Here is a 112,494-nt window from a genome sequence, read left to right on the forward strand (position 1 = left end):
GGCTGCCACCACGCGTCGTCCGGGCCGGCCGGCTGGTCCGGGTATTCCCGCTGGGCGCGGTCGACCAGCGCCGACAGGCGGGTACGCAGGTCGGCCGTCATGGCGGTGCCGTCCGGGTAGGCGGCCGGGTCCATCGGCTCCCCCACCAGGATGGTGATCGGGGTGTGCCGGCGGGTCAGCGTGCGCGGCCGGCCCTTGGTCCACAACCGCTGGGTGCCCCAGAGCGCGACCGGCAGCAGCGGCACGCCGGCCTCCTGCGCCATCCGGGCGGCGCCGTTCTTCAGGTCCTTCACGGTGAGGGAGCGGCTGATCGTCGCCTCCGGGAAGACGCCGACCACCTCGCCCCGGCGCAACGCGCCGACCGCGGCGGCGTAGGACCCGGCGCCGGCGGCGCGGTTGACCGGGATGTGCTTCATGCCGCGCATCAGCGGCCCGGAGATCCGGTGCCGGAAGACGCTGTCCTTGGCCATGAACCGGACCAGCCGGCGGGACTCGTGCGCGCCGTAGCCGCAGAAGATGAAGTCGAGGTAGCTCACGTGGTTGGACGCCAGCACGGCGCCACCGGTGCGCGGCACATGATCGCTGCCCTGCACGTCCAGGCGCAGGTCGAGGGCGCGGAACATCGTCTTGGCGGCGGTGATCACGGGCGGGTACACGAGCTCCGGCATCCGGTAACTTTACCCCGGGTAGGTTACGCGACCGTAGGGCCGCTCTGCCCTGCGCAGACCGGGGTGGTTTACCGGCCCGGCCACCGCCACGATGGCCTGATGACCGAACGCGGCGTGCTGCTCTGGATCCACGGCGGGGGCTGGCGGGCCCGGGACCACGAGGACGGTGCCGCGCTCACGTCGCTCGGGCTGCGGGTGGTGCCGGCGGGCTACCGCTTCTCGCACCAGGCCCACTGGCCGGCGCAGCTCGACGACGTCCGTGCCGCCGCGCGGGCGGCCCGGGCCTCGGCCGGTGACCTGCCGCTGCTGGTCGGCGGCGACTCGGCCGGTGGGATGCTCGCCCTCCAGGTCGCGTTGCGCGGGGTGGACCGGCCGGGCGACGTGGCGGGCGCGCTGGCGTACTGGGCTCCGGTGGACCCGCTCGACCCGGAGCAGCGGCGCCACCGTCCCCCCGGCGACGACCCGTGGACCGACCTGCTGGGCCACCCGCCGGCCCCCGGCGATCCGGCCACCACGGACGCGACGGTCGCCACCCACCTCGGCTCGGGCGTGCCGGTGCTGCTGGTGCAGGGGCGCGACGACGTTCCGGTGCCGGCCGCCCAGGCGGTCGGGCTGGCCGCCCGGCTGCTCGCCGCCGGCCACCCGACGCACCTGTGGCTCACCCACGGCGGCCACGCGCTCGACCTGGCCCGGCCCGACCTGCGCGCCGTCGCCGCCGCGTTCCTGGACAGCGTCCTGCCGGAGGTCCCGGCCGACTAGGTTCTACAGGCATGCCCGACCTCGCCGCGATCGTCATCCACTGCCGGGACCCCTACCTGCTCGCCCCGTTCTGGAGCGCGGTCAGCGGGCTGCCCGTGGTCGAGGCGGACCGGGCGAAGCTCGCCGAGCGTACGCTCGCCCCGAGCGAGGCGGTGCTCCTGCGCGACCCGCACGGGCGGCGGCCCGACCTGTGGATCAGTCCCGCCGCCGAGCTGCCCGCGCCCGGCCGGATCCACCTGGACCTGGTCGGCGACGCGGAGGAGCGGGCCGCCGTGCTGGAGGCCGGCGCGACGGTGGTGCGCGAGCTGCCCCGCTGGACCGTGCTGGCCGACCCGGAGGGCAACGAGTTCTGCCTGCTGCCCCCGAACGAGGCACACGCCGCCTCGCCGCCCGCCGGGCACTGACCGGCCGGCTCAGTCGCCCAGCTTGTGCAGGTCCAGCCGGCCGCGGGCGAACGCGTCCACCCGACCCCACCGGCCCGGGATGTCCAGCACCTCGATCCGGCCCATGCCCACCGGCAGCCGCGGGTCCACCGCCAGGTGCCCCTCGTGCGGCTCCAGCCCGAGCATCGTCCGGATCAGCAGCAGCGGCGCCCCGGTCGACCAGGCCTGCGGGCTGCACGCGGTCGGATACTCCACCGGGAACTTGGTCAGGTCCCGCTGGTAGCCGCCGAACGCCTCCGGCAACCGGCCGTCGAAGTAGGTGGCCGCGTCCAGGATGCCGTTGGCGACGGTGGCCGCCTCCTCGGCGAAGCCGTACCGGCGCAGGCCCCACGCCACGAACGAGTTGTCGAACGGCCAGATCGTGCCGTTGTGGTAGCCGATCGGGTTGTAGCGGACCTCGCCCTCGGCCAGCGTCCGCACGCCCCAACCCGACCAGAGCCGGGGCCCCACCAGGTGCTCGGCGAGCATCGGCGCCCGTTCGTCGTCGACGATCCCGCTCCACAGCAGGTGGCCGATGTTGGAGCTGAGCACGTCGCACTGGCGCCCCTCCGGGTCCAGGGCGAGCGCGTAGAAGCCGCCGTCCTCGACCCACCAGTCGCGGTTGAACCGCGCCTTCAGCTCCGCCGCCTCCCGCTCCAACTGGTCGGCGTACGCGGGGTCGCCCCAGAACTCCCGGGCCATCCGGGCGGCGCGCATCTTCGCGTCGTACGCGTAGCCCTGCACCTCGCAGGAGGCGCGCGGGAACGGCGGCAGCGTGCCGTCGGCGTACGAGATGGAGTCCCAGGAGTCCTTCCAGCACTGGTTCTCCAGGCCGGTGTCGGTGTTGCGCCGCTCGTACCAGATGTAGCCGTTGCCGATCAGGTCGGCGTAGTCGTCGATCCACTTCAGCGCGGCGCGGCACTCCCGTTCCAGCTCCCGGACCAGCGCGACGTCGCCGCTCCACTTCTCGTACTCGTCGAGCAGCACCACGAACAACGGGGTGGCGTCGACCGAGCCGTAGTAGGGCGAGTGCGGCTGCTCCTCGAACGCGGCGGTCTCGCCGTACCGCATCTCGTGCAGGATCCGGCCCGGGTCCTCGTCCCGGAAGTCGTCGAACCGGGTGCCCTGCAACGCGGCGAGGATGCGCAGCGTGGTCTTCGACATCTCCGGTGCGAACGGCAGCACCTGGAGGCAGGTGAGGATGCTGTCCCGGCCGAACATGGTCATGAACCAGGGCAGGCCGGCGGCGGGCAGCGTCTGCCCGCCGAGCGACAGCGGCGAGAAGCGCAGCGCCGCGAGGTCGACCAGGCTCCGCCGGTAGGTGGCCGCGACCCGTCCGTGCTCGCTGTTCACCTTCGGCGCCCGGTCGATCCACTCCTCCAGGTCGTGCTGGAGCGCGAGCCGCTCGGTGCCGTGCGCGCGCAGCCCCATCCGCAGGTCCCGACCGCCCGGACCGATGGCGAACGTCTGCACGTCGATGAGGACGTCCCACTGCTCGTTCGGCTCCAGGTGGATGCTCCAGGCGAAGCCCTTGCGGTCGTAGCGGGCCGGCTGGTTCGCCGAGACCACCGTCTCCCGCTTGAAGTTGCCGCGCCGGTAGCCCAGGCGCAGCCGGTCGGACTCCGCCTCGGAGTACAGCTCGCCCTTCTTGTTCAGGATCTCGTCCTTGACCTGGAACAGGTCGGCGAAGTCGGAGCCGGCGTCCATCCGGATCTCCAGGTCGACCGGCTTCTCGTCGTGGTTGAGGATGGTCACCGTCTCCCGGAAGCTGCCGCCCACCACCCGCTCCCGGATGATCGACAACTTGGCGTCGACGTAGTGCGTGGCCATTCCCGGCACCAGGAAGAACCGGGCCTCGTAGTACTGCAGGTCGTCGTAGGACAGCGCGTTGAGCCGCTCGCCGTTGACCGTCAGCACCCACTTGGAGAGGTAGCGGGTGTCGAGCGAGAAGAGGCCGGTCGGCTCGCTCGGCGTGGCCTCGATGTCACCGGTGTCCTCGGAGACCACGAAGGTGTTGCCGTCCAGGATCCGGACGGTGTTGGTCCCGGGCATCAGGCGGCCCTCCTCTGGAACGTGTGGTGCGGCCCCCGGGAGTTCGGCGGACCGGGGAAGACCCGTTCGACCTGGAGCACCAGCCGCAGGTCACCCATGACGGTCATGTCGCCCCGCAGCAGCGCGGCGACGGCGTTCTCCTCGCCGCCGACCAGGTCGGCGAAGAGCCGGGGCTCGGTGCCGACCACGGTGTCCGCCTCGCCGTCCTCCTGCCGCACGCGCAGGTTGCCCCGATCGATCTCCAGCAGCCAGTGCGTGGTCTGCGCACCCTCGTGCAGGTCGAACCGGAGCGTCCCGGACGTCTTGACCAGCAGGGGTTCGAACCCCCGCCGGTCCAGGTCCTCGAAGAATCTCGTCGTCACGTCCACCATCCGGCCGACTCCTCCCGCGCTCCCGGCCTCCTCCGTCCGAGCACGGGTCCCCGCCGGGTGGCGGGTCAACCTCGCCCGTTCCGGGTGAGGCGACGGTCGGCGCACGCGAGACGCCGGCCCCCGAACCGGGAGCCGGCGTCAGCGCGTGCGTCGGTCAGTTGTTGGGGTCGTCGGCGCTGATGTCCGCGAGCACCGACTGGGGTTCCCGCTCCACCGCCAGGTCACCCATCGAGATCAGGCCGACCAGCCGCCCGTCGTCGATCACCGGGAGCCGCCGGACCGCGTAGGTGCGCATCAGGTCGGCGGCGGCCACCGCGTCGTCGTACTGGCTCACCGTCACCACGTCCTTGCTGGTGATCTGGTTGAGCGTGGTGGAGCTGGGGTTCATGTCCTCGGCGACGCCCCGGACCGTGATGTCCCGGTCCGTGACGATGCCGATCACGTTGTCGCCGTCGGTCACCACCACGTCGCCGATGGCGCTGTCGCGCATCTCCTGCGCCGCGGCGGTGAGCGTGTCGTTGCCGTCCATCGTCACCAACCGGGTCGTCATGAACTCTCCGACCGTTGTCATGGTGCTCCCCTCTCGGTGTCGGCACCGCCGTCTACCCGCCGCCCGAGGCGGGGTAACGCGGGCCGCTTCACCGCCGGTGCCGCAGCCGCCGGAGCAGGTCGTAGGAGCCGTTGCTGGACAGCCCGTAGAAGAGCGGCAGCAGCAGGAGCACCACCAGCGCCACCGGCACGCTCACCCACCACCCCACCCCGCCGGCGATCGCGTACGCGGCGACGCCGAGCGCCGCCCGGATCCGTTCGGCCGCGAAGAACCGGGCGGTCACGCCCGCCTGCAGCAGCTCCCGGTGCCGGCTCAGGTAGTGGTAGAGCCAGAGCCAGGCCGCCGAGAGGACGACGCCGACGACCGCGTACGCGGCGACCGCGACCCGCTCGTCGAAGGTGTCACCCTTCTCCACCGCGCGGGAGACGAGCGCGGTGACGAAGGGCAGCAGCGCCACGCTGAACAGCACCCCGAGGTTGGCCCAGTGCAGGCCCCGGTCGGCGCAGCGGACCCGGTGGAACGTCCCCTTGTGGTTCAGCCAGTTCACGGCCACGTACAGGTAGGACGTGACGTAGGCGAGGTAGACCGGCCACTGGTCGAGCAGCGCGTGCAGCATCCCGCCCGGCGCCGACTCGGGCACGCGCAGGTCGAGCACCAGCAGGGTGATGACGATGGCGAAGACCGCGTCGCTGAAGCCGATCGCCCGGGCCGTGTCCGAGCGCAGCCCGGCCTCGATCTCGACCTCGTCGACGTCCCCCGGGTCCCGTCCGGCCGCCATGGTTCCTCCCGCCCGCCGGCGTGGTTCGCCGACGACCGGGCCCGCATACCCGCTGCGGGGGCGTCCGTGCGGTCACGGACGCCCCCGCAACGATTCGACGCTCCGGCGCCGAGCCGGCTCAGCGTTCGGCGGCGACCAGCTCGGCGAGCTGCACGGCGTTGAGCGCCGCGCCCTTGCGCAGGTTGTCGTTGGCGCAGAACAGCGCGAGCCCGTGCGCGACGGTCTCGTCGACCCGGATCCGGCCGACGTAGGTCGGGTCCTGGCCGGCCGCCTCCAGCGGCGTGGGCACGTCGCGCAGCGCCACCCCGGGCGCGCCGTCGAGCAGCTCCCGGGCGCGGGCCGGGTCGATCGGCCGGGCGAACCGGGCGTTGATCTGCAACGAGTGACCGGTGAAGACGGGCACCCGCACGCAGGTGCCGGAGACCTTCAGCCCCGGGATCTCCAGGATCTTGCGGCTCTCGTTGCGCAGCTTCTGCTCCTCGTCGGTCTCGTCGGAGCCGTCGTCGACGATCGAGCCGGCCAGCGGGAGCACGTTGAACGCGATCGGGGCGGCGAACGAGCGCGGCGTCGGGAACGGCACCGCCGAACCGTCGAAGGCGAGCGCGCTCGCGTCCTCGGCCACCTTGCGGACCTGCTCGTCCAGCTCGGCCACGCCGGCCAGGCCGGCGCCGGAGACCGCCTGGTAGGTGGCGACGACCAGGCTGACCAGCTCGGCCTCGGCGTGCAGCGGGCGCAGCACCGGCATCGCGGCCATCGTGGTGCAGTTCGGGTTCGCCACGATGCCCCTGGGCCGGTCGGCGAGGGCGTGCGGGTTGACCTCGGCGACCACCAGCGGCACCTCGGGGTCCATCCGGAACGCGGAGGAGTTGTCGATGACCACCGCGCCGGCCTCGGCGACCCGGGGGGCCAGCTCCTTCGCCGTGCCCTTGCCCGCCGAGAAGAGCACGATGTCCAGCCCGCGGTAGTCCGCGGTGGCCGCGTCCTCGACGGTCACCTCGCCGTCGCGCCAGGGCAGGGTGCGCCCGGCCGACCGGGCCGAGGCGAACAGCCGCACCTGCTCCGCCGGGAACTCGCGCTCCGCCAGCACCTGCCGCATGACGCCACCGACCTGGCCGGTGGCTCCCACAATGCCGATCCTCATGCCCGCGAGGCTACCCAGCCGGGCGGGGCGGGCGGGAAGCCTTTCCCAGCGCGCGGGCCGGGGCGACGGGAATCACACGTGCCGCCGCCCCGCCCGGTCAGCCGTGGTCGACCACGTCACCGAGGCCGGCGGCCACCAACTCGTCCCGGATCACCGCAGCGTCCCCCTCGACCACCAGCGTCAACGACTCCGGGTGCAGGTGCGCGGCGGCGGCAGCGGACACCTCCTCGACGGTCGCCGCGAGCAGCGCCTCGCGCAACCGCGCGTGGTAGTCGTCCGGCAGGTCGTGCACCACCAGCGTGGTCAGCGCCGAGGCGATGGCCCGCGGGCTCTGCAACTCGACCGAGAGCTGGCCGGCCCGCCACGAGCGGGCCACCTCCAGCTCCTCCTCGGTCACCCCGGTCAGCTGGGTACGCGAGACCTCGCCCACCGACTCGACCAACGCCGGCGCGGTCACCGCGGTCTGCACGCCGGAGGTGACCGCGAACCGGCCGAACCGCCGGGACGAGGCGAAGTCGCCCCGGATCCCGTACGTGTAGCCGCGCACCTCGCGGATCAGGTGGTTGAGCCGGGAGGTGAACGCGCCGCCGAGCACGGTGCCGGCCAGTGTCATCGGCACGTGGTCGGGGTGGGCGCGGTGCGGGGACGGGTGACCGAGCCGCAGCGTGGACTGCACCGAGCCGGGCCGGTCGACCAGGATGACCCGTCGCCGGCCGGCGAGCGTCGTCTCGATCGGGCCGCCCCGGTCGACCGGACCGCCGCCCGTGCCGGCGAACGCGGTCGCGCCCAGCGCGTCCAGGTCGATCCGCTCCAGGTCACCGGCGACGATCAGGGTGCCGGGACGGATGAACCACTCGGAGTGGAAGACGGTCACGTCGTCCGCCTCCAGCGCGGCCACGCTCTCCGGGTCGCCGTAGAGCGGGCGGCCCCACCGGTTGTCGGCGCCGAAGAGGTCGGCACGCAGCACCGCGTCGGCGCGCGGGCCGGGGTTGGCCCAGTCCATCCGCAGCGCGGTCGCCTCGTCGTCGCGGACCCGCAGCACGTCGGTCGGGTCCAGCCGGGGCGTGCGGACCGCCTCGGCGAGCAGCTCCACCGCGGCGCTCAGCCGGTCGACCGGCACCTGCACGCTCACCTGGAACGAGTCCCAGTCGAGGCCGGCCACCAGCTCGGTGCCCAGCGCCTCGATGGCCAGCGCGTAGGCGGTGGCGTCGCGCTGCGCGGTGCCCTCCTCCAGCGCCTTGGCCAGCACCGCGCCGAGCCCCTCCTTGCCGACCGGCTCGCGGCCCGCGCCGCCGTCGAGCAGCAGCAGCGCGACCGCGAGCGTCTGCCCGGGCAGGTGCGCGGCGACCACCTGACCGCCGGCCACCGTCCGCCGGACCACCTGCGGGAACCGGTAGGCGCGGGCGGCGCCGGGGCCGGGACGGGTGGCGATCAGCGTCATGAGGTCTCCTCGGGCAGGTAGGTCAGGATCACCCGGTCGTCGGCGCCGAGCAGCGCGGCGGCCTGCTCGGCGATCTGCTCGGCGGTGACGGCGAGCCAGCCGGGCAGCCGGTCGGCGGCCCGGGCCGGGTCGCCGAACTGGGTGGCGTAGCGGCCGAGCGTGTCGGCGCGACCGTCGACCGTGGACATCTGCCGCCACCACATGGTGCTCAGCAGCGCCTTGGCGCGGTCCAGCTCGGCGGCGGTCACCGGCACGGTGGCCAGCTCGTCCACCACCTCGGCGAGCCCGTCGCGCAGCCGCTCGGCGGTCACGCCGGGCCGGGCGGTGGCGGTGGCGATCAGCGGCGCGGGGGCGTGCGCCAGGTCCACCCCGTACGCGCCGACCAGGTCCGGCTGGGCGATCCGTTCGCCGTCGGCGAGCCGCTGGTAGAGCCGGCTGCCCCGGCCGCTGCCCAGCACGGTGGCGAGCACGGTGGTCACGTCGTACCCCGGGTCACCGAACGGGTGGGTGCGGTGCGCGAGGTAGACGCGGGGGGCGGGCACGTCGGCGGTGACCGTCTCCACCGCCGGCGTGCCGGTGGCGGGCACGGTGCGCCCGTCCGGGGCGGCCGGGATGTCGGAGCGCGCGGCGAGGCCGCCGAAGTATTTGTCGGCCAGCGCGAACACCTCGGCCGCGGTGGTGTCGCCGACCACCGTCAGCACCGCGTTGTTCGGCGCGTAGTAGGTGCTGTGGAACGCCTGGAACGTGGCCAGGTCGGCGGCGTTCAGGTCGGCCATCGACCCGATGGTGGCGTGGTGGTAGGGGTGGCCGGGCGGATAGAGCAGCGGCAGCAGCCGCAGCCAGGCGTCGCCGTAGGGGACGTTCTCGTAGCGTTGCCGCCGCTCGTTCTTGACCACGTCGCGCTGGTTGTCCAGCGTCTCCTGGGTCAGCGCCGGCACCAGGCCGCCCATCCGGTCGGCCTCCAGCCAGAGCGCCAGTTCCAGGTGCTCGGCGGGGACGGTCTCGAAGTAGTTGGTCCGGTCCGGGTTGGTGGTCGCGTTCAGCGATCCGCCCGCGCCCTGGATCAGCTTCATGTGCTCGGTCTTCGCCACGTTCACCGAGCCCTCGAACATCAGGTGCTCGAAGAGGTGGGCGAAGCCGGTCTGGCCCGCCGGTTCGTGGCGCGAACCCACGTCGTACCAGAGGTTGACGGCCACGGCCGGGGCGGTGCGGTCCTCGCTCACCACCACACGCAGGCCGTTGTCCAGTCGGGTCGTCTCGATCGGCCAGGGGTAACCGCTGTCGGGCATGGCACGACGCTATCCGATCCCGGGGGCGGAAAGGTGACGCGCGGGGAGCATCGTCGCCGCGCGCCGGGGTACCCGAGCGCCATGGTCACCCCCGTACCGTCCGCCGTCGAGCGGGCCGCCGCCGCGCTGGCCCGCCTGCGGCACGCCCGGCTGCTGCATCCCGCCGGCCGCACCTTCGCCGCCGAGGTGCTGATCTGGGGTACGTCGGGACCGCCGACCGGGGTGCCGCTGCTGGACCGGCCGGGCCGGTGGCCGGCCACGGTCCGCCTCTCCAAGGGGGTGCCGACGCCGGGCGGCTGGCCGGACGTGCTGGGCGTGGCGGTCCGCCTGCACCGGGATCCGGAGCCGCCGGTGGACCTGCTGGTCAGCTCCAGCGGCGCCGCGCCGGTGCTGCGGAACCTGCCGCTGCCCCGGCGGCGCTTCACCGGGACGTACACGTCGATCATGCCGTTCCGCGCCGGCGCGCGGCGGCTGTTCCTCGCCGCGCTGGCCGACCCGGACTCGCCCGACCTGGGTCGCTCCCTGGCCGGGGTCGACGCGGCGGTGGCCGCGGACGAGCCCCGGCTGGTGCTCGCGGTGGCCTCGGCGGTGGGCCCGTGGCGACCGTTCGGCGAGGTACGCCTCGACGGGCGGCGCGGCGCCCCGGAGGACGCCGCGCTCGCCTTCGACCCGGTCGGCAACGTGCCGCCCGGCCTGCGCCTGGCCGGTCCGTTGGCCCGGCTGCGGGACGCCGGCTACCGGGGGTCGCGTCGGGGCCGGGGCGTCGGGCTCAGTCGGGGGGCTCGATCGGGGTGACGGTCTCCTCGGAGGTGCGGTGCTCCAGCACCGTGTCGGGGGCGGCGTTCCGGTCCTCCTCGCGCAGGTCCGACTCGGCGAGGATCGCGTCGGCCTGGGCCTCCGCGTCGTCGCTGCCCACCGCCGCCTCCTCCGGCAGCAGGTGGGCTCGGGACTCGATCCGGTCCTGGTCGCTCTGGTCGTGGCTCATGGTCGTTCCATACCCCGCGTTCCGCTCTGCGGAACGGAGCGGGACTTCCCGGTCGCGTCGGGTAGGCTGGCCGACGTGACGCGGTCGTATCGATGGTTTAGGCAGCCGGCTGGAGGAGCCGGTGACTCGACCATGGGCTGACGTCACCACCTCTTCGAGCCGGCCGGGCAGGGATTCTTTTCCCTGCCCTTTCGTATGCGAGCAGCCGGCTCGATCCCCCGGACCCGGCACGGGGGCACGGTCGGCGGAAGGAATCCCCACCGTGACCACGTCCCAGGACGCCCATCGGGTCATCGACCAGCGCATCGACCGTGTGGTGCCGCTGACCACCCCGGCCCTGCTGCACCACGACCTGCCGCTGGACACCCCGCTGGCCGAGGCCGTCGTGGCCGGCCGGCGTGCCGTCGGCCGGGTGCTGGACCGCGACGACGACCGGTTGCTCGTCGTCGTCGGCCCCTGTTCCGTGCACGACCCGGCCGCCGCCCTGGAGTACGCGGGACGGCTGCGCGAGGCCGCCGACCGGGTCGCCGACGACCTGCTGGTGGTGATGCGGGTCTACTTCGAGAAGCCGCGCTCGACGGTGGGCTGGAAGGGCCTGATCAACGACCCGGCGCTGGACGGCTCGGGCGACGTGAACACGGGTCTGCGGACCGCGCGGGCGCTCCTGCTCGACGTGCTCCGGCTGGGCCTGCCGGTGGGGTGCGAGTTCCTCGACCCGATCACCCCGCAGTACATCGCCGACACCGTGGCCTGGGGGGCGATCGGCGCCCGGACCGTGGAGAGCCAGGTCCACCGGCAGCTCGCCTCCGGCCTGTCCATGCCGATCGGCATGAAGAACCGGCCCGACGGCAGCATCGCCACCGCGGTCGACGCGATCCGCGCCGCCGGCGTGCCGCACGTCTTCCCCGGCATCGACGTCTCCGGCACCCCGGCGATCATGCACACCCGGGGCAACGCCGACGGTCACCTGGTGCTGCGCGGCGGGGGCGGCCGGCCCAACTACGACGCGGAGTCGGTGGCCGGGGCGCTGGACCTGCTGCGCGCGGCCGGCCTGCCCGAGCGGGTCGTGGTCGACGCCAGCCACGCCAACAGCGGCAAGGACCACCGCAACCAGCCGGTGGTGGCCGCCGACGTGGCGGCGCAGCTCGCCGCCGGGCAGCGCGGGATCGTGGGCATCATGCTGGAGAGCTTCCTGCTCCCCGGCCGGCAGGACCTGGACCCGACGCGGGAGCTGGAGTACGGCCGGTCGATCACCGATGCCTGCATCGGCTGGGACACCACCGGCGAGGTCCTGGACCACCTGGCCCAGGCCGTCCGGGCGCGCCGCGCCACGCTCCCGACCCCGGCCTAGGCGGGGTTGGGGGAGTTTGACCGGTTCGGGGCCGGGTAGGTGGTCGGCGTGACCGATGACGCGCCCGTGACCGAGCAGCCGGACACCAGGCCGCTCGACGACCTGCTCGACGACCTCTACCGCGGTCAGGAACGGATCACCCAGGCGGACATCTACCGCCGGGCGGTGGCCGCCGAGCTCCCGGCCGAGCTGCTCACCCGGATCGCCGCGCTCCCCCAGGGCGAGTACGCGGTCGACGAGGCGGCCGAACTGCTGGGCGGCACGGTCGCCTGAACACCCGCCCGACCGAGAGGACCCGACATGACCGACCGCGAGCCCGAGCACGAGCACCTGGCGGCGCTCGGCCAGCCCCCGGAGGGCATGGACACGCTGCCGGAGCCGGACTTCGCCAACGAGCACGACCGCACGGCGGTGGACCGGGACATCATCACCGGGGCGGACGAGGACGAGCGCGAGCCGGAGACCTCGCGCGGCTGGGCCGGCGAGGACCACGGCACCACCCCCACCTGATCTTCGGCACGACGACGGGGCCGGCGCACTCGCGCCGGCCCCGTTCCCGTCGTGCTCACTTCTCGTGGTGCCCGCCCTCGGCGGCCTGCTGGGCCACCGCGTAGCCCATCTGGAGGAAGTCGGAGGCGGCCACCGCGGTCAGCGCGGTGGCGACCAGCCGGGTCAGCCGGGGCGCCAGCACCAGGCCGCCGGTGAGCCCGGTGGCCACCCAGACCGCCAGGCAGAACGGGCAGCTGACCAGCTCGCCGAGCGCGTGCCGGGTGGGGCTGCCCTCGTCCCGGACCTGCTCCATCACCTCGCCGCTGCCGATCGGGTGGTCGTAGCGGGTGAACGGCGCCCGCAGCGGGCTGGTGATCGCGTCCTTGGACAGCAGCCGGCTCAGCTTGTGCGTGGCGACCGAGAGCAGCACCACGTCGCCGGGCGAGGGCCGCTCCGGCACCGGCCGGCCGGTCGCCCGGACCAGACCGACCAGCGCCGCGGTCACCCCGGCGTAGGTGCCCATCGCCTTCAGGTAGCCCTCCAGCGGTCGGTGCTCGTGCGGCGCGTACGCCTGGCGCAGGCGCGCCACCTTCTGCTTCAGGCCACTCCCGGTCAACCCGGCCTCCCTCTCGTGCGTCGTGCGGGCCGGGCTCAGCCGGCGGTCAGGTTGTCGGCCACCTCGCGGTCGAGGTTGGCCAGGATCTCGTCGGCCAGGGCGTGGTCGGGACCGGCCAGGTCCAGGCGTACCCGGGCGCCGCCGGCGTCGGCCGGCTCCACGTCGATCTCCGCGGACCAGTCGGCGGCGCTCCACCGGGCCCGCATGTCCTCGGCGTCCACCACCTCCACCTGGCAGTCGCCGGAGCGGCGCAGCTCCTCCGGCAACCAGGCGGAGGAGCGGTCCGGGTCGGTCGCGGTGTTGAACACCACCTCGGGCGGCGCGGACATGCCGCGCTCGGCGTGGCTGGCCATCAGGCGTCCCGCAGTCGGCTCGGGTCGACCTCCCGGCCCGGGTGCCGGGCCAGGTACTCGGTCTCCAGCTCGGCGGTCCGGCGCAGGTGGTTGGCGAGGGCGGAGTCGGTGGCGTGCCGCAGCGTGTCCAGCCGGGTGCGGTGCAGGCTCTGCATCTCCCGGATCAGGTCCTCGTCGCCCAGCTCGGCGGGGTCCACCCCGAGCAGCTCACCGTCGCCGGCCCCGGTGGTGCGGGCGTGGTCGCCGTCCCACTCGGTGACCCGCTGCTCCGGGCTGGCGTCCCGGCGTACCGATTCGGTCATCGTCGCCCCCTCGTCTCGTTCGGGCTGGCGACTAGACGGATGCCCAGCGCGGCTGCCACCAAACCCGGGGCACCTACGACGCCGCGTCGGAGACGGCCGGCGGCCCCGGTACCCTCGATGGCATGGAGCGGCTCTGGACACCGGCGTGGATCGTCCGCCACGTGGCCATGGTCGTGCTGGTGGTGGGCTTCCTCGGGCTGGGCTGGTGGCAGGTGACCCGGGCCGCCCAGGGCAACGCGCTGAGCTTCGGCTACGCGATCGAGTGGCCGGTCTTCGCCGGTTTCGTGGTCTTCGTCTGGTGGCGTGAGGTGCGGCACGCGCTGCGCGCCGCGCCCGGGCCGCCGGCCGCGCCGCCGCCGTCGGCGGCCGCCGACCCGGAGCCGGTCACCACCACCCCGGCGGTACGCCGGCCGGTGCGCGCCGTCCGGGTGCCGGCGGCGCCGCTCGACGGGGCGGACGACGGCGAACTGGCCGCCTACAACCGCTACCTTTCCTGGTTGAACGCGAATCCGGGCGCCCGGCCCGGCGACTATCCCGGCTGAGGCCGGTGCGGAAGGACGGACGACGGTGGGCGGAGCCCTTACCCGGTACCGCGTGATCGCCTGGATCGTGGGCGTGGCGCTGGTGGTGCTGGTCCTGATCGGCATGCCGCTGAAGTACGGCTTCGACAACCCGAGCGTGGTGGCCGTGGTCGGCGTCGCGCACGGCTGGCTCTACATGCTCTACCTGGCGCTCACCTTCGACCTGTCCCGCCGGGCCGACTGGCCGTTGAAGCGGATGCTGCTGGTGATGCTCGCCGGCACCGTGCCGTTCGTCTCGTTCTACGCGGAACGGCGGGTGAGCCACTGGGTGGCCGCCGGGAACCAGCCCCGCACCCCGGAGCCGGTCGCCGGCTGACCCCCGGACCGCCGCGCCGGCTCAGCGCGCCGGCCGCCACGGCGCGGCGGCGGGCGGGTCGGTCCAGCCACCGAGGCGCGCGCCCTCGCGGGCCCGGCGCAGCGCGCGGGTCACCTGGCCGAACTGCCGCTCGTCGTCGCTGCTGAACAGCAGCACCTCGGCACCCCGGATCCGCCCCCACAGCTCGTGTGCGGGCGGGCGCCAGCGGTCGCCGAGCAGCACCAGCAGCAGCGGCAGCAGTCCCACCGCGCCGAGCGTCAGGTACGCCCCGGCGGTGAGCCGCTCCAGGCCGCCGGTGAAGCCGAGCAGCAGACCGACCGCGGCGATCAGCGCGGCGGAGACGGCGACCGCCCGCACGGCGAGCCGGTCGTGCGGGCCGCGGGTGGTCCAGAGCTGGGTGATCTCGGTCACCGCCCAGCTGTTGCGGCCGACGGTGAAACGCTCGGCGGTGACGACGATGCCGGGTCGGGCGTAGAGCAGCGTGGGCGCGGTCGCGTGCGGCGACCGGGGCGGGCGGGCGGAGGAGCGATCGGTCTGCACGGCGGCCTCCCGGGGTCGCGGATCCCGTGGTGGGGATTCCCGGTTCCGCGCTTCATTGTGTGGCGGACACGCCACCCGACCTCGGGTTTTCGCCCGCCCGGCCGGTACGTCGCCGGACCGGCCCGCCGGAAACAGAGAACGATTTCCGTCTTTGTCATGACTTTGCCTGGCGTGGCCTGGCGACATCCGTCCAGAACGACGAATCGGGCGAGTCGCGCCTTCCGCCCAGGAGCGCCGAAGCCCGCGACGTGAGGTCCGCGAAACGGTCACGGACGGTCAGCTGCCCCATTGTCACTTTCCGACACTTTGCCAACTTTCGCCCCTGCTTGAACTCCCGTCCACTCCGATCACGGGTTAGGTTGTCCAGGTCGGTCCGGTCGACCGCCGTCCGCCCGGACGGCGCCGGGTCGGTGTCGACGGGGCGTGGCACGCCTCCCGTCGACCGTGGAGAGGAGCTTTCCGCTCTTGTCGTCCTTACGGATGCTGCTCCGCTCGCTGGCGGTGGCCGGCCTCTCGGCCGCGCTGCTCGCTCCGGCGTCGGTGGCTCGGGCCGAGCCCACCCCCGCCGAGCTGACGAAGCAGATCGAGAAGTCCTCGACTGAGCTGGAGCGAATCGTCGAGTCGTACAACAAGCTCAACGAGGAGATCAAGGCCAACAAGGCCACCGCGGCCACGTTGGAGGCCCGGATCGGCCCGTTGCAGGAACAGGCCGAGCGGAGTCGCGCCGACGTGGGCGCGATCGCCGCGACGGCGTACAAGACCGGTGGCATGCGCACCGCGGCGGCCCTGCTGGAGCCGGGCGGCCCGGCGTCGCTGCCGGACCGGCTGGGCACGCTCGACCAGCTCACCCGCCAGCGGCAGCGCACCATCGACAGCTTCACCGGCGACCAGCGCCGGCTGATCGACCAGAAGACCCGGCTCGACGTCACGCTGGCGAAGGAGGCGGCGCAGGCCAAGCAGCTGACCGCCGCCAAGAAGCGGATCGAGGCGGACCTGGCCGGCCTCTACGAGATGCGTCGCAAGGCGTACGGGCGGGCCACCGAGGCCCCGGTCAAGGCGAGTTCGGCGGGCACGCCCCCGGCCGTCTCCGGCAAGGCCGGTGTCGCGGTGCGGTACGCCTACGGCGCGGTCGGCAAGCCCTACGGCTACGGCGACGACGGCCCCGGCAGCTACGACTGCTCGGGGCTCACGCTGGCCGCCTGGCGGGCCGCCGGGAAGTCGCTGCCGCACAGCGCGGCGCAACAGTGGAACGCGGTGACGCGGATCAGTCGCAGCCAGCTGCAACCGGGCGACCTGGTGTTCTACTCCGGCCTCGGACACGTGGCGCTCTACGTCGGCGGCGGTCAGATCATCGACGCGCCGAGCGCGGGCCGCAACGTCAGCAAGCGGGGCATGAACATCATGAGCATCGCCGGCTACGGCCGGGTCTGACCCGTAACGACGAACGGCCGGCGTCCCCCTGTCGGACGCCGGCCGTTCGTCGTTTCCATTACTACCAGGTCAGGCCGCCTGCAGCCCCTCGGCGCGGGCCAGCTCACGCAGCCGGCCGAGGGCCTGGATCTCCAGCTGGCGGATCCGCTCCCGGGAGAGCGAGAACCGCGACGCGACCTCGGTCAGCGAGTGCTCGCGCCCGTCCTCCAGGCCGTAGCGGGCCCGCATGATGCCGGCCGACCGGTCGTCGAGGTGGTTGAGCAGACCCTCGATCCGCTGCCGCTCCAGGCCGGTCAGCACGATCTCCTCCGGCGACGGCGCGTCGCTGTCGGCGACCAGGTCACCGAGGTTGGTGTCGCCGTCGTCGCCCACCGGGGTGTCCAGCGAGACGGTGTCCTGCGACCAGCGGCGCAGCTCGTTGACCCGCTCGACGGTGACGCCGAGCGCGGTCGCGATCTGCTCCGGCTCCGGGTCGCTGCCCAGCTCGCGGGTGAGCTGCCGGGCCACGTTGCGCATCCGGTTGACGTCCTCCACCAGGTGCACGGGCAGCCGGACGGTGCGCTCCTGCTGGGCGATGGCCCGGCTGATCGCCTGCCGGATCCACCAGGTCGCGTAGGTGGAGAACTTGAAGCCGCGCTCGTAGTCGAACTTCTCGACCGCGCGGACCAGGCCGGTGTTGCCCTCCTGGATCAGGTCCAGCATGGGCATGCCGGAGCGCACGTAGCGCCGGGCGATGGAGACGACCAGCCGCAGGTTGGCGCGGATGAACAGGTCCTTCGCCCGCTCACCTTCGACCACCACGCGCTCCAGTTCCTCCCGGGTGGCCCCGTCGGGGAGCCGGTCGGTGTCGAGCAGGTGCTCGGCGTAGAGACCCGCCTCGATCGCCTTGGAGAGATCCACCTCGCGGGCGGCGTCCAGCAGCGGCGTCCGGGAGATCTCGTGCAGGTAGACGCCGACCAGGTCCCGCTCCTCGGCGACCTCGTCGGTACGCATGCCGATGTTCTTGTCCACGATTGCCACGGTCCCCTCGCTCGCGCCGGTTGCCCGGTTCCTTGCCATCCCCACGTTCATCAGCCCTCCCCGTAACCTCCGCTGTGCCCGTAGGTGCTGACACCTACACAACAGATGTGACGCGTCGGGGATTCCATGTCGTGAGTCGAAACTGTCACGAATGCCTGAGTAGTAGCTGAGAGCCCGGTCCATGTTTCCTGTCAGGACCCCTGCTCGGGCGGCTCGCGGCCGCCCTGGTCGGTGGGCGCGGGAGCAGCGGAATCGCCGTCCGCCCATGGAATGGCACCATTGCCTGTTCCATGAACACAGCGAGCCGCGTCACCGCGTCATTGCGATCCTGGTCACTGCCTGATACGCGCCCGTGGACCCACCGGTTCAGCCACGCTGAGGATTACCCTCCGCCTCGTTGAACAATCCGCTCGGGGAGAGACGTCCCCTCCCGCCACGTGATACGCGTCGCACCCGCCGGGCGGATGCGCCGGGCGGGTGGTTTCGCGCTCGGGGTCAGGAGGCGAGCAGGGCCAGGGCGCCGCGTACCTGGTCGGCGGAGCGGGCCAGCGCGGCCCGGGCGGCGGGCACCTCCGCGCCGGAGACCAGCGCCACCAGGGCGGTCTTGAGGTCGCCGTCGGCCTCCCGCAGGGCAACCCGGCAGACCTCCTCGGCGCACCCGGTCGCCTCCACCAGGATCGAGATCATCCGGCCGCGCAGCTTGGCGTTGGTGGCCACCATGTCGATCATCAGGTTCGAGTAGACCCGGCCCAGGCGCACCATGACGGCCGTGGAGAACGTGTTCAGCACCAGCTTCTGCGCGGTGCCCGCCTTCATCCGGGTCGACCCGGTGACCACCTCGGGTCCGGTGTCCACCCCGATGAACACGTCCACCGACGGGGCGGCCTCGGCCTCCGGGTTGGCGCACAGCAGCACGGTCCCGGCCCCCTGGGCCCGGGACGCGGCGAGCGCCCCGAGGACGTACGGGGTGCGCCCGCTGGCCGCCAGGCCGACCACCAGGTCGCCGGGGTGCACGCACTCGCCCGCCTCGGCGGCGCCGCCCCGTTCGTCGTCCTCGGCGTCCTCGACGGCCCGCCACATGGCCTCCGGGCCGCCGGCGAGGTGCGCGCAGAACCAGTGCCGGGGCGAGTTGAACGTGGGGGCCAGCTCGGCCGCGTCCAGCACGCCGAGGCGGCCGGAGGTGCCGGCGCCGAAGTAGTGCACCCGGTGCCCGCCGCGCAGCGCGGCGACGGCCAGGTCGACGGTCTCGGCGATCTCGTCGAGCACGGCGGCCACCGCGGCCGGCACCCGACGGTCGGCCTCGTTGATGACGGTGAGCACGTCCCGGGTCGACATCAGGTCGAGGTCGACGCTCTGCGGGTTGCGTCGCTCGGTCGGCGCACCGACCCGCACCACCGGACGCACCACGGCCACCTCGTCCCGTTCCACCCGGCCCGCCGTCATCCCCGCCTCCGCCCGGGACCCACCCGGTGCGACAGGACGGCCTCGGCGGTGGCCTCCAGGGCCTTCTTGGTCCGGGTCCGGCTCCGGGCGGCCACTCCGACGAAGAGGCAGTCGACCACGGTGAGCTGGGCCAGCCGACTGGCCGTCGCGCCGGACCGGTAGGTCGTCTCCCGGGCGGCGGTGGTGAGCACGTGGTCCGCGACGTCGGCGATCGGCGAGCGGGGGAAGTTGGTCAGCGCCACCGTGGTGGCCCCGCGCGCCCGGGCCTGCTCCAGCACCTCGATCACGTCGGAGGTGGTGCCGGTGTGCGAGATGCCGACCGCGACGTCGCCCCGGCCCAGCAGCGCCGCCGAGGTGAGCGCGGTGTGCACGTCCGGGAAGTAGAACGCGATGCGGCCGATGCGGTGCAGCTTCTGCTGGAAGTCGGAGGCGACGAAGCCGCTGGCGCCCGCGCCGTAGACGTCGATCCGGCCGGCCGCGCCGATCGCCTCGACGACCCGCTCGCAGACCGCCGGGTCGAGCTGCTCGGCGGTCTCCTCGACGGCCCGCGCGTCGTTGAACGCGATGGTGGCGATGATCTGCGCCAGGTCCGCGCCCGGCGGGATGTCGCCGCCGACCACCCGGGCGTCCGGCGGCTCGACCCGGCGCGCGGCCTCGGCGGCGAGCCGGATCCGCAGCTGGGGATAGCCGTCCATGCCGACCGACCGGCAGAACCGGATCACGGTCGCCTCGGATGTCTCGGCGGCGGTGGCGAGGTCGGTGATGGTGCGCCGGGCCGCGTCGGCCGGATCGGCGACGACCAGCCGGGCCACCCGCTGCTCGGCCGGGGACAGCGAGGGAAGGAGGCCGCTGATGTGGACGATCAGTCCACCGGGCTCGTGACTCGCAGAAATCTTCGGACTCTTCGCCACGGATGAAACTTACTTTCACAGGCCGTGAGCGTCAACCATGACGCCGCGTATCGGGAAATTTACCGCCTTCCGCGCCCGGCCCCCTCGCCCAGGGTCCCATCGTCGCAGCCCGGCCGCCTCATCCGGTCCGGTCGAGTCGGTGCCGCCGGCCGACCGGACCGTCCACCGTCATGCGCTCCCGGACCGGCCGGACGGCCGTCGCCGGGTCACCGGTCGGCCCTCCGGGCGGCCGGTTAGCGTGTGGGCATGGCGGATCGCACGGTGCTGGTGACCGGAGGCACGGGCGGGCTGGGGGGCGCGGTCACCGTCGCCTTCCTCCGGAGCGGCTGGCGGGTGGTCGTACCCCAGCGGGAGCCCGGGACGGACGACGGTCCGGTCCGGGTCGTGGCCGACCTGCTGACCCCCGAGGGGGCGGCGCGGGCGGTCGAGGCGGCGACCGACGAGCCGGCCGCGCCGTTGCGCGCGGTGGTCAACCTCGTCGGCGGGTACGCCAGCGGCGGGCTCGTGCACGAGACCCCGGTCGAGGAGTTCGAGCGGATGCTGCGGATCAACCTGCGTCCGACCTACCTGGTCACCCACGCGGCGCTGCCGCACCTGGTCGAGGCCGGCGGCGGCGCGGTGGTCTGCGTGTCGGCCCGGGCGGCGGTGGCGCCGTTCCCCGGCGCGGCCGGCTACGTCACCGCCAAGGCCGCGGTGCGGGCGTTCGCCGACGCGGTCGCGGTCGAGTACCGGCCGCACGGAGTGCGGTGCAACACGGTGCTGCCGAGCGTCATCGACACCCCGGCCAACCGGGCCGCCCAGCCCGAGGCCGACCACCGGCGGTGGGTGCCGCCGGCCGAGATCGCCGCCGTGATCCGCTTCCTCGCCTCCGACGAGTCCGCGCCGACCAGCGGCGCGAGCGTCCCGGTCTACGGCCGGGCCTGAGCCGGCACCGGTCCGTCCCGCCCCGCGCCGCCGGAGGGCCGAGGCGTGCCCTCCGGGCCCGGTACGGCCAGGGCCGGCGGGTCGTCCGGCAGCCACTCGCTCAGGTGCGCCCGGATCCGGCGGGCGACCTCCTCCGGTGTGCCGCTGCCGTCCACCACCACGAACCCGGCGTACTCCGGCAGCGACCGGTAGGCGGCGTCCGCCGCGGTGAGCCACCGCATGCTCTCGTGGTCGGTGCCGCGCCGCTCGATCCGCCGGTACGCCTCGGCGGGGTCGAGGGTGAGCAGGAACGTGACCCGGGGCGACGGGAAGATCCGGTACCCGGCTCGGGCCAGCCGCTCCCAGCGCTGCCCGCCGTGCGCCCGGATGCTGGCGTACTGACAGGCCGACCAGCGGTCCATCACCGCCGTCCGGCCGGTCACCAGGCAACTGACCAGGGCCAGCGCGATCGCGAGCCAGCGCAGCGCGGACTCGACCGCGAGCAGCCCGTCGCGGCCGACGAGCCGCTGCGCGTCCGGCCGGCCGACCCGCTGGGCGAGGCGGCCGAGCCAGCGGCGACCGCCGGCGTTGCGGTGGTATGTGGCGGGGTGGCCGGCGGCGGTGAGCGCCTCGGCGAGCCGGTGGGCCTGGGTGGTCTTGCCCGAGCCGTCGATGCCGATCAGGGCGACGGCGCGCAGTCGGGCCCTGCCGCGCCGCGTTCGCAGTGAGCTGGCCACCTTGCCGAGGTTATCCGACCGACGCTCACCATCGGCGATTTGTCGCTTTCCTCCCCGAGCGGACGCACCGCGCCCGATCAGGTGTGACCGGAGCTTCCGCCGGGTACGCCTGTTGATCCCACCGCCCATGACGACGACGGGAGACCCAGATGGCCGAGCGCGGGGACGAGACCCTGGTGCACACGCTGAAGAAGGTCGCCGCCGTGCTCAAGCAGTCCGAGATCCCCTTCGCCCTGGGCGGCAGCTTCGCCGTGTACGCGCACGGCGGCCACTCCAGCGACCACGACGTGGACTTCCTGCTCCGCGAGGCCGACGTCGACCGGGCCCTGGAGGCGCTGGTCGAGGCCGGCTTCACCGCCGAGCGCCCGCCGGAGGACTGGCTGGTCAAGGTCTACGACGAGGGACGCATGGTGGACCTCATCCACCGGCCGATCGAGACCCCGGTGACCGAGGAGACGTTCGCCGACACCATCGTGCGCCCGGTCGACGCGATCCACATGCCGGTGCTCTCAGCCAGCCAGCTCATGGTGCACAAGCTGCTCAGCTTCTCCCAGCACTACTGCGACTTCGCCCGCGCCCTGCCGCTCGCCCGTTCGCTGCGGGAACAGATCGACTGGGAACGGGTACGGAAGGAAACGCAGCACTCGCCGTACGCGGAGGCGTTCCTGGTGCTGCTCGACCGGCTGGACGTGCTGCCCGGCGGCGCGCCCGGCGGAAGGGAGACCCCGTGACCGGACGGTCCGGCGACGTGCCCCCCGACGAGTACGTGGAGGCGGAGATCCAGAGCATGCTGGCCGAGGACCCGTCCGTGGCCGAGCAGGGCATCACGGTGGTGCGCCGCGAGCGCGGGCTGGTGCTCTACGGCGAGGTGGAGAGCCCGCACCGGCGGGAGGAGATCCTCCGCCGGGTGGCCGAGCGCTTCCCGGACACGCCGGTGACCAGCGACATCGGGGTGATCCGCACCCAGGCGCCCACCCAGGTCGAGGAGCTGCCGTGAGGGAGGTTCGATGGTGATCCGGATCGCCGCCGTCGGCGACGTGCACGTGGACGAGGACGTGGTGGGCCGGTTCCGTCCTGCGTTGGAGGAGCTGCCCGACTGCGCCGACGTGCTGCTGCTCGCCGGCGACCTGACCCGCCACGGCACCGAGGCCGAGGCCCGGTGCGTGGCGCGGGAGTTCGGCGACCTCGGCGTACCGGTGATCACCGTGCTCGGCAACCACGACCACCAGTGCGACCAGGTGCCGCAGGTGGTCAAGGTGCTGGAGGACGCGGGGATCACCGTGCTGGAGGGCACCGGCACCGTGCTGGAGTGCGCCGGCGGGCGACTCGGGGTGGCCGGGGTCAAGGGGTTCGGCGGCGGGTTCGCCGGGCGGTGTGCCAGCGACTTCGGCGAGCCGGAGATGAAGGCCTTCGTCCGGACCACCCGGGAGAGCGCCGACGCGCTGGCCGCCGCGCTGTTGTCGCTGGAGTGCGACTCGCTGGTCGCGCTCACCCACTACTCCCCCGTGCCGGACACGCTGGCCGGCGAGCCGCTGGAGATCTACCCGTTCCTGGGCTGCTACCAGCTCGGGCAGGCGATCGACTCGGCGCCGACCGCACTGGCGCTCCACGGCCACGCCCACCACGGCACCGAGCGTGGCACCACGCCCGGCGGAGTCCGCGTCCGCAACGTCGCGCACCCCGTGATCAAACAGGCCTACAGCGTGTTCCACCTGGGCGACCAGGTCGACTGACCGGGAGGTTTCCGGGATCGGCGCGCCGGGTATCCAGCCGTCATGGAGCTGATTCTCTGGATTCTCGCAGTCGTACTCGTGGTCGCCGGAATTCTCGCGCTGTTCCGCCGGCAGATCCTCTGGGGCATCGTCCTCATCGTCGTCGGCCTGCTGGTCGGCCCGGGTGGCGTCAGCATCTTCAATTAGCGACCCCTGTCCTTCACCCCTGACCCGCCGGGGTCGTCGGGTCCGGCGCTCTGTCCTCCCAGACCGGAGCGTCCGGACCCGGCGATCCCGGCGCTTTCGCGTCCGGAGGGGTTTGTCCCCGGCGCGGAACGGCAATCATCTCGACCATGGAGACAACTCAGAGCGCCGGGCGGCGCACCGCCGGGGTCCGGAAGTGGTGGGCCCTGCTCGGCTTCGGCGCCGCCACGTTCGCCGCCGCCGCCATCGGCGGGCTGGGCGTCCGGGGCACCTCCGCGGAATACCAGAGCCTGGAGCAGCCCGCCTGGGCGCCGCCCTCCTGGCTGTTCGGCCCGGTCTGGACGGTGCTGTACGCGTTGATCGCGATCGCCGGCTGGCTGGTCTGGCGCCGGGTCGGGTTCGGCCCCGCGCTCGGAGCCTGGGTCGCGCAGCTCGTGCTCAACGCGATCTGGACGCCGCTGTTCTTCGGCGCCGGCCGGTACGGGCTGGCCTTCGCCGAGATCGTGGTGATGTGGCTGGCCATCGGCGTGACCGTGGCCCTGTTCCGGCGCGTCTCCCGGCCCGCGACGCTGCTGATGCTGCCCTACTGGGCCTGGGTCACGTTCGCCGCCGCGCTCAACTTCGCCATCTGGCGGCTGAACTCCTGACCGGTGCGGGCGCGGGGACCGGTCGTCCCCGCGCCCGCCGGGGTCAGCAGCGGGGCACGCCGGGGATGTAGCCGTCGTAGCCGGTGTAGACGTAGGCGTCGGAGATGAACCGCCCGGAGCCGATCCGGTCCCAGATCGAGCTGGTGCCGTAGGTGCCGGTGACGCTGGTGCCGCTGGTCTGGCAGTAGATCGTCACCCCGGCGCCGTCGGCCACCGTGCCGACCGCGCTGTAGCCGGTGCCCGGACCGGACCGGACCGTGAGCGCGGCGCCCGCGGTGTTGACCGTGCCCGCGCCGGTGTCCGCCCCGGCGCAGCCGTTGTCGCTGGTGTAGGTCTTCGTGCCCCAGTAGAGGGCCTGGGCGCCGTTGAACTTGATCTTTACGGCGCTGCCGCTCGAGCGCTGCTCGTAGTGCAGGTGCGGGCCGGTCGACCCGCCGGTGGTGCCGACGTAGCCGATCACCCGGCCGTACCCGACGGTCTGCCCGACCGAGACGTTGAAGGCGTTCAGGTGCGCGTAGTAGGTGGTCCAGCCACCGCCGTGGTTGATCCGGACGTACTTGCCGTAGCTCGTGTCGCCGAGGTTCGTCACCACGTCGACCGTGCCGGGCGCGCTGGCCACCACCGGGTCGCCGAGGTCGTCGGCGCGGTTGAAGTCGATGGCGTTCGCCGGACTGTGATTGGTCCGCGTCTGGCCGGACCAGGACTGGTTGCACGGGAACGGGACCTTGAAGGTCGGCGCGGCCAGGGCGGGCGCCGCCGGGACCAGGACCGCCGCCGCCAGGACCGCCACCCCGGACGCGAGACTGAGCCACCGCTTACGCATCCACTGCCTCCTATGTTGAAAGTCTTCAATCTGATGCGGACAGCGTGACAGAAAGTTCCATCGAACGGAAGATTCGTGGGAGCGCACCCACGGCCGCTGGCGAGGGTTTCGGGATTGTTACCGGGCCGTGTCCGGCAGGGGGGTGGACCGGACGCGATGCAAGCGCTTACATGTGGGGACGACCATCGGACCGGCGCGGGTTCGATTTCCCCCCACGCGCCGGCAAGGAAGGAGATCGGCATGGCGTTTGCCAGATCACGCCAGGCTCTCGCGGTCACCGGCGTGCTGGGGCTGGCGCTCGGCGTCGCCGCCTGCGGCACCGGCAACGACAAGAAGAGCGACAACGCGAGCTCGCCCGAGTGCGCGGCATACGAGAAGTACCAGGGCAACGACGGCAAGAAGGTCACGATCTACTCCTCGATCCGTGACATCGAGGCCGACCGGCTGGACCAGTCCTGGAAGCAGTTCGAGGACTGCACCGGCATCGAGATCGACCACGAGGGCTCGGGCGAGTTCGAGGCCCAGCTCCCCGTCCGGGTGGACGGCGGCAACGCCCCCGACATCGCCTTCATCCCGCAGCCGGGTCTGCTGAAGCGCTTCGTCGACTCGGGCAAGCTCAAGCCGGCCGGCGCCGACACCAAGGCCATGGCCGAGCAGAACTACTCCCCCGACTGGCTGAAGTACAGCACCGTCAACGGCCAGTTCTACGGCGCCCCGCTGGGCTCCAACGTGAAGTCCTTCGTGTGGTACTCGCCGAAGACCTTCAAGGAGAAGGGCTGGTCGGTCCCGACCACCTGGCAGGAGCTGATCGACCTCAGCGACAAGATCGCGGCGAGCGGCACCAAGCCGTGGTGCGCCGGCATCGAGTCCGGTGACGCCACCGGCTGGCCGGCCACCGACTGGATCGAGGACGTCCTGCTGCGTACCGCGGGCCCCGAGGTCTACGACCAGTGGACCACCCACGGCATCCCGTTCAACGACCCGCAGGTCGCCACGGCCGTCAACCAGGCCGGCACCATCCTGAAGAACGAGAAGTACGTCAACGGCGGCTTCGGCGGCGTGAAGAGCATCGCCACCACCGCGTTCCAGGAGGCCGGCACGCCGATCACCTCCGGCAAGTGCGCGCTGCACCGCCAGGCGTCCTTCTACGCCAACCAGTGGCCGCAGGGCACCAAGGTGGCCGAGGACGGCGACGTCTTCGCGTTCTACTTCCCGGCGATCGACCCGGCCAAGGGCAAGCCGGTGCTGGGTGGCGGCGAGTTCGTCGCGGCCTTCGCCGACCGTCCCGAGGTCCAGGCGGTGCAGACCTACCTGGCCTCCGGCGAGTACGCCAACAGCCGCGCCAAGATCGGTGACTGGGTGTCCGCGAACAAGAAGCTGGACCTCAACAACGTCCCGAACCCGGTGGACAAGCTCTCCGTGGGCATCCTGCAGGACGAGAAGACCGTCTTCCGCTTCGACGGCTCGGACCTGATGCCGGCCGCGGTCGGCGCGGGCACCTTCTGGAAGGGCATGGTCGCCTGGATCAACGGCAAGGACACCACGAGCGTCCTGAACGACATCGAGGGCAGCTGGAAGTGATCTGAGAGGGTGGCCCGGTCCGCGACGCGGACCGGGCCACCCTCGAGGCATCCGAACCCTTGAGGGAGGGTTGATGGAGTTCGACTTCGCGGCGGAACAGCCGAAGTTCCTCATGCTGATGTACGGGCTGATCGCTTTCGTCGCGGTGGTGGGCGGCCTGCTCCTGCTCCTCGACGTGGTGCCGGCCTGGTTCGCCCGGCGCCGGGAGGCGCAGCTGGTCGCGGCCGTGACGGCCGGCGGTCCGCCGCCGCGCCGGCGCAAGCAGCGTGAGGGCCTGTTCGCGTTCTTCTTCCTGCTGCCGACGCTGCTGTTCCTGACCATCGGTCTGGTGGTGCCGGCCATCCGCACCACGCTGCTCTCCTTCATGGACGCGCGCAGCACCGACTGGGTGGGGCTGGACAACTACGGCTGGATGTTCTCCGAGGACTCGATCTTCCGGGTCCTGCTCAACACCCTGGTCTGGGTGCTGCTGGTCCCGCTGGTGGCCAGCGCGTTCGGCCTGGTCTACGCCGTCCTGGTGGACAAGGCCCGGTTCGAGTCGGCGGCCAAGTCGCTGATCTTCCTGCCGATGGCGATCTCGTTCGTCGGCGCCGCCATCATCTGGCGGTTCATCTACGCCTTCCGGGGCGACGGGCAGGAGCAGATCGGCCTGCTCAACCAGATCGTGGTCAGCCTCGGCGGCGAGCCGAAGCAGTGGTTGCTCGACTCGCCGCTGAACACGCTCCTGCTGATCGTGATCATGGTGTGGATCCAGGCCGGCTTCGCCATGGTGGTGCTCTCCGCGGCCATCAAGGCCATCCCGGCGGACATCATCGAGGCGGCCCGGCTGGACGGCACCACCGCCTGGCAGATGTTCTGGCGGATCACCATGCCGAGCATCCGGCCCGCGCTGATCGTGGTGGTGGTGACGATCTCCATCGCCACGCTCAAGGTCTTCGACATCGTCCGGACCGCCACCAACGGCAACTACGACACCAACGTGATCGCGACCGAGATGTACAACCAGGCGTTCCGGTACGGCGAGAACGGGCAGGGCTCGGCGCTCGCGGTCTTCCTGTTCGTCCTGGTCCTGCCGCTCGTGATCTACCAGATCCGCAACCTGCGCAAGCAGCGGGAGGGCTGAGATGACCACCGCCACGCCCACCGTCGGAGCCGGCGTCCAACCCCCGGCGCCGCTCACCCGGGCCGCCCGGGTCCGCAAGCGGCTCAACAGCCGCACCGCCACCCTGGTCTCGATCGTGCTCGCGCTGCTCTGGACGATCCCGACCTTCGGCCTGTTCATCTCCTCGTTCCGGCCGGAGGACCAGATCAAGACCACCGGCTGGTGGACGTTCTTCCGCGACCCGCAGTTCACCCTGCAGAACTACCAGGACGTGCTGTTCAGCACCGGCTCGTCGGGGCAGCTCGCCAGCTACTTCATCAACTCACTGGCGATCACCATCCCGTCGGTGCTCTTCCCGATCGCGTTCGCCTCGCTGGCCGCGTACGCGCTGGCCTGGATCAACTTCAAGGGCCGGGACTGGCTCTACATCGGGATCTTCGCGCTGCAGATCGTGCCGCTGCAGATGGCCCTCGTGCCGCTGCTGAGGTTCTTCTCCACCGGCGTCACCCTCGGCGGGGTCCAGATCCTCCCCGCGTGGGACCTGGTCGACGAGCAGAAGTTCGCGCAGGTGTGGTTCGCACACACCTGCTTCGCGCTCCCGTTCGCCGTCTACCTGCTGCACAACTTCATCTCGCAGCTCCCCGGCGACCTGATGGAGGCGGCCCGGGTCGACGGCGCCACCCACCCGAAGATCTTCCGGACCATCGTGCTGCCGCTGATCACGCCCGCGCTCGCGGCGATCGGCATCTTCCAGTTCCTCTGGGTCTGGAACGACCTGCTGGTCGCGCTGATCTTCGCCGGGGGCGGCGACGAGACCGCCCCGCTGACGGTCCGGCTCGCCGAGCTGGCCGGCACGCGGGGCAACGAGTGGCAACGGCTCACCGCCGGCGCGTTCGTCTCGATCGTCGTACCGCTGCTGGTGTTCCTGTCCCTCCAGCGCTACTTCGTGCGGGGCCTGCTCGCCGGCAGCGTCAAGGGTTGATCCGTCGTCCCGCCGCCGCCGGCCGGCGGCGGCGGGACACGGGTCGCAGCGGGGAGCCACGATGACCAAGATTGACGACGTCGCCCGCCTGGCCGGGGTCTCCACGGCCACCGTCTCCCGGGCGCTGCGCGGGCTGCCGACGGTCTCCGCCGCCACCCGCCGGCGGGTGCTCGCCGCCGCCGAGCAGCTCCAGTACGCGGTCTCGCCGAGCGCCTCCCGACTGGCCGGCGGCCGGACCGGCACCGTCGCGGTGGTGGTCCCCCGGATCACCCGCTGGTTCTTCGGCACCGTGGTCGAGGCGGTCGAGGACTACCTCCAGCAGAACGGCTACGACCTGCTGCTCTACAACCTCGGCGGCCGGGAGCAGACCCGCCAGCGGGTGCTCCGCCCGGCCGGCCTGCACAAGCGGGTGGACGCGATCATGCTGGTCGCCACCCCGCTGCGCGCGGCCGACGTGCACGCGCTGACCAAGCTGGACCTGCCCGGGGTGACGATCAGCTCCGGCAGCGGTGTGCCCGGCTGGCCCTGCGTCCGCATCGACGACGTGGCCGCCGCCCGGACCGCCACCCGCCACCTGCTCGACCTCGGCCACACCCGGATCGCGCACATCTCCGGCGACCCCGACGACGAACTGGCCTTCACCACCCACCTCGACCGGCGGCGCGGCTACCAGGAGGCGCTGCGTGGGGCCGGCATCCGCCCCGACCCGAGCCTCGACGTCGAGTCCCGGTTCACCATCGACGGCGGCACCCGGGCGACCGCCGAGCTGCTCGCCCGGGGCGAACCGCCGACCGCCATCTTCGCCGCCTGCGACGAGATGGCGATGGGTGCGGTCACGGCGCTGCGCGACGCCGGACTCCGGGTCCCGCAGGACGTCAGCGTGATCGGCATCGACGACCACGACCTGGCCGGGGTGCTCGGGCTGAGCACGATCGCCCAGCCCGCCGCCGAGCAGGGACTGCTCGCCGCGCGCATCCTGCTCGACCCGCTGGGCGCCCGGGTCGCGGAGCCGTACGCCGGTCTGGTGCCGGCCCCGCGCGACGCCGACACCGACGGGGGGACGCCGTCGTCGGTGATCCTCCCCACTCGCCTGGTGGTGCGGGAGTCGACCGCGCCGCCCCGGGCACACTGAACGGACCCGTTCGCCCCGCACGCACGACAGGGAGAAGGCGCTGAACACCGACGCGACGCAGCAGAGCCCGGCCACCGGCTGGTGGACCGAGGCGGTCATCTACCAGGTCTACCCGCGCTCGTTCGCCGACTCCGACGGCGACGGCATCGGCGACCTGCCGGGCATCACGGCCCGCCTCGACCACCTCGCCGAGCTGGGCGTCGACGCGCTCTGGCTGTCCCCGTTCTATCCGTCCCCGCAGGCCGACGCCGGTTACGACGTGGCCGACTACCGGGACGTCGACCCGCTCTTCGGCACGCTCGCCGACGCCGACAAGCTGATCACCGAGGCGAAGGCACGCGGCCTGCGGGTGATCGTCGACCTGGTGCCCAACCACACCTCCTCCGCGCACCGCTGGTTCACCGCCGCCGTGGCGGCGGCGCCGGGCAGCCCGGAGCGGCAGCGCTACGTCATCCGGGACGGCAAGGGCCCGGACGGCGCCGAGGCCCCGAACGACTGGGAGAGCGTGTTCGGCGGACCGGCCTGGACCCGGCTGCCGGACGGGCAGTGGTACCTGCACCTGTTCGACCCCGGCCAGCCCGACCTCAACTGGGACAACCCGGAGGTGCGCGAGGAGTTCCTCGGCGTCCTGCGCTTCTGGCTCGACCGGGGCGTGGACGGGTTCCGGGTGGACGTCGCGCACGGCCTGATCAAGCAGGCCGACCTGGCCGACTGGCAGGAACCGCAGGAGATCCTCTCCGGCAGCGAGGTGGACAAGCCCCGGCCGCCGATGTGGGACCAGGACGGCGTGCACGAGATCTACCGGGAGTGGCGCCGGCTGCTCGACTCGTACGCCGGGGAGCGGGTCCTGGTCGCCGAGGCGTGGGTGGAGCCGGCCGAGCGGCTGGCCCGCTACGTCCGGCCGGACGAGATGCACCAGGCGTTCAACTTCGAATACCTGATGGCCGCCTGGACCGCCCCGGCCCAGTACGCGGTGATCACCCGCTCCCTGGAGGCCACCGACTCGGTGGGCGCCCCGACCACGTGGGTGCTGTCCAACCACGACGTGGTCCGGCACGCTTCCCGGCTCGGGCTGACCACCGCCGGCGGCCGGATGAACGGCATCGGCGTCGACGACCCGCAGCCCGACGTGGCGCTCGGCCTGCGCCGGGCCCGGGCGGCCAGCCTGCTCATGCTCGCGCTGCCCGGCTCGGCCTACCTCTACCAGGGCGAGGAGCTGGGGTTGCCGGAGCACACCACGCTGCCCGACGAGGCCCGGCAGGACCCCACCTGGGCCCGCAGCGGGCACACCCAGCGCGGCCGCGACGGCTGCCGGGTGCCGATCCCGTGGGAGGCCGACGCCCCGTCGTACGGCTTCGGGCCGACGGACGCGAGCTGGCTGCCCCAGCCGCCGATGTGGGCCGAGTACGCGCTGGACCGGCAGCGCGGCGTGCCCGGCTCGACGTACGAGCTGTACCGCACGGCGCTGCGGTTGCGCCGCGAGCACGCGCTGGCACGGGGCCCGCTGCGGTTCCTGTCCTCCGGTGACGAGGTGCTGACGTTCACCAACGGTGACCTCACCGTGCTGACCAACTTCGGCGCGGCGGCGGTGCCGCTGCCGGCCGGCGCCTCGGTGCTGGTGTCCAGCGCCCCGTTGGACGGCGACACGGTCCCCACCGACGTCACCGTGTGGTGGGTGTAAGGAAGGGCCCCCTGTTAACGCCTCCGGTATAGGAAGGGCCCCTTCTTAACACTCACCCGTTAAGAAGGGGCCCTTCCTTCCAGGCGGTCGGCGCGGGTGTGCAGGAGCGCGTCGACCTGCGCGATGTCCCGGGGTGACGTGCGGGCGGCGAGCCAGTACATGATGCCGGTGGGGATGAAGAAGAGCTGGAACGCGGCCAGCCCGACGGCGTAGTTCAGCGGCGGCGGGAACACCAGCCGCAGCCCGCCGAACACCAGCCCGACCACCCCGTTGCCGGCCGCCCGTCCCACGCCGTTGACCAGGTTGCCCAGGCTGTAGACCGTGCCCCGGTGCTCGGGCGGGTTGACGTCGGCGATCAGCGCGAACCAGTTGGGCGAGTTGGCCGAGGTGAGCGCCAGCGCCACCACGGCGGTGAGCAGGCTCAGCCCGACCGTCGGCTCGGTCAGCACACTGGACAGCACCGCCGACACCACCGCGCCGGAGCCGCCGCCGTCGGGCACGTCGATCTCGATCGGCACGAAGAACAGCACCAGGTAGAACGGCACGGCCGCGAGGATGCCCACGGCCGCGACCAGGGCCCGGCCACTCGGCGTACGCCGTTGCAGCGCGTCGCCGACCAGCCCGCCCACGATCGACAGCGCGCCGCCGAGCTGGAACAGGGTGGCGAAGACGCTGCCCACCACCACCGCCGTGGCCGGCGAGTAGCCCTGCGCCTCGGCGCGTTGGCTGAAAAGCACCGGCAGCCAGACCAGCGAGCCGAACGCGGCCTGGGCGGTCAGTCCCTGCAGGATCAGCCACCGGTTGGTCCGCCGGGCCAGGATCCGGGGCAGGTCGGCGCGGCTGATCCGGTAGTCGTACTCGCCGCCGGCGTCGAGCGCCTCGGCCAGCTCCGGCTCGCTCTGCCCGCGCCGGATGTCGTACGTGAACAGGTACGCCGCGGTGGCCGCTAGCCCGACGACGGTCAGCAGCAGGAACGGCCGCCGCCAGTCGGTCGCGCCGAGCAGGCCGCCGGTGAGCGTGCCGGCCAGCGTGCCGACGCCCTGGGACAGGCCCCAGAAGCTCATCACCAGGCCGCGGCGGCGCGGCGAGATCAGGTCGGTGACCACGGAGAAGCCGACCGAGCCGACCGCGCCCAGCCCGACCGCGGCGACGAGCTGGGCGGCCAGGAACGTCGGGTACTGCCCGGCCAGCGCGCTGCCGGCGGTGCCGGCCGCCCAGACCAGCGTGCCGACCATCAGCAACGGCTTGCGGTTGCTCCGGTCGCCGACGTACGCCCAGCCCACCGCGGCCAGCGCGCTGACCAGGAAGCTGACCGCGGTGACCAGGCCGAGCATCCGCTGGGGTACGTCGAACGCCTCGGAGATCGGCCCGTACAGCGGCGGCACGAGGCCGATCGCCACGTTGTCCAGCGAGGCGAGCACCACGAAGACGACGACGCTGTAGAACCGGTGCGCCGCGTTCCCGCGCCGGGAGATCCTGGTGGAACTCATGCAGGGCAGCCAACCAGGTGCGGGCCGGATCCGGGACACCGCCCCCGGCCTGCCGCGCGGGTTAAAAAGGGGCCCTTCCTCTACCGGAGGCGTTAAGAAGGGGCCCTTCCTTACCCCCGGGCGCGGGCGTAGCGCTCGCGGATGGCGGGCACCGGCTCGGCCGTGTACTCCTCGGTGTCGCCGATCGACCAGGCCGGCGGGGCGTCGCCGCCCAGCGCGACCCACGCGGCCTGGCGGGCCGCGCCGTCGGCCACGTACTCACCGGGCGGTGGGACCACCACCGGGCGGCCGAAGACCTGCGGCGCGATCGCGCGGACCGCGGCGGACCGGGCCCCACCGCCGACCAGGATGATCCGGTCGGCGCGGGCGCCCTGGGCGAGCAGCGCGTCGAGGCCGTCGGCGAGCCCGCAGAGCATGCCCTCGACGGCGGCCCGGGCCAGGTGCGCCGGGGTCGACGTGCCCAGCGTCAGGCCGCGCAGCTCGCCGGTGGCGTGCGGGCGGTCCGGCGTCCGTTCCCCCTCCAGGTACGGCACCAGGACCAGGCCGTCCGCGCCCGGTGGAGCGGCCAGCGCCAACTCGCCGAGCGTGTCGAGGTCGACGCCGAGCAGCGTCGCGGCGGCGTCGAGCACCCGGGCCGCGTTCAACGTGCAGACCAGCGGCAGGAACCGCCCGGTGGCGTCGGCGAACCCGGCCACCGCGCCGGCGGCGTCGGCGGCCGGCGCGTCGGCCACCGCGAACACCGTGCCGGAGGTGCCGATCGAGACGACCACGTCCCCCGGGCCGGCGCCGACGCCGAGCGCCGCCGCCGCGTTGTCTCCGGTGCCCGGCCCGAGGAGGACCCGGCCGGCGGCGCCGGACCCTGCGCCGCCGACCGGACCGGCGGCGGTCGGCCCGTCGCCGAGCGTCGCCGGGTCGAGCTGTCCGGCCGCCTCGGCCGGACCGAGCACGACCGGGACCCGCGGGCGCCGGCCGAAGGCCTGCTCCAGCAGGTCGAGCCGGTATTCGCCGGTGCGCGGCGACCAGTAGCCGGTGCCGCTGGCGTCGCCCCGGTCGGTGCGCAGCGCGTCCAGGCCGGGAGCGCCGGCCAGCCGCCAGGTGAGCCAGTCGTGCGGCAGGCAGACCGCGGCCACCCGGTCGGCGTTCGCCGGCTCGTGCCGGGCCAGCCAGCGCAGCTTGGTGGCGGTGAAGCTGGCCACCGGCACCGCGCCGGTGGCCTCGGCCCAGAACCGGCGGCCGGTCTCCCCGCCGCCGGCCTCCTCGACGAGGTCCCGGGCGGCGTCGGCGGAGCGGGTGTCGTTCCACAGCAGCGCCGGGCGGACCACCTCGCCCGCCTCGTCCAGGCAGACCATGCCGTGCTGCTGGCCGCCGACCGAGACGGCGGCCACGTCGGCCAGGCCGCCGGCCTCGGCGACGGCCGCCCGCAGGGCGTCCCACCAGGCGGCGGGGTCGACCTCGGTGCCGGCCGGGTGGGGCGCCCGGCCCTGCCGGACCAGCGCCCCGGTCTCCGCGTCCCGGACCACCACCTTGCAGGACTGGGTCGACGAGTCGACCCCCGCGACGAGCGGCATGGCGGCCCGCCTCAGCGCGCGCCGAGCACGTGCTCGACGGCGAGCTGGTTGAGCCGGACGAAGCCGAAGCCCTTCGCCCCGGCCGCCTCCGGGTCGAACTCCTCGAACGCGGTCCGGTCGGCGAGCAGCTCGGCGTAGCCCTCACCGGGGTTCAGCGTCGGGGTGGCCAGCTCGGCCACCCGGGCGGCGGCGAGCGCCTCGGCGACCTCCGGGTCGGCGCGGAACGCCGCGGCCCGCTCCTTGAGCAGCAGGTAGGTCCGCATGTTCGCCTCGGCGGAGGCCCACACGCCGGTCATGTCCTCGGTGCGGGAGGGCTTGTAGTCGAAGTGGCGCGGGCCGTCGTAGGCCGGGCCGCCGTTCGGGCCGCCGTGCTCCAGCAGGTCGACCAGGGCGAACGCGTTGAGCAGGTCGCCGTGGCCGAAGACCAGGTCCTGGTCGTACTTGATGCCGCGCTGGCCGTTGAGGTCGATGTGGAACAGCTTGCCCTGCCAGAGCGCCTGGGCGATGCCGTGGGCGAAGTTGAGCCCGGCCATCTGCTCGTGGCCGACCTCCGGGTTGAGCCCGACCATCTCCGGGCGGGCCAGGGTGGAGATGAAGCCGAGCGCGTGGCCGACGGTGGGGAGCAGGATGTCGCCCCGCGGCTCGTTCGGCTTGGGTTCGAGCGCGAAGCGCAGGTCGTAGCCGTTGTCGACGACGTACTGGCAGAGCAGGTCGACGGCCTCCCGGTAGCGCTCGAGCGCGGCCTGGACGTCCTTGGCCACGTCGTACTCGGCGCCTTCCCGGCCGCCCCACATGACGAACGTCTTCGCGCCCAGCTCGGCGGCGAGGTCGACGTTGCGCAGCACCTTGCGCAGCGCGTAGCGGCGCACGTCGCGGTCGTTGCTGGTGAAGCCGCCGTCCTTGAACACCGGGTGGTTGAACAGGTTGGTGGTGACCATCGGCACGACCAGGCCGGTCTCGTCGAGCGCCTTGCGGAACCGGCTCAGCCGGGCGTCGCGGGTGGCCGCGTCCGCGCCGAACGGGACCAGGTCGTCGTCGTGGAACGTGATCCCGTACGCGCCGAGCTCGGCGAGCTTGTGCACGGCCTCGACGGCGTCCAGCTCGGGCCGGGTGGCGTCGCCGAACGGGTCGCGGGCGGGCCAGCCCACGGTCCAGAGACCGAAGGAGAACTTGTCCGCGGGGGTGGGACGGGGTGCCATGGGAACCTCCGGGTGGTGGTGGCGTCCGCGATTTGTTCAGCGGTTGAATTAAATGGCGGGGATGTGGCAGTGTCAAGTGGTGACCAGCGCCAGCACCGCCGGAGCGGTCCGGCAGGGCAGCCTGCGTGAGCTGAATCTCGCGGTGGTGCTCCGGCGGATCGCCGCCGCCGACCGACCGCCCTCGCGGGCCGGCCTCGCCGCCGGGACCGGGCTGACCCGGGCCACCGTCTCCGCCGTCGTCGACGACCTGATCGCCGGGCGGCTGGTCGCCGAGGCCGAGCCACCGCCGCGCACCGGTGCGGGCCGGCCGGCCCGCGGCCTGGTGCTCGCCGCCGACGGCCCGGCCGGCCTGGGCCTGGAGGTGAACGTCGACTACCTGGCGGCCTGCGTGGTCGACCTGACCGGCACGGTCCGGCACCACCTGGTCCGCCGCGCCGACCTGCGCCCGGTCTCCCCCGCCGACGCGCTGGCCCGGCTGGCCGCGCTGGCCGCCGAGGCGCGTGCCGCCGCCGTACGCGACGGGTTGACCCTGGCCGGCGCCGCGCTCGCCGTGCCGGGCCTGGTGGGCGACGGCGGCCTGCTCCGGCTGGCGCCGAACCTGGGCTGGCGGGACGTGGACGTGCCGGCGCTGCTCGCCGGGCAGCCCCTCGCCGAGCCGGTCGACGGCGTCCCGCCGCTGGTGGTCGACAACGAGGCCAACCTCGCCGCGCTCGGCGAGCTGTACGCCGGCCCCGCCGGCCCGCGCAGCTTCCTGCACGTCACCGGTGAGATCGGCATCGGCGCCGGCATCGTGCTGGACGGTGCGCTCTACCGGGGGGCGCGCGGCTGGAGCGGAGAGATCGGTCACTTCCCGGTGCAGCCGCAGGGGCGGCCCTGCCGCTGCGGTGGCCGGGGCTGCCTGGAGCGGTACGCCGGCCAGGAGGCGATCCTGGCCGCCGCCGGGCTGCCCGGCGCCGAACTGCCGGCGGACACCGCCGCCACCCGCCTCGCCGACCTGGCCGAGGCCGGTGACGCGGCCACGCTGGCCGCCCTGGCCGACGCCGGCACCGCCCTCGGCGTGGCGGTGGCGGGCGTGGTGAACCTGCTGGACCTGGACACCGTGGTGCTCGGGGGCGGATACGCCCCGCTCTCCCCCTGGCTGCGTCCCCCGGTGGCGGCGGAGGTCTCCCGTCGGGTGCTCACCGCCGCCTGGTCCCCGGTCACGGTGCGACCCGCCGTGCTCGGCGCCCAGTCCGCCGCGGTCGGCGGAGCCACCTCGGTGGTCCGCCGGATCGTCGACCGACCGGTGGGCTGGCTGGCCCGGAGCGGCTGACCGGGGCCGTCCTCGACAAGCATTCGTCGTGCCCGCTGGGTACGCTTGCCGTCAGGCAACCTGTCCGGCGAGTGAGGGGTGCACCGACAGCATGCGCACGGGTCGACCGACCGAAGCGCCCGGCCACCGGCGGTGACCGCCGCGCGTCGGGGCGGTGTCGCCGGGCCGGTCAGCGGCGGTGGACACGCCCGGAGGAAGCGACCCCGGCGGGTGGCCGGGGTCGGTGCCGCGCTGCCGGCCGACGACCAGCTCGCCCGGGAACTGCTGGACGGGCTGGCCGAGGCCGTCGTGACCGTCGACGCCGCCGGCGAGGTGGCCCTGGTCAACGCCATGGCGGCGGAACTCCTCCCCGAGCTGACGCCGGGCGTGGATTTGGCCGGCTGCGCGGTGCCCGGGCTGGCCGAGGCGACCCGCGACGGCGCCGAATCGTTCGAGACCGAGCACCACGGCCGGCGGCTGCGGGGCGTACGACGCGGGCTCGCCGGGGAACGCCGCGCCTGGTACGTGCGGGACGTCACCGAGGAGCAGGCGCGCACCGACGCGCTGCTCACCGAGCGGTCCCGGACCGCCTTCCTCGCCCAGGCCGGCAGCCGCCTCGGGCTCTCCCTGCACCGTGACCAGACGCTGCGCACCGCCGTCGACCTGCCGGTGCCCTACCTGGCCGACGTCGCCGTGGTGGTGCACCGCCCGCCGCCCCCGGCCGAGGACGAGCCGCACTGGATCCGGTACGCGACCGGCGACCCCGGCCCGGTCACCGGCGTGGCCGGCTGGCGGACGGTGGAGTCGGTCCCCGGGCTGGTCGAGGCGCTGGAGGGCGACCTCACCGAGCCCAGCCCCTGGCTGGACGCGGAGCTGGCCGACCTGGCCGAGGTGCTGCCGGCGGGCTTCGGACGGCCGGGCACCGTGCTGATCAGCCCGATGCCCAGCGCCGGCGGCCCGGCCGGCGCGCTCGTCCTGGCCCGGCGCCCCGAGCGGCCCGGCTTCGACCAGCGGGAGATCTCGCTGGCCCGGGAGTTCGCCGCCCGGGCGGGCGCCGCGCTGGCCGCCGCCGAACTCTACGGCGAGCAGGCCCACCTGGCCCGCGTGCTGCAGAACAGCCTGCTTCCGCCGGAGCTGCCCCGACTGGCCGGGATGGCGCTGGCCGGCGGTTACCGGGCGGCCGGGGACAGCCTGCGCATCGGCGGCGACTTCTACGACCTCTTCCCCACCCCCGCGGGTGGCCTGTTCGCGCTCGGCGACGTCTGCGGCAAGGGCGTCGGCGCGGCCGTGCTGACCGGCCGGGTCCGCCAGTCGTTGCAGACGCTGCGCCTGGTCGAACAGCGGCCCCGGGAGCTGATGGAGCTGCTCAACCGGGCCCTGCTGGACGCGCCCGGCGCGGCCCGCCGGGCCCAGTTCACCACGCTCCTGCTGGGCACGCTGACCCGGGAGCCGGACGGCGGGCTGCTGGTCCGGGTGGCCGGCGGCGGCCATCCGGCGCCGTTGGTCGTCCGGGCCGGCGGCGGGATCGAGGCGGCCCCCGTCGGCGGCATGCCGGTGGGGGCGCTGACCGACGCGCGGTTCGTCGAGGCGGAGATCCGGCTGGCCCCGGGCGACCTGCTCCTGACGTACACCGACGGGGTGACCGAGGCCCGGGGCGGCCCCACCGAGGTGGCCATGTTCGGCGAGGCCCGGCTGCGCCAGGCGCTGGCCTCCGGCGCCGGGCTGCCGCCGGCGGCCCTGGTCGACCGGGTCCTCCAGCTCGTCGACGAGTGGCTCGACGGGCAGCCGCACGACGACATCGCCATGCTGGCCGTGGCCGCCGCGTGAGTGCGGCCTGCCGGATCGGGCCGGAGTCGCTCGCCGCGTACCTCGACCACCTGGAGCGGGCCGACCGGGCCGGCGCGGTCGCGCTCGCCCAGGGCCTGCTGGCCGAGGGCTGCTCGGTCGCGGACGTCCTGGTCGACCTGGTCGCGGTCGCCCAGCGGGAGATCGGCCGGCGGTGGCTCACCGGTTCCTGGAGCGTCGCCCAGGAGCACGCCGCGACCCACGTCAGTGAACTGGTGGTCGACGCGCTGGGCGCGGCCGTCGGCCCGCCGCGCCGCGGGCACGTGGTGGTGGCCTGCGTCGAGGGCGAGTGGCACGCGCTGGCCGCGCGGATCGTCAGCGAGGTGGTCCGGGCGGCCGGGTGGCGGGTCACCTTCCTGGGCGCCAGCGTGCCGGCCCGGCACCTGGTCTCCTACCTGCACCAGACCGGCCCGGACGCGGTGCTGCTGAGCTGTGTGCAGCCCAACCGGCTGGTCCGGGCGGCGCGGATGGTGGAGGCGAGCCGGACGGCCGGGGTGCCGGTGCTGGCCGGCGGTCCCGGCTTCGGTCCGGAGGGTCGGTGGGCGACGGCGATCGGCGCGGCGGCCTGGGGCGCCAGCGCCCGGGACGCGGTCCGGCTGCTGTCCGGACCGCTGTCGGCCGGCGCGCACACCGGCGCCCCGCCGCCCCCGCCGGACGACGCGTACGTGGCGGTGCTGCACCGCAGGCGTGATCTGGTCCGGCTCGCGCTGAGCGTGGTCGATCCGCCGGAGGAGACCGCCGAGGACGTCGCCTCGGGACTCGCGCACCTGGTGGACGCGCTGGTCGCGGCCGTCCGCGTGGACGACGACCAGCTGCTGCTGGACTTCGTCCGGTGGCAGGGGGAGGCGCTCACCGCCCGGGGCGGACGGGAGGTGCTCGACGACGTCCTCGGTGCCCTGGAGCGGGCTCTGACCGAGCATCCCCGGGTGGTCGCGCGGCTGCGCACGGCCCGGGCCGCGGTCGCCCTCGACTGAGGGCGCGGTCCCGGTGGTCGACCGGGCCGGGTCAGGCGGTGCGGGCCACCGGGGGTTCACCGGGCGGGTGCGGTTCGCCGGCCGGGGCAGGCGGGGTGGGTTCGGCGGCCGGCGCCGGCGGCGTCGGCTCGGCCGACGGGTCCCCGATGCGCTCCCCGGAGGGTTGCAGGACCGGCCAGCCCTCGGCCACGGTGGCCTCACCGCGCCGGCCGACCTCGTCGAACTCGCGCATCCCGCGCAGCAGGGCCGCCCGGCCGTCCACGCTCATCCCGGCCAGGATCCGCGCCAGCCGGTGTCGCCGGTCGGTGCGCAGCTCGGCGAGGAGCCGTCGGGCCGCCGGGGTGAGGTGCAGCGAGATCTCCCGGCGGTCGTAGCGGCCCGGCTCGCGCTCCAGCATCCCGGCCGCCACCAACCGGTCGCAGAGTCGGCTGGCGGAGGAGAGCAGCATGTCGGTCAGGGTGGCGAGCCGACGGAGGTTGATCCCGTCATACTGCTCGATGACCATGACCGCGCGGAGCTGGGCTCCGGAGAGCCGGCTGGTGGTGCGCTCCCGCGCCGCCTCCCAGACGGCCAGCAGGGTGCCCGCCGCCTCGTCCAGGGCGGCGGACATACTCGCTTCAGGTCCCCGGGGACCGCGCTCTTCGGTCATGGTGGGCCCGAGACTACTCCCCGGACCAGCCCGGCGACCTGTGCAAAGGAGCAAAGATGAGCGGAGCGGAGGTTCGCGCGCGTCAGATCGTGACGGATGCGCCGACAGATCTCATCGTGGACCGGCTCGCCGCCGAACTGGCCCGCCGGTACGGGATCACCCGCACCGAGCTCTACCAGGTCGACTACCGGCTCGCCGAACTGCTGCCGCTGGGCGGCGGTGAGCCGATCACCGGCCCCGGTCACCCGGCCTGGCGCGCCTTCGACCACCAGGAGCCGGTGGTCGTCGACGGAACCGGCTGGTTCCCGGTGGGGATGCGGGGTGAGCGCCGGGGCGTGCTGCGGATCTCACCGGCGCCCGACGACCCGGACGCCCTCCGGCAGCTGGACACCATCGCCACCGTGGTCGGGCACGAGCTGGCCGCCGTCACCTCGACCACCGACATCTACCTTGGCGCCCGCCGCAGCCGACGGCTCACCCTGGCCGCCGAGATGCAGTGGGAGCTGCTGCCCGGGCGCAGCCGGATCCGGCCCTCGTTCAGCCTCGCCGGGCAGCTGGAGCCGGCGTACGCGGTGCGTGGGGACAGTTTCGACTGGTCCGACGACGGCCACCGGCTCTGGCTCGCGGTGCTCAACGGCTTCGGCGAGGGCGTGGCGGCGGCGCTGCTCACCTCGCTGGCCACGTACGCGCTGCGCAACGCCCGCCGGGCCGGTATCTCCCTCGCCGACCAGGCCGCCCTGGCCGACCAGGCGATCTTCGCGCAGCATCGGGGCGCGCAGCACCTCTCCGTGCTCCTGCTGGAGCTGGACCTGGCCACCGGCGCGCTGACCGCGGTCGACGCCGGCTCGCCCCGCCTGATCCGGCTGCGCGACGGCGTGGTGGCCGAGCAGGTGCTGGACAAGCAGTTCCCGCTCGGCATGTTCGAGGCCACCGACTACCGGGAGCAGCGGTTCCAGCTGGAGCGCGGCGACCGGCTCTTCGTGGTCAGCGACGGGGTGATCGACGCGACCGCCGAGCGGGTCCGGTACGGCGAGGCGGCGCTGGACCGGTTCCTGCGCCGCACCGGGCCGATGGAGGCGCTGGACGCCGTCCGGTCGCTGATCGGCGACCTGCGCGCGTTCGTGGCCGGCGACCTGGTCGACGACGCGGTGGTGGTCTGCCTGGACTGGCTGGGCCCGCAGCCCTGACGGTCCGCCTCAGTACGCGCCGCGGCTGTTGAGCACGGCGCCGAACGTCTTCCAGAGGATGGTCAGGTCGGCCGCGAGCGACCAGTTCTCCACGTAGTAGAGGTCGAGCCGGATGCCGTCCTCCCAGCTCAGGTCGGATCGGCCGCTGACCTGCCACAGGCCGGTCATGCCGGGCTTGACCAGCAGTCGGCGGGCCACGTCGCCGTCGTAGCGGGCCACCTCGGAGGGCAGCGGCGGGCGCGGGCCGACCAGGCTCATCTGCCCGAGCAGGACGTTGGCGAGCTGGGGCAGCTCGTCCAGCGACCACTTGCGCAGCAGCCGGCCCACCCTGGTGACGCGCGGATCGTCGCGCATCTTGAACATCAGGCCGTCGGTCTCGTTGCGTGCGGCCAGCTCGGCGAGCAGGGCGTCGGCGTTGACCACCATGGTGCGGAACTTGAAGACGCCGAACTCCTCGCCGCCCTGGCCGACCCGGGTCTGGCGGAACAGCACCGGACCCCGACTGTCGACCTTGATGGCCAGCGCGATCACCGCCAGCAGCGGCGAGAGCAGGAGCAGGGCGATCAGCGAGATCGACCGGTCGACGAATCCCTTGACCAGCTTGCGGGCGCCGCGAAACTCGGGCGCCTCGACGTGGATCAGCGGGAGGCCGGCGACCGGGCGGGTGTGGATGCGGGGGCCGGCCACGTCGGTCAGCGCCGGAGCCACCACCAGGTCCACCCCGGTGCCCTCCAGCTGCCAGCCGAGGCGGCGCAGCCGGGTCGCGGTCAGCTCGCCGGAGGCGGTGACCGCCACGGTGTCCGCGCCGATGGCGGTGGCGGCCTCCGGGATGCCCCGGAACGATCCGACCACCGGCACGTCGCCCAGCCGCTGCGGCACCGGGGCGAGCAGGGCGTCCGGGATGCAGGCGCCGACCACCTGGTAGCCGGCGTACGGCTCCCGGCGCAGCGTGTGCACCAGCTCCAGCACGTGCGCGGTGTCGCCGACCACGAGCACCTTGCGCGACCAGCCGCCGCCCCGGTAGCGGGCCTTGTGCAGCCGCTTGCGGGCCGCGAACCGGGCCGCCTCCAGCCCGATCGTGCCGACCGCGAAGGAGATCGCCAGGAAACCGCGGGACACGCCGACGTCGGCGATGTACCCGGCGATGGCGATGCCGCCGGCGAGCCGCAGGCTTGCCGCGCTGACCCGTCGGTACTCGTCCGCGCCGTAGCCGAGCACCTGGTCGTCGTAGCAGCGCATGGCCTTGAGCGAGACCAGCCAGACCAGCAGGAGCGCCGGGGCGACCACCACGTAGGGGATCTCGGATCCGGTCGGCTGCTCGTCACCGAACCGGGCCAGGTAACCCACCAGGATGGCCACGGCGAGCACGGCGGTGTCGAGCACCACCAGGACCCGGATGTAGGCCCGCTCCGCGGCTCGCGTCGTCGCACCGGGGCGGTCACCGCCGGGTCGCGACGTCCTGGCGGGGGTCAACAGCGTCGCCGAGGTCACGGGTCCTCCCCACTCTGCTCAGGACCGCCCCGCCCCCGCCCGGCTCCGGAGGGAGCCTGCGGTCGGGGCACCCGGTCATCATGCCAAGACAATTATGGTTACCGATTGATTCGGACACATTACCGTCAGTTCACTTTCCCGTGCTTGACCCGGGAAGCCTTCCGCCGTACCGGAAATCCGGTACGGCGGAAGGCTATCGCTGAGTGTCGGGTCAGCGCGGAGCGGGCGGCCGCAACGCGATCGCCTGCAGGAAGATCTCACCGATCTTGCTCGGGTCGGTGGTCACGAACGCGCCACCCTTGGTCACATTCGTGATCGACTTGAGCTCGGCGAGGCTGACCTCGTTGCCGATGCCGATGATGATCACCTGAACCGGCTGCTCGTCGTCCTGCAGCTTCTTCAGCTGATCGAGCAACGCCTTCTGCGAGATGCCATTGTCGTCGTCGTTCTTGCCGTCGGTGAACAGCACGATCGAGTTGACCTTGCCCGGCTCCCAGTCCTGCTGGACCTTTTTGTACGCGGCCAACATGGTGTCGTAGAGGCCGGTGTCGCCGTCTGACGGACGGATCGACCCCAGACCCTGCTGGAGCGCCCCACGGTTGCTCGACAGCGGCTTGATCCCGACGATCTCGCGATAGTCCTGCGAACCGTTCAGGTTCGTGGAGAAGGTCCACAGGCCGATCGACCAGGAGTCGTCGAAGAGTCCGAGGCCCTGGCTCGCGGCGGCGACGGTGACCTGCTCTCGGCTGGCGCCACCCGCGGTCGCCACGGGCCTCTTCATCGAGCCGGAGACGTCGATGACGCAGAGCATGCGGCCCGACTGGGTAGCCACCGACCAGGTGGTGGTCGCCTTCTGGATGGCGACCGGGTCCAGGTCGGCAGCCCCGCCCTGGCCGGACGCCGGGACGGGAGTCGCCCCGCCGTTCGCCGGGCTTGGCGCCCCCTGCGGCGCCTTGAACCCGTTACCCCAGTTGCCGTCGGGCGCGCGCAGCGACTGCGCGGCGAGCCGGTCCTTGAAGTCACCGGAGCGCAGGGCCTCGTAGAGCACCCGCGCGGCCGACGCCTTGCTCGGCTCGATGCCGGGCAGCACCGCGAACGGGTAGTCCAACGCGATCGGGTCCGGCTTGAGATAGAGCGCGGCCAGCGAGATCGGCGGCTTGGTGTTGTTGTAGGCGATGACGTCTTCCTCGGACAGCGCCGCCGCGCCCAGCCCGTTGGCGATGGCCGTGGGGTCGGACGAGCGCGGGAACCGCGCGAGGAGGTCCTGCCGCAGCGAGGAGCGGTTGGTGGCCAGCGCCCGCAGTGCCCCGACCATGGCCTCCTGGGCCTTCGGGGAACCGGCCTCACCGGTGGAGCTGGCGGCGGCGGTCAGCGACAGCAGGCCGGACAGGCCGGCCGCGTCCTGGGTCGGCTCGACGATCCCGGCGCGCAACGGCTTGCCGCTGGTGACCTGGCTCAGCAGGTCGGTCCAGCGGAGGTCCCTGTCCGGCCAGCCGAGACGAGAGGCCACCGGTTCGGGCAGCGCGACCACCACCGGGCTGCGGGCGATCGAGGCGCCGTTGCCCGGCGCGAACGCGGTGGCGCCGCCGCTCTTCAGCCGGACCAGCCAGGTGGAGGAGTCGGGCACCCAGACGTCAGGGGTGACAGCGGTGCCGCTGGCCTGGCCGACGCCGGCCAGGGTGGCGCCGTGCTTGCTCGCCACGGCGGCGGCCACGTCGACCGGATCGGCCGAGGTGACGTTGACGGCGATGCAGGTGTCACCGACCCGGGCGCCGTTGGCGACCCAGTCGTCGGCAGCGCCGCGTACCGCCGGGGCGATCTCCGGGGCGGCCGACACCGACAGCTCGATCCGACCCGAGCAGTTCGGGCCGGCCAGCTGCTGGTATCCGAACCAGGAGCCGGCTACGACGGCGACGAGAGCGGTCGCCGCCGCGGCGGCACCTGCCCCACGAAGGTTAGTACGCATGCGATGGCGGCCAGACACGGTGACCATCTTGCGTATCTCGTGGGGTTACTGCCACAACCGTTCGGACGAAAGTTACGCAGGAGAAACAGTTGATCACCTAATCGATACACTGAGTCACGAGCCAGTGATCCCAGGTGATTCCGGTCCACTCCGGACAGTGCTGTCCGTCACCGTTCCGTCACACCAGCACGCACGTCGGACTCGCCACCGGAACCGGCTCACCGACCCGCTCCGGCACGCCGCTGCCCGGGTCCACCCGGAAGACGCCGATCAGGTCGGCCCGCTCGTCGGCGACGTAGAGGTGCTCCCCGGCCAGGGCGAAGTGCCGGGGCCACCCACCGTCGGTGTCGACCTCGGCCACCAGCTCCGGCGCGGCGCCGTCCAGCGCGAAGACGGAGACCGTGCCCACGCCGCGGTTGCCCACGTAGAGGAAGCGGCCGTCCGGTCCGACGGCCACCTCCGAGGGCTGCACGTGCCCGGTCCGGCCGCTGGCGTCGACCCGGACCCGCTGGTGCAACCCCTCCGCCGTCAGGTCGTACGCGGTCACCGTGGCGTCCAGCTCACCGACCAGCCAGGCCCGGCGGCCGTCCGGGTGCCGGGCCAGGTGCCGGGGGCCGGTGCCGGCCGGCGTCCGCAACCGGGGCGCCCGGGGCACCAGCCGCCCGGAGGCGACGTCGAGGTCGTACCGGTAGACCGAGTCGGTGCCCAGGTCGACGGCGAGCAGGGGCCCGTCCCCCGGGTCGGGCGAGACCATGTGGCAGTGGGCCTTCTCCTGCCGCTCCGGGTCGGCGCCGTGCCCCTCGTGCCGGACCAGGTCGGTGCGCTCCCCCGGCACGCCCTCGGCGTCCACCGGGAACACCGCCACACTGCCGCCGCCGTAGTTGGCCACGAAGACGTGCCGGCCGTCCGGCGCCACCGCGAGGTGGCACGGCTCGCCACCGCCGGTCGGGAGGACGCCCAGCGGCGCGAGGTCGCCGTCCGGCGCCACCCGGAAGGCGCTCAGCCGCCCCTCGGACAACTCGTTGACCGCGTAGAGCACCGGAAGCACCGGATGCCGGACGAGGAACGACGGCGACGGGGTGACCGCCGCCGTGCCGAGCGGGGTCAGCGCCCCGGTCGCCGGGTCCCGCCGCGCCGCGACGATCCCCTCCGCCCGTCCCCCCGCCTCCGCCGTGTAGCCGCCGATGTGGACGACCTCGCCCGTGCCGGTCACCGCTCCCACCTTCCGCCGATCCTGCCGCGATCCCACCAGAGGCTTCCCGGAGAACCGCCCGGTCACTCGTGATTCGCGGACCGGATCCAGGACGGGGCGGCGCTCAGCCCACCGGCACCGGCTCGCCGCGCTGCCGCGCGACGTGCTCGACCAGCGAGATCAGCACCAGCTTGCCGGACTGCCGGTCCCGGGCGTCGCAGAGCACCAGCGGAACGTCCGGATCGAGGTCCAGGGCGTCCCGCACCGCCTCCAGCCCGAACCGCCGGGAGCCCTCGAAGCAGTTCACCCCCACCACGAAGGGCACGCCCCGCTGCTCGAAGTAGTCGATCGAGGGAAAGCAGTCGGCCAGCCGGCGGGTGTCGGCGAGCACCACCGCGCCCAGCGCCCCGAAGGCCAGCTCGTCCCAGAGGAACCAGAACCGGTCCTGCCCCGGGGTGCCGAACAGATAGACCTGGAGGTCGTCGTTGATGGTGATCCGGCCGAAGTCCATGGCCACGGTGGTGGTGGACTTCTGCTCCACCCCGGAGACGTCGTCGGTGCCGAGACCCGCCCCGGTCAGCACCTCCTCGGTCTGCAGCGGCCGCACCTCGCTCAACGCGCTGACCAGCGTCGTCTTGCCGGCGCCGAAGCCGCCGGCGATGAGGATCTTCAGGGCCAGCGGCAACCGCGACGCGGCCGGCTCCCGGTCAAAGCGCACGGAGTCCACTGACCACCGCCTTGAGGATGTTGTCGTCGGGCAGGTACGCGGTGGCCGGGGGACGGTGCACCGCGACGAACCCGTGGGCGAGGAGGTCGCCGAGCAGCACCCGGACCACGCCGACGGCGAGGTCCAGGTCGGCGGCGAGGTCGGCGACGGCCTTCGGCCGCCGGGCCAGCTCGACCAGGCGGCGGTGCTCCGGCTGGAGACCGGGCGCGCCGGCCGGCTCGGCTGCCGGGGTGGTCAGCACGAAGGCCAGCAGGTCGAAGCCGTCGACCGGGGGGCGCACCCGCCCACCGGTGAGCGTGTACGGGCGGACCACCGGGCCCGCGTCGGCGTCCAGCCACTCGTGCTGGGGGCCCGGGGACTCAGCGCGCATCGGTCGGCTCCCCCACGGCCCGGGCCGGAGCGGCCAAATTTTCCCCGACGCGGATCACCAGCATCGCCATCTCGTACGCCACCAGGCCGATGTCGGCGTCGGCGTCGCTGGCCACGGCGAGGCAGGCGCCCTGCCCGGCGGCCGTGACGAACAGGTACGCCGACTCCATCTCCACCACCGTCTGGCGGACCGCGCCGCCGCCCAGGTGCCGGGTGGCCCCCTTGGCCAGGCCGGAGAAGCCGGACGCCAGCGCGCAGAGGTGCTCCGCGTCGGCGCGGTCCTGGTCGGCGGAGGCGCCGAGCAGCAGCCCGTCCGCGGAGAGGACCACCGCCTGGCGGGCGGCGGGGACCCGTTCCACCAGGTCGTCGAGCAGCCAGTCGAGATCGGCGTTCTGCCGCGTCGTGTGCACCACTAGGCGTCCCTCTCAGTCGCGGTTCGATGGTCCGGCGCCGGCGAAGAGGGCTCCGCCGCCGGCTCCGGCGCGGTGGACGGCGTACCGGTCTCGGCCGGCTCGGCGGCGGACGCGTCCCGCAGCCGGGTGGCGGACGGGCCGCCGGTGGCGCGGGAGCCGTCCCGACGCCCCCGGGCGGTGCCCGCCTGCAACGCGGACATCGCCCGGCGGGCCTCCTCCGGCGTCCGGTGGGCCGGCACGTCGGCGACGGCCGCCCGGGGACGCGCCGTCGGCCCGCGTCGGCGCACCCGGCGGGGCAGCCCGTCGCCGTCGGCCGGCGGTTCCACGGTCGACGCGCGGGCCGTCGGCAACGGCACCACGGTCGGCTCGGATCGGTCCCGGTTCGGCCGGCCCGGCCGCCCCCGCGGCACCGTGGTCAGCCGGGTCACCTTCGCCATCCGCCGCCGCTCCGGCCCGGCCGGCGTGGCGTCCGCGCCGACCGGCGGCTCGTCGGTGATCAGATCGGCGGGGACGAGCACCGAGGCGGTCGTGCCGGCCGGCCCGGCCGGTCGCAGCTCCACCCGAACCCCGTGCCGGGCGGCCAGCCGGGCCACCACGAACAGGCCCAGCCGGGCGCTGTCGGCCGGGTCGAACTCCGGTGGCGCGGCCAGTTTGCGGTTGGCCGCCGCCAGCGCCGGCGGTGACATGCCCAGGCCCCGGTCGGTGATCTCGATGGCGTAACCGCCCGGGACGGTCCGGCCGGTGACGTCCACCCGGGTGCCGGGCGGGGAGAACGCGGTGGCGTTCTCGATCAGCTCGGCGAGCAGGTGGATCACGTCACCGACGGCCCGGCCGAGGACCCCGGCGGACTGCACCTCGCCCACGTCGACCCGGTCGTACGCCTCGACCTCGGAGATCGCCCCGCGCATCACGTCCACCGCGGCGACCGGGCGGCGCCAGCCGCGTCCGGGCGCGGCGCCGGCGAGGATGACCAGGTCCTCGGCGTGCCGGCGCAGCCGGGTGGCCAGGTGGTCGACCTGGAACAGCCCGGCCAGCTCGTCCGGGTCCTCGGTGCGGCGCTCCAGCCGGTCCAGCAGCGCCAACTGCCGGTGCACCAGGCCCTGGCTGCGGCGGGCCAGGTTGAGGATGACCTCGTTGAACCCGCGGCGCAGGGTGACCTCGTCCACCGCGGCCCGCACCGCGGTCCGCCGCACCTCGTTGAAGGCGCGCGCCACCTGGCCGATCTCGTCGCCGCCGTGGTCGAGTTCGGGGGCCTCCCGGTCGACGTCGACCTCCTCGCCCCGGCGCAGTCGGGCGACCACGTCGGGCAGCCGCCGCTCGGCCATGTCGGTCGCGGCGCCCCGCACGCCGGTCAGCCGGTGCGCCAGCGACCGGCCGACCCGCAGCACCACCAGGACGCAGACCACGACGGCCACCAGGCCCAGCACCCCGGCGGCGGCGAGCTGGACCAGGATGCGCACGGCCATCGGCACCGACCGTTCGGCCAGGCTGTCCGCACCGCGCAGCTCGAAGTCCCGCAGTCCCTGCCAGACCTCGGTGTGGCTGCTCTCCCAGGCCCGGACGTCGAACCGGGCGGGCAGCTCGGCGGAGCGGATCAGGGTGTCCTGCAGGGCGCGCAGCCGGAGGAAGCCCGGGCCCTCGGTCAGCCGCTGGTAGCCGGCGCGCTCGTCGGGCGGCAAGTCGGCGACCGCGTTCTCGGCCAGGAAGCGCTGGTTCTCGACGGTGCGCACGAGCTGCTCGTGCTCACCCTCGGCGTACCGGCCGGCCGTGACCGCGCCGGCGAGCAGCGCGTCGGCCTGGCCCAGCAGCTCGCGGGAGCGGCCCAGCGCGGTGAGCGCCGACGCCTCCCGGTTGAGCTGCACGTCGGGCAGCGCGGCCATGGCGGAGAACGCCTGGAAGGCGGAACCGACCATCCCGCTGTAGAGGCCGACCGCGCCGGCCCGGTCCACCTTCCGGTCGTCGATGAAGGCCCGCCCCGCGGGCAGCGCCTCCAGCGCCGAGCCCAGCTGGTCGAGCCGGGCGTCGAGCTGGTCGTCGGCCGCGTCGCGCAGGTCCTCGCCGTCGATCCGGCGGCGCAGCTCGGCCACCGCCCGGTCGGTGCGGGCCCGCTGCTCGCCCAGCTCCGGCAGGGCGGCGTCACCGGCGAGCTGGACCACCGAGAGCCGCCGTTCCCGTTGCAGCTCGGCGACCACGGTCTCGCCCGGGCGGCCGAGGTCGTAGAGGAGGGTACGCGCGGCGAGCAGGTCGAGGGCGGGGCCGAAGGTGAGCGTGGTGGCGAAGATCCACAGCGCCAGCAGCCCGGTCACCGGGCCGATGACCAGCGCGGTCAGCTTGGCGCGGATCGGCCAGTCGCGGGTGTTCAATCAGACCTCGCCCGGGAAGGTGTCGCTGGGTGGCGCCGGCAGCGGCCGCCAGATCGCCGGCCACGACGCCGGGCCCCGACCCGGACGCCTTGGGCAGGATACGTAATCCCGGACGGATGCACTACCGGCCGTCTCGCCGCTCACTACGGTCCGGAACGGTCACGCCGGACACCGATGGACTCCGGCCGCGGGCCGTTAGGGCGTCGCCGAACCGCCGGCTCTCGCGGACCGCGGCGGAAAGTGCTCCAGAACGGGATTGGCGATCACCCGCAGGAGGGAATACCTGCGGGCGAAGGAGGAGCCATGTCGCCCACCCAGGTAGTCGTCATAGTCATCGTCGTCGCCGTCATCGCCGCGCTGGTCGCGCTCGCCGTGGTCGCCAACCGCCGGCGGGCCCTCAAGCAGCGCTTCGGCCCGGAGTACGACCGGGCCGTCGCCGAGCAGGACAGCCGGGGCGCCGCCGAGCGTGAGCTGCGCGAGCGCGAGCGCCGGCACGCCGAGCTGGAGCTGACCCCGCTGAGCCCGGAGTCCCGGGCCCGGTACGCCGCCGCCTGGGAGGACCTCCAGGTGCGCTTCGTCGACTCGCCGGCGGAGACCGTCGGCGACGCCGACGAACTGGTCGGCCGCCTGATCGCCGAGCGCGGATACCCCACCGGGGACTTCTCGGACCAGATCGCCCACCTCTCCGTCGAGCACGCCCGCACCCTGACCCACTACCGCGACGCCCACGAGATCCGGCAGCGCAACGAGCGCGGCGAGGCCGGCACCGAGGACCTCCGGCAGGCGCTGGTGCACTACCGGGCCCTCTTCGCCGACCTGCTCGGCGAGGACCCGGTCGGCCAGCAGCCGCCGGAGCAGCGCCACCCCGACCACGAGCACGACGCCACGAGCCGCTGAGGAGGCCGCCGCCATGCGCCAGGAAGAGCAGCAGGTCACACAGGACCACCCCGAGGCCGTACGGTCCGCGCCGGTGCCGGTCCCCCCGCCGGGTGACCACACCGACGCCGACCGGCCGGGGGCCGACCGCGCGGACCGGGCCGACGTGCCCGAGGACGCGCTCGACGACCGGGGCACCTTCGACGACCCGGCCGTGACCGACCGGCGGGACGCGGACCTCGACGAGACCCGCGGGTACGACGCCGGGGAGCTGCGGGACGCGGCCGACCGGACGGACGACACCGACACCACGCGCGACGACGACGGCCGGCCGGAGTTCCACGAGCCGGCGCCGCTGCCGACCACGTTCGGGGCGGCCTCGGTGGGCGACGCGGTGGCCGCGTCGGCGCTGGCGAGCGGCCGGCCGCAGGACGAGCGGGACGCGCGCGACGAGGACACCGCCGTTCCGGGTGACGGCGCGCCGGGCCGCACCGAGCCGCTGGACGACGAGCGGGCCGACCCGACCGCCGGGGACCGGCTGCACGACCGGGACCGCTGGGAGGCGGAGCACTCCGACGCCGGCCCGGGCGCCGACGCGGTCCGCGACGACCGGTCCACCGACGGGGTGGTCCGGGACGGCGCGCCGGCGGACGGCGCGGTCGGGTACGGCAGCGCCGAGCCCGGTCTGGTCGACCCGGACAGCGAGCCGGTGCCCGCGGACGCGGACGGCGGGCGGCACCACACCGTCGACCCGGACACCGCCACGGCGGCGGGCGCGGCGGCGGTCGGCGCGGCCGGCTCGGGCGCGGCGCTGGCCGGCGCGGACCGGCCCACGCCGGGCGCGGTGCCGGCGGACGCGGCGACGCTGTTCGCCCCGGAGGCCGCGCAGGGCTTCCGGGACCGCTGGCGCGACGTCCAGCTGCGCTTCGTGGACGACCCGCGCGCCGCGGTCGGCGAGGCCGAGTCACTGGTCGAGGAGGCGATCGAGGCGCTGGCCACGGCGTTGCGGGAGCAGCGCACCCGGCTCGGCGCCTGGCAGGAGTCCGGCTCGACCGACACCGAGCAGCTCCGGGTGGCCGTGCGCGGCTACCGCGACTTCCTGGACCGCGTGCTGGGCCGCTGAGGCCCTGACCTGCCCCGGAGCCCCGGCCGCCGACGGCCGGGGCTCCGTCGTGCCCGACGGACCACGCAGGAGGCATGAAATTTCGCAATCGGGGTACCTGCCGGCGCAGCACGCACCCACACGAGGGGAGCAACGGGCATGGGCAGCGGCCTACGGTTGAACATGAACGCCCTGGACTACCTGATCCTGGCGCTCTACTTCGTCACGGTGCTGGGGGTCGGCTTCGCCGCCCGCCGCGCCATCAAGACCAGCGTGGACTTCTTCCTGTCCGGGCGGTCGTTGCCCGCCTGGGTCACCGGCCTGGCGTTCGTCTCGGCGAACCTGGGCGCGCTGGAGATCATCGGCATGGCCGCCAACGGCGCCCAGTACGGCATCATGACGGTCCACTACTACTGGATCGGCGCCGTGCCGGCGATGGTCTTCCTCGGCATCGTGATGATGCCCTTCTACTACGGCTCGAAGGTCCGCAGCGTCCCGGAGTACCTGCGGCTGCGCTTCAACCGCCCCACCCACCTGCTCAACGCGATCAGCTTCGCGGTCGCCCAGGTGCTGATCGCGGGCGTGAACCTCTACGCGTTGGCGCTGATCATGCAGGCGCTGCTGGGTTGGCCGCTCTGGGTCGCGATCGTGGTCGGCGCGGTGATCGTGCTGGCGTACATCACTGTCGGCGGCCTCTCCGGCGCGATCTACAACGAGGTGCTCCAGTTCTTCGTGATCATCGCCGGCCTGGTGCCGATCACGGTGATCGGCCTGGTCAAGGTCGGCGGCGTGAACGGGCTGATGGACGCGGTACGGGAGTCCAAGCTCGGAGAGGCCGGCCTGCACGCCTGGCAGGGCACCGGCAGCACCGACAACCCCCTCGGCGCGCACTGGCTGGGCATCGTCTTCGGCCTCGGTTTCGTGCTCTCCTTCGGCTACTGGACCACCAACTTCGCCGAGGTGCAGCGCGCGCTGTCGGCGCGCAACATGAGCGCCGCCCGGCGTACCCCGATCATCGCGGCGTACCCGAAGCTGCTCATCCCGGTGGTCACCGTGATCCCCGGCCTGATCGCCCTGATCACGGTCAAGGGACTGGGCGCCGACCAGGGCGACCTGGTCTACAACAACGCCATCCCGCTGCTCATGCGCGACCTGCTGCCCAACGGCGTGCTCGGCATCGCGGTCACCGGCCTGGTGGCCTCGTTCATGGCCGGCATGGCGGCCAACGTCAGCGGCTTCAACACCGTCTTCACGTACGACATCTGGCAGGCGTACTTCCGGCGAGACCGGCCGGACGGGTACTACGTGAAGGTGGGCCGGATCGCCACCGTCGTGGCCGTGGTGGTCGGCATCGGCACCGCGTTCATCGCGGCCGGCTTCAGCAACATCATGAACTACATCCAGGCGCTCTTCTCGGTCTTCAACGCCCCGCTCTTCGGCACGTTCATCATCGGCATGTTCTGGCGGCGGATGAGCGCGCTGGCCGGCTTCTGGTCGCTGCTGTCCGGCACGGTGGTGGCGATCGCCACCTACGTGCTCTACAAGACCGGCGTGATCAGCTTCAACTCGGACCTGGAGGAGAGCTTCTGGGGCGCGGGCCTGGCCTTCGTGACCGTCGCGGTGGTGGCCGCGATCGTCACGCCGCTGACCCGGCCGAAGACCGACAGCGAGCTGACCGGGCTGGTGTACGGCCGCAGCGACACCACGCTGGCCGACGACTCGCTGGCCGGCGACGCGGCCTGGTACCGCTCGCCGGTGCTGCTCGGCGTCGTCGCCGTGATCCTGGCCGCCCTCTTCTACATCCCGGTCTTCTGAGGAAGGGACCCACGCCATGGCAGACAACGAGGACCGCCACTACCAGGGCGGCGAGGCCCACGACCCGCTGGTCGACGAGACCGAGGACGCCCGGGAGGCGCGTTCGGCGGCGGCCCGGCTGTTCGACATCCGCCGGGTGATCGGCGGGCTGTTCGTCGTGTACGGCCTGATCGTCGGGCTGATGGGACTCTTCGACTCCTCGGCCGAGATCGACAAGGCGCAGGGCGTCCGGATCAACCTGTGGGCCGGCGCGGTGATGCTGGTCTTCGGGCTGCTCATGCTGCTGTGGCAGCGGCTGAGCCCGACCGAGGCGCCGGAGCCCGGGCCGGACGAGTCCTGATCCGGCGGGCTGTCGGGCCCGGTCGGCATGGCCGGGCCCGCACGGGGTACGCCGGGGATCACGCAGTGGGACAGGAGGGCAGCAGCATGACCGATCGTGACCGCGGTGGCGAGCGGCCGCTGGAGGAGACCCCCGAGGTGGCGGCGGCGGTGGACGACGACAGCACGGTGCCGCAGCTGCGTACCGGCGGCACCGACCCGGACAACCCGACCTTCACCGAGCCGGACGGCGCGGTGGCCGACACCGGCGCGCCGGACATCATCGGCGACCCCTACGCGGCCGGCACCGGTGCGACCGGCACCGGCACGGGCGCCGGCGGGGACAACATCCGCACCGGCGCCGAGCAGCCGTGGGAACCGGAGGACCTGGTGCGGGCCCGGGGTCAGGACATGACGCCGGAGAACCTGGAGCGGGCCCGCCACGACCTGGCCGAGCTGGGCCGGGCGGCGATCGAGCGTACGGTCCCCTGACCCCGGACGGCCGGGGGCCCCTGGCCGACGTGGGCGTCGACCAGGGGCCCGGGGAACCCGCGCGGCGGTGCCTCACTCCCGCCGCCGCGGGTGGTCCGGCGGTGACTCAGAGCGCCGGGTAGGCGTTCTGCATCAGCTGCGCGAACTGGGCCGGGAACCACGCGCCGGAGATCGGCGCGTCCGGCAGGGCGCCGGACATGCTGTTCCCGTTGCGGGCGTTGCCGGTGTACGTCGGGTCGCACATCCGGTCGAAGCCCTTGCCCTCGTTGTTCGGGATCTCCTTGCTGGAGCCGTCCGACTCACCCGGGGGCTTCACCCACACGTAGGCGTCGATGCCCGGCTCCGGGTTGGCCTTCGGCCGCTCGCCGAGGCCCGCACCGGCCTGGTTGCACCAGTTGCCGGCGTGGATCCGACGGTCCACCCGACCACCGTCGACGTACGCGTCCACGCTGGTCAGCGGGCCCGGGCCGGTCGGGCGCGCCGAGCCGCCCCAGCCGTTGCGGGAGGTGTCGATCAGCATGCCGATGTTGCTCTCGAAACCGACCGAGACCAGCTTCTGCCGGAACGCCTGGGCGAACGACAGCTCGTCGACGTACTGGTTCCAGTCGATCCACTTGGCCTGCCGCACGGTCTGGCCGTTCACCGAGTCGGTGATCTTGACGTACGGCTCCTTGAGCGCGGAGTAGTTCGCCGTGTTCACGATGAAGCCGTGCACGTTGCGCACCGTGCTGCCGGACGCGACGGCGGCGGCCTTGAGCTGGTCGGCGACCGGGCCGAAGTTGCTGTCCCAGCCGATCCAGCCGTGGTGCGCGGCGTCGATGTAGTTGTAGACGTTGCCGATCGCGCCGAGCTTGGCCAGCGCGTAGCCGACGCCGTTGACGTAGGCGCCGTTGGCCTTGACCGTGTCGCACATCGCGGTGCCGCCCGGGTTGCCCGAGGTGTTGGTCACCAGGTTGGGCAGCGAGTCGATCTCGATGATGTTGACGATGCGCAGGTTCTTGTACTTCGCGTCGGCCTGAATCGCGGCGATCGGGTCGATGTACTCGGACTTGTAGCGGGGCAGCTCGTCCGGGCCCAGCTCGCCGTTGGAGGCCAGCGCGGCGCAGTCCCGGCCGGGCAGGTTGTAGATGACGAACTGGATGTAGCCGGCGCCCTGGGCGAGCGCGGCGTCCAGGTGGTCACGGACACCCATCGAACCGTTGGAGCTGCTGCCGGTGGTGCCGTTGATGGCGGCGATCCGGTCCAGCCAGACCGCGGTCGGGTTGTTCGACACCCGGTTGCCACCGGCGACCGACTCGGCCTTGGCCTTCCACTCCGGGTTCACGTACCCCTTCACCCCGGCGTACGGGTTGTCGACCTTCTGCCCCGGCGGGGTCGTGGTCGGCGGGGTCGTGGTGGGCGGGGTGGTGGTCGGCGGCGTCGTGGTGGGCGGCGTCGTCGTCGGCGGGGTGGTGGTCGGCGGGGTCGTGGTGGGCGGCGTGCCGCCGTTGCAGACCGTGCCGTTCAGGGTGAACTGGGTCGGCTTCGGGTTGCTGCCGCTCCACGCGCCGTTGAAGCCAATGCTGGTGCTGGCGCCGGTGGCCAGCGAACCGTTGTAGGACTCGTTCTGCGCGGTGACGTTCTGGCCGGTCTGCGACCACTTCGCCGACCAGCCCTGCTGCACGCGCTGCGAGCTGTTCGGGAAGGTGAAGCCGAGGTTCCAGGAACTGACCGGGTCACCGAGGTTCTTGATGACCACGGTGGCGGTGAAGCCACCGGGCCAGTCGCTGGTGGTGTAGTCCACGCTGCACTGGGTGGCGGCCTGAGCCGCGGTGACCGGGAGGGTCACCAGCCCGCCGGCCACGAGGACGCCGGCGCCGGTGAGCGCGAGCGTCCGGCTCCGGCCGGACAGCCTTCTCCACAGATTCATGCCACTGATCTCCTTGGGCGAGACCGGATCCGCGTACGGCCCGGCGGAATGGCGGCGGCGGTCGTCCTGCGGGAACGGCCGTGCGCGCCACGGGTTTCTTCGGGGGACGCCCGACCCGGACGGGCGTGAGGTGGTGGTGGTGCCGACCGGTCCGCAGGACCGGCCGATGGGAGCCCGACGTCGCCCGGTGAGACCGGTTGCCCTCGACGCCTCAGCTCGCGGTGTGGCTCCCCGAACCGCGTGCAGCGATTCTTGCATGGGAGCGCTTCCATGGCAATGCCTCGATACGCCTCCCCGACCCTACCTCCCGACACCCGCCCTACACGGGCTCGCGCGGCTCGCGCGCTCGCGCGGCGAGATCTTGGTACGAAACGGCCCCCAGAGGGGCTTCGCCGTAACAAGATCTCCAGCTTGTCCGCGATGCGGAACGACCGTCCCAGCGAGCAGGACGCAGGGGGCGGTTGGAGAAGCAGAGCGAACGGCGCAGCAGGGCGGGGTGGGCCCGGACACACGCACATCGGACCTCAGGCGGCTTAGCACCAGGATCGGAACATCATCGGCAAACTCCTAAAAACGAATCTTTCCCCGAATAAGTCGCGAAAAGGTCTAACGTCGGCGGTAGCTCGACTGACGTCGGGCTCAGGACGAACAGGGATGGAGTGACGCTGGTCATGGCTAAGAAGATGCTCGGGAAGGTCGTCGCGGGTGCCGCTCTGGGCGGCGCGGGCCTTCTCGTGTTCACCCCGGGGATGGCCTACGCGGGCGGACACGACGAGGGGAAGGTCATCGCCAAGCCGCACGTGGTCAAGGCGGGTGACACCGTCGAACTGCTCGAGATCTGCTCCGAGCCCCAGGAGCACGCCTCCGTCTGGTCGAAGGTGACCGGCAAGGTCGACCTCCACCCGGCCCGTGACGGCGAGCACGGCGACTGGTCGGACAAGGGTGGTGACTGGTCCGACAAGGGCGGCGACTGGTCCGACGGGGGCTGGGACGCCGACCAGGGCCCCGACGGCAAGGACGGGCACGGTCGCGACGACCACGGCAAGGGCCCCGAGGGCAAGGACGACCACGGCAGGGACGAGCAGGGCAAGGACGACCACGGCAAGGACGAGCACGGCAAGGGCGACCAGGGCAAGGACGAGCACGGCCCGGGTGGCAACGGCATGCCGCAGCCGCCGGCCGACGTGCCGCAGCCGGGCGGCCAGCCCGGTGGCATGGGCGGCGGTGTGGCCGCCGACCACGGCGACCAGGCCGACTGGAAGGGCCACGAGGAGTACGGCCAGGACGCCGAACCGGGCTGGGAGAAGGAACAGCCAGGCCGGAACGCCGCCGACTGGGCGATGGACGAGCACGGCAAGGACGGCAAGGACGGCCACGGCCGGGACGCCAAGGACGAGCACGGCGCCTGGCAGGACGGCAAGGACGACTACGCCAAGGACGAGCACAGCGCCTGGCAGGACGGCAAGGACGAGCACGGCAAGGACGACTACGCCAAGGACGACCACGGCAAGGACTGGCAGTCCGGCGGCGAGTACGGCCGCGGCGGGGACGAGTACGGCCGCGGGGGCGACGAGGCCGGCTGGGAGCACGGGAAGGACTTCGTCTACTACGGCGAGGCCACCGTCTCCGAGCACGCCCGCCCGGGCCGCTACGAGCTCAGGGGCTCCTGCGGCGAGGGCGAGCTGGTGGTCCTGCCCCGCGGCGGGGTCGACGGCGGTGACGGCGGGATGGCCACCACCGGCGTGGACCGCGGTCTCGCCACCGGTGGCGCGGGCATGATCGGCGCCGCGGCGCTGGGCGGCCTGGTGCTGCTGCGCCGGCGGCGGGCCGGTGGCCTGGTCTGACCGGACGACGACCCGGGCCGGCGGCCGTCACGGGAGACCGTGGCGTGCCGCCGGCGCGGCCGTCGTCGTCCTGCTCGCCATGGTGGGCGCGGGGCTGATCGGCGCGTCCGTACGGACCGTCCCAGCACCCACCCCGCCGCAACCGATCGCGCAGGCCGGGCCGGTCGCCACCGACCCGGCCCCGGACGTCGACCTCGACCCGACAGCGGAGGAGACGTCCTCCCCCGACGTGCCGGTCACGCCGCCCGGCTCCCCCACCCCGGCAGGCGCCACCCCGCCGGCACCGGCCGTCTCCGGCACACCGGCCGTTCCGGGTTCACCGGCCGCGCCGGTCGCTGCGCCGGTCGCGCTGCCCCGGTCGGCGCCGACCACCATCTCGATCCCCCGGATCGGGGTGCGGGCCGAGATCATGACGCTCGGCACCAACCCGGACGGCACGGTCCAGGTGCCCCCGTTGGACCAGGCGATGAAGGCCGGCTGGTACTCCCCCGGCGCCAGTCCCGGCGAGGTCGGCAACGCCGTGGTCGTCGGGCACGTCGACTCCGCCCAGCTCGGCCCGGCGGTCTTCTTCAACCTGGGCGCGCTGGTGCCGGGCGACGCCATCGCCGTCGTCCGGCAGGACGGCTCGACCGCCACGTTCACCGTGGACGAGGTCCGGTCGTACCCGAAGACCGCGTTCCCGGCGGAGCAGGTCTACGGCCCGTCCGACGTGCCCGGCCTGCGGGTGGTCACCTGCGGCGGGGTGTTCGACCGGACCGCCGGCAGCTACCTGAACAACATCGTCGTCTACGCCCGGATGACCGCGTAGCCGCGAACGGCCGTGGCCCGGCGGTCGGTTCCCCGACCACCGGGCCACGCGCGGCCGGAAGCGGTCAGGCCGCCGCCGAGGTCCGGACCAGGGTACGGATCTGACGCAGCAGCACGGACAGCGCGGACAGGTCGGCGCGGGACTCGTCGAACTCCCCCATCGCCCGGTGGGCCCGGTGGATCGAGGTCGCGTTCGCCTGCTCCCACTCCTGCACCCGTTCCGCCGGCGGGAGGCTGTCCGGGGTGGACCCGAGCACCTCCGCGGTGAGCGCGGCCAACGCGGCGTACAGGTCGTAGCGCAGCGCCATCCGGGCCAGGGTCTGCCACCGGTCCTCCCGGGGCAGCAGGGAGATCTTCGACAGCAGGGCGTCCACCCGGAACCGGTCGCTGAGCACGAAGTAGACCGAGGCCACCTCGCTCACGTCCCGCCCGGTCGTCTGCGCGGTCTCGACGATGTCGAGCAGGCCGAAGCTGTACATCAGGCGGGTCGCCTGCTCGGCCAGGTCACGCGGTAGCCCCTTGCCGACCAGCGACTCGATGTGCGCCGCGATCGCCTCGCGCTCGGTGCCCCAGAACAGGTGCTCCAGGTCCGGCAGGAGCCGGGTCACCCCGTCGCGCAACCGGGCGATCTCCGCCGGCACGTCGATCGGTGAGCGCCGGTTGGTCACCAGCCAGCGCACCGCGCGGTCGAGCAGCCGCCGGGTGTCCAGGTAGACGGCGGTCTGCAGCTCGGGCGAGACCTTGTTGTCCAGGGCCTCGACCGCGTTCCACAGCTCGCCCAGCCCGAACACCTCGCGGACCACCACGTACGCCCGCAGCACGTCGGCCGCGGAGGCCGCCGTCTCCTCGACCACCCGGAAGACGAACGAGATGCCGCCCCGGTTGATCGCCTCGTTGACCAGGACCGTGGTGACGATGTCCCGACGCAGCCGGTGCCGGCCCATCCGGTCGGCGAAGCGCTGCCGCAGCGGGGTCGGGAAGTAGTTGACCAGGACGTCGGTCGTCCACTCCTCGTCCGCCAGTCCCTCGCCGACGATCTCGCGCTCCAGCACGATCTTCACGTACGCGAGCAGCACCGCGAACTCCGGCGCGGTCAGCCCGTTCTCGGCGCGGACCGCCAGTTCCTCGTCCGGCGGCAGCGCCTCCAACGCCCGGTCCAGCGCACCGGAGCGCTCCAGCTCGTTGATCATGCGCCGGTGCACCGGGAGCAGCGAGGCGGCCTGCGCCTGGGCGTTGTTGACGGCCCGGGCCTGGTCGTAGTTGTCCCGCAGCACCAGCTCGGCGACCTCGTCGGTCATCTGGGCCAGCAGCTCGTCGCGCTCCGGCCGGTCCAGCTCACCGTCGGCGACCGCCGTGTTGAGCAGGATCTTGATGTTCACCTCGTGGTCGGAGCAGTCCACCCCGGCCGCGTTGTCGATGAAGTCGGTGTAGATGCGGCCACCGCCGGAGGCGTACTCGATCCGGCCCTGCTGGGTGAAGCCCAGGTTGCCGCCCTCGCCGACCACCCGGCAGCGCAGGGCGCGGCCGTCCACCCGGATGGCGTCGTTGGACTTGTCCCCGACCTCGGCGTTGGTCTGTGTCGACGCCTTGACGTAGGTGCCGATGCCGCCGTTCCAGAACAGGTCCACCGGCGCGGTGACGATCGCCTTCATCAGCTCCTGCGGGCTGAGCTGCGTGACGTCGTCGTCGAGGCCGAGCACCGCGCGCACCTGCGGCGTGATCGGCACCGACTTCGCGGTACGCGGGTAGATGCCGCCGCCGGCCGAGATCAGCTCGGCGTCGTAGTCCTCCCACGACGACCGGGGCAGGTCGAACAACCGCTTGCGCTCGTCCCAGGAGCGGGCCGCGTCCGGGTCCGGGTCCAGGAAGATGTGCCGGTGGTCGAAGGCGGCGAGCAGCCGGATGTGCTTCGACAGCAGCATGCCGTTGCCGAACACGTCGCCGGACATGTCGCCGACGCCGACCACGGTGAAGTCCTGGGTCTGGGTGTCGTGGCCCAGCTCGCGGAAGTGCCGCTTCACCGACTCCCAGGCGCCCCGGGCGGTGATGCCCATCTTCTTGTGGTCGTAGCCGGCCGAGCCGCCGGAGGCGAACGCGTCGCCCAGCCAGAAGTTGTGCGCGGTGGAGATCTCGTTGGCGATGTCGGAGAACGTGGCCGTGCCCTTGTCCGCCGCCACCACGAGGTAGGGGTCGTCGCCGTCGTGCCGGACCACGTCGACCGGCGGCACGATCTCGCCGCTGACGATGTTGTCCGTGACGTCGAGCAGCGCGGAGATGAACTCCTTGTAGCAGACCACCGCCTCGTCCCGGTCGCCCGGCTTCTGCTTGAGCACGAAGCCGCCCTTGGCGCCCACCGGCACGATCACCGCGTTCTTGACCATCTGCGCCTTGACCAGGCCGAGCACCTCGGTGCGGAAGTCCTCGCGCCGGTCGGACCAGCGCAGGCCGCCCCGGGCCACCGGCCCGAACCGCAGGTGCACGCCCTCGAACCGGGGCGAGTAGACGAAGATCTCGAACTTGGGCCGGGGCGCCGGCAGGTCCGGGATCGCCTGCGGGTCCAGCTTGAACGCCACGTACGCCTTCGGCCGCCCGCCCACCGGCTTCTGGTAGAAGCTGGTGCGCAGCGTGGCCTGCATCAGCGTCAGGTAGGCGCGCAGGATCCGGTCCTGGTCCAGGCTGGCCACCTCGTCCAGCGCCTCGCCGATCGCCTCGACCAGCTCGCCGCTGCGCTGCCGGCGCTCGTCCAGCGTGGTCGCGCCGGGCGCGAACCGGGTCTCGAACAGCTCCACCAGCAGCCCGGCGATCCGCGGGTACGCGATGAACGTCTGCTCCATGTACTCCTGGGAGAACACGGTGCCGGCCTGCCGCAGGTACTTCGCGTACGCCCGCAGCACGACCACCTGCCGCCAGGTGAGCCCGGCCCGCAGCACCAGCTCGTTGAAGCCGTCCACCTCGGCCTCGCCCCGCCACGCGGCGGCGAACGCGTTCTCCACGTGCGGCCGCACCTCGGCCAGGTCCTGGTGCCGCTCGGGCAGCTCCAGACCGAAGTCGTAGAGCCAGATCCGGCCGTCGACGCGCTCCACCTCGTACGGGTGCTCGTCGACCACCTTCACGCCGAGCGAGTGCAGCACCGGCAGCACGGCGGAGAGCATCATCGGCTCGCCGTACCGGTAGACCTTGAACCGCACGTCCATGGCCTCGTCGGCCTCGGCGGCGCGACCGGCGGCGTACGGGCGCGGCGCCAGCTGCTTGCGGAACAGGTGCATCTCCAGCTGGCCGGGCTCCTCCAGCAGCTCCAGCTTGGCCAGGTCCTTCATCGCCTCGTACGGCGTGTGCCCGTCCTTGTAGCCCTCCGGGAACGCGTCGGCGTACCGGCTGAACAGGTGCTTGGCCTGCTCGTCGCCGAGCTTGCGCTCCAGCACCAGCCGGTAGTCGTCGTCCCAGAGCCGGGTGGCGTCCGCCAGCTCCTCGGCCAGCAGGTCGGCGTCGATCTCACCGGGCGGGTTGTTCGGGTCGGTGCGGACGATGAAGTGCACCCGGGCCAGCATCGACTCGGTCACCCGGGTGGTGTAGTCGACGCCGACGCCGTTCAGCTCGCGCAGCAGGATGTCCTGCATGCGCAACCGGTTCTGCGTGGTGAACCGGTCCCGCGGCAGGTAGATCAGGCAGGAGATGAACCGCCCGTACGCGTCGCGGCGCAGGAAGACCCTCAGCTGCCGGCGGCCGGCCATCCGCAGCACGCCGATCACCGCGTGGTAGAGGTCGTCGGTCTTGATCTGGAACAGCTCGTCGCGCGGGTAGGTCTCCAGGATCTGGAGCAGGTCCTTGCCGGAGTGGCTGCGCAGGCTCAGGCCCGAGCGGTCCAGCACCTCGGCGACCTTGCGGCGCACCACCGGCAGTTCCTGCACGCTGGTCCGGTACGCGGCGGTGGAGAACAGACCGAGGAACCGACGCTCCCCGACCACCTCGCCGGCCTCGTTGAAGATCTTGAAGCCGATGTAGTCCAGGTAGGCCGACCGGTGCACGGTGGCCCGCGAGTTGGCCTTGGTGATGATGAGCAGGCGCTTCTCCAGCACCTTCTCGTGCGCCTCGGGCGTCATCGAGTTGAGCGACCGGGCCTCCGGCGAGTCCGAGCGCAGGATGCCCAGCCCGGTGCCGAGGACGGCTTCGAGGGCCTGCCCGCCGCCGCCCGTCCCGTCCGTGTCGACCAGCCGGTACTCCCGGTAGCCGAGGAACGTGAAGTGGTCGTGGGCGAGCCACCGCAGCAGCTCCACCGAGTCGGTGATGTCCTTCTCCGGCACCGGCGGCCGGTTGTCCGACGTCCGGGCGGCGGCCAGCTCGTCGGCGAGCGCCAGCGCCCGCTGCCGCATCTTGGGCCAGTCCTCGACGGCCTCCCGCACGTCGGTCAGCACCCGCTGCAACTCGCGGCGCAGCGCCTCCCGCTCGGCCGGGTCGCGGACCGGGTCGATCTCGATCCGCATCCAGCTCTCGACCAGGTCACCGGCGATCGCGTCGTCCGGCTCCACGTCGGCGGAGACCTCGGTGAGCCGGCCCAGCGGCTCGCGCCGGACCACGACCAGCGGGTGCACCAGCAGGTGCACGTCGAGGTGACGGGAGTTCAGCAGCGCGGTGACCGAGTCGACCAGGAACGGCATGTCGTCGGTGACGATCTCGACGACCGTGTGGTGCTGCTCGGCGTCCGGCTCGTGGATGCGCAGCTTCAGCTCGCCCGGCACCCGCTGCTGGGCCAGGTCCCGGTGGGCCCGGGCCGCCTCCAGCATCTCCTCGGCGGTGAAGCCGATCAACTCCTCGTCCGGCGCGAACCGCCAGAACCGGTCCACCAGGGTGGCCGCGTCGTGGTCGTCGCCGGCCAGCGCCACCGCCTGGGCGACCAGGCGCTCCGCGTTGGGTACGGGCTCGTCCAGCTCGGCGTCCTCGGACTCGTCGGCCAGTGCCTGCGCGGGCAGACCCAGGTCGTAGAGGGTGTCGATGCTGGAACCGGTCATCCCGGTCACTCCTGTGTCGAGACGGCCGTAACCGTCCCCGTCGGTCGCCGAATCGAAGCTGTCATCGTCCCGGCTGGTGTCAGCCTGCCGGAGGTCGGGTCCCGGTTTGATCGCCGGACGCCGGTCCATCGGTGCCACTCCCCTCGACCCACCGCGTTGTGGGTCACTCTGCCGCCCAGCCTAGGCCCTGCCGCTGTGTGCCTTCGTCGGCGGACCACCGGCCGGACGTCCGGATCGGGACTCTGTCCTTTCACCCGTTGCGGGTTCGTGGTCGGCCGGTCGCGGAGTACCCCGACTGGCGATGTTCATCACACTGCCACGCGCCGCGTGTCACCCCGGCGGACGAGGCGGCGGGACGGTGGGGAGCCGCGGGTCGTACTAGCGTGCAGGGCAGTTGAGCACCGGAGGGACCGCTTCATGCCCGTGTCGTACCCCGTCCGCCCCCGCCGTCACACCCGTCACCGCCTGGTCGCGACGGCGACCGCCGTCCTGATGGCGGCCGGTGCGGTGACCGCCTGCTCCGGCGAGGACGGGCCGGAGCAGGCCGTCGACGCGTTCCTGACCGGCTGGCGCTCCGGTGACCTGCAACCGGTCGGCTTCGTCGAGCCGACCGGCGCGCGGGTGCCGGCCGCCGAGGTGACGAAACGACTCAAGACGCTCTCCGGCGAGCTGGCCGCCGACCCACCGGCCCTGGAGCGCACCGGCGAGATCACCACCAAGGGCGACATCGCGACCGCCCGGGTCCGGCTGACCTGGCCGCTGCCCGGTGGCGTCCGCTGGTCCTACGACAACCCGCTGCGCCTCAAGCGCGGCGGCGACGACCGGTGGCAGGTGATCTGGGAGCCGGCCGTGGTGCACGAGAAGCTGGAGGAGGGCGACCGCCTCGCCCTGCGCCGGGAGGCGGCGCAACGGGCCGGCGTGCTGGACGCCGCCGGTCAGCCGATCGTCACGCCGCGCCCGGTGGTCCGGGTGCAGATCGCCCCCGGCGAGGTCACCGACGTGCCGGGCCTGGTGCGCCGGCTGGACGCCGCGTTCAAGGCGGTGCGGCCCGCGCTCACCCCGCCGGTCGACCTGAGCGACCTGCCCAAACGCCTCAAGGAGGCGGACCGGGACGCGCAGGTCGAGGTGGTGACCCTCCGCGAGGAGGCCTACCGGCAGATCAAGCCCCGGATCTACGAGCTGCCCGGCACCCGGTTCCCCACCGACAAGCTGATGCTCGCCCCGACCCGGGAGTTCGCCCGGGCGCTGCTCGGCTCGGTCGACCCGGCCCAGGCCGACGACCTCCAGGCCCACCCCGACCGGTACGCCCGCGGCGACCTGGTCGGCCACGGCGGCCTGCAGGGCCGGTACGACGAGCGCCTGCGCGGCGTCCCCGGGATCACCGTGATCACCGAGCGGCTCACCCCGGAGGGCGCCACCGAACCGACCGGCGCCGAACTGTTCCGCAGCGACCCGAAGGCCGGGCAGCCGGTGAGGACCACGCTCGACGTGGCCACCCAGAACGCCGCCGACGCCGCGTTGCGCGGCCAGACCCGGCGCTCGGCGCTGGTCGCCGTGCGGATCAGCGACGGCGCCGTGCTGGCCGCCGCGAACGGGCCCGGCGCGGCCGGCGAGAACCTCGCCTTCACCGCCCAGGTGCCGCCCGGCTCGACGTTCAAGATGGTCAGCGCGCTCGGCCTGCTCGACCGGGGCGCGGTGACCCCGCAGACGACGGTGGACTGCCCGAAGACCTCCGAGGTCGACGGCCGGATCTTCAAGAACTCCGACAACTTCGAGCTGGGCCCGGTGCCCTTCGCCACCGACTTCGCCAAGTCCTGCAACACCGCCTTCACCGCGCTCGCGCCGAAGCTCGGCCCGGACGGGCTCGCGCAGGCGGGCCGTACGCTCGGCCTGGAGGCCGGCTGGGACCTCGGCGCGGACGTGTTCACCGGCAAGGTCTCCGCGAACGGTGGGCCCACCGAGCAGGCCGCCGCCGCGATCGGCCAGGGCACCACCGTGGTGAGTCCGCTGGCGATGGCCGGCGCCACCGCGGCGGTGGCGCGGGGCCGCTGGGAGCAGCCGAAGCTGCTGCTGGACCCGGCGCCGGCGAAGCCCGCACCGGCCGGGCCGGCGCTCAAGCCGGAGTCCGTCGCGGCGCTGAAGACGATGATGCGCGGCGTGGTCACGTCCGGCACCGGCACGGCGCTGGCGAAGGTGCCCGGCGAGCCGGTGCACGGCAAGACCGGCACCGCCGAGTACGACAACAACCCGGCGCACACCCACGCGTGGTTCGTCGGCTGGCAGGGCGACGTGGCGTTCGCCGTCTTCGTCGAGCAGGGCGGGTCGAGCACGACGAGCGCGGTGCCGATCGCCGAGCGCTTCCTGCGCGGCCTCGCCCGCTGAGCAGCGCGCCGGCGTCCTCAGGTGACGTCGATGCCCGGCCGGTCCACGGCCGGTTCGTCGTCCTCGACGGGCGGACGCCGGAGGCGGCCCGGCCCCAACGGGTCGTCACCGACGGGCTCACCCGGCGGACGGTCGTCGACGTCGTCCGGCCCGTCGCCGTCGGCGGTGGGAACCGGGCCGATCGGCTCCACGGCCACGGCGGGGGCCGGTACGGCAACGGGGGCGGACAGCCGGTCCCGCTCCGGCCGGCCGTTGCCCGCCCGGGGCGCCGGCGCCGGCGGGGTGGCCGGCAGCAGCCGGGGCGGTACCGCGCCCGGCGCCACCACCGGGGCGAGCCCGGCCACCACCGTGTTCACGATCTCCGCCGCGTACGCGCCGTCCGGGTCGTAGTCGGGGTCGAAGACGGTCAGCTCGACGCCGAGGCAGTGCGGGGTGTCGACCAGCCCGGCGAGCAGGATCTCCAGCTCGGCGAAGGCGATCCCGCCGGGGTCGGGCGCGTCCACGGCCGGCATCACGGCCGGGTCGAGCACGTCCACGTCGATGTGCACCCAGTAGCCGGCGCAGTCGACGAGCTGCTCGTGCGCCCACTGGGCGGTCCGGGCCGCGCCCTCGGCGCGCAGCGCCGGCACCGGACGGGTGGTGATGCCGGCGGCCTGGAGGTCGAGGCGGTACTCGTCCTGCGCGCGGATGCCGAGCACCACCACGTCGATGTCGCGGAAGTAGGGGCGTCGCCCCTCGATGGCGGCCAGGTCGGGCTGCCCCCGCCCGGTGACCAGCGCCAGGTCCTCCCCGGCGGCGGCGCCCACGTAGGAGGCGTTGCCGGGGTGCCGGAAGTCGGAGTGGCCGTCGACGAAGACCAGCCCGATCCGTCCGCCGACCGCCTCACCGAGCCGGTGCATGGCCAGCGCCGAGCCGAGCAGCACCGAGCAGTCCCCGCCGAGCACCAGCGGGAACTCGCCGCGGTCGATGATCGCGCCGATCCGGTCGGCCAACGCCACGGAGTATCCGGAGATCTCCGGCGCGTGGCAGACGCCGTCGCCGGGCCGCCAGTCACCGGGGTCGTAGCGGGGCGGGGTCAGGCAGCCGGCGTCCCGGGCCCGCAGCCGAGCGAGCAGCCCGTGGTCGCGCAACGCCCCGGGGGCCTTGCCGCAGCCCGGGACGGAGCTGGGCGTGGGTGGCCGCAGGCCGAGGTTGGTCGGCGCGTCGAGGACGGCGATCCGGCGCATCATGGGCTCCCGTCCTCGGTGGTCGGGCGGGCCGGCGGTGCGCCGGCCCGCACGTGTGCGACGAACTCAGAACAGCGCGCTGGCCAGGGCGCGTCGGGCGGAGGCCACGGCGGGATCGTCCGGGCCGGCGATCGTGAACAGGCTGAGCAGGTGCTGGCGTACCGTGTCCCGCTCGTCGCCGGCGGTCCGGCGGACCAGGCCGACCAGCCGCTGGTAGGCCTGGTCGGCCAGGCCGCTGAGCACCTCGATGTCCGCGGCCAGCAGCTGCGCCGCCACGTCGTCGGGGGCGGCGGCGGCCGCGTCGAGCGCGCCCTGCGGATCCGCGCCGGCCACCCGGCGGGCCAGCCCGACCTGCGCCAGGCCCGCCTCCGCCGCCGCGTCCGCCGGGGACTCGGCCAGGATCTTCCGGTACGCCGCCTCGGCGGCGTCGAGGTCACCGCTCATCAGCGCGTCGTCGGCCGCGTCGAGCCGCGGGTCCTCGGGCTCGGCCACGGTGACCCCGGCGGCCTTGAGCACGGCTTGGAGCCACTGCCGCAGCTGGGACTCGGGCACCACGCCGGGGAAGGCGTCGACCGGGCGACCGCCGACGATGGCGTACGTGGTCGGCAACGTCTGGAGCTGGAACATCTGCGCGAGCCGCGGCTGCTGCTGCACGTCGACCCGGGCCAGGAGCCACGCTCCCGCGCCCTCGGCGGCCAGCCGCTCCAGCACCGGGGCGAACTGGTCGCTCTCCGGGTAGCCGGCGGCGCCGAAGAAGACCACGACCGGTGTGGAGAGCGAGCGTTCGAGCACCTCGGACTGGATGTTCGCCTCGGTCACGTCGATCACGGCGGCCGAGCCGGCGGGGCTGCCCGGCAGCCCGGCGGGCGGACCGCCCGGTGACGGTGTGGCGGAGGGGGTGTCGGCCGGTGCGGGGGTGCGCAGCGCGCTGAGGTCGACCGCGCCGCGGGTGAAGATCGACGAGGTGATCCGTGGGTCGCTCATGGTTGTCTAGTCTCGCACGTGTCACACGGAACGCCGCTCACCCGCAACGGCGACGTTGCGACTCTCACCCCTGCTCAGAGGTGCAAGGAGGGGCCCCTTCTTAACAGACGTCTGTTAAGAAGGGGCCCCTCCTTGCACTAGAAGCGGGCGGGCTCGCGGTAGACGCCCCACTCGGCGCGCAGGGCGTCGCAGATCTCGCCCAGGGTGGCCTCGGCGCGGACCGCGTCCAGCATCGCCGGGATCATGTTCTCGCCGGTGCGGGAGACCTCGACCATCCGGCGGACGGCGGCGGTGACCGCGGCCTCGTCGCGGGCCGACTTGCGCTCGGCGAGCACCCGGCGCTGCTCCAGCTCCACCTCGTGCGAGATGCGCAGGATCTCCAGGTCCTTGGCGACCGTGCCGGTGTGGCAGTTGACGCCGACGATCTTCTTGTCGCCCTTCTCCAGCGCCTGCTGGTAGACGAACGCCGACTCGGCGATGTGCCCGGTGAACCAGCCGTCCTCGATGCCCCGCAGGATGCCGGAGGTCATCGGGCCGATGGTGTGCGGGCCCTCGCCGCCGAGCTGACGGATCCGGGCGAAGATCTCCTCCGCCTCGGCCTCGATCCGGTCGGTGAGCGCCTCGACGTACCAGGAGCCGCCGAGCGGGTCGGCCACGTTGACCACCCCGGTCTCCTCCATCAGCACCTGCTGGGTCCGCAGGGCGATCTCGGCCGACTCGTCGGTGGGCAGGGCGAGCGTCTCGTCCAGCGCGTTGGTGTGCAGCGAGTTGGTGCCGCCGAGCACCGCGGCGAGCGCCTCCACCGCGGTCCGGACCACGTTGTTGACCGGCTGCTGGGCGGTCAGCGACACCCCGGCGGTCTGCGTGTGGAACCGCAGCCAGAGCGCCTTCTCGCTGGTCGCGCCGTAGACGTCGCGCAGCCACCGGGCCCAGATCCGGCGGGCGGCCCGGAACTTGGCGATCTCCTCGAAGAAGTCCACGTGGGAGTCGAAGAAGAAGCTCAGGCCGGGGGCGAACACGTTGACGTCCAGCCCACGCGAGAGCCCCAGTTCGACGTAGCCGAAGCCGTCGGCCAGGGTGTACGCCAGCTCCTGCGCGGCGGTCGAGCCGGCCTCGCGGATGTGGTAGCCGGACACCGACAGCGGCTTGTAGCGCGGGATCTCCCGGGCGCAGTACTCCATCAGGTCGCCGATCAGGCGCAGGTGCGGCTCGGGGTCGAACAGCCACTCCTTCTGCGCGATGTACTCCTTGAAGATGTCCGTCTGGAGCGTGCCGTCCAGCGTGGACAGGTCGGCGCCCTGCCGCTCGGCGGCGACCAGGTACATGCAGAAGACCGGCACGGCCGGGCCGGAGATGGTCATCGAGGTGGTCACGGCGGCCAGGTCGATGCCGTCGAAGAGCACCTCCATGTCGGCGGCCGTGTCGACCGCGACGCCGCAGTGGCCGACCTCGCCGAGCGACTGCGGGTCGTCCGAGTCGCGGCCCATCAGCGTCGGCATGTCGAAGGCCACGGAGAGCCCGCCGCCACCGGCGCCGAGGATCATCTTGTAGCGCTCGTTGGTCTGCCGGGCGTTGCCGAACCCGGCGAACTGCCGGATGGTCCAGGTCCGCCCGCGGTAACCGGTCGGGTGCAGACCCCGGGTGTACGGGAACTCGCCCGGCCAGCCGATCCGCTCGAAGCCCGGGTAGGCGGTGCCCTCAGGCGGGCCGTAGACCGGCTCCACGGGCAGCCCGGAGAGCGTGGTGAAGTCCGCGTCGCGCTTGCGGGCAGCGTCGTAGCGGGCCTGCCAGCGGGCCCGGCCGGCGGCGATCTCGTCAGCGTCCATGCGCGGAGCTCCTCCTCGAGTCCTCGTGCCGAAGACCGAGTGTAGAACGCTGGCCTGAACGATCGCTAAGGACGGGCGTACCGGCCGGTAACCCCGCTCAGGCGGAGGGCACCGCCGGGCCACCCAGCGCCACGTCGTCCACCTTGATGTTGATCTCGTCGACCCGCAGCCCGTACGCCTCGACGGCCGAGGTCACGGCCGCGCGGACCGCCTCGGTCACCTCGGGCACCGGCCGGCCGCCGTCGATCACGATGACCAGGTTGACCACCGCCGCGCCGTTCGTCACGTGCGCCGAGCAGCCGCGCCGCGCGTCGCCGACCTGGTCCAGCCCGATCCGGTCGAGCACGGAGTTGAAGAACCGGGCCACGTCGCCGCCCAGCTCGGCCACGCCGGGCACCGACTTCGCGGCGGCCACCGCGATCTTCTCCACCACCTCGTCGGAGACGTGCGTCGTCCCGCCCGCGGTGGTGGCGGGCGTCACCGACAGCTCCTGCGTCGCCTCGTGCTCCACGCTCTCCCCCACACCCTCGCTCCTACCGACCCCGGGAGCGTACAAGCCGCACCGCCGCCCGCCCGACCCACCGTCGAGGGTGGACCGGCGGCGTCAGGTGGCGAGCTGGGCCAGGAGGTCGTCGGCGGCGGCGTACGGGTCGATCGCGCCCTCGGCCACCTTCGCCGCGAGCGTCGGCAGTTGCGTACCGTCGCGCAGCGAACCGATCCGGGCGCGGAGCGCGCCCAGCGCGATCGCCTCGATCTCGGCGGCGGCCCGCGCCTCCCGCCTGCGGCGCAGCTCGCCGTGCCGCTCCAGCCAGTCGCGGTGCTTGTCGATCGCGGCGGCGATGTCGTCGATGCCCTCGGCCCGGGCGGCGATCGCGCGGACCACCTGCGGGCGCCACTCCCCCGGACCGCGCTCACCCAGCGCGATCATGCCCTGGATGTCGCGGACGGTGGCGTCGGCGCCGTCCCGGTCGGCCTTGTTGACCACGAAGACGTCGGCGATCTCCAGGATGCCGGCCTTGACCGCCTGGATCGCGTCACCCATGCCCGGGGCGAGCAGCACCAGCGTGGTGTCGGCCAGTGAGGCCACCTCCACCTCGGCCTGCCCGACCCCGACCGTCTCGACCAGCACCACGTCGCAGCCGGCGCCCTCCAGCACCCGTACCGCCTGGGGCGTGGCCGCGGAGAGCCCGCCCAGGTGGCCCCGGCTGGACATCGAGCGGATGTAGACGCCGGGGTCGGTGGCGTGGTCCTGCATCCGCACCCGGTCGCCGAGGATCGCCCCGCCGGTGAACGGGCTGGACGGGTCGATGGCCAACACCCCGACCCGGTGACCGCGCGCCCGCAGCGCCCGTACCAGCTCGTTGGTGGTGGTCGACTTGCCCACCCCGGGCGAGCCGGTGAGACCGACCACCTGGGCCTGCCCGGCGTACGGCGCCAACGCGGCCGCGACCTGCGGAAGCACCTCGTCGCCGGACTCGACCAGGGTGATCAGCCGGGCCACCGCGCGGGGGTCACCCGCGCGGGCCCGTTCCACCAGCAGGGGTACGTCCCGGCTGCGGCGCACCGGACCGGCGGCCCGGCTGTTCACGTCGCTCACGCCTGGGTCTCGCCACCCGTCGGCACGTGGATGATCAGCGCGTCGCCCTGCCCGCCACCGCCGCAGAGCGCGGCCGCGCCGGTGCCGCCGCCGCGCCGCTTCAGCTCCATCGCGAGCGTGAGGACGAGGCGGGCGCCGGACATGCCGATCGGGTGGCCGAGCGCGATCGCGCCGCCGTTGACGTTCACCCTGTCCGCGTCGATCCCCAGGTCACGGGAGGACTGGATGCCGACCGCCGCGAACGCCTCGTTGATCTCGATCAGGTCGAGGTCGTCGATGCTCAGGCCGCCCTTCTTCAGGGCGTGGTTGATGGCGTTGGACGGCTGCGAGTGCAGGGAGTTGTCCGGCCCGGCCACGTTGCCGTGCGCGCCGATCTCGGCCAGCCAGGTGAGCCCCAGCTCCTTGGCCTTGGCCTTGCTCATCACGACCACCGCGGCGGCGCCGTCGGAGATCGGCGAGGAGCTGCCGGCGGTGATGGTCCCGTCCTTGGTGAAGGCGGGACGCAGCTTGCCCAGCGACTCGGCGGTGGTGTCCGGCCGGATGCCCTCGTCCTCGCTGATCACCAGCGGGTCGCCCTTGCGCTGCGGGATGATCACGGGGGTGATCTCGTCGGCGAAGTGGCCGTTCTTCTGCGCGGCGGCGGCGCGCTGGTGGCTGGCCGCCGAGAAGGCGTCCTGCTCTTCCCGGCTGATGCCGTGCTTCGCGCCGTGCCGCTCGGTGGACTCACCCATCGAGCAGCAGTCCCAGGCGTCGGTGAGGCCGTCCAGGGCCATGTGGTCCTTGACCGTCACGTCGCCGTACTTGTAGCCGGAGCGCTGCCCGAGCAGCAGGTGCGGGGCGTTGGTCATGGACTCCATGCCGCCGGCCACCACGACGTCGAACTCGCCGGCCCGGATGAGCTGGTCGGCCAGCGCGATCGCGTCCAGCCCGGAGAGGCAGACCTTGTTGATGGTCAGCGCGGGGGTGGACATCGGGATGCCGGCCTCGACGGCCGCCTGCCGGGCCGGGATCTGCCCGGCGCCGGCCTGGAGCACCTGCCCCATGATCACGTATTGCACCTGCTCGGGCGCCACGCCGGCGCGCTCCAGGGCCGCCTTGATCGCGATGCCACCGAGTCTGGTCGCGGGGAGGTCCTTGAGGTTGCCCAGCAGGCGCCCCATCGGGGTTCGCGCGCCGCTGACGATCACCGAAGCCATTGCCTGCCTCCGAGGGGGTGCCGACCTGTACGCCTTAACGATTGTTCGGTCAGACTAGCGCCATGGCTGAGAACTCCCCCGTCGAGCCCGCTGCCGAGTTTGTCACAGACATCGGCCTGCGCCGCATCGACCACGTCGGGATCGCCGTGGCCGACCTGGACGCCGCGATCGACTTCTACCAGCGCACGTTCGGCATGCGCTGCGTGCACACCGAGACGAACACCGAGCAGGGCGTACGCGAGGCGATGCTGGCGGTCGGGCCGGACGCCTCCGGCGGCATGGTGCAACTGCTCGCCCCGCTCTCGCCGGACACCACGATCGGCAAGTTCCTGGACAAGCGCGGTCCCGGCATCCAGCAGGTCGCGTACACGGTGGCGGACATCGACGCGGCCTGCGCGGCGCTGCGCGAGCGCGGCGTCCGGCTGCTCTACGAGGCCCCGCGGCGGGGCACGTCGAACTCGCGGGTCAACTTCGTGCACCCGAAGGACGCCGGCGGCGTGCTGATCGAGCTGGTCCAGCCCGCCTGAGACGCAAGGAAGGGCCCCTTGTTAACAGACGTCTGTTAACAAGGGGCCCTTCCTTGCGTCCTAACACGTGGGAACGCGCGCGGCCCTGCGCGGTTGAACCTTCCCACGGACACCTCCACGCATCGGTCGATGCAGTTTTTCACAGAGGGGTTCCCGCCCTAGCTACCGTTCAGTAACGTCCGGCCCCACAGGAACGCGACCGGTGCCGGATGTGTCGATTGCCGACATGGCGGTCCCGTCGCACCGGCGCCGACGATGGCAGCACCCCTGCCCCCGGTGTGGGTGCGGACGAACGGGAGGTCACCGTGCAGGACATCCTCGAAGCGATCATGGCGGCGGAGGGCTCGGCGCAGCCCGAGCGGGACCTTGCCGGCCTCGCCGGCCTGCCGGTGCCGGAGAGCTACCGGGGCGTGGTGGTCCGCGCCGAGGACACCCGGATGTTCGACGGCATGGCCACCCGCGACAAGGACCCGCGCAAGGCGTTGCACGTCCAGGAGGTGCCCACCCCCGAGCTGGGCCCGGGCGAGGCGCTGGTCGCGGTGATGGCCAGCGCGATCAACTACAACACCGTGTGGACCAGCATCTTCGAGCCGCTGCCCACCTTCAAGTTCCTCCAGCGCTACGGCCGGCTCTCCGAGCTGACACGCCGCCACGACCTGCCGTACCACGTGGTCGGGTCGGACGCGGCGGGCGTGGTGCTGCGCACCGGGCCCGGCGTCACCCGGTGGAAGGCCGGTGACGAGGTGGTCGCGCACTGCCTGTCGGTCGAGCTGGAGGACGCCGCCGGCCACGACGACACGATGCTCGACCCGCAGCAGCGGATCTGGGGCTTCGAGACCAACTTCGGCGGTCTGGCCGAGCTGTGCGTGGTCAAGGCCAACCAGCTGATGCCGAAGCCACGCCACCTGAGCTGGGAGGAGGCGGCCAGCCCCGGCCTGGTCAACTCCACCGCCTACCGGCAGCTCGTCTCGCACCACGGCGCGAACATGAAGCAGGGTGACGTGGTGCTGATCTGGGGCGCCTCCGGCGGCCTCGGCGGCTACGCCACCCAGATGGCGCTCAACGGCGGCGCGATCCCGGTCTGTGTGGTCTCCTCCCCGGAGAAGGCCGAGCTGTGCCGGAAGATGGGCGCCGAGCTGGTCATCGACCGCAGCGCCGAGGGCTTCCGGTTCTGGAAGGACGAGGAGACCCAGGACCAGGACGAGTGGCGTCGCTTCGGCGAGCGCATCCGCGAGCTGACCGGCGGCGAGGACCCGGACATCGTCTTCGAGCACCCGGGCCGGGAGACGTTCGGCGCCAGCGTCTACGTCGCCAAGAAGGGCGGCACGATCGTCACCTGCGCGTCCACCAGCGGCTTCCTGCACCAGTACGACAACCGCTACCTCTGGATGCACCTCAAGCGCATCGTCGGCAGCCACTTCGCCAACTACCACGAGGCGTGGCAGGCCAACCGCCTGGTCGCGCTCGGCAAGGTGCACCCGACCGTGTCGAAGACCTACGCGCTGGAGCAGACCGGCCAGGCCGCGTACGAGGTGCACCGCAACGCGCACCAGGGCAAGGTCGGCGTGCGCTGCCTGGCCCCCACCGACGGACTCGGCGTCCGCGACACCGAGCTGCGGTCCCGCCACGAAAGCGCGATCAACCGGTTCCGCGGGCACTGACCGTACGGTTGTCCCGGATTGCCTTTCCGGACGACCGGGACACCATTCGACTGTCGTGATGACAAAGGGCCGCGGGCACCGCCTCGCGGCCCTTTTCGCGCCCCGGTCCGGGTCCGGTCCGACCCGCCCGGGACCTGCCAAGATCGCCGGTTGGTCCGGTCCCGCCGCCGGGCGGAGTTGACCATGTAAACAGGACGCGAAAGCTGCCGACCACTCTTGCGAACCACCCTGGGGCGTCTGCGAGTATGTCCCAATGCCCCAGCAGCAGTCCTCCCCTCTTGCGTTCTTCGATAACGCGAACTCACAGCCCGATTTCACCGTTGGCCTGCGCGGTTACAACACCAACCAGGTCGACGACTTCATCGGCCGGCTGAGCGCCGCACTGAGCCAGTCCGAGCAGGCCCGCGCCGAGGCCGAGCAGCGGATGAACGACGCGCAGCGCCGCCTCCGCCAGGCCGAGCAGCGCCAGGGCGCGCTCGAGCAGAAGCTGACCGAGACCAACAAGCAGCTCGAGGAGAACAGCCGGCCGACGCTCAGCGGCCTGGGCACTCGCGTCGAGCAGATCCTCCGGTTGGCCGAGGAGCAGGCCAACGACCACCGCAACGAGGCCAAGCGCGAGTCGGAGGGCATCCTCTCCGCCGCCCGCCTCGAGGCGCGGGAGATCACCGACAAGGCCCGCGCCGAGGCGGCCGCCATGAAGGCCACCGCCGAGCGCGAGGCCGGCAGCGTGCGTACCGCCGCCGAGCGGGAGGCCGCCGAGGTGCGCGTGCAGGCCCGCCGCGAGGCGGACACCCTCCGCGCCGACGCCGACCGCGAGACCAAGCAGCTGCGTACGGTCACCGCGCACGAGGTGGCCGAGCTGAAGTCGACTGTCGAGCGGGAGGTCGCCACCCTGCGCGCGACCGCCGAGCGGGAGATCACCCAGCAGCGGGCCAAGGCCGCGCGGGAGGCCGAGGAGAAGCGGGCCGAGGCGACCAAGCTGCTCACCGACGCGCGCGACAAGCGCGACAAGGACCTCCAGGCCCTGGAGCTCCAGCTCGCCGAGCGGCGCGAGAAGGCCGAGCGCCAGGAGTCGGAGCGGCACGCCGCCCAGGTCGCGCAGACCCAGAAGCTGGTGAACGAGGCCGAGCAGCGGGCCCGCGCCGCCCAGGAGCGGGCGAAGGAGATCGAGCAGCGGGCCGAGGCCCGCCGGGTCGAGTCCGAGCGCACCGCCAACGACACGGTCGACAAGGCCAAGGCGCTGGCCGACAAGACGCTCAACGAGGCGCGCGCCGAGGCGCAGCGCGTGCTCAACGAGGCCCGCACCGAGGCCGAGCTGACCACGCAGGCCGCCCGCCGCGAGGTCGAGGACCTCACCCGCCAGAAGGACGCGGTCACCTCGCAGCTCGGGCAGATGCTCTCCGGCCTGGCCGGCATCGTGCCGGGCGTGCCGGCCGGCGGCGCCAACAAGGCCGAGGCGCCGAAGGCCGACGCCTCCGGGCAGAAGGTGACGGCCGAGTCGGCCAGCTGATCGACCACCCGCTGACGGGGCATGAGCCACGGCGCGGGGTGACACCGGGTGACCGGTGCCGCCCCGCGCCGTCATGCTGTCCGGCCCGTTTCGCCACGAGGGTGAAGTAGGTCCCAGAAGGGGCGTCCGTATCGCCCCAGCAGAGCCGGATGCGTGTGAGGATGGGGGCATGTCGCACGGCGAGGAACTGTTCGCGCTCGGCGGGGACGTGACCACGGAGCCCAGCTTCGAGTCCGCGCTGCGGGGATACGAGAAACGACAGGTCGACCGCTACGTCGCCCGCGCGGAACACGAGATCGCGGCGCTGACCACCGAGCGGGAACAGGCGTACACCCAGATCCACAAGCTGGCCGGCCAGGTCGAGGTGCTGCAACGCGACCTCGCCCAGGTGCGCAAGCAGATAGGTGTGGTGGACCGGGCCTCGTTCCGCCACCTCGGTCCGCGGGTCGAGCAGATCCTCACCATGGCCGAGGAGCAGGCCGACGACATCCTCGCCGCCGCCAACGAGGAGATCGAGGCCCGCCGGGCCGCCGCCGAGCACATCGTCGAGGAGGCCCGGGAGCAGGCCGCCCAGGCGCTCAAGGACTTCGAGATAGCGCTCGCCGCCCGCCGGGCCGAGGAGGAGCGGCACACCGCCGCTCGTAAGGCCGAGGCCGAGGCCACGCTGAAGGCCGCCAAGGACGAGTCGGCGAAGCTGCGGACCACCGCCAAGGACGAGTCGGACCGGCTGCGCACGGCCGCCCGGGACGAGGCCGAGAAGCTGCGCCGGACCGCCCAGGACGCGCTGGCCAAGGCCCAGCAGGAGGCCAACCAGCTGCGGGACACCGCCAAGGAGATCCACTCCCGGGCCCAGCAGGAGGCCGCCCGGCTGCGCGAGTCGGCCAAGGAGGCGCTGGCCAAGGCCCAGCAGGAGGCCAACCAGCTCCGCGAGGCGGCCAAGGAGGTGCACGCCAAGGGCCAGCAGGAGGCCAAGCGGCTCACCGACGCCGCCGCCGAGGCAGGGCGGGCCACCCACGCCAAGGCGCTGGCCGAGGCCAAGAAGATCGTGGACGACGCGGAGGAGGCCGCCAAGGTCACCCGCGGCCGCGCCCGGACCGAGGCCAACCGGCTCACTACCGAGGCCGTCGAGGCGGGCAAGCGCAACCGCTCCGAGGTCGAGGCGTACGTGCAGCGCATGCGCACCGAGACCGAGGCGTACGTGCAGCAGGCCCGCGCGCAGACCCAGCAGGAGCTGGGCGCCTGGCGGGCCGGGGTGGAGAAGGAGGTCGCCGAGCGGCGGGAGAAGGCGGAGAAGGAGCTGGCCCAGCGCCGGGCCACCGCCGAGCAGGAGTACGCCAAGCGCCGCGACGAGCTGGACAACCAGCACACCAAGCGGCACGAGGAGCTGGAGAAGGCGTACGCCACCCGGCGCGACGAGATCGAACGGACCGCCGCGAGCGTCCGGCAGGCCGCCGAGGAAGACGCGCTCGGCATGCGGCAGCAGGCCGAGCTGGAGGCCGCCGAGCTGCTGCGCCGGGCCGAGGCGGACGCCACCGCCCAGCGCCGCAAGGCCGACGAGCACGTCGCGGCCTCGCGGCGGCAGTTCGAGGAGTACGCGGCCACGACCCAGCAGCACCTCGCCACCACCCAGCAGCACCTGGCCGCCACCCAGCAGGAGGTGGCCGCGGGCCGGCAGCAGCTCGCCCAGGTGATGCTGGAGATCGCCAAGGCGCAGCAGGAGCTGGCCGACCTGCGCACCGAGACGTGGAAGTCGCGGCAGGAGTCCGACGACCTGCAGCACCGGCTCACCGAGCTGCGGCGCGACGCCGACTCGGCCGGCATCGCCGCCACCCCGGTCGACCCGGGCGACCTCGCGGCCGCCGCCGGCGGCGACACCGGCCGCCCGACGGGTGACGGCACGCCGGTGGGCAGTGGCGCGCCGGCGGTGGGCAAGGGGGCCGGCCCGGCTCCGGTCAACGGGTCCGCGCCGGTGACGTCGGCAGGTGAGCCGGCTGAGGCGGGAAAGACCAAGCCGGTCGCCGAGCCGGTGACCACGATGGACTCCCCCGGCGGCGCCGGCGTCGACGGCGAGCCCACAGTGGCCGCCGTGCCGGGCGAGGGCGGCCGCGGCGCCACCCCGACGAAGATCACCAGCACCGGGGAGAACGGCAAGCGCCCGTCGAAGCCCACCACCGACGAGCGCAGCGCCAAGCCGAGCACCGTCACCGTCGACAAGGACTGACCCGACCCGCGTTCTGGCGGGTTCGGCCGCTCGCCGGACCCGCCGTCGCTCGACCTCCCCGAGCCCGCGCTCGCGCTCCGACCCTGCAAGATCCACACCAGGTCGCCCCGAGGGCGGCATCCCCGTGTCCCGTGCGCACCACATCGGCACCTACCACGTTCCGCCCGCCACCGCCGCAGGTCAGTCGCCAACCTGCGTCGTCCGCGCGTGACGGACGGTGACGCCGTCGGCCCATGGCACCCGTCGAAGGCGATATACCGCTGGGTCATATTTATGACTCAGCGGTATATCGCTCGAAACCGACGTGCCCGGGGCGCTCCCACCGTCTCGAATCGGCAACAGGGGTCTGCCTCGATGCGGCGGGAAGCCTCGGAAGGATGGTCCGCCCGGGCGGTGGCGGCTAACCTGCGGGCAGGGGTCGCGGCGTCCGTAGCGCGGCTTGCCAGGAGGTCGCTCCGCGGGTCGGCCGGAGCAGCGGGAGCCGGGAGGAACGGGTGTCGCAGGAGGGATCGGCCACCCCGGACCAGAACGGCACCACCCCGGCCGGGGACGGCAGCGGGCCGGTCCGGGAGGACATCGGCCGCCCCGAGGACGGCAGCGGGCCGGTCCGGGACGACATCGGCCGCCCCGAGGACGGCAGCACCGAGACCATGCCTGACGCCGGCCAGCCCGGGCACCGCACGGGCCCGGTCAACCGGGGTCGGCCGAGCCGAGCCGCGGACACCGCAACGGAAGCGGGCGACACCGACGTGCTCGTCGAACCGGGCGAGTTCGAGCCGAGCGGGCGGTTCGGCGTTCCCGGCCGGCCGCTGCGGCGCAGCAGCTTCCTGGTCGGGTTCACCGGGGCGCTCGGGGTGCTGCTGGCGTATGCGGTCTTCCTGGGCGTGCGCAACGCGGCCGGCATCCTGGTGCTGGTGGTGATCGCGCTTTTCCTCGCGGTCGGCCTGCATCCGGCGGTGGTGCGCCTGCGCCGGTGGGGGCTGCCGCACGGGCTGGCCGTGGCGGTGGTGACGCTGACCGTCCTGCTGCTGATCATCGGCGGGCTGCTGGCGCTGGTGCCGCCGGTGGTGACCCAGTCCGGGCAGTTCGTGCAGCAGCTTCCCGGCTATGTCGAGGACCTGCGCCGCAATCCCACCGTCAACGACCTCGTGGTCCGCTACGACGTGATGGACCGGGTCCGGTCGGCGGCGGACGCGGACACCATCGGCCGGGCGCTCGGCGGCGTGCTGGGCGGCGCGCAGCTGATCTTCGGCACGATCTTCCGGGTGCTGACCGTGCTGGTGCTGACGATCTACTTCCTGGCCTACTTCGACCGGCTGCGCGACCTCGGTTACGCGCTGGTGCCGCGCTCCCGCCGGGAGCGGGTCCGGTTGATCGGCGACGAGATCCTGACCCGGGTCGGGGCGTACATGGTCGGCGCGTTGGCCATCGCGGTGCTGGCCGGGGCGAGCACGTTCGTGTTCGCGCTGGTGGTCGGTCTGCCGTACCCGTTCGCGCTGGCCGTGGTGGTCGCGGTGACCGACCTGATCCCGCAGATCGGCGCGACCCTCGGGGCGGTGGTGGTGACCCTCGTCGGGCTCGCCACCGACCTGCCGGTGGGCATCGCCTGCCTCGTGTTCTTCCTGGTCTACCAGCAGGTGGAGAACTATCTGATCTATCCGAAGATCATGCGCCGGGCGGTGTCGGTGAACGAGGTGGCCGCCCTGCTGGCCGCGCTGCTCGGGGTGTCGCTGCTGGGCGTGGTGGGCGCGCTCATCGCGATTCCCATGGTGGCCGCGTTGCAGCTGATCCTGCGCGAGGTGGTGCTGCCCCGGCAGGACGCCCGCTGAGCCGTTACTCCGCGCGCCGCTGGGCCGGGCCGGGGACCGGGGTGTCGGCGAAGGCGGCCACGGTGCGGTCCGCGTACGCGCTGACGTCGCCGGTCTCCATCGGCCCGTCCCAGGTGGTCGGCAGCGGCAGGGACACGTCGGGGGCGACCCGCCGGACGATCTCGTCGAGCGCCTTCTCCGCGTCGCCGACCCAGAGGTGCTTGGCGCCGTCCACGCCGACGACCTGGGCCTGCGGGATCGCGGCGAAGCGCTCCCGGGCCTCCTCCGGGCGCAGGTAGTCGTCGAACTCCGGCACCACCGCGGTGAGCGGCCGGCCGGACTCGGCCCACACCGCGAGGTCCTCCGGTGCGGAGAAGCGCAGCGGCGGGGAGAGCAGGATCGCGCCGGTCACGGCCGGGTCGCAGCCGTACTTGAGCGCCAGGTCGGTGCCGAACGACCAGCCGACCAGCCAGATGTTCGGCAGTTCGTGGAACTCGGCGTACTCGATCGCGGCGGCCACGTCGAACCGCTCGCCGACGGCGTTGTCGAACTCCCCCTCGCTGGTGCCGCGGACGCTGCTGGTGCCCCGGGTGTTGAACCGGAGCACGGCCACGTCGGCCAGCGCGGGCAGCCGCCAGGCCGCCTTGCGGAACACGTGGCTGTCCATCATCCCGCCGTGGGTGGGCAGCGGGTGCAGGCAGACCAGGGTGGCGACCGGCTGGCGCTCCAGCGGCCGGGCCAGCTCGCCGACCAGCGTGAGGCCGTCGGCGGTGTGCAGCTCGATGTCCTCCCGGCGACCGGGCAGGATCGACGACGCGCGAATCGGAGTGCTCACGCCTGCCAGTCTCCCGCGCCAGCGGCCCCGCCGCCCGCCGGGGCGGGAACCGGGTGATCCAGATCGCTCAGCCGTAGCGGGGGGCGCCGCGGCCGCGCTGGAGGTTGGGGCCGCGCCGGTCCCGGGCCCGCCAGCAGCCGCTGTGCCAGTGCCGGCGGTCGGTGAGGTCACCCCGGTCGTCGGCCGGCCAGGCCACCAGGTGCGCCACGCCCGGGCGGATCTCCTGGTCGCAGCCGGGACAGCGGTACGTCTTGACGGACGCCCCGCCGCTGATCGCGCGCACCTGCCAGTCGCCGTCGCGCCACTGCTGCACGGTCGGCACGCCGTGGCGCGCGCGCTCGGCGTCCAGGCCGGTGGTCTCGTCCCGACGGGGGCGGTTGCGACGGGGGCTCACGGTCACCAAGCGTACGGGCCGCCGGCCGGACCGGCCCGGGTCGGGCGGCCCGGCCGGCGGGGGTCAGTCCCAGGTCTCCGGATCGGTCAGGTCCGGCGCCACCCGGGTACCGGCCAACACGCTCGCCGCCTCGGCCTCGGTGAAGTCGACCTGTCCGGCGGGCGGCGCGTTCTGCCACATCCAGCCGAACGTGGCGGTCAGGTGCGCCTTCGGGATGCCGAGCAGCTCGAGCTGGTGCCCCTCGGCGGAGAGGTGGGCGGGCCGCCCGTCCACCGTCCGGTTGCCGCTGGTGACGTCCCGTGCGATCTGCGCCCCGTGGACCAGTCGCACGTTCATCGTCGCGGTCGGCGCCCGCGCGATCGTGAGCTCGACGGTGAGCCCGCCGGGGAAGCCGTCGGCGTCGACCGCGCAGGTCGCCACCTGGGCGTCCGACGGCACCGCACCCAACCGCAGGGGCGCGTCGCAACGGCGTGCCTCGTTCCAGCGGATGGCCTCCACCGCCTCGGCCAGGGCGCTCCGGTCGCCACCGAGCATGCTCGCCCGGGCGTACAGGCCGGGAACCGGCTGCCAGGCCCGGACCGCGCCGCCGCCCCCGACCCGGAACTCGCGGACCTTGCCGTCGAACGTCACCGGGATCGCGCCCTCGGCGCCGGGAAGGCCGTTGAGCAGGAGTTCGGACACCGCCCGGCGGTCCGGGCTCACCTCGACCAGCACCGGCCGCCCGCCGCCGACGCGGTACTGGATCGACTCGGTCCGGTTCGCGGTGAAGGCCGCCCAGCCCAGGTAGCGGGCCCGGCGGGTGTCCAGCCCCAGGTGCAGCACCAGTGGGTCGCTGCCGACCAGCTCGGGGCGCTGGGCGGCACCGGGCGCCCCGTCCGCCTTCGGTGGGACCGGCGCTTCGGCCGTCGGTGTCGTCGCCGTCCAGGGCATCCGCCCGGCCAGGCCGCCCACGTCGGTGCGGACCGCGCCGGCGAGGCCGAGCACGCCGACCAGGGCGAGCGCGGTTCCGGCGGTGAGCCGGCGACGCACCTGCCGGCGGCGGCCGAGCGTGCGGGCGTCCCGCAGCAGACGGCCGGTGTCGATCTCCCCCTCGGCACGCTCCCGCAGCGCCGAGGTGATCCGCTGGTCGAGGTCGGTCACTGCCGGCTCCCCTTGGTCGTCGGGACGCCGCAGCGCTCCCGGAGGTGGGCGAGCGCCCGCATCGCGTGGGTGCGGACGGTGACCGGCGAGCAGTCGAGGATCTGGGCGATCGTGGCGTCGTCCAGGTCCTCGTAGTAGCGCAGCACCAGCACGGCGCGCTGGCGGTCGGGCAGGGCGCGGATCAGTCGCCACATCGCGTCCCGGTCGGCCGCCTCGCCGTCGAGGTCGCCCCGCTCGGGCCGCTCGGCGAAGGTGTCCACCGCCAGCTCCCGGTTGACCCGCCGGCGCCACCAGGAGTTGTGGGCGTTGACCAGCATCCGGCGCACGTACACGTCGGGCCGGTCGGCGCGGGCGATCCGCCGCCAGTGCACGTACGCGCGGGCCAGCACGTCCTGGGTCAGGTCCTCGGCGCGGTGCGCGTCGCCGGTCAGCAGCCGGGCCAGGCGCAACAGGGCCGGGCCGCGACTGCCGACGTACTCCTCGAAGGTCACACCCTCATGACGCCGTCACCGGCGCCGGTTGTTGACCGGCTCAGCGCCGGGTGTGGTCGCGGAAGCCCCGGCCGCTCTTGCGGCCCAGGTAGCCGGCGGTGACCAGGTGCTCCAGCAGCGGCGCCGGGGCGAACCCGGGCTCACGCAGCTCCAGGTACAGCTCCCGCTGGATGGCCAGCGAGACGTCCAGGCCGACCACGTCGAGCAGCTCGAACGGGCCCATCGGGTAGCCGCAGCCCAGCTTCATCGCGTAGTCGATGTCGTCCGCGGTGGAGTAGCTGGCCTCCAGCATCTTCACCGCGTCGTTCAGGTACGGGAAGAGCAGCGCGTTGACGATGAAGCCGGAGCGGTCGCCGCAGACCACGCCGGTCTTGCCCAGCTTCGCGCAGACCGCGCGCGCGGTGGCCGACGTCTCGGTCGAGGTGCGGATGGTCTGCACGATCTCCACCAGCGGCATGATCGGCGCCGGGTTGAAGAAGTGCAGGCCGACCACGTCGGCCGGCCGCTGGGTGGCCATCGCCACGTCGATCACCGGCAGCGACGAGGTGGTGGTGGCGAGCACGACGCCCGGCTTGCAGATCTCGTCGAGGCTGGCGAACAGCGCCTTCTTGACGCTCAGCTCCTCGACCACGGCCTCGACCACCAGGTCGACGTCGGCGAGGTGCTCCAGCGTGGCGGACCAGGTGATCCGGCCCAGCGCGGCGTCCCGGTCGGTCTCGCTGAGCTTGCCCCGCACCACGCCCTTGTTGAGCGAGGTCTTGACCGCCTCGCAGACCTTGGCGGACTTCTCCGCGCCCCGGGTCACCGAGATGACCTCGTAGCCGGCCTTCGCGAAGACCTCGATGATGCCGGTGGCCATGGTCCCGGAGCCGACCACGCCGACCTTGGCGACCACCCGGGCGCCGTCGGCGAGCGCGGCGTCGCCGGCCGCCGGCGTGTGCTCGTCGGCGACCACCCTCGGCGAGCCCGGCCGCTCGTAGGTGTAGAAGCCACGGCCGGACTTCCGACCGAGCAGCCCGGCGGTGACCATCTGCTTGAGCAGCGGCGCCGGGGCGTGCCGGCGGTCCCGGCCGCCGCGCCGGTACATCGTGTCGAGGATCTCGTACGCGGTGTCCAGGCCGATCAGGTCCATCAGCGCCAGCGGGCCCATCGGCAGACCGCAGCCGAGCTTCATGGCGGCGTCGATGTCCTCGCGGGTGGCGTAGCGGGCCTCGAACATGCCGACCGCGTGGTTCAGGTAGCCGAACAGCAGGGCGTTGGCGATGAAGCCGGCCCGGTCGCTGATCGTCACGTCGACCTTGCCGAGCCGCTCACAGAGCGCCTCCACGTCGGCCACCACGTCGGCCGAGGTGACCACCGTGCGAACCACCTCGACCAGCTTCATCACCGGGGCCGGGTTGAAGAAGTGGATGCCGATGACCTGGTTGGGCCGGGTCGTGGCGACGGAGATCTCGGTGACGCTCAGCGACGACGTGTTGGTGGCCAGGATGGCCTCGGGCTTGCACACCCGGTCCAGCTCGGCGAAGATCCGCTGCTTGAGGTCCAGGTGCTCGGGCACCGCCTCGATCACCAGGTCCACGTCGTGCAGCGCGTCCAGCCCGACCCGGAAGTCGACCCGCGCCATCAGGGCGTCCCGGTCGGCCTCGGCGAGCTTGCCCTTGGCGACGGCCCGGTCGGTGGAGCCGGTCAGCGTCACCCGACCCCGCTCCAGCGCGGCGTCGGAGATCTCCACGGCGGTCACGTCGAGGCCGTTGCGGGCGAACACCTCGACGATGCCGGCACCCATGGTGCCCAGACCCACCACACCCACCCTGGTGAACTCGCGCGCCACGACCGGCCTCCCCTTGGTTGACTCCGCCGTTGCCGACATGAACGGCCGCTAAGGTTATGCGCCGGAGTCTGCCACGTGACGCTTCGTTGTCGAGACGCCGTGGGATATTTCACGCACCGCGTCTCAGGCGGGCGCGGCGACCCCGGCGAGCGCCAGCAGCTCGGCCACGAACTCGGCCGGCCGCTCCAGGTGCGGGCTGTGCCCGCAGCCGGGCAGCGCCACCTCCCGGTACGTCCCGCCGGCCGCCGCGTACCGCTCCAGCACCGCCCGGGTCTGCCCGAGCATCGGCTGCGGCGGGCACTGCTCGGCGCCGGGCCAGCCGGGCACCATGCCGAGCTGACCGAGGTAGGCCAGGTCGAACAGCGAGGTGTCCGAGACGATCACGTCGGCGTCGCCGCGTACCCAGGTCACCGGCGGCTTGACCGGCACGGCGACCAACTCGTCGGCGAGCCGGAAGTGGGCCGGGGCCAACGTGTTGAGCACGCCGCGCCGCCCGGCGGCGGTCCCCGGCCAGTGGGCCGAGGCGACCGCGGTGCCCGGGTAGTTGTCGTCCCCGGTGGCGGTGGTGAGCATGCTCTCCAGCAGCAGGTCCTCGTCGTCGCCGAGCGACGCCGGGTCGGCCACGTACGCGGCGCGCAGCACGTTGCGCGGGCTGGTCGGGCCGTCCGCGCCCCGGTCGCCGGCGGCGAGCCGGGCCACGAAGTCGGGGTTCGCGCCGCCCGCGCCGGTGCCGGCGAAGTCGGGCGTGGTGGGGGTGCCGTCGAGGTCCCGGGTGCCGCCGAAGCCGTACGGGGAGACCGGCGCCTCCAGCAGCAGCCCGGCCACCCGTTCCGGGTGGTCGACCAGCAGCCGCATCGCCACGCCGCCGCCGAGCGAGTGCCCGACCACCACCGGCCGGGACCCGGGCGCGAACAGCCCGGGCGCGTCCAGCAGGGCGGCCACGTCGTCGGCGAAGTCGCCGAGGCCCCGGGTGGCGTCGACGGGCGCGGTGTCGGTCTCGCCGTAGCCGCGCAGGTCGGGGGCGACCACCCGGAGCGTCTCCGGCAGCCGGGGCAGCAGTGGCTCCCAGAACGCGGAGGAGGAGACGTTGCCGTGCACCAGCAGCACCGGCACGCCGTCCGGCGGGCCGGCCACCCGGACCGCCTGGGTGATGCCGTGGGCCTGGACCGTGTGCCGTGCGCTCCGCATCAGCGCATGCTGGCACATCAACCCGCCCGCAGCCATGTGGGCGACCTCCACACCGGTCGGCCCGGGCCTGTCGCCGCCGGGGGCGGCGCCGGCGGTCAGCGGGCGTCGACCGGCAGCGCCTCGCGCGACTCGATCGGCTGGCGCGGCGCCGGGACCGGCAGCGGCAGGGTCGGGCGCTGGTCGCGCCGCGGCGCGCCGAAGCTCATCCCGACCGGGTCGGTGCGGGCCACGCCCGGGTCGTAGAGGCGCAGGTCGGTGCGACCGAGACGGACCACGTCGCCGTCGGCGAGCGGCACGCTGCCGCTGATCCGTCGGTCGTTGAGCCAGGTGCCGTTGGTCGAGCCGAGGTCGGTGAGCAGCACCCCGTCGGTGGTGGCCTGGACGGTGGCGTGCCGCCGGCTCAGGTGGGGGTCGGCGAGCACGATGTCGGCGCTCGGCGCCCGACCGATCACCTGGACGCCCCGTCCGACCCGGAAACTGAGCCCACGCATCGCCCCACCGGACACCGTCAGCAGCGGCATCAGCTCCGGATGATCCTCCATGGACCGTCGACCTCCACCCCACATCGCCCCGCGGCGTCAGCCTGCCACCTCACCGTAGTGGCTCCCACCACCGCGCGGTCACCCCCGTGACCCCGGCCGGCCATCTCCCGTTCGCCGTTCGGGCAGTCGGCCGCGGCGCGATCGGGTGGCACCGGCGTCGATGCGACGCGGGCCGGTCCGGGCAGCGTACGGGGTCCGTGACACCTACCGGTGAGTAATGTTCGGGTCTAGACTGCGGCCATGACCGCTGTGCATGTCCCCGGAACTCCGCTCATCGAGGCCGGTCGACTGGTGTCGACGAGCCCGGCGACCGGCGCGGAGGCCGGGCGACTCCCGGTGGCGACCGAGGCGGACGTGCGCGCCGCCGTCGACCGGGCCCGCCCGGCGGCCGACTGGTGGGCCGGGCTCGGCTTCGCCGGCCGGCGGGACCGGCTCCAGCGCTGGCGCGGCGTGCTCGCCCGGCGGATCGAGGAGCTGGCCGAGCTGATGCACACCGAGGGCGGCAAGCCGGTCGGCGACGCCGTGGTGGAGATCCTCACCGCGTTGGAGCACATCGACTGGGCGGCCCGCAACGCCCGCCGGGTGCTCGGCCCCCGGCGGGTCCGCTCCCGGCTGATCCTGGCCGAGTTCACCGGTCACCTGGAATACCAGCCCTACGGCGTGGTCGGCGTGATCGGCCCGTGGAACTATCCGGTCTTCACCCCGATCGGCTCCGCCGCGTACGCGCTGGCCGCCGGCAACGCGGTGGTGTTCAAGCCCAGCGAGTACACCCCGGCCGTGGGCCAGTGGCTGGTCGACCGCTTCGCCGAGGTGGTGCCGGAGCAGCCGGTGTTCCAGGCGGTGCACGGGCTCGGCGACGTCGGCGCGGCGCTGTGCCGCTCCGGGGTGGCGAAGCTGGCCTTCACCGGCTCGACCGCCACCGCGAAGAAGGTGATGGCCGCCTGCGCCGAGACGCTCACCCCGGTGCTGCTGGAGGCCGGCGGCAAGGACGCGATGATCGTGGACGCCGACGCCGACCTGGACGCCGCGGCCGAGGCCGCCGTCTGGGGCGGGCTCACCAACGCCGGCCAGACCTGCATCGGCATCGAACGGGTCTACGCGGTCGACCAGGTCTTCGACGCGTTCGTCGACAAGGTGGTGACGAGGGCCGGCCGACTCACCGTCGGCGCGGACGGCACCGACCTCGGCCCGATCACCATGCCGTCCCAGATCGACGTCATCCGCCGCCACATCGACGACGCGGTCGCCCGGGGTGGCCGTGCGGTGCTCGGTGGCCCGGAGGCGGTCCAACCGCCGTACGTGCACCCGACCGTGCTGGTCGACGTGCCGGAGGACTCGGTGGCCGTCCGCGAGGAGACGTTCGGCCCGACGCTGACCGTCAACCGGGTCCGCGACGTCGACGAGGCCGTGGAGCGCGCCAACGCCCTCCCGTACGGCCTCGGGGGTTCGGTCTTCGGCCGGGCGCGGGCGGTGGCCGTGGCGCGGCGGCTGCGCTCCGGGATGGCCTCGGTCAACTCGGCGCTGACCTTCGCCGGCATGTCCACGCTGCCGTTCGGCGGCACCGGCGAGTCCGGCTTCGGCCGGATCCACGGCGAGGACGGGTTGCGCGAGTTCGGCCGCCCCAAGGCGGTCACCCGCCGCCGGGCCCGCTCGCTGCTGCCGGCCATGACGTTCGAGCGCACCCCGGCCGACGTCGCCCGCCTGGTCAAGGTCGCCAAGCTGATGTACGGCCGGGGGCGCTGAGCCTCAGAACAGCGTCAGCTCGTCGCGCTCGATGCCGCGCAGCTTGTCGTAGTCGACCACCACGCACCGCATGCCCCGGTCGGTGGCGAGCACCCGGGCCTGCGGCTTGATCTCCTGCGCGGCGAACACGCCGGTCACCGGCGCGAGCAGCGGGTCGCGGTTCATCAGCTCCAGGTAGCGGGTGAGCTGTTCCACGCCGTCGATCTCGCCGCGCCGCTTCACCTCGACCGCCACCGCGCGGGCGTTCGCGTCCCGGCAGAGCAGGTCGACCGGGCCGATCGCGGTCATGTACTCCCGGCGGACCAGCGTGAAGCCCTCCCCCAGCGTCTCCGGGTTGGCCGCGAGCAGCTCCTGCAGGTGCGCCTCGACGCCGTCCTTGCGCAGGCCCGGGTCGACCCCCAGCTCGTACGAGGTGTCCTGGAAGATCTCCTCCAGGGTGATCCGCAGCTCCTCGCCGGCCTTGTTGACCACCCGCCACACGCCGGGCGCCTCCTCCAGGCGACACGGCGGGCTCATCCAGTTCAACGGCTTGTACGCCCGGTCGTCCGCGTGGATCGACACCGAGCCGTCCGCCTTCACCATGAGCAACCGGGTGGCCGGCGGCAGGTGGGCCGAGAGCCGTCCGACATAGTCCACCGAGCACTTCGCAATGACCAACCGCACCCGACGAGGGTAGCGGAGCCCCCGGCCGCCGCCGACGAGCGCCACTGGCGCACCGGTGCCATATTGAGATCGTGCTCGAAGTCCTCACCGGTTCCGGACTCGCCGCCTCGGCGGGTCTGAACGCCTACATCCCGCTGATGCTGATGGGCCTGCTGGCCCGCTACACCGACCTGATCGAGCTGCCCAGCGGTTGGCAGTGGCTCGGCAACGGCTGGGTGCTGGCGATCCTCGCCGTGCTGCTCGCGGTCGAGGTGGTGGCCGACAAGGTGCCGGTGGTCGACCACGTCAACGACATGGTGCAGACGGTGGTCCGGCCGACCGCGGGCGGCCTGGCCTTCGGCGCCGGTTCCGGCTCGGAGACGGTCACGGTCAGCGACCCGGACACGTTCTTCTCCACCCACCAGTGGGTGCCGGTGGTGGTCGGGGTGCTGATCGCGCTCGGGGTGCACCTGCTCAAGGCCGCCGCCCGGCCGGTGGTCAACGCGACCACGGCCGGCTTCGGCGCGCCGGTGGCCAGCACCGCCGAGGACGCGACGAGCGTGGTCATGTCGGTGGTGGCGATCCTGCTGCCGGTGCTGGTGCTGGTGTTCGCGGTCGGCCTGGTGGTGTTCGCGGTCTGGCTGGTCCGCCGCCGCCGGCACCGACGCCGGGAACGCGCCGCCGCCCGCGCGGCCGGCTTCCGCGTCTAGCCGGCTGGGCCGGTCAGCGGCTCCGGTAGGTCATGCAGTCGGCCATGTCCATGTCCGGGCCCACCGTGATGGCCGGGGCGTGGCACTCCAGGTCGGAGTTGTGCTGGCAGTCGGAGCGTGAGCAGGCGCCGACCTGGGCGACCAACTGGTCGATGCCGCCGCGCACCGGCAGCTCCACGAAGGTGTGGCAGTGGGCGTGGTCGCTGCTGCCGATCGTGATGGCGAACGCGTGGCAGTCGTTCGTGTGGTTGTAGGCGCAGGACCGGACGGCGCACTCCTGGACCCGGGGCATCTCCATCGACGCGGTCATCATTCCCGCCCTTCCGTGGGTGTCTTGCCCCGATTTTAGGCTTTTGCGCCCTCCGCGTCAGCTCAACCCGTTGGCCTCGCGGATCACGGTGACCAGCTGGTCGATGATGCCGGTGAGCGCGAAGTCCTTCGGCGTGAACACCCGGGCCACGCCGGCGGCCCGCAGCGCGTCGGCGTCACCGGCCGGGATGATGCCGCCCACCACCACCGGCAGGTCGCCCCGCCCGGCCGCGCGCAGCCCGTCCAGCACGGCCGGCACGGCCGCCAGGTGCGAGCCGGAGAGCACGGAGAGACCGACCAGGTCGACGTCCTCCTCCACGGCGGCGGCCACGATCTGCCCGGCGGTCAGCCGGATCCCCTGGTAGACCACCTCGAAGCCGGCGTCGCGGGCGCGTACCGCGATCTGCTCGGCGCCGTTGGAGTGCCCGTCCAGCCCCGGCTTGCCGACCAACAGCCGCAGCCGGCCGCTGCCCAGCTCCCGGGCCGTGGCGGCGACCCGCTCGCGGACCGACGCGAGCCCGGCGTCGCCACCGACCCCGGCCGCGCCGGAGAGCCCGGTCGGCGCCCGGTACTCGCCGAAGACCCGGCGCAGCGCGCCCGCCCACTCGCCGGTGGTCACCCCGGCCCGCACGCACGCCAGCGTCGCGTCCATCAGGTTCGTGGTGGTCGCGGCGTCCGCCCGCAGCCGGTCCAGCGCGGCGTCCACGGCCGCCGCGTCCCGGCCGGCCCGCCACTGGCGTACGCCGTCCGCGGCGGCCGCCTCGACCGCCGGGTCGACCTGCTCGACCGCCTCGGCGCCGGCCGCGGTCAGCGGGGACGGCTCGGTCTCGGTGAACCGGTTGACGCCGACCACCACGTCCGCGCCGGACTCCATCCGCCGACGCCGGTCGGCCAGCGAGGCGACCAGCGCGCTCTTGAGGTAGCCGGACTCCACGGCGGTTTCCACGCCGCCCATCTCCAGCACCTTCTCCAGCTCGACCCGCGCGCCGGTCACGATGTCGTCGACCAGTGCGGTCATCACGTGCGAGCCCTCGAACAGGTCCGGATATTCCAGCAGGTCCGACTCGTACGCCAGCACCTGCTGCATGCGCAGCGACCACTGCTGGTCCCAGGGGCGGGGCAGACCGAGCGCCTCGTTCCAGGCGGGCAGCTGCACCGCCCGGGCCCGCGCGTCCCGGGAGAAGGTGACGCCGAGCATCTCCAGCACGATCCGCTGGATGTTGTTCTCCGGCTGCGCCTCGGTCAGGCCCAGCGAGTTGACCTGCACGCCGTAGCGGAACCGGCGCTGCTTCGGATTCTCCACGCCGTAGCGGTCGCGGGTGATCTCGTCCCAGAGCGCGCCGAACGCGCGCATCTTGGCGATCTCCTCGACGAAGCGCACCCCGGCGTTGACGAAGAACGAGATCCGCTGGACCACGTCGCCCATCCGCTCGGCCGGCACCTGGCCGGAGTCGCGCACGGTGTCGAGCACGGCGACGGCGGTGGCGAGCGCGAAGCCGACCTCCTGCACCGGCGTCGCGCCGGCCTCCTGGAGGTGGTACGAGCAGATGTTGACCGGGTTCCACCGCGGCATCTCCCGCAGCGTGTACGCGATCACGTCGGCGGTCAGCCGCAGCGAGGCGGCCGGCGGGAAGATGTACGTCCCCCGGGACAGGTACTCCTTGATGATGTCGTTCTGCGTGGTGCCGGCGCAGCGGCTCAGCTCCGCGCCCTGCTCGGCGGCGACCGTGCCGTAGAGGCCGAGCAGCCACATGGCCGGCGCGTTGATCGTCATCGAGGTGTTCATCTCGGCGATCGGGATGCCCTCGAAGAGCGCCCGCATGTCGCCGAGGTGCGCCACCGGCACGCCGACCCGGCCCACCTCGCCGGCGGCCAGCTCGTGGTCGGGGTCGTATCCGGTCTGCGTCGGCAGGTCGAACGCGACCGACAGCCCGGTCTGCCCCTTCGCCAGGTTGCGGCGGAAGAGCGCGTTGGTGGCCGCGGCGGAGGAGTGCCCGGCGTACGTGCGCATCACCCACGGGCGGTCCCGCTCCGGCAGGCGTCCCGGCGTCGCGTCATCCATGGCCGGAGTTTAAGTTACCGTTCAGTAAAACGGGCTGTGGAAAACCACACAGGTCCATGGAGCGGACCGACGGGCACGGACGGCGACAGATGGGCGACACCACCACACCCCGGCCCGCGGCCGGGCACGCGGCAGTCGCACACTGGACGTCATGGAAGACGAGCTCGCGATCTCCGTACGGGGACTGCGCAAGACGTACGGCGACAACGTCGCGGTGGCGGGGGTGGACCTGGACGTCCACCGGGGCGAGGTGTTCGCCCTGCTCGGCCCGAACGGCGCGGGCAAGACCACCACGGTGGAGATCCTGGAGGGCTACCGGCACCGCGACGCCGGCGAGGTGCGGGTGCTCGGCGTCGACCCGGCCAGGCCCGACGCCGGCTGGCGTTCCCGGGTGGGCATCGTGCTCCAGGGCACCGGCGAGTTCGACGAGCTGACCGTCGGCGAGGTGGTCCGGCACTTCTCCGGCTTCTACCCCGACGCCGACGACCCGGACAAGGTGGTCGAGCGGGTGGGGCTGGGCGCCAAGGCCAGGGCGCGTACGCACACGCTCTCCGGCGGGCAGAAGCGCCGCCTCGACGTGGCGCTGGGCATCATCGGCCGGCCCGAGCTGCTCTTCCTCGACGAGCCGACCACCGGTTTCGACCCGGAGGCCCGGCGCGAGTTCTGGGAGCTGATCCGGGACCTCTCCGCCGCCGGCACCACGATCGTGCTCACCACCCACTACCTGGACGAGGCCGAGGCCCTCGCCGACCGGGTCGGCGTGATCGCCGCCGGGCGGGTGATCGAGGTCGCGCCGCCGAACGCGCTGGGCAACCGGCAGGAGTCGCTGGCGACCGTCTCCTGGCGTACCCCGGAGGGAACGCCGGGCTCGGCGGAGACCGCGACGCCGACGGCGCTGGTGGCCGAGCTGGCCGCGCGCTTCGGCGGCGAGGTGCCCGGCCTGACCGTGACCCGGCCGACCCTGGAAGACGTCTACCTGCGGATGATCGGACACTCATGACCACCACGACGAAGCCGACGGCCCCGGTCGCCGCGGCACCGGCCCGGCGGCTCGGCGCGGGCACGCTGGCGCTGCGCCAGGGCCGGCTGGAGATCACCCAGTTCCTGCGCAGCCGGGAGTCCGTCGTGTTCACGATGGGCTTCCCGATCATCATGATCCTGATCTTCGCGGCGATCTTCAGCGACGAGATCGCCCCGGGCGTCAGCTACACGCAGTACTTCATCACCGGCATGATCGCGACCGGGCTGATGACGGTGAGCTTCCAGAACCTCGGCATCTGGATCCCGATCGAGCGGGACCGGGGCGTGCTCAAGCGCTACCGGGGCACGCCGATGCCGAAGTGGGTCTGGTTCGCCGGCAAGGTGATCATGGTGGTGGTCATCGGCATCGCCGAGACCGCGCTCCTGCTCGCCGTCTCGGTCGCGCTGTTCGACCTGGACCTGCCGCAGACCGCCGCCAAGTGGCTCACCTTCGGCTGGGTCGCCGTCCTCGGCGTCACCGCCTGCACGCTCTGCGGCATCGCCATCTCGTCGCTGGCCCGCACCGCCCGCAGCGGCTCCGCCGTGGTCACCCCGGTCGCGCTGGTCCTCCAGTTCATCTCCGGCGTGTTCTTCGTCTTCACCAGCCTGCCCACCTGGATGCAGCAGGTCGCCGCGATCTTCCCGCTGAAGTGGATGTGCCAGGGGCTGCGCTCGGTCTTCCTGCCGGACAGCTTCGGCGGCCAGGAGCCGGGCGGGTCGTTCGAGCTGGGCAAGGTGGCGCTGGTGCTGGCAGCCTGGTGCGTGATCGGTCTGGTGCTCTGCCTGAGCACCTTCCGGTGGACCACCCGCCGCGACGGCTGAGGTGTAAGGAAGGGCCCCTTCTTAACGCCTGCGGTAGAGGAAGGGCCCCTTCCTAACCACGCACACGACCGCACGCGCCTCGCGCGAGGTGGCACACTGCCCGGCATGGCACGCACGCTGAGCCGGCGGACACTGCTGACCGCCGCCGGAGGGATCGCCGGCGCCGGCCTGGTCGGCGGCCTGGCCGCCCGGCAGCTCTCCACTGCCCGGCCCGGACCGGAACCCACAGTGCCGGACGCCCCGGCCGGGGACGAGCGGCTGATCCGGATCGCCTCCGGCGCCCGCGGGCGCGAGGTGGACTTCTGGACCGCCGTGCCCGAGGGGTACGGCGACGGCCGCGGCCTGCCCGTCTGCCTGGTCCTGCACGGCGCCTCGGCCACCCCGCGCGACTACGGCCGGTTCGGGCTGGCCCGCTTCCTCACCGACGCGGTGCGGCGCGGCGCCCCGCCGTTCGCGCTCGCCGGAGCGACCGGCGGCCGGCTCTCCTGGCGTCCCGCCGGCGACGACGACCCGCGACGGATGGTGCGCGAGGAGGTGCCGGCCTGGTGCGCCCGGCGCGGCTTCGACATCAGCCGGACGGCCGTCTGGGGCTGGTCGATGGGGGGCTTCGGGGCGCTGCTGCTGGCCGAGACGTACCCGGGCTGGCTGAGGATGGCGGCGGCCTTCTCACCCGCGGTGCGCCCCGGCGACGCGGTCTTCACCGGCGTGGACAAGCTGCGCGGCACCCCGGTCGGGCTCTGGTGCGGCCGGCAGGACAACTTCCTCTCCGACGTCCGCGCGCTGGCCCGGGTGCTGCCCGAGAAGCCGGTACGCGCGGCCTGGGCCGACGGGCGGCACAACTTCGGCTACTGGGGCACCGTCCTCCCGGACGCGTTCGCGCTGATCGGCGCCGCGCTCACCCCGCCCCGGCCGTGAACGGGCCGCGGACGTGAACCGCCCCCGGCCGCACGGGCCGGGGGCGGGACCAGCCGGTCAGTACGAGTAGAAGCCCTGGCCGGTCTTGCGGCCCAGGTCGCCGGCGGTGGCCATGCGCTGGAGCAGCTCCGGCGGGAAGAACTTCTCGTCCGCGGTGTCGGTGTAGATGTTGCGGGTGGCGTTGAGCAGCACGTCCACCCCGGTCAGGTCGACCGTGGCCAGCGGGCCCATGGCGTGCCCGAAGCCCAGCTTGCAGGCGGTGTCCAGGTCCTCGGCGGAGATCACGCCGGACTCGACCAGCTTGACCGCCTCCATCGCCAGCGCGCAGATCAGCCGGGTGGTGACGAAACCGGCGATGTCCCGGTTGACCACCACCACGGTCTTGCCGATCTCCTCGGCGAACGACCGGGCGGTGTCCATGGTCGCGTCACTGGTCTTGTAGCCCCGGACCAGCTCGCAGAGCTTCATCATCGGCACCGGCGAGAAGAAGTGGGTACCCACCACCGACTCCGGGCGCTCGGTGGCGGTGGCGATCTGGGTGACCGGGATGGCCGAGGTGTTGGTGGCCAGCACCGCGTCCGCCTTGCAGATCTTGTCCAGCGCGCGGAACACCTCGTGCTTGATCTCGATCTTCTCGAAGACCGCCTCGACCACGATGTCCGCGTCGGCCGCCGCCTCCAGCTCGGTGGTCGGGGTGATCCGACCCAGCGTCGCCTCGACGTCGGACGCCTCGATCCTGCCCTTCTCGGCGAACTTCGTCAGCGACTTCCGGATGCCGTCGACGCCCCGCTTCGTGGCCGCGTCGTCCACGTCGCGCAGCGTCACCTGCCAGCCCGCCTGCGCCGCCACCTGGGCGATGCCCGAGCCCATCAGCCCGGCACCGACGACCGCGAGTCGACCCGCCATCTGCTTCTCCCTCGCCGTGTTCTGGAATGTCCTCCAGAACCCTACTTAACGAGGGATAAGGGCCGTCAGATGGCCAGGTCGGGTTCCTCCGGCGCGGTGCCGCGCTCCACCTCGACGCCGAGCGCCCGCAGATCCGCCACGAAGTCCGGGTAGCCCCGGTCCACGTGGTGCACGTGCGAGACCTCGGTCGTCCCGTCGGCGCACAGCCCGGCGATGATCAGGCCGGCGCCGGCCCGGATGTCGGTGGCGCGTACCGGGGCGCCGGAGAGCCGCTCCCGGCCGCAGACCAGGGCGTGGTGCCCGTCGGTCCGGATCTCCGCGCCGAGCCGCATCATCTCGTTGGCGAACATGAACCGGCCGTCGAAGATGTTCTCGGTGATCAGCGAGCCGCCGTCGCTGACCGCCGCCAGGCCGATCGCCATCGGCAGCAGGTCGGTGGCGAATCCCGGGTACGGCAGCGTGACCACGTCGACCGCCCTGGGGCGGTCGTCCATCCGTACCCGGAAGCCGTCGCCCCGGGTCTCCACCAGGCCGCCGGCCGTGACCAGCTTGTCCAGCGCGACCTCCAGGTAGGCCGGGTCGACGCCGGTCACGGTGACGTCCCCCCGGGTCATCGCGGCCGCGAACGCCCAGGTGCCGGCGACGATCCGGTCCCCCACCGTGGCGTGGCGGACCGGACGCAGCTCGGGTACGCCGACGATGTGCAGCGTCGAGCTGCCGGCGCCGGAGATCCGTGCGCCCATCCGGTTGAGCATGGTGCAGATGTCGACGATCTCCGGCTCCCGGGCCGCGTTGTCGATCGTCGTGCCGCCCCGGGCCAGCACCGCCGCCATCACCAGGTTCTCGGTGGCGCCCACGCTCGGGAAGTCCAGCACGATGTCCGCGCCGTGCAGGCCGTCCGGGGCCTCGGCGATGACGAAGCCGTGCTCGCCGGAGATCTCCGCGCCCATCCGGGCCAGGCCGGCGATGTGCATGTCCAGGCCGCGCGAGCCGATGGCGTCGCCGCCGGGGTGGGCCACCCGGACGTAGCCCCGGCGGGCGAGCAGCGGGCCGAGCACGCAGATCGACGCGCGCAGCCGGCGGACCAGGTCGTAGTCGGCCTCCGCACCGGGTCGCTCCGGCACGTCGATGACGACCGAGCGGGACCGTTCCACACCGCCGCGGGCCACCATCGGGTCGACCGGGTCGTCCGGGCCGAAGCGTACGCCGCAGCCGAGCCGGCGCAGCACCTCGCCCATGATCGCGATGTCGGTGATCCGGGGCACGTTGGTGATCACGCTGCGGCCGGGCGCGAGCAGCGCGGCGGCCATCAGCTTCAACGCCGAGTTCTTCGCGCCCACCACGTGCACGGTGCCGGCCAGCCGGGCGTCCCCCCGTACCCGGATGACGTCGACGTCGCTGATCGCCGGGTCGCCGGCGTCACCCGGCCCCACCGCGGTCGACCGGTCCGGCCGCACCGGGATCGTCAGGTCCGGTATCCGTAGGCTGTGCGTCATGGCCGTCCACCTCACGCGCATCTACACCAAGGCCGGCGACGCCGGCATGACCAGGCTGAGCAACAACGAGCAGGTGCCGAAGACCGATCCGCGGATCGCCGCGTACGCCGACGTGGACGAGTGCAACGCCTCGATCGGCGTCGCGCTCGCCCTGGGGCAGCTCCCGGACGAACTGCGGGCGGTGCTGGAGTCCGTGCAGAACGACATGTTCGACGTCGGCGCGGACCTGGCCACGCCGGTGGAGCCGGACCCGAAGTATCCGCCGCTGCGGGTCACCGAGGAGTACGTCGAGCGCCTCGAAGGCTGGTGCGACGAGTACAACGCGCGCCTGAGCAAGCTCGACTCCTTCATCCTCCCCGGCGGCACCGCAGGCGCGGCACTGCTGCACGTGGCACGGACGACCGCCCGGCGCGCCGAGCGTGCGGCATGGGCGCTGGTCGCACACGACCCCGATCGGACCAGCCCCCTCCCGGCAAAGTATCTCAACCGGCTCTCCGATCTGCTCTTTATCCTGTCAAGAACGGCAAATCCGGACGGAGACGTGCTATGGGTGCCGGGCGGGAAGCGCTGACCGTCGGCGGCCTGCACCACGTGGAGGCCCGGTTACCCGCCCTGACCGGAGTCAGACCTGCCCGGTGTCGGCTTCTCCGCATACCGGGTCGGACCCGATAGATCCACGTTCAGCAGCGGTCGATCGCGCCCCGGCGGACGGGCGCGGTCCGACCGGCCCCCGGCCGCCGCGAGCCCGGCCGGCGGCGGGTCGGGCTGCCCCGGCCACGGACCGGCCCGGAGCAGGCGCGGTGCACGGTGCGCCGTCGGCGTACCCGCAGCCGCCGGAACCCCAGCGCGAGCGCGACCGCCGCGACCACCGCCACCCCGGCGGCGGCCGGCACACCGGCCGGCAGGCCGCCCGCCGCCCAACCGACGAGCACCGTGCCGGGCACCCAGACGACCACCGCCAGGCCGTCGGCGAGCACGAACCGGCGGTACGGCAGGCCGGCGGCCCCCGCCACCCGGGGCACCAGCGTCCGCACGAACGCGGTCCAGCGGCCGAGCAGCACGGCGCTCCCACCCTTGGCGGCGACCAGCGCCTCGGCGCGCCGCCACCGCTCCTCCCCCACCCGACGGCCCAGCGGTCCGCGCCGCAGCCTCGGGCCGAGCAGCCGCCCCTCCAGATAGCCGAGCTGGTCCCCGGCGAACGCGGCGGCGGTGGTCACCGCCAGCGCGGCGCCCAGGTCGACGCGACCGGCGCGGGCCAGCAACCCCACCGTCAGCATGGTGGTCGCGGCCGGCAGCACCACACCGGCAAGCAGCCCCACCTCGCCGGCGAGCACCGCCGCCGCGACCAGCAACAGGAGGCCCGGCGGCAGCGCGTCGAGCCGGTCCACCAGGGAATCCAGGAAGGTCATGCCTACCAGCGTCGCGCCCCGGCCGGGCGACGACGTCCTGCCCACGGTCGGGCCGGGTCCTCCGGGTGGCCGGTCGCCGCCCTAGGGTCCACCCGGATCCGGCACCGGGTTGAAGCCGTCGTCGACCAGGCCGAGCCGGTGCGCCACCACCGCGGCCTGGACCCGGTTGCGCAGCTCCAGCTTCTCCATCGCGGCCGAGACGTGGGTCTTCACCGTGGTCACCCCGAGGTGCAGCCGCGCCCCGATCTCGGCGTTGGACAGCCCCGCGCCGACCAGCGCCAGCACCTCCCGCTCCCGGGGCGTGAGCAGGCCGAGCCCGGCGGCGGCCGGGTCCGGGGCGCGCTCGCGGTCGTGCGCGGCGAGCGCCCGGCGCAGCACCCGGGCCAACACCGGCGCGGCGAGCAGCGGCTCACCGGATGCCGCCCGCCGCACCGCGTCGACCAGATCCTCGGGGGCGCCGTCCTTCACCAGGTAGCCCTGCGCGCCGGCGCCGAGCGCACCGTAGACGTTCGCGTCGTCGGCGAACGTGGTCAGCACCAGCACCCGGGCCGCCGGCTGCTGCCGCAGGATCCGCCGGGTCGCCTCGATGCCGTCGAGCCGGGGCATCCGCAGGTCCATCAGGATGACGTCCGGCCGCAGCCGCTCGGCGAGCCGGACCGCCTCGTGCCCGTCCCCCGCCTCGCCGACCACCTCGAAGCCGCCGGCCGTCCGCAGCACCAGGCCCACGCCGGCGCGGACAAGGGCCTGGTCGTCGACCACCAGCACTCTGATCATTCGTTCTCCCTGATCGGCAGTCGGACCCGTAGCCGCCAGCCGCCGCCGTCGGTGCCGCCCGCGACGAGCGTCCCACCGAGCAGGCCGACCCGCTCGCGCATGCCGCGCAGGCCGTGGCCCGACACGGGCAGCCGGGTACGCGGGCGCGCCGGGCCGCTGTCCAGCACCTCCAGGAGGAGCGCCCCGTCGGTCACCCGGACGTCGACCGAGACGACCGCGCCCGGCCCGGCGTGCTTCAGGCTGTTGGTCAACGCCTCCTGCACGACCCGGGCCGCGGTCGTCCCGACCACCAACGGCACCCGGTGCAGCATCTCCGGCATCCGCACCTGCACCGCCAGGCCGGCCTCGCGTACCCGCCGGGCCGCGTCGCGGATCACCTGGACCGGCTCGACCTGCGACTCCGCCGGTTCCACCGCGTCCGGGTCGCGGAGCACCTCCAGCAGTTCCCGCAACTCGTCCAGCACCTGCCCGGCGGTGTCGCGCAACTCGCCGAGCGCCGTCACCGCCTCCTCCGGCCGGCCGGTGTGCTGCACGGCGTACCGCGCCGACCCGGCCCGCAGCGCGATCGCCGCGACGTGGTGGGCGACGATGTCGTGCAGGTCGCGGGCGATGGCCGTCCGCTCGGTCAGCCGGACCATCCGCGCCTCGGTCGTCCGCCGCTCCTCGGCCTCCCGGGCCCGCTCCTCGGCCGCCGCCGCCGCCTGCCGTACCCCGCGCAGATAGCGGCCGAACGTCACCGGCGCGGCGGCGAACCCGGCCAGCATCAGCACCCGGAGCACGCCGACACCACCACGGAGCAACTCCGCGTTCCCCGGGTCGATCACGTTGACCAGCGTCACCGCCAGGAAGAGCCCGTACGCGACGGCGGTGCCCGGCCATCCCGAGCGGTACGCGACGTAGCCCAACGCCACCGAGGCGGCGAACTGGGCGGTGTCCGCACCGGTCACCGTCACCGTGTCGGCGACGACCAGCAGCGCCGACGTGGCGAGCAGCACCGGCCACGGCCAGCGGCGCACCCCGATCAGGAGGAGCCCGGCGAGCACCGCGAAGACGCCGGCCCACGCCTCGCGCGGGATGCCGGGTATCACGATCCGGGTGCTGATCAGACCCAGGGCGGCCGTGCCGAGCCCGAGCAGCAGCTCGGGCCACCCGGTCCACCGCCCGCCCCTCATGCGGCCACGATACGGAGCGGGAAGGGCAGGTCGGCCCTTCCACCGGCCGGTGCCCCTCCTCCGACTGGCCGGTGTGCCGGCCCACCGCACGAGACCCCGACCGCGTACGCCCGCCTAGCGTCGGTGACCGTGATCAGCGACGCCCCCGCCTTCCTCGGCCAGTTCGCCCGGCACCCGCTCGCCACCGGCGCGGTGCTGCCCAGCGGATCGGCGCTGGCCCGGGACATCACCGCCGCCGTCCCCCGGACCGGACAGCCGCTGGTGGTCGAACTCGGCCCCGGCACCGGTGCCTTCACCCGGACCATCCAGCAGCGGCTGGCCGGACGCGGCCAGCACCTGGCGGTCGAGGTGAACCCCAGCTTCGCCGCCGCGCTCTCCCGACGTCACCCGGCCGTACAGGTCATCCGCGCGGACGCCGCCACCCTCGACCGGGTGCTGTCCGACCGGCACCTGCCCGCCGCCGACGTGGTGGTGAGCGGGCTGCCGTGGGCGGCGTTCGGCGCGGGGCGTCAACTCGCCGTCCTCGACGCGGTGCTGCGGACGCTCCGGCCGAGCGGCGCGTTCACCACGTTCGCGTACCGGCACGCGCTCGCGACGCGGCCGGCCCGTCGCTTCCGGCGGCTGCTGACCGGAGCCTTCGAGGAGGTGACCGTCGGCCGGACGGTCTGGTCGAACGTGCCACCGGCCCTGGTCTACCACTGCCGCCGGCCCGTGCCGCGCTGACATGCGAAAGGCCGGCACCCCGTGTTCGGGGTGCCGGCCTTCGGTCTTACTTGGTCCAGTGCTCGGCCACGATGTCGGTGGCCTGCTTCTCCCACTGCGCGTACGCGTCCGGGTAGGCGGAGACCTGGACGGTCTGCGCAGCCTCGGTCAGCGGCATCTTCTCCCAGCCGTCGACCTGCTTCAGGCCCTTGAGGAACGCCAGGGTCGAGTACTCGGGGTCGGTGATCTGCTCCGGCGTGCCCCAACCGCTCGACGGGCGCTGCTGGAACAGGCCCAGCGAGTCGTGGTCATTCTTGTCGCCGAGGTGCCCGAGGTTCTCCAGCTTCGACTCCTGCAGGGCGGTGGCGATCGAGATGACCGCGGCCCGCTCCGGCAGACCGGCCTTCTTCGTCGCGGCGATGATCGCCTTCGCGTTGGCCAGCTGCTCGTCGTTCAGGTCGATGCGCGACTGCTCACCCTGCACGGACGCGACAGCCACGACCGGCTTGGCGGCGGTGTGGGCGGTGTCGGCGTGGGCGGCGACCGGACCGGCGAACACACCACCGGTGAAGGCCAGACCAGCGATACCAAGGATGCTCTTACGCAGGATCGTGTTCATGAGAGGGCTCCATTCGGGGGTCAACACACCCGGGGGGGTGTGGGCACCGTCAGGCGCTCAAGAAGTCTTGGGGGGGGGGACCCGGCACGCTCGTGGAGCCTGGGGGTCAGCTCACGGGGCCGGGGATGTCCGGTTGGCTCGCGGGGCGGGGGGCCTGCACGCGGCGCCGGGATGATGTGTAACGACCGGCGGCCGGCCGTCATTCCCCCGGGGGCGGGGGTGGCGGCTCGGGGGTGTTCGCCTGCTCGGTCGTTCACCCGTCTACAACGCCACCCAGCCCACGACGATTCCGCGCCCAGGGTGCCGCCCACCACCACCGAACCGGACAACGACCCCACACAGGCCGGGCGGGTGGACCACCACGGGTGCATCCGGAACCCCGCAGACACCCATGACGTTCCACCCACCGGCCGCCAACCCCGCGCGTGGAACACCAATGGGTGCACCCGGCCGCGGAGACACCCATGACGTTCCACCCAGCGCCCGCCAACCCCGCGAGTGGAGCACCATAGGTGCATCCCGGCCGCGGAGACACCCATGACGTTCCACCCAGCGCCCGCCAGCCCGGCCAGTGGAACACCATGGGTGCATCCCGGCCGCCGAGGCACCCATGACGTTCCACCCAGCGCCCGCCAGCCCGGCCAGTGGAACACCATGGGTGCATCCCGGCCGCCGAGGCACCCATGACGTTCCACCCAGCGCCCGCCAGCCCTATCGGTGGAACGCAGTGGGTGTGTCCCGGCCATCGAGACACCCACGGCGTTCCATCCAACGCCCGGCAGACCCACGGGTGGAACGCCATGGGGTGTCCCGCCCCCGCAGACACCCACACCGTTCCCCCCGGCGCAAGCCAACCCCGCGAGTGGAACACCACGGGGCGCATCCCGACCCCGCCACGTTCCACCCACCACCCACAAACCCCCACGGCACGTCGATCAAGGAGTTTGTGTCGACAATCGCCCGGAGGCACTACACAAACTCCTTGATCAACCAGTCGGTCGAGGAGGGAGGGCGCGGGGGCGGGCGCGTGGCGACAGGGCGAGATCTTGAAAGGTAAGGGCCGCCAGGAGGGCGCTCAGCTTCCAAGATCTCGCGACGCCTAGTTCGGTGCCGGGACCGGGACGGAAGCGGCGTCCGCGTGCGGAGGCGGAGCGCAACGACGTGGAGATGGTGTGTCCGGCCGGGGGTGATCCCGCCACCTCGCCGCAGCGGAGTCAGTCGGACCGCTCGGACGATGGCTGGGGTCAGGCGGCGGGCCAGTCCTGAGAGGCCAGACGCGGCGAGACCGCCCCCGGAGGGGCGGCCTCGAGCCAGGAGAGAAATCCGGTGACCGTGGAGCGCGCCATGGCGATCTCGACCGGAGCGTGGTGACTGGTACAGCGGAGGATCACCCAGTCGGACGGCATGGAGAGGCGCTCCTGCCCTTCGGGCAACCGGCGCCGCTCCACCGCGAGCCCCTTGCGGGAGAGCACCCGCTTCGGGCGGAGCGCGAAGCTGAACATGCGGTACCAGCGGAGTTCGTCGCCGACGAAGCGACCGAAGCCGGGGGACCATCCGCGACCGTCGAGCACCGTGGTGACCCGGACGCTCAGTCGGATGATGCCCCCGCTACGGGTGAACAGGGCCCGCCGGACGAAGAGAACCAGAAGCGCGACGACGACGACCGCGACGCCGATTCCGATCCCTTCGACGATCTCCATCGGCGGGTCGGCTCAGCGGGCCGGGGTGGCCGGGGTGGCGCTCTCGGCCAGGACGGTCACGCCCTCGCCGGTCACCGACAGGAAGCCGCCGGCGACGTCGTACGCGACCTGCTGGCCACCGGCCTGCTTGATGCGCACCTGGCTGGGCTCCGCGAGCTGGCCGAGCAGGGGCGCGTGCCCCGGCAGCACACCAAGCTCACCCTCGGTCGTCCGGGCGACGACCATCTCGGCCTCGCCGGTCCAGACCTTCTCCTCGACGGCTACGAGCTCGACGTGAAGCTGCTGTGCCACGCTGTCTCCTTGCTGCGGCGGCGGATTGCCGAAAGTCTAGTCGCGCCCCCGCCGCCCACCCAACGCGGGTGGTGAGAGCCGGGCCACGACGGCCCCGCACCCGCTCAGGCTACTTGGTCTTCTGCTTGAAGTCGGGGTGCTCCAGCAGGAACGCGTCCAGCTGCTCGGCGCGCAGGGCCGCGAAGAAGTCGTCGGCCGGGGGCAGCAGTTGCTCACCTCGGTAGGCGCTGCCGCTGCCGATCGGGCCGCCCGGCAGCTTGATCGTCTCGATCGCGTCGGGGCGGATGCCCTTCAGTGCCACTCCGAAGTCGACCACGCTGTTGCCTCGGCCGTTGAAGATCAGCGACTGCCCGGCCGCGCGCAGCACCCGGTCCAGCTTGATCGGGTTGGCCACCACGTCGGCGCTGAACGCCTGGCTCACCATCGCCTTGACGAACTGCTGCTGGTGCCGCTGCCGGCCGTAGTCCGCGTCCGGTACACCGTTCTTCGGGTAGCGCTGCCGCACGTAGTCCAGGGCCTGCCAGCCGTTCAGGTGGGCGTTGCCCTTCTCGTACTTGGCCTGCGGGCCGAGGTAGCCCCCGCCGCCGGGCTTGAGCTGGCGGGGCGTGCCGTCCGGCTTGAGGTGCTCGGACTTGACGTCCCGCTCGATGTACATGTCGACGCCGCCCATGGCGTCGACGATCTTCTTGAACCCGCTGAAGTTGATGATGGCGCCGGCGTCGAAGCGCTTGATGCCGGTGACCTGCTGGACGGTCTTCGCGAGCAGTTCGAAGCCCTGCGCCGCGCTCGGGTTCTTGCCCGGCACGTTGCTGCCGTGGGACATGGCGGCGTTGATCCGGTCGGTGCCGCCGGCGTAGTCGGCCTTGGGGAAGGCCGGGATCTCCACCCGCAGGTCGCGCGGGAGCGAGAAGAGGTAGCCCCGGTCCATGCCGGCCGGCACGTGCAGGATCATGATCGAGTCGGAGAGCGGGCGGGCCGTCGGGGTGCGGGGGTCCACGCCGACCAGGAGGATGTTGAGCGGCCCCTTGATGTCGCTCTTCTTCTCCGTCGCGCCGGCCGCCTGGTCGCCGAAGAGGTCGCCCTTGCCGACCGAGCCCTCGTAGCGGGCGACCAGGGCGTGATAGCCCACCAGCACCGAGCCGCTGAGCACCATCATGACGATGCCGAGGATGGTGCTGACGCGGGCCCACCGGGGCACGCCACGCCACATGGACCGCTTGCCGCGGTCCGTGCCGCCCTTACCCACGAGCATCTCCAATCGTCGCGCCCACGAGGAGGAGACGGGCGCGGGGGTCCGTTTCGTTGCAGAGATCGACGGTCGGGATGTGAAGTCGTGTCAGGAACGGTACCGCGCGCGTCGGCGAACCGCTTGCCGGTGAACCGGGCATCTGGTAGAGAGGCGCCCTGAACAGGCGAAGGCCGCCCCGACGATCGTCGGGGCGGCCTCCGTGGGTGTGATCGGGCTCTCAGCCCTCCTCACCCATCAGCTCCTTGGCCTTGGCCTTGAGGTCCTCCAGGCCACCGCACATGAAGAACGCCTGCTCCGGGAAGTGGTCGAACTCCCCCTCGCTGATCCGGCGGAAGGCGTCGATGGTCTCCGCGATCGGAACCGTCGAGCCCGGGACGCCGGTGAACTGCTCGGCGGCGTAGGTGTTCTGCGAGAGGAACCGCTCGATCCGGCGGGCGCGGCCGACGGTGAGCTTGTCCTCCTCGGAGAGCTCCTCGATGCCGAGGATGGCGATGATGTCCTGCAGGTCCTTGTAGCGCTGCAGGATCCGCTTCACCTCGGTGGCGACGGCGAAGTGCTCCTCGCCCACGAACTCCGGGGCGAGGATCCGGGACGAGGACGCCAGCGGGTCCACGGCCGGGTAGATGCCCTTGTCGGAGATCGACCGCTCCAGGTTGGTGGTCGCGTCGAGGTGGGCGAACGTGGTGGCCGGCGCCGGGTCGGTGTAGTCGTCGGCGGGCACGTAGATCGCCTGCATCGAGGTGATGGCCTGGCCCCGGACGGAGGTGATCCGCTCCTGGAGCTCGCCCATCTCGTCGGCCAGGGTCGGCTGGTAACCCACGGCGCTCGGCATGCGGCCGAGCAGCGTGGAGACCTCGGAACCGGCCTGGGTGAAGCGGAAGATGTTGTCGATGAAGAGCAGCACCTCCTGCTTCTTCACGTCGCGGAAGTACTCCGCCATGGTGAGCGCGGAGAGCGCGACCCGCAGCCGGGTGCCCGGCGGCTCGTCCATCTGGCCGTAGACCAGCGCGGTCTTGTCGATGACGCCCGACTCGGTCATCTCGGCGATGAGGTCGTTGCCCTCACGGGTGCGCTCACCCACGCCGGCGAAGACCGAGGTACCACCGAAGTTCCGGGCCACCCGGGTGATCATCTCCTGGATGAGCACCGTCTTGCCCACGCCCGCGCCGCCGAACAGGCCGATCTTGCCGCCCTTGACGTACGGGGCGAGCAGGTCGATGACCTTGATGCCGGTCTCCAGCATCTCGGTCTTCGGCTCCAGGTCCGCGAAGGCCGGAGCCTTGCGGTGGATGCCCCAGTGGTCGTCGGCGTTGATCGTCTCGCCCTCGGTGAGGTTGAGGCACTCGCCGATCGCGTTGAACACGTGGCCCTTGACCGCGTCGCCGACCGGCACGCTGATCGGGGCGCCGGTGTCCCGCACGTCGGTGCCGCGGACCAGACCGTCGGTCGGCTGCATCGAGATGGCGCGGACCAGGTTGTCACCCAGGTGCTGGGCGACCTCCAGGGTCAGCGTCTTCTCACCACCGGAGAGCGTCACGTCGACGTGCAGGGCGTTGAACAACTCCGGCATCGCGTCACGCGGGAACTCGGCGTCGACGACCGGGCCGATGACCCGGACCACGCGACCCGTGGCCGTCTTGGTCTCAACTGCGGATACAGTCATCACACTTCACTTCCCGACGCGGCCAGCGCGTTCGCGCCGCCGACGATCTCACTGATCTCCTGGGTGATCCCGGCCTGACGGGCCGAGTTCATCTCGCGCGTGTACTTCTCGATCATCTCTTCGGCGTTGTCGGTGGCGCTCTTCATCGCCCGCCGACGGGCGGCCGACTCGCTCGCCGCCGATTCCAGCAACGCCGCGTAGATCCGCGTGTTGATGTACTTCGGCAGCAGGGCGTCGAGCAGCGACTCCGGCTCCGGCTCGAACTCGTACGCCGGAAGCAGGCCCTCGGACCGCGGGCGGTCCTCGACCTGCATCGGGCCGACGATCCGGGTCACCGGGTTCTGCGTCATCAGGGACTTGAACTCGGTGTAGACGATGTGCAGCTCGTCGACCCCGAGGATCCCGTCCGCGCCGGCGCTGCCGTCGGTGTCGTCCGCGCCGGCGGTGAACGCCTTGATCAGCGTCTCACCGACCTCGCGGGCGTCCTCGAACGACGGCTGCTCCGAGAATCCGGTCCAGCTGCCGGCGATCTCCCGGTTGCGGAACCGGTAGTACGCCACGCCCTTGCGACCGATGACGTAGAGCACCGGCTCCTTGCCGTCGGCGCGGAGCCGGGCGATCAGCGACTCGGCGGTCCGGATCGCGTTCGAGCTGTAGCCGCCGGCCAGACCCCGGTCGGACGTGACCAGCAGGACGCCCGCCCGCCGCACCCGCTCGCGCGGGGTGAGCAGCGGGTGGTCGATCCGCGCGTTCGAGGCCAGCGCCGTCAGCACGCCGGTGATCGCCTCGGCGTACGGCAGCGAGGCCGCCACCTTGGCCTGGGCCTTGGCGATGCGGCTCGTCGCGACGAGCTCCATCGCCTTGGTGATCTTCTTCATCCCCTTGGCGGAACGGATCCGCTGTCGGAGAACGCGTACCTGGGCGGCCATCGGATCAGCTCTCGGCCGGGCGGTCGGTGGTGCCGTCGCGGAAGCGGGTCACCGTCTCGCGGGTCTCCTCGCCCTCCAGCGGCTGCGCCGGCGCGTCGTTGACCCGGACCTCGTCCTCCTTGCCCAGGAAGACCTGCTTGAACTCGGCGATGGCCGAGTCCAGCGAGGAGATGATGTCGTCGTCCCACTTGTTGTCCGCGATCGCCGCGAGCACGCCCTCGTGCTTGTGCCGGAGGTACTGCAGGAACTCCGACTCGAAGCGGCGGATCTCGCCGACCGGGACGTCGTCGAGCTTGCCCTCGACGCCGGCCCAGACGGAGACGACCTGCTCCTGCACCGGGTACGGCGAGTAGTTCGGCTGCTTGAGCAGCTCGACCAGGCGGGCGCCACGGTTCAGCTGGTTCTGCGACGCCCGGTCCAGGTCGGACGCGAAGGCGGCGAACGCCTCCAGCTCCCGGTACTGGGCCAGGTTCAGCCGGAGCGAACCGGCGACCTTGCGCATCGGCTTCACCTGCGCGGCGCCACCGACCCGGGACACCGAGGTGCCGACGTTGATGGCCGGTCGGACGCCCTGGTTGAACAGGTCGGTCTCGAGGAAGATCTGGCCGTCGGTGATCGAGATGACGTTGGTCGGGATGAACGCCGAGATGTCGTTCGCCTTGGTCTCGATGATCGGCAGGCCGGTCATCGAGCCGCCGCCCAGCTCGTCGGAGAGCTTCGCGCAGCGCTCCAGCAGGCGGGAGTGCAGGTAGAAGACGTCACCCGGGTAGGCCTCGCGGCCCGGCGGGCGGCGCAGCAGCAGCGACACGGCGCGGTACGCCTCGGCCTGCTTGCTCAGGTCGTCGAAGATGATCAGGACGTGCTTGCCGCCGTACATCCAGTGCTGCCCGATGGACGAGCCGGTGTAGGGCGCGAGGTACTTGAAGCCGGCCGGGTCGGAGGCCGGGGAGGCGACGATGGTGGTGTATTCCATCGCGCCGGCCTCCTCCAGCGTCCCCTTGATGGAGGCGATGGTGGAGGCCTTCTGGCCGATCGCGACGTAGATGCAGCGGACCTGCTTGGTCGGGTCGCCGGAGCGCCAGTTGTCGCGCTGGTTGAGCACCGCGTCCAGGGCGACCGTGGTCTTGCCGGTCTTCCGGTCGCCGATGATCAGCTGGCGCTGGCCACGGCCGATCGGGGTCATCGCGTCGACGGCCTTGATGCCGGTCTGCAGCGGCTCGAACACCGACTGCCGGGCCATCACGTTCGGGGCCTGGAGCTCCAGCTCGCGGTAACCCTCGTTGGCGATGTCGCCGAGGCCGTCGATCGGGTCGCCGAGGGCGTTGACCACGCGGCCGAGGAAGGCGTCGCCGACCGGAACCGAGAGCACCCGGCCGGTGCGCTTGACGCGCTGCCCCTCCTCCAGCTTGGCGGAGTCACCCAGGACGACGACACCGATCTCCCGGACGTCGAGGTTCAGCGCCACGCCGAGCGTGCCGTCCTCGAACTCCAGGAGCTCGTTGGTCATGGTCGAGGGCAGGCCCTCGACGTGGGCGATGCCGTCACCGGTGTCGGCGACGGTGCCGACCTCCTCGCGGGAGACGTCGGTCGAGTAGGAGGAGACGTAGCGCTCCAGGGCGCCGCGGATCTCCTCCGTCGAGATGGTCAGCTCGGCCATCCTCTGCTTCCTTAAAGTTCAGGGGCCCGGGATACCTAGTACCGACCGGTCCGATGGCGTCGAATCAGGGCTGCTAAGACGCTGGTCAGCGCTTCGCGAGCGCGTTGCGGGTCTCGTTGAGGCGGCGCAGGACGGTGCCGTCGTACAGGTCGGAGCCGACCCGTACGCGCACCCCGCCGAGCACGTCGGGGTCGACCGTCTGCTTGACGGACACCTCCCGACCGTACATCTCGGTGAGGCGGGCACCGAGGCGTCGCTCCTCCTCGTCGGTCAGCGGGGCCGCCACGGTCACGTACGCGACCTGCCGGTCCCGCCGGTCGGCGGCCAGCTCGACCAGCCGGGTCAGCGCTCCGCTGAAGGAGCGCCCCCCGAAGCCGGCGAGCGCGACCTCGACGAGGCGGACGGTGACCGGCCGGGCCTTGCCGGAGAGCAGCTGCTGGGCCAGGGTGGCCCGCCGCTCGACCGGGGCCATCGGGTCGGAGAGCGCGTTGGACAGCTCGGTGGAGCCGGAGACGACCTGCCCGAAGCGGAACAGCTCGTCCTCGACCTCGCCCAGCTCGCCGGCCGAGTCGGCGCTCGCCAGGAGCGCCTCCACGCCCAGCCGCTCGACGCCGTCGAGCAGCTGGGACGGGGCCGACCAGCGGCCGGAGACCAGCGTGGTGAGCAGGTCGAGCGCGTCCGCGCCGACCTTGCCGCCCAGGATCCCGGTGAGCAGCGCGCTGCGGTCCTCGCCCGAGCGGGCCGGGTCGGAGAGCGCCCGGCGCAGCCGCGGCTCGCGCCGCAGCAGGGCGGCGACGGAGAGGATGTCGTCGGCGGTGGAGGCCACCGCCGACGGCTCCGCGCCGCGGGCGTACGCGTCGAGGCGCTCGGCCCCGACCTTGTACGACTCCCGGCTGGCGGCCTGCATCAGCGGGCCCCCGTGCTCTCGAGACCGCTCAGGAACCGGTCCACGGTGCCCTTGCGACGCGCCTCGTCGGCCAGCGACTCACCGACGATCTTGCTGGCCAGGTCCACCGCGATGGTGCCGACCTCGGTGCGCAGCTCGCGCACGATGGTGGCCCGCTCGGCGGCGAGCTGCTCCTTGCCGGCCGCGATGACCCGGTCGGACTCCTCGCGCGCCTTGGCGAGGATGTCCTGACGGATGCCCTCGGCGTCGGCCCGGGCGTCGTCGCGGATCTTGGCGGCGTCGGTACGCGCCTCCGCGAGCTGCGCCCGGTACTGCTCGAGCAGCTGGTTGGCCTCGGCCTGGGCGGCCTCGGCGCGCTTGATGCCACCCTCGATCGCGTCGACCCGGGCCTGGAACGTCTGCTCCATGCGCGGGAAGACGAACTTCATCAGCACGAAGCAGAGCACGATGAAGGCGATCCCACCGACCACGATCTCCTCCCAGACGGGAATGATCGGGTTGTGGGTCGTCTCACCACCCTCAGCGGCGAGGAAGAACATGGAAGACCTCCCGGTCGATGGGGGGCTGGATTAGAGCTGGCCCTGCCAGATGAAGCCGAACGCGATGCCCAGCAGCGCCAGGGCCTCGATGACGGCGAAGCCGATCCAGACGTACGGCAGGGTCATCCGGGACGACTCCGGCTGACGGGCGGTCGACTGGATGTAGGCCGAGAAGACCAGGCCCACGCCGATGCCCGGGCCGATGGCCGCGAGACCGTAGCCGATGGCGGCGGTGCTGCCCTCTACCGCGGCGTAGATGTCCATTGGTTGGTTCCTCCTGGTTATCACGCGTGACTCTCACGCGGGACGACAACGGTTGGTGCGAAAGAACGGATCAGTGCTCGTCGGCGAGGGCGCCCTGCACGTAGCTGGCGGTCAGCACCGTGAAGACGTACGCCTGCAGACAGATCACCAGGAACTCGAGGAAGGTCAGCGCGATCGTCATCGTCCAGGACAGCACCGAGACCGGTGCCAGCCAGGCGTTGGCGCTGATCATGGCGAACCCGCCGAGCGTGAAGACCAGCAGGAGCATGTGGCCGGCGAACATGTTCGCGAAGAGACGGACGGCCAGCGAGAACGGCCGGACGATGAAGGTCGAGAAGAGCTCGATCGGGATCAGCAGCGGCAGGATGAACCAGGGCGCCGGCGGAACCAGAGAGTTCTTGAAGTACTTCACGAAGCCGTGGTGCCGGA

The 112,494-nt window shown here is 73.0% G+C and carries 106 protein-coding genes and 1 pseudogene (2 of these 107 only partly in view); 44 read left to right on the forward strand and 63 right to left on the reverse strand.

What is annotated here, in order from left to right:
- On the reverse strand, positions 1-668 hold the 5' portion of the coding sequence (locus ACN27B_RS03440) for a lysophospholipid acyltransferase family protein (RefSeq protein ID WP_091571575.1). The gene continues 85 nt to the left of window position 1, outside the view; only the first 668 of its 753 coding nucleotides appear in the window; the start codon lies at positions 666-668; the stop codon falls past the left edge of the window.
- A gap of 99 nt (positions 669-767) precedes the next feature.
- Here ACN27B_RS03440 and ACN27B_RS03445 point away from each other — a divergent pair, with 99 nt between their 5' ends.
- Together ACN27B_RS03445 and ACN27B_RS03450 are read left to right on the forward strand one after the other, a co-directional pair.
- Positions 768-1,427: an alpha/beta hydrolase gene (locus ACN27B_RS03445; RefSeq protein ID WP_422743464.1), complete on the forward strand. Its 660-nt coding sequence runs from the start codon at positions 768-770 to the stop codon at positions 1,425-1,427.
- A gap of 11 nt (positions 1,428-1,438) precedes the next feature.
- Complete coding sequence (locus tag ACN27B_RS03450) at positions 1,439-1,831, forward strand: VOC family protein (RefSeq protein ID WP_099163931.1); 393 nt, start codon at positions 1,439-1,441, stop codon at positions 1,829-1,831.
- 9 nt (positions 1,832-1,840) lie between these two features.
- Here the strand turns inward: ACN27B_RS03450 and ACN27B_RS03455 are convergent, their stop codons facing one another.
- The 7 genes from ACN27B_RS03455 to ACN27B_RS03485 form a co-directional block, all read right to left on the reverse strand.
- A complete protein-coding gene (locus ACN27B_RS03455; protein ID WP_422743466.1) occupies positions 1,841-3,901 on the reverse strand; it encodes a glycogen debranching N-terminal domain-containing protein in 2,061 nt (686 codons plus the stop codon).
- On the reverse strand, positions 3,901-4,272 hold the full coding sequence (locus tag ACN27B_RS03460; RefSeq protein WP_422743468.1) for an SCP2 sterol-binding domain-containing protein: 372 nt from the start codon (positions 4,270-4,272) through the stop codon (positions 3,901-3,903). The genes ACN27B_RS03455 and ACN27B_RS03460 overlap by 1 nt, the downstream gene beginning before the upstream one ends.
- A 154-nt stretch (positions 4,273-4,426) precedes the next feature.
- Positions 4,427-4,843 carry a CBS domain-containing protein gene (locus ACN27B_RS03465; protein WP_091571557.1) on the reverse strand — a complete coding sequence of 139 codons (417 nt, stop codon included), beginning with the start codon at positions 4,841-4,843 and terminating at the stop codon, positions 4,427-4,429.
- 67 nt (positions 4,844-4,910) lie between these two features.
- Positions 4,911-5,600, reverse strand: a complete 690-nt coding sequence (locus ACN27B_RS03470; protein WP_099163928.1) for a TMEM175 family protein — start codon at positions 5,598-5,600, stop codon at positions 4,911-4,913.
- 118 nt (positions 5,601-5,718) lie between these two features.
- The gene (locus ACN27B_RS03475) at positions 5,719-6,741 is read right to left on the reverse strand and encodes an aspartate-semialdehyde dehydrogenase (RefSeq protein ID WP_099163927.1); all 1,023 of its coding nucleotides are present in this window, start codon (positions 6,739-6,741) and stop codon (positions 5,719-5,721) included.
- A 97-nt stretch (positions 6,742-6,838) separates the two neighbouring features.
- Positions 6,839-8,182 (reverse strand): M16 family metallopeptidase, encoded by a 1,344-nt coding sequence (locus tag ACN27B_RS03480; RefSeq protein ID WP_099163926.1) that lies wholly within the window; start codon positions 8,180-8,182, stop codon positions 6,839-6,841.
- On the reverse strand, positions 8,179-9,471 hold the full coding sequence (locus tag ACN27B_RS03485) for a M16 family metallopeptidase (protein WP_355525167.1): 1,293 nt from the start codon (positions 9,469-9,471) through the stop codon (positions 8,179-8,181). The genes ACN27B_RS03480 and ACN27B_RS03485 overlap by 4 nt, the downstream gene beginning before the upstream one ends.
- An 81-nt stretch (positions 9,472-9,552) precedes the next feature.
- Between ACN27B_RS03485 and ACN27B_RS03490 the strand changes: the two genes are divergently transcribed.
- Positions 9,553-10,266, forward strand: a complete 714-nt coding sequence (locus tag ACN27B_RS03490; RefSeq protein WP_422743472.1) for a phosphodiesterase — start codon at positions 9,553-9,555, stop codon at positions 10,264-10,266.
- On the opposite strand, the gene ACN27B_RS03495 is transcribed toward ACN27B_RS03490, so the two are convergent.
- The gene (locus ACN27B_RS03495) at positions 10,241-10,456 is read right to left on the reverse strand and encodes a hypothetical protein (protein ID WP_099163923.1); all 216 of its coding nucleotides are present in this window, start codon (positions 10,454-10,456) and stop codon (positions 10,241-10,243) included. The genes ACN27B_RS03490 and ACN27B_RS03495 overlap by 26 nt on opposite strands.
- Before the next feature lie 253 nt (positions 10,457-10,709).
- Between ACN27B_RS03495 and ACN27B_RS03500 the strand changes: the two genes are divergently transcribed.
- The 3 genes from ACN27B_RS03500 to ACN27B_RS03510 are packed head-to-tail and all read left to right on the forward strand — an operon-like array spanning position 10,710 to position 12,317.
- Positions 10,710-11,807, forward strand: a complete 1,098-nt coding sequence (locus ACN27B_RS03500) for a 3-deoxy-7-phosphoheptulonate synthase (RefSeq protein ID WP_099163922.1) — start codon at positions 10,710-10,712, stop codon at positions 11,805-11,807.
- A gap of 39 nt (positions 11,808-11,846) precedes the next feature.
- Entirely contained in the window at positions 11,847-12,080 is a 234-nt protein-coding gene (locus ACN27B_RS03505) for a hypothetical protein (RefSeq protein ID WP_369700212.1), read from the forward strand.
- Between the two features lie 27 nt (positions 12,081-12,107).
- On the forward strand, positions 12,108-12,317 hold the full coding sequence (locus ACN27B_RS03510) for a hypothetical protein (RefSeq protein WP_091571527.1): 210 nt from the start codon (positions 12,108-12,110) through the stop codon (positions 12,315-12,317).
- 55 nt (positions 12,318-12,372) lie between these two features.
- Here ACN27B_RS03510 and ACN27B_RS03515 read toward each other — a convergent pair whose 3' ends face one another.
- Genes ACN27B_RS03515 through ACN27B_RS03525 form a run of 3 tightly spaced genes read right to left on the reverse strand, consistent with a single transcriptional unit; the run spans position 12,373 to position 13,567 of the window.
- Entirely contained in the window at positions 12,373-12,912 is a 540-nt protein-coding gene (locus ACN27B_RS03515; RefSeq protein WP_091571524.1) for a DUF1360 domain-containing protein, read from the reverse strand.
- Between the two features lie 35 nt (positions 12,913-12,947).
- Entirely contained in the window at positions 12,948-13,265 is a 318-nt protein-coding gene (locus tag ACN27B_RS03520) for a hypothetical protein (RefSeq protein WP_091571520.1), read from the reverse strand.
- Positions 13,265-13,567 (reverse strand): DUF6158 family protein, encoded by a 303-nt coding sequence (locus tag ACN27B_RS03525; protein WP_098747077.1) that lies wholly within the window; start codon positions 13,565-13,567, stop codon positions 13,265-13,267. The genes ACN27B_RS03520 and ACN27B_RS03525 overlap by 1 nt, the downstream gene beginning before the upstream one ends.
- Before the next feature lie 122 nt (positions 13,568-13,689).
- Here ACN27B_RS03525 and ACN27B_RS03530 point away from each other — a divergent pair, with 122 nt between their 5' ends.
- Both ACN27B_RS03530 and ACN27B_RS03535 read left to right on the forward strand, forming a co-directional pair.
- Positions 13,690-14,109 carry a hypothetical protein gene (locus ACN27B_RS03530; RefSeq protein WP_422743475.1) on the forward strand — a complete coding sequence of 140 codons (420 nt, stop codon included), beginning with the start codon at positions 13,690-13,692 and terminating at the stop codon, positions 14,107-14,109.
- A 25-nt stretch (positions 14,110-14,134) separates the two neighbouring features.
- Positions 14,135-14,464: a DUF3817 domain-containing protein gene (locus ACN27B_RS03535; RefSeq protein ID WP_355525148.1), complete on the forward strand. Its 330-nt coding sequence runs from the start codon at positions 14,135-14,137 to the stop codon at positions 14,462-14,464.
- 21 nt (positions 14,465-14,485) lie between these two features.
- On the opposite strand, the gene ACN27B_RS03540 is transcribed toward ACN27B_RS03535, so the two are convergent.
- The gene (locus ACN27B_RS03540) at positions 14,486-15,004 is read right to left on the reverse strand and encodes a DUF6232 family protein (RefSeq protein WP_091571507.1); all 519 of its coding nucleotides are present in this window, start codon (positions 15,002-15,004) and stop codon (positions 14,486-14,488) included.
- A gap of 465 nt (positions 15,005-15,469) precedes the next feature.
- On the opposite strand from ACN27B_RS03540, the gene ACN27B_RS03545 reads away from it, so the two are divergent.
- On the forward strand, positions 15,470-16,435 hold the full coding sequence (locus tag ACN27B_RS03545) for a C40 family peptidase (RefSeq protein ID WP_099163920.1): 966 nt from the start codon (positions 15,470-15,472) through the stop codon (positions 16,433-16,435).
- 69 nt (positions 16,436-16,504) lie between these two features.
- Here the strand turns inward: ACN27B_RS03545 and ACN27B_RS03550 are convergent, their stop codons facing one another.
- The 3 genes from ACN27B_RS03550 to ACN27B_RS03560 form a co-directional block, all read right to left on the reverse strand.
- Positions 16,505-17,494 carry a sigma-70 family RNA polymerase sigma factor gene (locus ACN27B_RS03550; protein ID WP_172968072.1) on the reverse strand — a complete coding sequence of 330 codons (990 nt, stop codon included), beginning with the start codon at positions 17,492-17,494 and terminating at the stop codon, positions 16,505-16,507.
- Positions 17,495-17,950: 456 nt separating this feature from the next.
- Complete coding sequence (locus ACN27B_RS03555; protein ID WP_091571499.1) at positions 17,951-18,898, reverse strand: N-acetylmuramic acid 6-phosphate etherase; 948 nt, start codon at positions 18,896-18,898, stop codon at positions 17,951-17,953.
- Positions 18,895-19,809 (reverse strand): MurR/RpiR family transcriptional regulator, encoded by a 915-nt coding sequence (locus tag ACN27B_RS03560; protein ID WP_099163918.1) that lies wholly within the window; start codon positions 19,807-19,809, stop codon positions 18,895-18,897. Before ACN27B_RS03560 ends, ACN27B_RS03555 begins: the two co-directional genes overlap by 4 nt.
- 246 nt (positions 19,810-20,055) lie before the next feature.
- Here ACN27B_RS03560 and ACN27B_RS03565 point away from each other — a divergent pair, with 246 nt between their 5' ends.
- Positions 20,056-20,733, forward strand: coding sequence for an SDR family NAD(P)-dependent oxidoreductase (locus tag ACN27B_RS03565; RefSeq protein ID WP_422743479.1), 678 nt, complete (start codon positions 20,056-20,058; stop codon positions 20,731-20,733).
- Here the strand turns inward: ACN27B_RS03565 and ACN27B_RS03570 are convergent.
- Positions 20,718-21,449, reverse strand: a complete 732-nt coding sequence (locus tag ACN27B_RS03570) for a dTMP kinase (protein WP_099163916.1) — start codon at positions 21,447-21,449, stop codon at positions 20,718-20,720. The two genes, ACN27B_RS03565 and ACN27B_RS03570, sit on opposite strands and share 16 nt — an antisense overlap.
- Positions 21,450-21,598: 149 nt before the next feature.
- On the opposite strand from ACN27B_RS03570, the gene ACN27B_RS03575 reads away from it, so the two are divergent.
- The 5 genes and pseudogenes from ACN27B_RS03575 to ACN27B_RS03595 all read left to right on the forward strand — a co-directional run bounded on the left by ACN27B_RS03575 (position 21,599) and on the right by ACN27B_RS03595 (position 24,012).
- On the forward strand, positions 21,599-22,180 hold the full coding sequence (locus tag ACN27B_RS03575) for a nucleotidyltransferase (protein ID WP_091571492.1): 582 nt from the start codon (positions 21,599-21,601) through the stop codon (positions 22,178-22,180).
- Positions 22,181-22,236: 56 nt separating this feature from the next.
- Complete coding sequence (locus ACN27B_RS03580) at positions 22,237-22,446, forward strand: hypothetical protein (RefSeq protein ID WP_245666557.1); 210 nt, start codon at positions 22,237-22,239, stop codon at positions 22,444-22,446.
- Positions 22,447-22,456: 10 nt separating this feature from the next.
- Positions 22,457-23,234, forward strand: a pseudogene (locus ACN27B_RS03585) (metallophosphoesterase family protein).
- Entirely contained in the window at positions 23,225-23,368 is a 144-nt protein-coding gene (locus ACN27B_RS03590; RefSeq protein WP_007464364.1) for a GPGG-motif small membrane protein, read from the forward strand. The pseudogene ACN27B_RS03585 and the gene ACN27B_RS03590 overlap by 10 nt, the downstream one beginning before the upstream one ends.
- Before the next feature lie 146 nt (positions 23,369-23,514).
- A complete protein-coding gene (locus ACN27B_RS03595) occupies positions 23,515-24,012 on the forward strand; it encodes a TspO/MBR family protein (protein WP_091571483.1) in 498 nt (165 codons plus the stop codon).
- A 43-nt stretch (positions 24,013-24,055) separates the two neighbouring features.
- On the opposite strand, the gene ACN27B_RS03600 is transcribed toward ACN27B_RS03595, so the two are convergent.
- Complete coding sequence (locus tag ACN27B_RS03600) at positions 24,056-24,835, reverse strand: M23 family metallopeptidase (protein ID WP_099163912.1); 780 nt, start codon at positions 24,833-24,835, stop codon at positions 24,056-24,058.
- Positions 24,836-25,075: 240 nt separating this feature from the next.
- Here ACN27B_RS03600 and ACN27B_RS03605 point away from each other — a divergent pair, with 240 nt between their 5' ends.
- The 5 genes from ACN27B_RS03605 (at position 25,076) to ACN27B_RS03625 (ending at position 31,313) form a co-directional block, all read left to right on the forward strand.
- The gene (locus ACN27B_RS03605) at positions 25,076-26,416 is read left to right on the forward strand and encodes an ABC transporter substrate-binding protein (protein ID WP_099163911.1); all 1,341 of its coding nucleotides are present in this window, start codon (positions 25,076-25,078) and stop codon (positions 26,414-26,416) included.
- A 73-nt stretch (positions 26,417-26,489) separates the two neighbouring features.
- A complete protein-coding gene (locus ACN27B_RS03610) occupies positions 26,490-27,539 on the forward strand; it encodes a carbohydrate ABC transporter permease (RefSeq protein WP_091571473.1) in 1,050 nt (349 codons plus the stop codon).
- A 1-nt stretch (position 27,540) separates the two neighbouring features.
- Positions 27,541-28,500 (forward strand): carbohydrate ABC transporter permease, encoded by a 960-nt coding sequence (locus ACN27B_RS03615; protein ID WP_091571470.1) that lies wholly within the window; start codon positions 27,541-27,543, stop codon positions 28,498-28,500.
- A 61-nt stretch (positions 28,501-28,561) separates the two neighbouring features.
- On the forward strand, positions 28,562-29,632 hold the full coding sequence (locus ACN27B_RS03620) for a LacI family DNA-binding transcriptional regulator (RefSeq protein ID WP_099163910.1): 1,071 nt from the start codon (positions 28,562-28,564) through the stop codon (positions 29,630-29,632).
- A gap of 40 nt (positions 29,633-29,672) precedes the next feature.
- Positions 29,673-31,313 (forward strand): alpha-amylase family glycosyl hydrolase, encoded by a 1,641-nt coding sequence (locus ACN27B_RS03625; protein WP_422745834.1) that lies wholly within the window; start codon positions 29,673-29,675, stop codon positions 31,311-31,313.
- Between the two features lie 59 nt (positions 31,314-31,372).
- On the opposite strand, the gene ACN27B_RS03630 is transcribed toward ACN27B_RS03625, so the two are convergent.
- The 3 genes from ACN27B_RS03630 to xylA all read right to left on the reverse strand — a co-directional run bounded on the left by ACN27B_RS03630 (position 31,373) and on the right by xylA (position 35,570).
- The gene (locus ACN27B_RS03630) at positions 31,373-32,803 is read right to left on the reverse strand and encodes an MFS transporter (RefSeq protein WP_422743483.1); all 1,431 of its coding nucleotides are present in this window, start codon (positions 32,801-32,803) and stop codon (positions 31,373-31,375) included.
- Positions 32,804-32,913: 110 nt separating this feature from the next.
- A complete protein-coding gene (gene xylB, locus ACN27B_RS03635) occupies positions 32,914-34,371 on the reverse strand; it encodes a xylulokinase (RefSeq protein WP_099163907.1) in 1,458 nt (485 codons plus the stop codon).
- Positions 34,372-34,382: 11 nt separating this feature from the next.
- Positions 34,383-35,570: a xylose isomerase gene (gene xylA, locus ACN27B_RS03640; RefSeq protein ID WP_091571451.1), complete on the reverse strand. Its 1,188-nt coding sequence runs from the start codon at positions 35,568-35,570 to the stop codon at positions 34,383-34,385.
- Between the two features lie 52 nt (positions 35,571-35,622).
- On the opposite strand from xylA, the gene ACN27B_RS03645 reads away from it, so the two are divergent.
- From ACN27B_RS03645 to ACN27B_RS03655, 3 genes are all read left to right on the forward strand, one after another.
- Complete coding sequence (locus ACN27B_RS03645; protein WP_422743486.1) at positions 35,623-36,882, forward strand: ROK family protein; 1,260 nt, start codon at positions 35,623-35,625, stop codon at positions 36,880-36,882.
- Between the two features lie 210 nt (positions 36,883-37,092).
- Positions 37,093-38,688, forward strand: coding sequence for a PP2C family protein-serine/threonine phosphatase (locus tag ACN27B_RS03650; protein ID WP_422743488.1), 1,596 nt, complete (start codon positions 37,093-37,095; stop codon positions 38,686-38,688).
- The gene (locus ACN27B_RS03655) at positions 38,685-39,680 is read left to right on the forward strand and encodes a cobalamin B12-binding domain-containing protein (RefSeq protein WP_099163905.1); all 996 of its coding nucleotides are present in this window, start codon (positions 38,685-38,687) and stop codon (positions 39,678-39,680) included. Before ACN27B_RS03650 ends, ACN27B_RS03655 begins: the two co-directional genes overlap by 4 nt.
- A gap of 31 nt (positions 39,681-39,711) precedes the next feature.
- Here ACN27B_RS03655 and ACN27B_RS03660 read toward each other — a convergent pair whose 3' ends face one another.
- The gene (locus ACN27B_RS03660) at positions 39,712-40,290 is read right to left on the reverse strand and encodes a MarR family winged helix-turn-helix transcriptional regulator (RefSeq protein WP_253866184.1); all 579 of its coding nucleotides are present in this window, start codon (positions 40,288-40,290) and stop codon (positions 39,712-39,714) included.
- A 95-nt stretch (positions 40,291-40,385) separates the two neighbouring features.
- Between ACN27B_RS03660 and ACN27B_RS03665 the strand changes: the two genes are divergently transcribed.
- The gene (locus ACN27B_RS03665) at positions 40,386-41,516 is read left to right on the forward strand and encodes a PP2C family protein-serine/threonine phosphatase (protein ID WP_099163904.1); all 1,131 of its coding nucleotides are present in this window, start codon (positions 40,386-40,388) and stop codon (positions 41,514-41,516) included.
- Between the two features lie 9 nt (positions 41,517-41,525).
- Here the strand turns inward: ACN27B_RS03665 and ACN27B_RS03670 are convergent, their stop codons facing one another.
- From ACN27B_RS03670 to ACN27B_RS03700, 7 genes are all read right to left on the reverse strand, one after another.
- A complete protein-coding gene (locus tag ACN27B_RS03670) occupies positions 41,526-43,007 on the reverse strand; it encodes a sugar transferase (RefSeq protein ID WP_099163903.1) in 1,482 nt (493 codons plus the stop codon).
- A gap of 211 nt (positions 43,008-43,218) precedes the next feature.
- A complete protein-coding gene (locus ACN27B_RS03675; RefSeq protein WP_099163902.1) occupies positions 43,219-44,973 on the reverse strand; it encodes a substrate-binding domain-containing protein in 1,755 nt (584 codons plus the stop codon).
- A 178-nt stretch (positions 44,974-45,151) separates the two neighbouring features.
- Complete coding sequence (locus tag ACN27B_RS03680; RefSeq protein ID WP_172967933.1) at positions 45,152-46,186, reverse strand: lactonase family protein; 1,035 nt, start codon at positions 46,184-46,186, stop codon at positions 45,152-45,154.
- Between the two features lie 103 nt (positions 46,187-46,289).
- Positions 46,290-46,892 carry a GTP-binding protein gene (locus ACN27B_RS03685; protein ID WP_091571424.1) on the reverse strand — a complete coding sequence of 201 codons (603 nt, stop codon included), beginning with the start codon at positions 46,890-46,892 and terminating at the stop codon, positions 46,290-46,292.
- Positions 46,873-47,262 (reverse strand): DUF742 domain-containing protein, encoded by a 390-nt coding sequence (locus ACN27B_RS03690; RefSeq protein ID WP_091571419.1) that lies wholly within the window; start codon positions 47,260-47,262, stop codon positions 46,873-46,875. Before ACN27B_RS03690 ends, ACN27B_RS03685 begins: the two co-directional genes overlap by 20 nt.
- Positions 47,252-47,674, reverse strand: coding sequence for a roadblock/LC7 domain-containing protein (locus ACN27B_RS03695; protein WP_091571415.1), 423 nt, complete (start codon positions 47,672-47,674; stop codon positions 47,252-47,254). The genes ACN27B_RS03690 and ACN27B_RS03695 overlap by 11 nt, the downstream gene beginning before the upstream one ends.
- Positions 47,674-50,037 (reverse strand): nitrate- and nitrite sensing domain-containing protein, encoded by a 2,364-nt coding sequence (locus ACN27B_RS03700; protein WP_422743492.1) that lies wholly within the window; start codon positions 50,035-50,037, stop codon positions 47,674-47,676. The genes ACN27B_RS03695 and ACN27B_RS03700 overlap by 1 nt, the downstream gene beginning before the upstream one ends.
- 303 nt (positions 50,038-50,340) lie before the next feature.
- Between ACN27B_RS03700 and ACN27B_RS03705 the strand changes: the two genes are divergently transcribed.
- The 5 genes from ACN27B_RS03705 (at position 50,341) to ACN27B_RS03725 (ending at position 54,640) form a co-directional block, all read left to right on the forward strand.
- Positions 50,341-50,934 (forward strand): hypothetical protein, encoded by a 594-nt coding sequence (locus ACN27B_RS03705; protein WP_099163900.1) that lies wholly within the window; start codon positions 50,341-50,343, stop codon positions 50,932-50,934.
- Positions 50,935-50,947: 13 nt separating this feature from the next.
- The gene (locus ACN27B_RS03710) at positions 50,948-52,036 is read left to right on the forward strand and encodes a hypothetical protein (RefSeq protein ID WP_099163899.1); all 1,089 of its coding nucleotides are present in this window, start codon (positions 50,948-50,950) and stop codon (positions 52,034-52,036) included.
- A 138-nt stretch (positions 52,037-52,174) separates the two neighbouring features.
- Positions 52,175-53,830, forward strand: coding sequence for a sodium:solute symporter family protein (locus ACN27B_RS03715; RefSeq protein ID WP_098747084.1), 1,656 nt, complete (start codon positions 52,175-52,177; stop codon positions 53,828-53,830).
- A gap of 16 nt (positions 53,831-53,846) precedes the next feature.
- Complete coding sequence (locus tag ACN27B_RS03720) at positions 53,847-54,170, forward strand: hypothetical protein (RefSeq protein WP_091571396.1); 324 nt, start codon at positions 53,847-53,849, stop codon at positions 54,168-54,170.
- An 86-nt stretch (positions 54,171-54,256) separates the two neighbouring features.
- Positions 54,257-54,640 (forward strand): hypothetical protein, encoded by a 384-nt coding sequence (locus ACN27B_RS03725; protein WP_091571392.1) that lies wholly within the window; start codon positions 54,257-54,259, stop codon positions 54,638-54,640.
- A 106-nt stretch (positions 54,641-54,746) separates the two neighbouring features.
- Here ACN27B_RS03725 and ACN27B_RS03730 read toward each other — a convergent pair whose 3' ends face one another.
- Entirely contained in the window at positions 54,747-56,549 is a 1,803-nt protein-coding gene (locus ACN27B_RS03730) for a glycoside hydrolase family 6 protein (RefSeq protein ID WP_422743495.1), read from the reverse strand.
- A gap of 671 nt (positions 56,550-57,220) precedes the next feature.
- On the opposite strand from ACN27B_RS03730, the gene ACN27B_RS03735 reads away from it, so the two are divergent.
- On the forward strand, positions 57,221-58,393 hold the full coding sequence (locus ACN27B_RS03735) for a hypothetical protein (RefSeq protein ID WP_422743497.1): 1,173 nt from the start codon (positions 57,221-57,223) through the stop codon (positions 58,391-58,393).
- On the forward strand, positions 58,380-59,201 hold the full coding sequence (locus tag ACN27B_RS03740) for a class F sortase (RefSeq protein ID WP_422743499.1): 822 nt from the start codon (positions 58,380-58,382) through the stop codon (positions 59,199-59,201). Before ACN27B_RS03735 ends, ACN27B_RS03740 begins: the two co-directional genes overlap by 14 nt.
- Before the next feature lie 64 nt (positions 59,202-59,265).
- Here the strand turns inward: ACN27B_RS03740 and ACN27B_RS03745 are convergent, their stop codons facing one another.
- On the reverse strand, positions 59,266-64,335 hold the full coding sequence (locus tag ACN27B_RS03745) for an NAD-glutamate dehydrogenase (protein ID WP_098747088.1): 5,070 nt from the start codon (positions 64,333-64,335) through the stop codon (positions 59,266-59,268).
- Between the two features lie 288 nt (positions 64,336-64,623).
- Here ACN27B_RS03745 and ACN27B_RS03750 point away from each other — a divergent pair, with 288 nt between their 5' ends.
- Positions 64,624-66,588, forward strand: a complete 1,965-nt coding sequence (locus tag ACN27B_RS03750) for a penicillin-binding transpeptidase domain-containing protein (RefSeq protein WP_099163897.1) — start codon at positions 64,624-64,626, stop codon at positions 66,586-66,588.
- Between the two features lie 17 nt (positions 66,589-66,605).
- Here the strand turns inward: ACN27B_RS03750 and ACN27B_RS03755 are convergent, their stop codons facing one another.
- The 6 genes from ACN27B_RS03755 to ACN27B_RS03780 all read right to left on the reverse strand — a co-directional run bounded on the left by ACN27B_RS03755 (position 66,606) and on the right by ACN27B_RS03780 (position 73,417).
- The gene (locus tag ACN27B_RS03755; RefSeq protein ID WP_099163896.1) at positions 66,606-67,817 is read right to left on the reverse strand and encodes an arginase family protein; all 1,212 of its coding nucleotides are present in this window, start codon (positions 67,815-67,817) and stop codon (positions 66,606-66,608) included.
- 63 nt (positions 67,818-67,880) lie between these two features.
- A complete protein-coding gene (locus ACN27B_RS03760) occupies positions 67,881-68,798 on the reverse strand; it encodes a tetratricopeptide repeat protein (RefSeq protein ID WP_099163895.1) in 918 nt (305 codons plus the stop codon).
- Positions 68,799-68,935: 137 nt separating this feature from the next.
- Positions 68,936-70,624: an acyl-CoA mutase large subunit family protein gene (locus tag ACN27B_RS03765; protein ID WP_091571372.1), complete on the reverse strand. Its 1,689-nt coding sequence runs from the start codon at positions 70,622-70,624 to the stop codon at positions 68,936-68,938.
- Positions 70,625-70,721: 97 nt separating this feature from the next.
- Entirely contained in the window at positions 70,722-71,135 is a 414-nt protein-coding gene (locus tag ACN27B_RS03770; protein WP_099164930.1) for an Asp23/Gls24 family envelope stress response protein, read from the reverse strand.
- Between the two features lie 93 nt (positions 71,136-71,228).
- Positions 71,229-72,212, reverse strand: a complete 984-nt coding sequence (meaB, locus tag ACN27B_RS03775; protein WP_371682313.1) for a methylmalonyl Co-A mutase-associated GTPase MeaB — start codon at positions 72,210-72,212, stop codon at positions 71,229-71,231.
- A gap of 5 nt (positions 72,213-72,217) precedes the next feature.
- A complete protein-coding gene (locus ACN27B_RS03780) occupies positions 72,218-73,417 on the reverse strand; it encodes an acetyl-CoA C-acetyltransferase (protein WP_281593814.1) in 1,200 nt (399 codons plus the stop codon).
- A gap of 62 nt (positions 73,418-73,479) precedes the next feature.
- Between ACN27B_RS03780 and mce the strand changes: the two genes are divergently transcribed.
- The 5 genes from mce to ACN27B_RS03805 all read left to right on the forward strand — a co-directional run bounded on the left by mce (position 73,480) and on the right by ACN27B_RS03805 (position 81,165).
- Complete coding sequence (gene mce, locus ACN27B_RS03785; protein WP_091571352.1) at positions 73,480-73,944, forward strand: methylmalonyl-CoA epimerase; 465 nt, start codon at positions 73,480-73,482, stop codon at positions 73,942-73,944.
- Between the two features lie 305 nt (positions 73,945-74,249).
- Positions 74,250-75,605: a crotonyl-CoA carboxylase/reductase gene (gene ccrA, locus ACN27B_RS03790; protein ID WP_098747380.1), complete on the forward strand. Its 1,356-nt coding sequence runs from the start codon at positions 74,250-74,252 to the stop codon at positions 75,603-75,605.
- A 253-nt stretch (positions 75,606-75,858) separates the two neighbouring features.
- Positions 75,859-77,115 carry a DivIVA domain-containing protein gene (locus ACN27B_RS03795; protein WP_099163893.1) on the forward strand — a complete coding sequence of 419 codons (1,257 nt, stop codon included), beginning with the start codon at positions 75,859-75,861 and terminating at the stop codon, positions 77,113-77,115.
- 169 nt (positions 77,116-77,284) lie between these two features.
- A complete protein-coding gene (locus ACN27B_RS03800; protein ID WP_422743504.1) occupies positions 77,285-79,336 on the forward strand; it encodes a hypothetical protein in 2,052 nt (683 codons plus the stop codon).
- Between the two features lie 650 nt (positions 79,337-79,986).
- On the forward strand, positions 79,987-81,165 hold the full coding sequence (locus tag ACN27B_RS03805; protein WP_422745837.1) for an AI-2E family transporter: 1,179 nt from the start codon (positions 79,987-79,989) through the stop codon (positions 81,163-81,165).
- A 4-nt stretch (positions 81,166-81,169) separates the two neighbouring features.
- On the opposite strand, the gene ACN27B_RS03810 is transcribed toward ACN27B_RS03805, so the two are convergent.
- The 7 genes from ACN27B_RS03810 to ACN27B_RS03840 form a co-directional block, all read right to left on the reverse strand.
- Entirely contained in the window at positions 81,170-81,979 is an 810-nt protein-coding gene (locus ACN27B_RS03810; RefSeq protein WP_422743506.1) for an alpha/beta hydrolase, read from the reverse strand.
- 67 nt (positions 81,980-82,046) lie between these two features.
- The gene (locus tag ACN27B_RS03815) at positions 82,047-82,379 is read right to left on the reverse strand and encodes a hypothetical protein (protein ID WP_098747099.1); all 333 of its coding nucleotides are present in this window, start codon (positions 82,377-82,379) and stop codon (positions 82,047-82,049) included.
- A 57-nt stretch (positions 82,380-82,436) separates the two neighbouring features.
- On the reverse strand, positions 82,437-83,513 hold the full coding sequence (locus ACN27B_RS03820) for a hypothetical protein (protein ID WP_422743508.1): 1,077 nt from the start codon (positions 83,511-83,513) through the stop codon (positions 82,437-82,439).
- The gene (locus ACN27B_RS03825; protein ID WP_091571332.1) at positions 83,510-84,004 is read right to left on the reverse strand and encodes a SigE family RNA polymerase sigma factor; all 495 of its coding nucleotides are present in this window, start codon (positions 84,002-84,004) and stop codon (positions 83,510-83,512) included. The genes ACN27B_RS03820 and ACN27B_RS03825 overlap by 4 nt, the downstream gene beginning before the upstream one ends.
- Before the next feature lie 40 nt (positions 84,005-84,044).
- Positions 84,045-85,835: a 3-hydroxyacyl-CoA dehydrogenase family protein gene (locus tag ACN27B_RS03830; protein ID WP_099163889.1), complete on the reverse strand. Its 1,791-nt coding sequence runs from the start codon at positions 85,833-85,835 to the stop codon at positions 84,045-84,047.
- 123 nt (positions 85,836-85,958) lie between these two features.
- Positions 85,959-87,023 (reverse strand): alpha/beta fold hydrolase, encoded by a 1,065-nt coding sequence (locus ACN27B_RS03835; RefSeq protein ID WP_422743510.1) that lies wholly within the window; start codon positions 87,021-87,023, stop codon positions 85,959-85,961.
- A gap of 95 nt (positions 87,024-87,118) precedes the next feature.
- Positions 87,119-87,565 (reverse strand): FHA domain-containing protein, encoded by a 447-nt coding sequence (locus tag ACN27B_RS03840; RefSeq protein ID WP_099163887.1) that lies wholly within the window; start codon positions 87,563-87,565, stop codon positions 87,119-87,121.
- Positions 87,566-87,805: 240 nt separating this feature from the next.
- Here ACN27B_RS03840 and ACN27B_RS03845 point away from each other — a divergent pair, with 240 nt between their 5' ends.
- Entirely contained in the window at positions 87,806-89,308 is a 1,503-nt protein-coding gene (locus ACN27B_RS03845; protein WP_099163886.1) for an aldehyde dehydrogenase family protein, read from the forward strand.
- A 3-nt stretch (positions 89,309-89,311) separates the two neighbouring features.
- Here the strand turns inward: ACN27B_RS03845 and nucS are convergent, their stop codons facing one another.
- Positions 89,312-89,971 carry an endonuclease NucS gene (nucS, locus tag ACN27B_RS03850; RefSeq protein WP_422743513.1) on the reverse strand — a complete coding sequence of 220 codons (660 nt, stop codon included), beginning with the start codon at positions 89,969-89,971 and terminating at the stop codon, positions 89,312-89,314.
- 71 nt (positions 89,972-90,042) lie between these two features.
- Between nucS and ACN27B_RS03855 the strand changes: the two genes are divergently transcribed.
- A complete protein-coding gene (locus ACN27B_RS03855) occupies positions 90,043-90,660 on the forward strand; it encodes a DUF4126 domain-containing protein (protein ID WP_091571311.1) in 618 nt (205 codons plus the stop codon).
- Between the two features lie 13 nt (positions 90,661-90,673).
- Here the strand turns inward: ACN27B_RS03855 and ACN27B_RS03860 are convergent, their stop codons facing one another.
- Both ACN27B_RS03860 and ACN27B_RS03865 read right to left on the reverse strand, forming a co-directional pair.
- Positions 90,674-90,970 carry a DUF1540 domain-containing protein gene (locus tag ACN27B_RS03860; RefSeq protein WP_091577020.1) on the reverse strand — a complete coding sequence of 99 codons (297 nt, stop codon included), beginning with the start codon at positions 90,968-90,970 and terminating at the stop codon, positions 90,674-90,676.
- Between the two features lie 57 nt (positions 90,971-91,027).
- The gene (locus ACN27B_RS03865; protein WP_422743516.1) at positions 91,028-93,031 is read right to left on the reverse strand and encodes a protein meaA; all 2,004 of its coding nucleotides are present in this window, start codon (positions 93,029-93,031) and stop codon (positions 91,028-91,030) included.
- A gap of 151 nt (positions 93,032-93,182) precedes the next feature.
- Between ACN27B_RS03865 and ACN27B_RS03870 the strand changes: the two genes are divergently transcribed.
- From ACN27B_RS03870 to ACN27B_RS03880, 3 genes are all read left to right on the forward strand, one after another.
- The gene (locus ACN27B_RS03870; protein WP_091571304.1) at positions 93,183-94,031 is read left to right on the forward strand and encodes an ABC transporter ATP-binding protein; all 849 of its coding nucleotides are present in this window, start codon (positions 93,183-93,185) and stop codon (positions 94,029-94,031) included.
- Positions 94,028-94,873 carry an ABC transporter permease gene (locus ACN27B_RS03875; protein WP_099163884.1) on the forward strand — a complete coding sequence of 282 codons (846 nt, stop codon included), beginning with the start codon at positions 94,028-94,030 and terminating at the stop codon, positions 94,871-94,873. The genes ACN27B_RS03870 and ACN27B_RS03875 overlap by 4 nt, the downstream gene beginning before the upstream one ends.
- Positions 94,874-94,978: 105 nt before the next feature.
- Positions 94,979-95,788, forward strand: coding sequence for an alpha/beta hydrolase (locus ACN27B_RS03880; RefSeq protein ID WP_422743518.1), 810 nt, complete (start codon positions 94,979-94,981; stop codon positions 95,786-95,788).
- A 57-nt stretch (positions 95,789-95,845) separates the two neighbouring features.
- Here ACN27B_RS03880 and ACN27B_RS03885 read toward each other — a convergent pair whose 3' ends face one another.
- The gene (locus ACN27B_RS03885) at positions 95,846-96,694 is read right to left on the reverse strand and encodes a 3-hydroxyacyl-CoA dehydrogenase family protein (protein ID WP_091571292.1); all 849 of its coding nucleotides are present in this window, start codon (positions 96,692-96,694) and stop codon (positions 95,846-95,848) included.
- Between the two features lie 65 nt (positions 96,695-96,759).
- Entirely contained in the window at positions 96,760-98,190 is a 1,431-nt protein-coding gene (murA, locus tag ACN27B_RS03890; RefSeq protein ID WP_091571286.1) for a UDP-N-acetylglucosamine 1-carboxyvinyltransferase, read from the reverse strand.
- Between murA and ACN27B_RS03895 the strand changes: the two genes are divergently transcribed.
- Entirely contained in the window at positions 98,189-98,761 is a 573-nt protein-coding gene (locus ACN27B_RS03895) for a cob(I)yrinic acid a,c-diamide adenosyltransferase (RefSeq protein ID WP_047893386.1), read from the forward strand. The two genes, murA and ACN27B_RS03895, sit on opposite strands and share 2 nt — an antisense overlap.
- A 109-nt stretch (positions 98,762-98,870) precedes the next feature.
- On the opposite strand, the gene ACN27B_RS03900 is transcribed toward ACN27B_RS03895, so the two are convergent.
- The 3 genes from ACN27B_RS03900 to ACN27B_RS03910 form a co-directional block, all read right to left on the reverse strand.
- Positions 98,871-99,599 carry a DedA family protein gene (locus ACN27B_RS03900; protein WP_422743521.1) on the reverse strand — a complete coding sequence of 243 codons (729 nt, stop codon included), beginning with the start codon at positions 99,597-99,599 and terminating at the stop codon, positions 98,871-98,873.
- A gap of 81 nt (positions 99,600-99,680) precedes the next feature.
- Positions 99,681-100,373, reverse strand: coding sequence for a response regulator (locus ACN27B_RS03905; protein WP_099163879.1), 693 nt, complete (start codon positions 100,371-100,373; stop codon positions 99,681-99,683).
- On the reverse strand, positions 100,370-101,545 hold the full coding sequence (locus ACN27B_RS03910) for a sensor histidine kinase (protein WP_099163878.1): 1,176 nt from the start codon (positions 101,543-101,545) through the stop codon (positions 100,370-100,372). The genes ACN27B_RS03905 and ACN27B_RS03910 overlap by 4 nt, the downstream gene beginning before the upstream one ends.
- Before the next feature lie 129 nt (positions 101,546-101,674).
- Between ACN27B_RS03910 and ACN27B_RS03915 the strand changes: the two genes are divergently transcribed.
- Entirely contained in the window at positions 101,675-102,268 is a 594-nt protein-coding gene (locus ACN27B_RS03915; RefSeq protein WP_216642303.1) for a class I SAM-dependent methyltransferase, read from the forward strand.
- Positions 102,269-102,314: 46 nt separating this feature from the next.
- On the opposite strand, the gene ACN27B_RS03920 is transcribed toward ACN27B_RS03915, so the two are convergent.
- The 11 genes from ACN27B_RS03920 to atpB all read right to left on the reverse strand — a co-directional run.
- Positions 102,315-102,866 carry a hypothetical protein gene (locus tag ACN27B_RS03920; protein ID WP_422743524.1) on the reverse strand — a complete coding sequence of 184 codons (552 nt, stop codon included), beginning with the start codon at positions 102,864-102,866 and terminating at the stop codon, positions 102,315-102,317.
- Positions 102,867-104,110: 1,244 nt separating this feature from the next.
- The gene (locus tag ACN27B_RS03925; protein WP_099163876.1) at positions 104,111-104,566 is read right to left on the reverse strand and encodes a DUF2550 domain-containing protein; all 456 of its coding nucleotides are present in this window, start codon (positions 104,564-104,566) and stop codon (positions 104,111-104,113) included.
- A gap of 12 nt (positions 104,567-104,578) precedes the next feature.
- Positions 104,579-104,857: a F0F1 ATP synthase subunit epsilon gene (locus ACN27B_RS03930; RefSeq protein WP_047893558.1), complete on the reverse strand. Its 279-nt coding sequence runs from the start codon at positions 104,855-104,857 to the stop codon at positions 104,579-104,581.
- Between the two features lie 109 nt (positions 104,858-104,966).
- Positions 104,967-106,109: an LCP family protein gene (locus ACN27B_RS03935; protein WP_099164927.1), complete on the reverse strand. Its 1,143-nt coding sequence runs from the start codon at positions 106,107-106,109 to the stop codon at positions 104,967-104,969.
- A 214-nt stretch (positions 106,110-106,323) separates the two neighbouring features.
- Positions 106,324-107,769, reverse strand: a complete 1,446-nt coding sequence (atpD, locus tag ACN27B_RS03940; RefSeq protein ID WP_099163875.1) for a F0F1 ATP synthase subunit beta — start codon at positions 107,767-107,769, stop codon at positions 106,324-106,326.
- On the reverse strand, positions 107,769-108,698 hold the full coding sequence (locus tag ACN27B_RS03945; protein WP_099163874.1) for a F0F1 ATP synthase subunit gamma: 930 nt from the start codon (positions 108,696-108,698) through the stop codon (positions 107,769-107,771). The genes atpD and ACN27B_RS03945 overlap by 1 nt, the downstream gene beginning before the upstream one ends.
- Before the next feature lie 4 nt (positions 108,699-108,702).
- Positions 108,703-110,355, reverse strand: a complete 1,653-nt coding sequence (gene atpA / locus ACN27B_RS03950; RefSeq protein WP_099163873.1) for a F0F1 ATP synthase subunit alpha — start codon at positions 110,353-110,355, stop codon at positions 108,703-108,705.
- Positions 110,356-110,440: 85 nt separating this feature from the next.
- Positions 110,441-111,262, reverse strand: a complete 822-nt coding sequence (locus ACN27B_RS03955) for a F0F1 ATP synthase subunit delta (RefSeq protein ID WP_099163872.1) — start codon at positions 111,260-111,262, stop codon at positions 110,441-110,443.
- Entirely contained in the window at positions 111,262-111,801 is a 540-nt protein-coding gene (locus ACN27B_RS03960; RefSeq protein WP_091571235.1) for a F0F1 ATP synthase subunit B, read from the reverse strand. The genes ACN27B_RS03955 and ACN27B_RS03960 overlap by 1 nt, the downstream gene beginning before the upstream one ends.
- Before the next feature lie 30 nt (positions 111,802-111,831).
- Positions 111,832-112,065, reverse strand: coding sequence for an ATP synthase F0 subunit C (locus ACN27B_RS03965; protein WP_091571232.1), 234 nt, complete (start codon positions 112,063-112,065; stop codon positions 111,832-111,834).
- Positions 112,066-112,135: 70 nt separating this feature from the next.
- On the reverse strand, positions 112,136-112,494 hold the final stretch of the coding sequence (atpB, locus tag ACN27B_RS03970) for a F0F1 ATP synthase subunit A (protein ID WP_091571229.1). It continues 439 nt past the right edge of the window; only the last 359 of its 798 coding nucleotides appear in the window; its start codon lies beyond the right edge, outside the window; its stop codon occupies positions 112,136-112,138.

It is taken from the genome of Micromonospora sp. WMMD754, from assembly GCF_049315235.1.
Lineage (GTDB): Bacteria > Actinomycetota > Actinomycetes > Mycobacteriales > Micromonosporaceae > Micromonospora > Micromonospora sediminicola.

Coding starts and splice junctions, on each gene's coding strand:
- ACN27B_RS03615 (WP_091571470.1), top strand. CDS start 27,541: ATGACCACCGCCACGCCCACCGTCGGAGCCGGCGTCCAACCCCCGGCG.
- ACN27B_RS03910 (WP_099163878.1), bottom strand. CDS start 101,545: ATGAGGGGCGGGCGGTGGACCGGGTGGCCCGAGCTGCTGCTCGGGCTC.
- ACN27B_RS03470 (WP_099163928.1), bottom strand. CDS start 5,600: ATGGCGGCCGGACGGGACCCGGGGGACGTCGACGAGGTCGAGATCGAG.
- ACN27B_RS03795 (WP_099163893.1), top strand. CDS start 75,859: ATGCCCCAGCAGCAGTCCTCCCCTCTTGCGTTCTTCGATAACGCGAAC.
- ACN27B_RS03750 (WP_099163897.1), top strand. CDS start 64,624: ATGCCCGTGTCGTACCCCGTCCGCCCCCGCCGTCACACCCGTCACCGC.
- ACN27B_RS03880 (WP_422743518.1), top strand. CDS start 94,979: ATGGCACGCACGCTGAGCCGGCGGACACTGCTGACCGCCGCCGGAGGG.
- ACN27B_RS03755 (WP_099163896.1), bottom strand. CDS start 67,817: ATGATGCGCCGGATCGCCGTCCTCGACGCGCCGACCAACCTCGGCCTG.
- ACN27B_RS03900 (WP_422743521.1), bottom strand. CDS start 99,599: ATGACCTTCCTGGATTCCCTGGTGGACCGGCTCGACGCGCTGCCGCCG.
- ACN27B_RS03580 (WP_245666557.1), top strand. CDS start 22,237: ATGCTGGCCGAGGACCCGTCCGTGGCCGAGCAGGGCATCACGGTGGTG.
- ACN27B_RS03800 (WP_422743504.1), top strand. CDS start 77,285: ATGTCGCACGGCGAGGAACTGTTCGCGCTCGGCGGGGACGTGACCACG.
- ACN27B_RS03935 (WP_099164927.1), bottom strand. CDS start 106,109: ATGCTCGTGGGTAAGGGCGGCACGGACCGCGGCAAGCGGTCCATGTGG.
- ACN27B_RS03450 (WP_099163931.1), top strand. CDS start 1,439: ATGCCCGACCTCGCCGCGATCGTCATCCACTGCCGGGACCCCTACCTG.
- ACN27B_RS03870 (WP_091571304.1), top strand. CDS start 93,183: ATGGAAGACGAGCTCGCGATCTCCGTACGGGGACTGCGCAAGACGTAC.
- ACN27B_RS03495 (WP_099163923.1), bottom strand. CDS start 10,456: ATGAGCCACGACCAGAGCGACCAGGACCGGATCGAGTCCCGAGCCCAC.
- ACN27B_RS03735 (WP_422743497.1), top strand. CDS start 57,221: ATGGCTAAGAAGATGCTCGGGAAGGTCGTCGCGGGTGCCGCTCTGGGC.
- ACN27B_RS03720 (WP_091571396.1), top strand. CDS start 53,847: ATGGCAGACAACGAGGACCGCCACTACCAGGGCGGCGAGGCCCACGAC.
- murA (WP_091571286.1), bottom strand. CDS start 98,190: ATGACGCACAGCCTACGGATACCGGACCTGACGATCCCGGTGCGGCCG.
- ACN27B_RS03565 (WP_422743479.1), top strand. CDS start 20,056: ATGGCGGATCGCACGGTGCTGGTGACCGGAGGCACGGGCGGGCTGGGG.
- ACN27B_RS03905 (WP_099163879.1), bottom strand. CDS start 100,373: ATGATCAGAGTGCTGGTGGTCGACGACCAGGCCCTTGTCCGCGCCGGC.
- ACN27B_RS03550 (WP_172968072.1), bottom strand. CDS start 17,494: ATGGCAAGGAACCGGGCAACCGGCGCGAGCGAGGGGACCGTGGCAATC.
- ACN27B_RS03960 (WP_091571235.1), bottom strand. CDS start 111,801: ATGTTCTTCCTCGCCGCTGAGGGTGGTGAGACGACCCACAACCCGATC.
- mce (WP_091571352.1), top strand. CDS start 73,480: ATGGCTGAGAACTCCCCCGTCGAGCCCGCTGCCGAGTTTGTCACAGAC.
- ACN27B_RS03745 (WP_098747088.1), bottom strand. CDS start 64,335: ATGGACCGGCGTCCGGCGATCAAACCGGGACCCGACCTCCGGCAGGCT.
- ACN27B_RS03490 (WP_422743472.1), top strand. CDS start 9,553: ATGGTCACCCCCGTACCGTCCGCCGTCGAGCGGGCCGCCGCCGCGCTG.
- ACN27B_RS03725 (WP_091571392.1), top strand. CDS start 54,257: ATGACCGATCGTGACCGCGGTGGCGAGCGGCCGCTGGAGGAGACCCCC.
- ACN27B_RS03520 (WP_091571520.1), bottom strand. CDS start 13,265: ATGGCCAGCCACGCCGAGCGCGGCATGTCCGCGCCGCCCGAGGTGGTG.
- ACN27B_RS03630 (WP_422743483.1), bottom strand. CDS start 32,803: ATGAGTTCCACCAGGATCTCCCGGCGCGGGAACGCGGCGCACCGGTTC.
- ACN27B_RS03665 (WP_099163904.1), top strand. CDS start 40,386: ATGAGCGGAGCGGAGGTTCGCGCGCGTCAGATCGTGACGGATGCGCCG.
- ACN27B_RS03605 (WP_099163911.1), top strand. CDS start 25,076: ATGGCGTTTGCCAGATCACGCCAGGCTCTCGCGGTCACCGGCGTGCTG.
- ACN27B_RS03575 (WP_091571492.1), top strand. CDS start 21,599: ATGGCCGAGCGCGGGGACGAGACCCTGGTGCACACGCTGAAGAAGGTC.
- ACN27B_RS03955 (WP_099163872.1), bottom strand. CDS start 111,262: ATGCAGGCCGCCAGCCGGGAGTCGTACAAGGTCGGGGCCGAGCGCCTC.
- ACN27B_RS03555 (WP_091571499.1), bottom strand. CDS start 18,898: ATGACGGCGGGCCGGGTGGAACGGGACGAGGTGGCCGTGGTGCGTCCG.
- ACN27B_RS03690 (WP_091571419.1), bottom strand. CDS start 47,262: ATGCGCGCTGAGTCCCCGGGCCCCCAGCACGAGTGGCTGGACGCCGAC.
- ACN27B_RS03875 (WP_099163884.1), top strand. CDS start 94,028: ATGACCACCACGACGAAGCCGACGGCCCCGGTCGCCGCGGCACCGGCC.
- ACN27B_RS03710 (WP_099163899.1), top strand. CDS start 50,948: ATGCGCCAGGAAGAGCAGCAGGTCACACAGGACCACCCCGAGGCCGTA.
- ACN27B_RS03590 (WP_007464364.1), top strand. CDS start 23,225: ATGGAGCTGATTCTCTGGATTCTCGCAGTCGTACTCGTGGTCGCCGGA.
- ACN27B_RS03675 (WP_099163902.1), bottom strand. CDS start 44,973: ATGCGTACTAACCTTCGTGGGGCAGGTGCCGCCGCGGCGGCGACCGCT.
- ACN27B_RS03600 (WP_099163912.1), bottom strand. CDS start 24,835: ATGCGTAAGCGGTGGCTCAGTCTCGCGTCCGGGGTGGCGGTCCTGGCG.
- atpA (WP_099163873.1), bottom strand. CDS start 110,355: ATGGCCGAGCTGACCATCTCGACGGAGGAGATCCGCGGCGCCCTGGAG.
- ACN27B_RS03485 (WP_355525167.1), bottom strand. CDS start 9,471: ATGCCCGACAGCGGTTACCCCTGGCCGATCGAGACGACCCGACTGGAC.
- atpD (WP_099163875.1), bottom strand. CDS start 107,769: ATGACTGTATCCGCAGTTGAGACCAAGACGGCCACGGGTCGCGTGGTC.
- ACN27B_RS03835 (WP_422743510.1), bottom strand. CDS start 87,023: ATGCGGAGCGCACGGCACACGGTCCAGGCCCACGGCATCACCCAGGCG.
- ACN27B_RS03730 (WP_422743495.1), bottom strand. CDS start 56,549: ATGAATCTGTGGAGAAGGCTGTCCGGCCGGAGCCGGACGCTCGCGCTC.
- ACN27B_RS03945 (WP_099163874.1), bottom strand. CDS start 108,698: ATGGCCGCCCAGGTACGCGTTCTCCGACAGCGGATCCGTTCCGCCAAG.
- ACN27B_RS03455 (WP_422743466.1), bottom strand. CDS start 3,901: ATGCCCGGGACCAACACCGTCCGGATCCTGGACGGCAACACCTTCGTG.
- ACN27B_RS03530 (WP_422743475.1), top strand. CDS start 13,690: ATGGAGCGGCTCTGGACACCGGCGTGGATCGTCCGCCACGTGGCCATG.
- ACN27B_RS03660 (WP_253866184.1), bottom strand. CDS start 40,290: ATGTCCGCCGCCCTGGACGAGGCGGCGGGCACCCTGCTGGCCGTCTGG.
- ACN27B_RS03715 (WP_098747084.1), top strand. CDS start 52,175: ATGGGCAGCGGCCTACGGTTGAACATGAACGCCCTGGACTACCTGATC.
- ACN27B_RS03475 (WP_099163927.1), bottom strand. CDS start 6,741: ATGAGGATCGGCATTGTGGGAGCCACCGGCCAGGTCGGTGGCGTCATG.
- ACN27B_RS03620 (WP_099163910.1), top strand. CDS start 28,562: ATGACCAAGATTGACGACGTCGCCCGCCTGGCCGGGGTCTCCACGGCC.
- ACN27B_RS03465 (WP_091571557.1), bottom strand. CDS start 4,843: ATGACAACGGTCGGAGAGTTCATGACGACCCGGTTGGTGACGATGGAC.
- ACN27B_RS03780 (WP_281593814.1), bottom strand. CDS start 73,417: ATGGCTTCGGTGATCGTCAGCGGCGCGCGAACCCCGATGGGGCGCCTG.
- ACN27B_RS03765 (WP_091571372.1), bottom strand. CDS start 70,624: ATGGACGCTGACGAGATCGCCGCCGGCCGGGCCCGCTGGCAGGCCCGC.
- ACN27B_RS03920 (WP_422743524.1), bottom strand. CDS start 102,866: ATGAACACGATCCTGCGTAAGAGCATCCTTGGTATCGCTGGTCTGGCC.
- xylB (WP_099163907.1), bottom strand. CDS start 34,371: ATGCCGCTCGTCGCGGGGGTCGACTCGTCGACCCAGTCCTGCAAGGTG.
- ACN27B_RS03705 (WP_099163900.1), top strand. CDS start 50,341: ATGTCGCCCACCCAGGTAGTCGTCATAGTCATCGTCGTCGCCGTCATC.
- ACN27B_RS03845 (WP_099163886.1), top strand. CDS start 87,806: ATGACCGCTGTGCATGTCCCCGGAACTCCGCTCATCGAGGCCGGTCGA.
- ACN27B_RS03460 (WP_422743468.1), bottom strand. CDS start 4,272: ATGGTGGACGTGACGACGAGATTCTTCGAGGACCTGGACCGGCGGGGG.
- ACN27B_RS03445 (WP_422743464.1), top strand. CDS start 768: ATGACCGAACGCGGCGTGCTGCTCTGGATCCACGGCGGGGGCTGGCGG.
- ACN27B_RS03895 (WP_047893386.1), top strand. CDS start 98,189: ATGGCCGTCCACCTCACGCGCATCTACACCAAGGCCGGCGACGCCGGC.
- ACN27B_RS03805 (WP_422745837.1), top strand. CDS start 79,987: ATGCCTGACGCCGGCCAGCCCGGGCACCGCACGGGCCCGGTCAACCGG.
- ACN27B_RS03595 (WP_091571483.1), top strand. CDS start 23,515: ATGGAGACAACTCAGAGCGCCGGGCGGCGCACCGCCGGGGTCCGGAAG.
- ACN27B_RS03840 (WP_099163887.1), bottom strand. CDS start 87,565: ATGGAGGATCATCCGGAGCTGATGCCGCTGCTGACGGTGTCCGGTGGG.
- ACN27B_RS03510 (WP_091571527.1), top strand. CDS start 12,108: ATGACCGACCGCGAGCCCGAGCACGAGCACCTGGCGGCGCTCGGCCAG.
- ACN27B_RS03885 (WP_091571292.1), bottom strand. CDS start 96,694: ATGGCGGGTCGACTCGCGGTCGTCGGTGCCGGGCTGATGGGCTCGGGC.
- xylA (WP_091571451.1), bottom strand. CDS start 35,570: ATGGCACCCCGTCCCACCCCCGCGGACAAGTTCTCCTTCGGTCTCTGG.
- ACN27B_RS03645 (WP_422743486.1), top strand. CDS start 35,623: ATGGCGGGGATGTGGCAGTGTCAAGTGGTGACCAGCGCCAGCACCGCC.
- ACN27B_RS03760 (WP_099163895.1), bottom strand. CDS start 68,798: ATGAGCGACCCACGGATCACCTCGTCGATCTTCACCCGCGGCGCGGTC.
- ACN27B_RS03480 (WP_099163926.1), bottom strand. CDS start 8,182: ATGACGCTGATCGCCACCCGTCCCGGCCCCGGCGCCGCCCGCGCCTAC.
- ACN27B_RS03860 (WP_091577020.1), bottom strand. CDS start 90,970: ATGACCGCGTCGATGGAGATGCCCCGGGTCCAGGAGTGCGCCGTCCGG.
- ACN27B_RS03610 (WP_091571473.1), top strand. CDS start 26,490: ATGGAGTTCGACTTCGCGGCGGAACAGCCGAAGTTCCTCATGCTGATG.
- ACN27B_RS03865 (WP_422743516.1), bottom strand. CDS start 93,031: ATGGATGACGCGACGCCGGGACGCCTGCCGGAGCGGGACCGCCCGTGG.
- ACN27B_RS03965 (WP_091571232.1), bottom strand. CDS start 112,065: ATGGACATCTACGCCGCGGTAGAGGGCAGCACCGCCGCCATCGGCTAC.
- ACN27B_RS03525 (WP_098747077.1), bottom strand. CDS start 13,567: ATGACCGAATCGGTACGCCGGGACGCCAGCCCGGAGCAGCGGGTCACC.
- ACN27B_RS03925 (WP_099163876.1), bottom strand. CDS start 104,566: ATGGAGATCGTCGAAGGGATCGGAATCGGCGTCGCGGTCGTCGTCGTC.